The following is a 115,343-nucleotide window of genomic DNA, read 5'->3' as shown; positions in this document are numbered from 1 at the left end:
CTATAAATATTTTTGCCATCACAAAGGCAATGAGCCCGCAGCCCGGAAACGTCAAGATCCAAGCAATCAACATTTCTTTTACAATGCGCCAATCGACGCTAGACACTCTTTTTGAAGCGCCTACCCCCATTATGGCAGTCGTTTTAGTATGAGTAGTAGAAACTGGTATACCAAAAATAGAGGCCGCAAATAAACAAATAGCTGTACTTAAATCAGCTGCAAATCCTTGGTATCGTTCTAACTTCACCATATCCATACCAACTGATTTTATGATTCTCATACCGCCAACAGAAGTTCCAAAACCCATCGTTACCGAGCAGAGAACCATTACCCAGATAGGAATAATAAAGCCCGATCCTGATTTTTCTGCTAAATTATTATAATAAAGTCCCAACATAAATACACCCATAAATTTTTGACCATCCTGAGCACCGTGTAAAAAAGCATTTGCAGCAGCACCAAATGCTTGTCCATATGTAAAAACTTTATTCGCTGTTCTCCTAACTACATTTTTGAAAAGGATTACAATTAGTTTTGTAACAAGAAATCCGCCGCCAAATCCCATAACAGTAGACACAACTAGACCCACAAGAACTTTTGTCCACTCGGCGCCGTTCACTGCTCCAAGTCCACCTAAAGCCATTGCAGAACCTGTAAGACCAGCAATTAGCGCATGACTCTCACTTGTTGGAATACCAAAATACCAAGCAGCTACCGACCAAACCACAATCGAAAATAAAGCTGCCGCTAACGCTACTTGTGATGCATTTCCCTGTGCATCAAAACTAACAATGTTACTGATCGTTTCAGCTACCTGAGCATTGAAGAAAGTCATCACTAGTGCACCAAAAAAGTTCATGACAACTGCCATCCAAATTGCGACATTTGGTTTTAAGACACGCGTCGAGACAGCGGTTGCAATTGCATTCGGCGCATCTGTCCAGCCATTAACAAAAATAACACCCATCACAAGCGTAACTGTTACAATTAAAGCAATATTCACATTGACACCACCATTTCATTTTTCCCCTGTTATGATAGCATATTTTTTGAGAAAAGTATCGAATTTTTCTATCAAACTTAAATACAAATTGATTTTTACATGATGAAATCAATAATTTTACTGTTAAGGAAAAAAACTTGTCATCTTTTATTGCAATGCAAGTGTGGATTAGGTATAATGATTAGTGTTGAATTACATATGGATTTTCCTGTGTAAGACCTTAATTTATCGGAGGTGAAAGAAATGCCAAATATTGAATCTGCAATTAAACGTGTACGTACTAACGCTAATAAGAATGCTCAAAATTCATCTCAAAAAAATGCTATGCGTACAGCTATCAAGAAATTTGAAGATGCTGTAGCTGCTGGTGCTGACAACGTAGATGCGTTATATAAAGAAGCTGCTAAAGCTGTTGATATGGCTGAAACAAAAGGATTAATCCATAAAAACAAAGCAAGCCGTGACAAATCTCGTCTAAGCAAAAAATTAGCAAAATAATGATTTTGTAGAAGTTAACTTTACGTTAGCTTCTTTTTTATTGAAAAAATGCGAGCTAAAATCTTTTAGAATTTAGCCCGCACTTACTATTTTATATTAGACAATTTTCTTTCGCTTCATTCTTCTAACTAATCTGGTTGTTCACTTTGATTTTCAATGCCTTTACGATCAATTTGAATCCAATATTCAGCTATCTTTCCCCGTTCAACTAAATAAACCGCACTGGCAATTTGAATAATTATTTTATTTCCAGGTGTTCGTCCCGTTTGTTTCCAACGAATATAAACTTTCCGACCATCTGCTAGTATTTCTTGAATTTCTAACTCAAATTGTCCGTAAAGATCCTGCATTTCTTTCACATGTTCAATATAATCATTTGGAGATCGTGTTATTACATATTCATTTTCTGACTGAACTTGATGAGCAATTACATTCTCATGCATAAAATCATGTGCTAACTGAAGATTTTTGCCGGATCGGACTTCCTTAAAAAAAGTTTCTACTATTTTTTTTGACTCTTCCAAAAAAAACTCCTCTCTTTTTATTTGGTAACTTGTCCAGATAATTTGAGAATAAACAGTTCAAAGAGCAATTCTTTATCCATCTGACCAGTTTTCATCCGAAAATCATTTTCTACCAATTCATCATAGATCGCTTCTAAGCGATCTAATTCAAAGCGACGAACCTGTTGCAAAGCTAACTTTACACGATACGGATGAATTTTTAACGTTTCAGCTATATTTGCTTGTTGATACCCTAGTTTTGCTAAAATCTTAGTTTGTAAAAATAATCGAATTTGATTTAGCAAAATGGCATTTAATTTAATTGTTTCCTCTCCTTGAAGCAATAGATCTTCGTACAATTGGATGGCTTTTTCACTATGACCGGATAAAACATCACTAGTTAAATCAAAGACATTATGTTCTAAAGATTTTGGAACTAATTCTTTAACTGCAATTAATGAAATGATCTTGTTGTCAGAGGCATACAAAAATAATTTTTGCAATTCTCCCATAACTTTTGATAAATTTAAATCAGTCAGCTGCAACAACAAGTCAAAGGCTTCTGGTTTAATTTCGTATCCTTCACTTTGAATCGTCTGCTCTACATATTGCCTGACTTCACGCTCACCCATTGGATTGACATCGATGACTTCAGCCTGTTTTTTGATTGCTTTAGTTATTTTTTTTCGCTCGTCTATTTTTTCAACATTTGCAATAAAAACTAAAATGGTTGTAGGTGATGGTTGCTCCAAATATTTTAATAAGCTATCCATATCATGATCCAATCCATTCGTTTTTCTTTCTGCCGTCAAAAAATAGGGATTTTCAATAAAAACTAATCGATAATCACCAAAAAAAGGAATGGTTTCAGCCTCTTCCATTGCTAGAGACAATGGAACTTCTTCCATATCAAAAGAGGAATAATTGAACTGATCATCCTCTGTTTTGATCAATTGACTCATTAACTCTGTTTTAAATAACTCACTTAGATATCCTTCTGTTCCTTGAATTAAATAAACGGAAGCAAATTGTTGTTGTCTGACTTGTTTTAATGCCTCTTGTAAGTTCATAAATTCCCTCATTTCTCTTTTCCATCCTATCATGTCATTTCAAGAAATGCTAGTCTTCTTTCATGATTGTTTTAGCCGTTAACATTTTTGAAAATGGCGTCCACTCGTAATAAATCATTCCATTTTTATCTGTTCGAAAACTATTTGTACTTGCTTGTTTTAACGTATTCATTGTTTCTTCATGAGGATGTTTGAAACGATTATCACGTCCACAAGAAATAATACTATCCATCGGTCTGAGTTTTTGGATAAACAGCGAGTCAGACGAAGTTTTACTTCCGTGATGTCCCACTTTTAATACATCAATCATTAAATCAGGAAAATGCTTTAACAATTCATGTTCTCCTTCTTTTTCCAAATCACCTGTAAACAAAAAACGTCTACCACCAACTTTTGTATAAACCACCATTGAGTCTTTATTTTCTCCAGTTCCGGGACTATTGGGTGCCAGAATGTTCAATGAAATCGAACGACTAACTAATGCGCCTGTTAAGACTGGATAACATTTCGTTCCCTTCTTTTTTAAACGATCGATCATTCTCCCGAACACAGCTTTTTGTTCCGTGCCAACAGGAAAATACAGTGAGCGAATCGGAATTTTTTCATTGATTGCCACTAAGTCACCGCAATGATCGATATCTCCGTGGCTGATCAAAACTTTATCGAGGTACTTTACTCCTTTACTTTTCAAATAAGGAATTACTGAATAATCCGCATTCGTTGTTTGTTTCGCCTTTATTGCCCATTTTTCTTTTTGAAAGTCGATCCTTCCACCTGTGTCGATCAAAATATTTTCCTGATGAAATGGACTTTGTATAAAAACACTATCTCCTTGACCAACATCAATAAAAGCAACTGTGCCAGTTGGAGAAAGATACTTATTATGCATCATGAAAAACAGACCTATCCCTAGTAAATACACTTTTTTTGATTGATTGTGCATCTTATGAAGTGTAAAGAAAACTAGTATACAAATCAAAAGAAACAGAATTGGAGAAAATGCGCCCGTAACGATTGTAAATGTACTATAACGGCTCAGCCATTCGAATACAGAGTGTTGAATCAAAAAATATATTTCTAAACTAGCAAACAAAAGATTGGATTTGAATATATATGAGCTCAGCAAACTAATACAAAGCATAGGTAGAATGAAACGTTCAAATATAGGTAATAACAAAAATGTAAACAGACTACTCGTTAATTGCCATTCAAAAAAAGATAGTCCCATCAATGGAATCATTGTACAATTCAATAAAAATGAAAAAAAATACATCTTTAGCATTCGATGATTGATTCTTTCCGAAATAGGCTGTACATACAAAATAAAAAATGATAAGCAGTAACTTAATTGCCCTCCTATCGAAAACAGCAGATACGGCTTAAAAAAAAGTCCTCCTATCAATGTCAAACTCCAACAATCCAAACCAGATAAATGCCAATTGAATTCACGGTTACCAAGTGAGATCATACTTTGAACCAAGGCTCGAACCACACTAATTGAAAAGCCTGTCATTCCTGCATAAGCAAATGAAAAGAACAATTGTAACCAAAATAGTCGTTCAATAGCGACACCACACCGTAAAAGTAGGTATCTAAAACAACCCACAAAAAATGCAACATGCATACCTGATAAACTGAACAAATGAAGAATTCCTATATTCGCTAACATTCCTTCTTTTTGAGAAAATTCATTTGGCTTAAATCCAAAAAGCAATGTTTTAAGGTACAAAGCTGTTTCTTTAAAAAAAGTTTTATCACAGTAATCGATTGCTTGTTTTCTATAACTACTTAACCAAGACAATATTTCATAAAATCTAGGTCTTTTTACTGTGATTTTATTTATACGACTGATCGTTAGTATTTGATAGATTCCATTTTCTTTAAGCTGTTTCTGATAATCAAAACCGTTAAGATTGGTCTGTCCTAACGGTGTTTGAAACTCTCCTGATAGATTGATTTCTACAGGTTGATTGATTTTTTGCCAACTTCGCTTTTCGTCTTGAGAATCAAACCGATAAAAGGCTATCAGTTTGCGCATCTTTTTTCCAGCTGAAAAAAAACTCCCTTCCAATTGAAGTTGATCACCATCGACTTTATATTTATCTGGCAATACCAATAAATGACCTGTCACTTCATTTGTTTCAGAAAATTCCGCTTGTTTCTCTTTACTTAGAGTCAGCCAACAAGAAATCATCATACCAAGAACACAAAAAAAACTGACGCCGATAATCGTCTTGTTTCCTGTAAAAAGAACTCGACTAATGAAATAAAACCAAACTACACCTGTCAACAAGCTTGGCTCTATCACTAAAAAAACTGTTCCTATTGTTACTAATACTGGAAAAATCCAGTAATTATTGATCTGTTTGAGGTGCTTCTTCCACTGAAGCAATCTCTTCTTCTCCTAATTGTAGTTCAGCAAAATATTTCTTTGATAGTGTCACTTGATCTACGGTTGCGCCCACTTGTTGGATCAGAGCCATTGCGTATTCGTCATTTCGATAATCTTTTAAATAGTGGATTTTTTTGATTCCTGCTTGTAAAATCATCTTCGTGCATTGCAAACAAGGAAAATGAGTTACGTAAATCTCTGCGCCTTCTGTAGGAATACCAAATTTTGCACACTGCAAGATGGCATTCATTTCTGCATGGATCGTTCGAACACAGTGCCCGTCGACCACGTAACAACCGTCATCGATACAATGTACATCTCCACTTACTGATCCATTATAACCTCCAGCGATGATACGTTTATCTCTGACTACGGTTGCCCCAACCTCTAACCGTGTACAGGTACTTCTTAACGATAAAAGCACACTTTGTGCCATAAAATATTGATCCCAAGGAATTCTTTCTAGTGTCATATGATACTCCTTCTCTGTTATTATTTATTTTTGCTGATTTTTAAATTATTAGTAGTTTATTCAAATAGTAAGTTATAGGAAAAGTCTCGTCAAGAACCTACTGCAGATATTTTCAAAATAGTTATTATTTTTTCGTTTTATCGGAATTTTTAGGATGTAATGGACTCTTTTAATTTATCAAATGTTTTTTCGCCAAAGCCCGAAATGTTTTTTAAATCCTCTATGTTTTTAAAACCCCCATTTTCTTCCCGATAACGAATGATTTCTTGCGCTTTTTTCTGACCAACTCCAGGTAAGGCTTGCAATTCAGTTTCACTTGCTTGATTGAGATTGATTTTACTTGTTTCTTCATTCTGACTACTTTGTGTGCCATTATTTTGTTCAGTTTTTTGAAATTCTTCACCATACTTTGGTACATAGATCACCATCTGATCTGCAATTCGTTCAGAAAAATTGACTTGTTTTGTATCGGCCTCCTCATTCACCCCTCCAGCGAGCATTACAGCGTCCCAGACACGCATATTCGCAGTTCCTTCATACATTCCCGGATTTTCAACAGCACCCTTTATATCCACGTATATCTGCTTAGATTGAGAATTAGTTTCCAATAACTGAGATGAACTGACAGAAGTCATCACTAATTCTTCTTCTAGCAACTCATCAGAAGTAGAGCGAATCCGCAAAAATGTGATAATACTACAAATAATCACTATTAGAAGAATACTCCCAATGACATATTGCTTATATTTCTGTAACAACTTACGATAATCCATGATTTTTCCCCCTTCAAAGTAAAGATACGCATTCTTTTTGCTTTTTCATGATAGAAAATGTAAACCTTCATCGTATAATAGGTTAAGAAGGTGATAAAAAGATGGAAAAAGAAATTGTTGCGTTATTAAAAAAACAAGATTTTTTGGGGTTAGAAAAATTTATTGATCTTTTAGGCACAGATATCGTGAAATGTATTCGAGCAATCTTAAATCATCCAGAAGAAAGAACGTATCGGAAAGAAGCAGAAAATGAAGTATTCTATCGAATTTGGCAGAAAATTTCTAGTTATGATGAAAATAGGAGTAGTTTGAAAACTTGGAGTTTAACCATCACGCGGAATATTTGTCTGGATAAAAAACGATCAATAATTCGTGAGCGAAATATTGTTCCAATGGACCAACTTCCAGAGAGTATTTTAGAAGAAGATTATTTTGAAAAAGAACATTTTTTAGATTTATTAAAACATTTAACAGCAGAAGATCAATTGATTTTTCTAAAATATTACTATTATCAAGATACCCCTAACGAGATAGCCAAAGAATTAGAAATGGACGTTTCTCAAGTTTATAATCATCTATCCCGAGGAAGAAAAAAAATCAAAATGTTATTTGATCCAGGTATATAAGTATTATTTAGCGTTTGAAAGATAGAACAATATCCGATTATGGCGAAATTGTTATTTTATAATTTTAGCTATCTTCTATCAAAGCTAAAAACACTTGCTTACTGTTTAAATCAAGGGAGGAATTTCAAATGGCAAATCCATTCAAAGTTGTTATTAATCAACTCAACAACGAAATCGCAAATAGCTCAAAAAAAGAATTGAACAAACAACAAAAGAAAAACTTGTTCAACCAAACAAAAATGTATATATTTTTACAAGATTTTATTGAAAAAGTTAAGCCTTATCTAGAAGAAGGAGAAGAAATACATGCATACTTACCTATGACTAGCGATGGTCAAAACGTTTCTGCAGTCGGCCTTGGTCTCTTGGGCATGTATCATCCTGAAACAGAGGAAGCAAAAGCTTATGTGAAAAACTTCAATGACCTTAGAGGAAACCGCATTTTGATTTTCACTGATCAACGAATGATTTTTACCACGATCATAGAATTTCTGGATCAAAGAACATTCTTTAGTTACCCTTATACAACAATCAAAGCAATTACACTAAAAGAAAATAAAATGAACTATTTCGATTGGGATGAATCTTTTCCACCAAAACGAGTTGCACTTTATACGTATATCTTTGACTTTGAATCAGAAAATCACATTTTTTCAGAATTGTTAGGTCAACGTGATGCAGATATTTTAAAACGTCAATTGTTAGAAATACCAGCATTAAAAGAGATTGTTGTCATAAAAAAAGTATATCGTGAGCGTAGATTTGATCGAGTTGTTAATAATCCTGTATTAGCTTATAGGCTTACGTATTATTTTTCTATAATAGCCGCGGTAGTTTTCCTTATCCTCTTAGCTTTAGGCGGTTTCTTCCATATTGGTCCGGCAAAATCATTATTTGATTTTGGAACTGAATCCGCTTTACAATTAATTTCTACGTGTCTTTTGCTCTAAAATAAAAAATAAGACAAGGAATGTTCAAATTGAACCGAATCCCTTGTCTTATTTTTTACTTTTCTTTCAGTGTTTCCAGATAATCTAAAGCATCCTGTACGTTTTTAACGGGTACTATTTTCATTTTTGTTCCAATTTTTTCAGCAGCAGCTTTTGCTTCTTCATAATTGGTTTTGATTCCTGGCTCTGTCTTCTTCATCTCTTCAGTGATATCATCATCCGGCGCAAAGAAGATTTCTGTTTCATTTTTACTAGCAGTAACAACTTTTTTGTCGATACCACCGATTCTTCCAACAATCCCTTTGCTATTGATTGTTCCTGTTCCAGCGATTTTATGTCCTTTACGTATGCCTTTATGCGTCAACTGCTCGTAAATCTCTAGTGTAAACATCAAGCCAGCTGATGGTCCGCCAATATCTCCTGCATCGATTTCGACTGGAATCGATGAATCGATCTCAGTATGATCCGTCAGACCAATTCCGATACCTGCCTTTTTATCGGTCGGCAGTTCAATCAGTTTCCCAGTTGCTTCTTTCGACGCACCATCTTGTAAATAACGTACAGTAACTTCTTGTCCAACCTTTTGCATCTTTACGTATTCTACAAACTCTTCACTGCTTTTAAATGTTTTACCGTCGATTCCAGTTACCGTGTCTCCCACAGAAATTTTCCCTTTAAAACTAGAATTATCCTCTATAGCTAAAACATAGACGCCTTTAAAACGCATTTTATATGGGACTTCAGCAAGTTTTAAAGCTTGCTCAATAGCAGCGTTTTTAGAAGAATCCATATAGTATTGCTGGATACGTTCATATTCAGTGTTTGTACTTGAACCCATCAACTCTTCTTTGCTTACTAATTCCTCAAAATCAGAAAATTTTGCTTTCAGAGCTGAACCTAATGTGGCTTTGCGCACACCAACCGTCGTTAAATAAAACGCACCTGGTTCCGAGTCTTTTTTATTATCAACTGTCACAAAATCTTTTAAATTCTCAGTCGTGCCTGGTCCTTCAATATAATAAGGGATGGGAAAGATCATTATAATGATCAAGATAATAACTAGTGCAAAAGGCAGCATCGACTTGATCGATATTTTTTCGTCATGCTCATTATTCATTCAGCTTCATCTCACGATTCTTTTGATTTAGTGCTTGATTGATAGCCATTGGCAAATAGCTAGAAACATCTCCGCCAAATTTCAGCACTTCTTTTAACAAACTTGAACTAATATGGGCATAGTTTTCATCTGCTAATAAAAAAACAGTTTCAACTTCGGGTGCTAGATGATGATTCATCCTAGCAATATCTTTTTCATATTCGTAATCTTTAACATTTCTAATTCCTCGAATCAAAAAGTTAGCACCTAAGTCTGCAGCACTTTCCACAGTAAGTTTTGTTTCTTGAACGATCACTTCTACATTTTCTAAATGAGCAACCGCTTCTTTTATCAAAGCAAGTTTTTCTTCTACACTAAAAAGAGCTGTTTTATTTGTATTAACAAAAATCCCTACGATCACTGTATCAAACATCTTCGTACTACGTTCAATCAGGTTCAAATGACCATTTGTCAAAGGATCGAAACTTCCAGGAAAAAGGGCAATTTTAGTCATCTCCTACCTCCTGTCTATAAATTGTTATTTGTGTAATGCCATAAGTAGTTTCACGAGTTTTTACTAGTGCTCCAATATTTTCAGGTAATGTTACTGATTTATCTGTCTCACAAACAACGACTGCATCATCATTCAACAAATTATAAGCAAGCATTTGCGCTAGTTGTTTTTCGATTTCCTGTTTAGCATAAGGAGGATCAAGTAAGACTAAGTCAATCACAGCTTTTTCTTCTTTTAAAAACTCTAGCGCTTTATTAGCATCCATTTTTTTGATCACAAACTTAGCTGGTTCTTTCGTGATATCGATATTTTCTTTAATGATTTTAATAGCAGAAAAATTTTTCTCAATACAAATTCCAAGATCCATTCCTCTAGATACCGCTTCGATCGCAAGACCACCACTTCCTGCATATAAATCTAACGCAGTCCCTCCATCAAAATATGGACCGATCATATTAAAAATCGATTCTTTCACTTTATCAGTTGTAGGGCGTGTGTTATCACCATCTAATGCTTTTAAACGCCGTCCTCCATATTCTCCTGAAATAACCCGCATCCTTTACACTCCTTTACATAATCGTTCAATATACATTTGTTAGTATATCACTATACAGAAAAAAGATGAAAAATGTTTGAAGTTGGTTCACATTTTTCATCTCGATTTTTACACATTTTCAGCCAAACGAATTTGAGTATTTAATTCTTCGACTTCAAATCCTTCTTCTTTTTCATATTGATACGCAGCCTTTGTGCCGATTTTTTCAGCAAAATTCATTTCCACATCTGGACGGTAAGATCGTTCTACTTTGCGCACGAAATGCAGTCCATTGATTTTAGCTTCTGAACTTTCGATGTCCTCTTCATTCATATAAATGACAACATATTTCATACGGCGGGATACATAATGAATCAATCCAAAACGTTTTAATGTTTTTAATTGCTTTAAACTATACACCCAAACGACTAAACAACGTCGCTTTTGGATAGTAAAATCTTTTTCTTCATTAACTTGCATGACAACTACCTCCACAACCTGAATGTTTCCCTTTTTCAAAGAACGGATTTCCAGCATCTACTTTAATGTCGTCAGAAATTGTTTTCGCTACTGACATACCCACCAAATCTAGAATCGTCTGTATCTCTGTTTCTGAGAAACGAAATTCTGCAACTTCCTCACTCAGATCCAGTGCTCGTTTTGCTTGACGAACTGCTCGTTGTTTGGTGCGAAAATCAGGTGCGTGATTGCCATATGCTTCAATTCGTTCAAAAGCATCTTTTGCATCTAAAAATGCTTTTTGTTTGTCACGAACATCTTTTGATCCATACATTGACTGACGATTTATTTTATAAGATTCAATACTCTTACTCGTTAAAATCGCTTGTACGAGCTTTTCCGTCTGATCTTCTATTTCAAAAAGTTTTTCTGTAACTATCATACTTATTCACTTTCCTCTGTTTGAGATATTTCTTTCTCTGTTTCTTGTAATAAGACTAACATACTTGCTTTAGAGAACGCAACGCCAATGTCTTCTTTTTCTTGATGGGCAAATCGCGAATGGTACAATGAATCAGAAAACCATGATAACACGGTAAATGTAGGGTCATAAACTGGCTCTGTGTACATTCCAGTGGCTTTTTTCTTGTCTAATTGGCCCACTTTCAATAACTTTTGGTACTCGTCATTGGTTAACGTAAAAACAGTCTCAGCTGTCATTTGCTCTTTACTAAACTGCCAATTTTCTGCTCGCTCTAGCGAAAGAATGTTTTTTTGATTTTTAAGCAGAGCATCAAAAAGTTTTTGAGCATTTTTTTGACTTTCAGTGTTTACCCGATAGGCTGGTAAACCTTCTTTAAGCTTCAACAGATTGATGATTTGGATAACTTGGTGGCTTTTAATTGCATCAAAACCTGACACTTGGTCGGTTACTGAAATAGGAATGACTTCACCTTCAACTAATTGATAAGGCATTATTGTCAATAGTGTTTTTTTATCTAAATACGTAACGGCTGCAAGCTTCCCAGTACCATGATTAAAAAATAAGAGCGCAAATGTCTTATTATCAAACGCTATTAGCGGACGATAATTCATATCTTCTTCCATTAGCTCAACATTATAGTTGTTTTCTTTATATGTAAACGCAAAATTTGAATAAATAGTCATCAACTCTGAAACGTCCGATAGTTTCATCCCAATTGAAAATGGCATCGTCTCTTTTGACTCATTAAACGCTTTGATTGCAGAAATTTTTCCATCTCGAACATTTATTTCGAGATAATCCGTATCTTTTTCACCATACACCCATAGTTCATAGCCCATGCCTGTTTGTTGCTTTTCAATCGGCTCACCGAACTTAGTCACAAAATCAGCTGTTTCTTTACCTATGTACGCAGCATAACCAGAAGTTGAAATTTCTTCATACGGTAACGCAGTATGGGAGACAACCTGCCTCCCATGATCTGCTTCTTGCTGCATGTTATCAGCAGGGAAAAAGACAGGCTGTAAATAACCACCTATCAGGACTACAAAGAAAACGCCTAAAAAAACTAAAAATCGTTTCATCTTTTCCCCCACTTTTCGTTTAATTTTCTTTTACTTCTATTAATAGATCACCAGAACTGATTGGTTCGTCTTCAAAAACGTAAATATGTTCAACGATTCCATCAAAACGTGCTTCGATTGTTGTTTCCATCTTCATCGCTTCTGTGACTAACAATGCATCACCTTTTTTAACTTTATCTCCTTTATTAACTAACACTTGGAGAACAGATCCTGACATTGTTGCACCGATTTGTTCTTTATTCGTCGGCTCTGCTTTACGTTTTGCTTGAACAGAAGATTTGATAGAGGTATCCTTTATAACTATTTCGCGGCGTTGACCATTTAGATTGAAGAACAACACTCTGTTCCCCTCAATATCAGGGTCACCAATTTCATCTAAGCGAATAATCAACGTTTTACCTTTTTCAATTTGAACTTCTACAGATTCACCTTGACGAATTCCTTGGAAAAACGTTGGTGTATCTAATAATGTCACATCTCCAAAATTTTGATACGATGTGCGATAATCCAGAAATACTTGAGGATACATCAGATAGCTCAAAATTTCTTCCAATTTTGGCTCATAACCGATTTTTTCAGCCAATTCGTCTTTTACTTTATCAAAATTAACTGGTGCTGCTAAACTTCCTGGTCTTTCAGTAAACGCTGGACGTCCTTTTAAAATAATTCTTTGTAAATCTTTAGGAAATCCACCTACAGGTTGACCTAAATCTCCTTGGAAAAACGTTACTACTGATTCAGGAAAACTCAATTCTTCTCCATTATCGTAGATATCTTTTTCAGTTAAATTATTTTGAACCATGAAAAGTGCCATATCACCAACAACTTTTGACGATGGTGTGACCTTCACAATATCTCCAAACATCAGGTTGACGGTGTGATACATTTTTTTGATATCATCCCATTTATGTCCTAATCCAACTGCTTTCGCTTGTTGCTGTAAGTTAGAATACTGTCCGCCTGGCATTTCATGCATGTAGACTTCTGTTTGCGGCGCATTTAAACCATTTTCGAATGGTTTATAATACATCCGAACATCTTCCCAATAGTGATTGATTTTTTGTGTATTGTCAATATTCACATCTGGCGTACGATCACCATTGACCAGAGCATAATACAAACTACTCATACTAGGTTGGCTGGTTGCGCCACTCATTGCACTTGTCGCCACATCGACAATATCTACGCCTGCTTTAGTTGCTGCTGAATAAGTGATAATCCCATTGCCGCTTGTATCATGCGTATGCAAATGAATCGGTAAATCCGTTGTATCTTTTAGTTCGCTAATCAAACGATACGCGGCTTGTGGTTTTAGCAACCCAGCCATATCTTTAATGGCAATAATATGAGCGCCCATCTGTTCAAGCTCTTTAGCCATATTTTTGTAATATTCAACATTGTATTTTGCTCGAGTTGGATCATTGATATCACCAGTATAACAAATAGCCGCTTCCGCAATTTTACCTGTATCTCTAACTGCTTGAATACTTTTTTCCATTTGCGGTAGCCAGTTTAGACTATCAAAAATACGGAACACATCAATACCTTGACGTGCTGATTCTTTAATGAACTCTTCAATAACATTATCAGAATAATTTTGATAACCGACTGCATTTGATCCTCTAAATAGCATCTGCAGCAGCGTATTTGGCATTAACTTACGAATTTTGCGAAGTCTTTGCCATGGATCTTCATTTAAGAAGCGATATGCAACATCAAAAGTAGCACCGCCCCACATTTCACTAGAAAATAGCTCTGGTAATCCTTCACCAGTTAAGCGCGCAATTTCTTTGAAGTCTTGTGTTCTTACACGAGTTGCTAATAAACTTTGATGAGCGTCACGGAAAGTTGTATCCGTCAATAGCACATTTTCTTGTTTCTTGACCCAATCGATTACACCTTTTGCACCATCTTTATCTAAAATATTTTTAGCAGTTACATAATCACTTCGTAACTCTAAGTCAGTTGGAATACGTGGTGCATCAAAATATTTTTTCGTTGATTTTTCGATTCCAGGAAATCCATTAACCGTAACTTCACCAATATATTTCATGGTTTTGTTGCCTCGGTCTCTTAATTTCGGAAATTCGAATAATTGTGGTGTATTATCAATAAAGGTTGTTTTCGCTTCACCAGATTGAAATTGTGGATGAGCAATCACCTTGTGCAAAAATGGAATATTTGTTTTTACACCGCGAATTCTAAATTCTCTTAAGCATCGTTCCATCTTTTGGATAGCTTTTTCAAAAGTAAATCCGTGCGTACAAACTTTTACCAAAAGAGAATCGAAATACGGAGTGACTACTGCTCCAGAATAAGCATTACCAACATCAAGCCTCACACCAAAACCACCTGGTGAACGATACGTGTCGATCTTACCGGTATCTGGCATAAAATGGTTCAATGGATCTTCCGTTGTGATTCGACATTGAATAGCTGCTCCATTTAAAGTGATTTCTTCTTGGTGAGGAATCTTCATGTCTTTATGCAAATCAAGACCTTGCGCAATTTGCAATTGAGATACGACAATATCAATATCTGTGATCATCTCAGTAATCGTATGCTCTACTTGAACACGTGGATTGACTTCGATAAAATAAAAATGGTCCCCTTCGACTAAAAATTCAACAGTTCCAGCATTAACATAGCCAACATGCTTCATTAATTGAACCGCAGCCTCACAGATTTCTTTGCGTTTCTCTTCACTCATTGACACACAAGGAGCTACCTCTACAACTTTTTGATGACGACGCTGAACCGAGCAATCACGCTCAAATAAATGAATTACATTTCCATGCTTATCCCCTAAAATTTGAACTTCAATATGTTTTGGATTGGAGATATATTTTTCTACATAGACTTCATCAGAACCGAATGCAGCCTTCGCTTCACTTTTCGCCCGATCATAACCTTCTCTAGCTTCTTTTTCGTCATGAGCCACCCGCATGCCACGTCCACCGCCGCCAAGAGCTGCTTTGATCATAATTGGGAAGCCGTGCGTTCTACCAAAATTTAAAACACCCTCAACTGAGTCAACAGGTCCATCAGAACCTGGTATTGATGCTATACCTGCTGCCACAGCGGCTTCTTTTGCTTTGATCTTATCTCCAAATATATCTAAATGATGTAATGTTGGTCCTACAAAAATAAGACCTTCCTCTTCACAACGACGAGCAAATTCTAGATTCTCAGACAAAAAACCATAACCTGGATGAATCGCATCAGCTCCTGATTTTTTGGCAATTCGGATAATATCCTCCATATCAAGGTAGGCTTCAATCGGCTTTTTCCCTTTACCAACTAAATAGGCTTCGTCAGCCTTAAAACGATGAACAGAATATTCATCTTCTGCTGCATAGATTGCTACTGTCCCGATGTGCATCTCTGTACAGGCTCTAAAAATTCGAATTGCAATTTCTCCACGATTTGCTACTAAAACTTTTTTCATTTTTTCACTCCTACCCGTTTATTGAGGCTAAAACAGAATTATTCAACTCTTAATGAAACTAGTCTTTACATCTATTTCAGCTCTTGTTACCCTCATTTATTTATTGATTACCAAGTAATTGGTATTCTTGGTCCATTTTTTGTTTTTTCTCGTCCGCACTGATGTTTAATACAAAAGCTACAGCGATAGAAATAATCAATACACTATTTCCCCCTTGACTCAGAAAAGGGAACGTTACTCCTGTCAAAGGAATCACTCCAGTAATTCCGCCGAGATTGATAAAAACCTGAATCAACAGCATTGATCCAATCCCAATACACATTAGCGAATTAAATGGTTTTTTAGATCGTACACCAACTAAAATAATTCGAGCAATCATAAACATCAAGATTGCTAATATAATCAGTGCTACAAACAAACCTAATTCTTCGATTGTGATTGCAAAAATAAAGTCAGAATGTGCTTCAGGTAAAAAACCTTTTTTCTGAATACTATTGCCTAACCCTTTTCCGAACCAGCCGCCATTGTTAATCGCATAATAAGAATTAGCCAACTGATGACCAGCATTTCGTTCATCCTTAAATGGATTCAAGAAAATAGCGAAACGTTGATACACATATTGATACCTATCAGGAATAAAACTGCCTCCAGTTAAAAGTAAAGTTTGAATAACAGCAATACTACCTAAAATTCCAGCACCGCCAACTACATATGTATACATGTAATTAACACCACTAGCAAGTACCATGATAATCACCAATAAAGTCAAAATAGCTGCATTTCCCAAGTCGGGTTGAATCGCAACAAGAAAAATTAAAAAACCAACCAAAAGCATCGGTCTAAATACAGCTTTTTTAAATTCTTTATCGATATATTTCTGTCTTCGTCCTAAAATATACGCTAAATACCAGATCACCATGATTTTTAAATACTCAGCAGGCTGCATTGAAAATGAACCAATTTGAATCCACCCTTTGGCTCCATTGATCTCCGCACCTAATGTTGTAAATCGAACAGCTAACAGTAAAACTGAGATAACGACGATTGCAAACATGATAAATCCTTTAACTTGAAAGACAGCGGTTTTCATCTTATAGATAAAAAACATTGCAACTAAACTTAAAAGCCAAAACTCCAATTGCGTAATAACCATGCCGGTCGGCGGTTTTCCTTGTGAAACTAACAAAGAGGATGTTGAACTGTATACCATGATCAATCCCACTGCACTAAGGACTAAGTACGGGATCAAAATGCTATAATCTAACAGATGCCTCTTTTTTATCTTGTTTGGCAAAGTTTAAACCTCCTTGCCACTTTCTTTTTTTTCTTGTGTTTCCTCATAAACGTCACTATATAATTGATTAAGTTCTTTTTCTAAATCACTTAGCAATTGATGTCCTTGTTTGGAACTTAAGATACCTAACCGAATGGCATAGGTCACTTGACGAGAAAAACCATACATTTGTGTATCTACGACTTCCTCAAAAGCCTTACACTGGGAAATACATAGGCTATTTTTTTGATTACGGATCAACATCATGATCCTTTGTGCATCATCGTTTAACAGCTGAATAGCAAAATCTTTTGAAATGGATTCCATGTGCACTAAACCTCCCATCTTAATTATGTAATTATAGCATAATTTGTGCCTTTATTAACAGAAATTTTCTGAAAATCGTCTGTTTAATTTTTTTTTAATTATTCACCAATGGAAATGATCAAAAATCTCACCGTTCTTACAGCTATTCTCGAAATAAACACGAATTGATCACTAAATTCACCAAAAATAGCCTAATTGAAGGATCCCTTCAATTTTATTTTCATTTCTTTATCACAGATATATTTTTTTTATTTTAATTTAAACCATAAACGATTGCGTAATAAATAACATAAAACCAACTCAACGCGCCGTGAAATATTGCCCAAAGAATACTGTGCCAATTAACATATGAAATAACTAAAGCTAAAGCACAACCGAATGAAATGCCTGCTTTTGCACTCTCTTTCATAATTGCCCCTCCTCTAATTGATGAATTAACGTATAAAGTAATTTATTTAAACTGGAATAAAAACAGTACCAGCAAAATCTTTGATGTTACATGGATTGATAATTTTAGCTAGTAGATATTCTGGCGGTAACTCCTTATCTGAAATAATTCCATATGTACTTGCTTGTACAAATCCATGACGACTATAGTAGCTTGGATCCCCAATCAAAATAATCATTTGATAGTTAAATTTTTTAGCTTCTTTTTCAGCAATAGCAATCAACTCTCCGCCTATCCCTTGATTTCTTTGATCTAAACGGACTGTTAAAGGAGCTAAAACCAAGGCTTCGCTTATTTTATTCTTGCTTGAGATACTCGTTTTTGACAACATAATATGTCCCACGATTTCTTCATTTTTTTCAGCAACAAAAGCAAGATTCGGCAAATAGTTCTCACTTTTCCTTAAGCGCTCAACAAAGTTCTGCTCATCACCATCTTTAACTTTTGCAGTTTCAAAAGCTTCTTTCGTGAAGTGATAAATCTTAGCAAAATCAGCCTGATTTTCTAAACGAATGATCATCCGCATCCCTCCTCCTCAAACTAGTATTTATATTGTACAGAAATACTATTATTAATAGTAACAGAATCTATTTTAAGAAGCTATTAATGTACCTAAGATGAACATTTTACAGATAAGAAAGTTCTCTTTTTTTACATAAAAACCCCTTAAAAAACAAAACTTAACGTCTTCTCTTAAGGGGCTCTTACTATTCTATTTGATTTTCATTAGTCAGTTTTATTTCTTTAAATCAACGACCATTCTTCCTTTGATTTTCCCTTGTTCCATTTCTTCAAAAATGTCGTTAACTTCATGTAAGCAACGTGTTTCTACAACTGGCACCACTTTGCCTTCTGCACCAAATTGGAATGCTTCTTCCAGATCTTTACGGGTCCCTACTAGTGAACCTACGATTTGGATCCCATCTAATACAGTTTTTACAATAGCTAAGTCCATTGTTTCTGGTGGCAAACCAACTGCAACAACTTTACCAGCAGCTCTAACTGAATCGACGGCTTGGTTAAATGCAACTTTAGAAACAGCTGTAACAACCGCAGCGTGAGCGCCCCCAACTTTCTCTTGGATCCATGCTCCTGCATCGCCATCTGTCAATGGGTTACAAACTAAGTCAGCACCTAGCTCTTTAGCAAATTCTAGTTTATCATCATTGATATCAACGGCAATCACTTTAGCATTGAAAACATTTTTGGCATATTGAATCGCTAAATTACCTAAACCTCCAATACCATAAATAGCAACCCACTGTCCAGGTTTTACATCTGAAACTTTAATTGCTTTATAACAAGTAACCCCCGCACAAGAAATACTACTTGCTTGGGCTGGATCTAATCCTTCTGGGACTTTCACAGCATAGTCTGCTTTAACGATACATTGTTCTGCCATCGCACCATCTACTGAAAATCCAGCATTTTTTACTTGGCGACAAAATGTTTCTCGACCTGTAATACAGTACTCGCAAGTTCCGCACCCTTCAAAGAACCATGCAATACTTACACGATCCCCAACTTTAAGACTCTCCACACCTGGTGCAATTTCTTTAACGATTCCAATACCTTCATGACCGATCACTCTGCCTGGTACTTCCCCAAAATCTCCATGAGCCACATGTAAATCAGTATGACAAACGCCGCAATATTCTACATCGACTAACGCTTCACCTGCTTCTAGGGGTCTAACGTCTACTTCTTTGATTTCTACTTTTCCATTATTTTCTTTAGTTACAACAGCTGCCTTCATTCTATCACTCCTGTATTTAATATTATATAGTAACAATTATATTTTACCATGTATGAAATCGTTTTAATAGTCTTTTTGAGAAGAAATTCACAATAAAAGAAACTTTGTTCAAATGTAATAAAAAAGAGTGAAAATGAATCATTTTGCATGATTCATTCCACTCTTTTAATTGGTATCATTATTCTTTTAGATTGCTGTTGTTGCACCACGGTATACAATACCACGACGAGGATCAACAGTGATCAATTCATCGTTAGCAATCAAGTTTGTTGCATCAGCTGCACCAACAATTACTGGAATATCTTTCGCAATTGCAACAACTGCTGCATGAGAAGTTAATCCGCCTTCTTCTACAACTAAAGCAATTGCTTTGTCAATTGCAGGCATATAATCCTTATCGGTTGTTTTTACAACAAGGATAGACCCTTCTGTTGCATTTGCTACAGCTTCTTCAGCTGTATTCGCTACAACTGCCTTAGCAATAACTGAAGCTTCGCCGATTCCTTGACCTTGAACTAATTTTGATCCGATCATTTGAATCTTCATTAAGTTTGTTGTACCTTTTTCGCCTACTGGTACACCAGCTGTAATAATGATCAAGTCGCCTTCACTTGCAAAACCTTCTTCTTGAGCAGTGTGAGTAGCTAAATTGAACATTTCATCTGTACTTGCTGGTTTGTCAGCAACAGTTGCATAAACACCCCAAGATAATGATAAGCTGCGAGCTTTTTGTTCTGTGAATGTAATCGCAACAATATGAGATTTTGGACGGTATTTAGAAATCATACGAGCTGTATGACCTGATTCAGTTGCAGCAACGATTGTTTGAATACCCAAATTACGTGCAGTATGACCAACTGATTGACCAATAGCTTCAGCCATATCTGTTTTGCTGTATAATTTTAATGCGAATGAGTCTTGGTTGATCAACGCTTCTTCTGTGCGAACAGCGATGCGAGCCATTGTTTGAACCGCTTCTAATGGGTAATCCCCAGCCGCAGTTTCACCTGAAAGCATTACTGCATCTGTTCCGTCATAGATTGCATTGGCAACGTCATTTGCTTCCGCACGTGTTGGACGTGGGTTACGTTGCATGGAATCTAACATCTGAGTTGCAGTGATAACTGGTTTACCTAAAGCGTTACATTTTTTGATCAACTCTTTTTGAACAACAGGAACGTCTTCAGTTGGAATTTCAACACCCATATCACCACGAGCAACCATCAAACCATCAGAAACTTTTAGGATTTCGTCAATATTGTCGATTCCTTCTTGGTTTTCGATTTTAGGAATGATTTGGATATGTGTTGCATCTTGCTCTTCTAAAATTTTAGTAATTTCTAAAACGTCAGTAGCACGACGAACAAAACTTGCTGCGATAAAGTCAACACCTTGTTCGATACCGAAACGGATATCAGCAGCATCTTTATCAGTAATACCAGGAAGGTTTACAGAAACACCAGGTACGTTAACACCTTTTTTGTTTTTTAGAACGCCTTCGTTTTTAACAAGCGTAACGATTTCATTTGCAGTGCGGTCGATATCAGTTACTTCTAAATCGATCAATCCATCATCTAAAAGAATATGAGAACCGACGTTTACATCGTTAATTAATTCTGGGTAAGTGATTGAGAATTTTTCGTTTGTTCCTAAGACTTCTGTCATAGAAAGACGTACCGCATCACCAGTTCTTAAAGTGATCGCACCATTTTCCATTTCGTTCGTACGGATTTCAGGGCCTTTTGTATCAAGTAAGATCGCTACACGTTTTCCTGTAATTTTTGCAGCTTCACGAATATTTTTGATACGGTTGCCATGTTCTTCAAAATCACCATGTGAGAAGTTCAAACGGCAAACATTCATTCCTGCATTCATTAAGTTTACTAGCATGTCAACAGTTTCGCTAGCTGGTCCGATCGTACATACGATTTTCGTTTTTTTCATTACCAAACGCTCCTATTCCATTTTTGTTTATACATTATGAAGATTATCTATTTTCCTCAAGGGATACTTCGTATAACTTACTTTTAAAAAGAAATCTCTTGATTTAAATCATAAAGTGATAAGTCCGGTTTGTGTTTGTGGTTTTCCAAAGTATCCACGATATCAGCTGATACTACTTGGTTATCTAGCATGCCAATACATTGTCCGCCTTTTCCTGCTTTCAATAATTCGACAGCATATGAACCGAATTTACTTGCTAGTACACGATCACGAGCACTTGGTGAGCCGCCACGAACAACGTGTCCTAAAATAGACACACGCGTATGGAAGTCTCCATGTTCAGACAATTTATCAGCAAATTCATTACCGCCCATAACGCCTTCAGCTAAGATGATCAAGCAATGTTTTTTACCACGATCACGGCCTTCTCTAATACGTTTAGCGACATTGACCATATCAAAATCATGCTCTGGAATGATGATTTCATCCGCACCACCGGCCACACCTGACCAAAGAGCGATATCGCCTGCGCCACGACCCATTACTTCAATAACGAATGTACGAACGTGCGAAGTTGCAGTATCACGAATACGGTCAATCGATTCCAATACGGTATTGATCGCAGTATCAAAACCAATCGTAAAATCTGTTCCTGGAATATCATTATCGATTGTCCCTGGAATACCTACAGCTGGGAAACCACGTTTTGTCAGTGCCATGGCACCGTGATAAGATCCGTCACCGCCGATAACAACTAAACCTTCGATGCCGAATTTTTTCAATTGTTCGATTCCTTTTAGTTGGCCTTCTTCTGTTGCGAATTCTGGATAACGGGCAGAATATAAGAAAGTTCCTCCACGTTGAATTTTGTCGCCAACATCTGCAATGTCTAAGCGGCGGATATCACCAGCCACCAAACCTGCAAAACCGTAGTTAATACCATAAACTTCGATCCCGTCAAAAATCCCTTTACGTACCACTGCACGAATTGCAGCGTTCATTCCTGGGGCGTCTCCCCCACTGGTTAAAATACCGATACGTTTCATTCGTTCTTTCACCTCATATATTATACTTTTAAGCTGTAACGTGTATTTGTTACAGTTATTCATTACTCAAAAATATTACGTCACTCATTTTACCATTAATAGTGCAAAATGTCTTGATTTAAGAAGAAATAATTGAAAAAAGATGAAAACAATTAGTATTTTTTACCGTAAATCATTTGAAAACAACATTTTGATCACCCAAAATCGCCTCTAATTGCTCTTTTACAATCAATGTTTCCGATACCCAGTTCTCTTCACTCAAGACTAATTTTTTCCTGTTTTTTTCAAAGTAGATAATTACAGGTGTATTGCCTTTGTGTGTTTGGAGCACATCATGAATACGTTGTAACACTTCTTTTTGATCTTTTGTTTCGATGATTTTTAAATAACAAGTCGTTGCACTAATTTTATTTTCAATATCACTAGCTTTTTCAATTTTATTTACTAATAATTGAAGCTCTTGATTGTAATTGCTTTTTTCTACTTTCCCTTCTACGAAATAAACTTGGTTTTTTTCAACATTTTGACGAAGCGTTCTGAAAACGGTTGGAAAAAGTGTTAAAGATAATGATCCAGTTAAATCATCCCCTTCTACAAAAGCCATTTGTTCCCCTTTTTTCGTCCGAATCACTCGGATATCCTTTACATAAATCAATAGACGTGCAGTTTGATTTTCCACCACATCACTGACCAGCATCACTTGCTTGGCTAATCGAGTTTTTTTAAATTCTTCTGTAGGATGACCAGATAAATAAACGCCTAAATACTGTTCTTCTTGCTCTAGTTTCTCTTCTAAAGAATAATCAGCAACCTCGACTTCTTTCAATTTCAACGTGTCTTCTAATAGATTCATGCTCCCACCGCTATAAATGATATTTTGAATCTCACTATCCAAACTAACTGACAGTTGACGGCGATTTGGCTGTAATTCGTCGAAAGCACCTATAGCAATCAAAGGTTGAATATTTTCTGCCTTCAACCACTTTCGGTCGATACGAAGTAAAAATTGATCAAACGTTTTAAACGATCCCCGCTCTTTACGTTCATCTAAAATATTTTGAATGAAATCACGACGGATCCCTTTCAACGAACTAAAACCAAACATGATTTGATCATTGTTATTTAAAAAGAAACTATATTGACTAGTATTGATCGACGGTTGTAAAATTGTCATTTTATTTTTACGAGCTTCACCAATGTATTCTTTAATTTTATTTGGATTGTGCCTTACTGAATGTAGAATCGACGCATAAAAAGCTCCAGGAAAGTGAACTTTTAAGTAGGCCATTTGAAACCCAATAAATGAGTAAGCAAAAGCATGAGATCGGTTAAAACCGTAATTAGCAAATCGCTCAATATAATCATAAATCGTAGTCGCGGATTCTTCAGTATGCCCTTGCCTTTTAGCACCTTCAACAAAATGTTTTCGCTCTTCATCCAGCACATCTTTCTTCTTTTTACTAACTGCACGTCTTAAAATATCAGCTTGGCCCAAACTAAAGCCCGCCATTTTAGAAGCTACTTGAATGATTTGCTCCTGATACACAATAATGCCATACGTGTTCTTTAAAATAGGCTCTAAAACAGCATCTGGATAATCAATTTGTTCTTGACCTTTTTTTCTACGAATAAACAAATCGATATTTTGCATTGGACCAGGTCGATACAAAGCATTAACAGCCGCAATATCTTCAATACTCGTTGGACCAAGCTTTCTCAATACATTTCTGATTCCTGCCGATTCAAATTGGAAAACACCACTCGTTTCCCCTCTTCTGAACAACGCTAGTGTTTTCTCATCATCTAATGGAATCTGATTTAGTATGACTTCTTTTTCATAGACTCGTTTGATTGATTTGATTGTATCATCAATAATCGACAAGTTTCTCAACCCTAAAAAATCCATCTTTAACAAACCAATTTTTTCAACATCATTCATCGTAAACTGCGTCAAAAAAATATCATTTGAACCCGGCTGTAATGGAACGATATCTAAAAGATCTAGATCGCTGATCACCACACCTGCTGCATGAGTTGAAACGTGACGTGGTAGACCTTCTAGGCGAACAGCTGTATCATACAACAAACGATTTGTCTCTGAAGAATTCACCAATTCTACTAATTTTTTTGAATCAGAATAGGCTGTTTTTAATGTCATTTTAAGCGCACTTGGTACTGCATTAGACCAGCGATTTGATTCACTTTGGGATAAACCAAAAACCCTAGCAACATCTCTTAGAACCATTTTTGCTGCCATCGTACCAAAAGTTGCGATCTGTGCCATATGATAATGACCGTATTTCGTACGAACATATTGCAAGACTTCCTCTCGGCGATTATCTGGAATATCTAAATCGATATCTGGCATTGAGTGTCTTTCTGGATTTAAGAATCGCTCAAAAAGTAAATCATATTTGATTGGATCAACATCCGTGATCGATAACACATAGGAGACTAATGAACCGGCGGCAGATCCTCGACCAGCACCTGTTACGATTTTTCTTTCATGAGCAAAAGCCATTACATCCCAGACAATCAAAAAATAATCATCGAATCCCATCGTGTGAATGATATCAAGCTCTTTGGCTAAGCGTTCTTCATACTCAGAAGTGATAGTCGGGATACGCTCAGGTAGTTTTTCCAAACATAATTCTTTTAAAAATTCTCCAGCTTGTTTACCATTTGGAATCGGATAGTGAGGCAACAAACGCTGATGTAACGGAATGTCCAGAAAACAAGTTTCCGCAAGTTTCTCCGCATTGTGAATAGCTAGTTCCCCTACTTTTACACGTAACTGTTCTGCCGCGTCTACTTGGTTTCTGAGGTAAAAAGGGCCTTCGATCTCAGTTTCTTCAGCATTTAATGTCATTTGTTGACCTTCATTTATATGAGCCAGTACTTTCAAAGCAAAGCCGTCTTCACGATTTAGATAGCGTGTTTCCTGCAAAGCAAGGAGTTGTTGATGTTTTGTTTCATAAAATTGGAAAAGTAGTGGATCCGTTTCTGGATTACATGTAAATGAAACACCAGCAAAAAAACTAGCTGGGTCAAAATAGCGCACTAACTGTTCTAAGCTTTCAGTTGCCTCATTTTCACTTGATTTTAATGAGAGAGCGACTTCTCCTTTATCGGAAGGCATCACAGCAAATAAATGATTCAGGTGTTCTTTAATCTCTTCTAAATAAAAGATTCGCTCACTGTTCATTTTTGCAGTAGAAATTTTCATTAAGTTTTGATAACCTTGTAAATCTTTAGCATACAGTAATAATTGTACCGTCTGCTCAGATTTAGGTGGAGTATACTCTAAAGTCAAACCAATAATTGGTTTGATGGCTTCTTTTTTACAAGCTTCAAAAAATTCTATAGCGCCATGAAGGACATTGATATCTGCGATTCCTAAGGTCGTGTATCCTAATTTTTTTGCTTGTTGTACTAGTTCAGGAATGCGGATGGTACTAGATAATAATGAATAGGAAGTAATTGTATATAATTGTGGAAAGGGCATAAGACATCTCCTTTTTATATGAGGCTGAAACAGATGCACAAAACCTGATCTCAGCGTTTTATTATGATGGTCATAAATCAAAAAAATGTACCTTTCAATTTCTTTACATTTAAGAAAATTGTGCTAAACTATACCTAGAAAAGAGGTGCAATCCATGCGTTACATTCTTGTATTGTTGTGGTCCTTTTTACTAGGACAAGTGGTCGGATATATCGGCGGCGCCCTAAACGGCGGAACATACGATTTTATGCTGACAACTATTATATCATTGATTACCGGTGTGATTATCTTATTAATTGGTCAATTCGCATTGCCAAAAAAAGAAACCACTAAAAGTGTTCAATAACTTCAAGGTTGGGACCTAAGCTTGTTCTTTAGAATACAGCTTTCGTCTCATCTCTTTTCACTTGAAAATGATGATTTTAAAAAACCAGTTACTACACACATTGTAACTGGTTTTTTTGTGTTTTCAACTATTTATAGTCTTTTATTTAAAATTTTGCGAAAATTGAATAAAGAAAGACAAATATTCCCCAATACAAAACAAGCTGTTACAATAAATACTGCACTATACCCCATACCATGCGCTACAGTCGAACCTATCATAGGACCTAAAACTTGTCCAAAATTACTAAACATTTGATTATAACTGTATATTCGGCTAACACCTTCAGATGGGGTGATTTTGCTGATCAACGTATTGATCGATGGCATCAAAGCCCCTGTTGAAAACCCTAGAAAAAAGCGTAACAATCCTAATTGAAAAGGGGTTTTAACAAATGCCATAGGAACATAACAAATCAGCGATAACAGCAGGCCTGCTAACAACACTTTATGATTACCGATCTTATCGCCAAGCTTGCCTAGGATTGGTGACGATATCACTGCCGATACACCCGCAACAGAAACAATTAACCCACTGACAAATAAAATATTGCCAGTATCTTGACTCAACGAACGGATATACAATGTTAAAATTGGGCTGATACTTGTAACTCCAATTTGTAAAATCAAAGTCGTCACAAACAACCCAATCAAAATTGAAACATGATCCATTGCTGAAAAAATTTCTTTTGTACTTAATAAATCCTTCTTTTCGATCGGTTGGAATTCTTCTTTTACCATAAAAATAGTCAATAAAGTCGTGATCAACAAGACAACTCCTGTGATGATAAATACATTTTCCATACCAAACCATTGAGCCAAGGCCCCACCTATAGAAGGTCCAATCAAGTTTCCGGCAATAGCTCCCGTCGATAAAGTCCCTAATGCCCAGCCGCTTTTTTCTTTCGGCGCTTGTGATGCGATCATTGCCGTTGCATTTGGAATATACCCTGAAAGGATACCATTAAAAAAACGCATGATCAAAAGCCAATAAACATTTGGGACAAATGCCAATGAACCCATCGTGATCGTCATTCCGGCTGCCGCTCGAATCATCATAAGCTTGCGACCTTTTCTATCCGCTAAATTACCCCAAATCGGTGCTACGATCGCCGCTGCAAATGCTGTAACAGATATGGCCAGTCCAGAAAACAACTCAACCTGATTCTTAGGTGTTCCCAACTGTTCAACATATACAGGAATAAAAGGCATTACCAGACTAATACTTGCACCAGTAAAAAAACAGCCCAACCAAGCAACCATTAAATTCTTTTTCCAATCAATTTTCATGTTCGTGCACACCTCACAAGTTCTTCACTATTAACTATACTCCAAAATACTCAATCTCTCAAAAAATTTTTCCGTAAAGACATAAAAAAAGCCTAGCTATCTAAAAAGACAGCTAAGCTTTATCACTTAAAAATGAATTATAAAATTGCCAAAATAATAAAATTCAATATAAATAACGCGTTAACGACCCAAAGAATTGGAGAAATTTCTTTGAACTTACCTTTTGCAAGTTTAACTACTGCATAAAAAATGAATCCAGCAGCAATACCATAAGAAATGCTATAGCATAAGCCCATAAAAATCGATGCAAAAAATGCAGGAATCGCCTCTTCTAAATTCGTCCATTCAATATCTTTAAATGAAGCAAGCATCATGACACCAACTAGGATCAAAGCAGGTGCAGTGGCTTGTGCTGGAACGATTGCGATCAACGGTGAAAATAAGCTACTTAATGCAAACAAAGCGGCAACGACAACTGAAGTTAAGCCAGTTCGTCCACCAGCACCAATACCTGCAGCGCTTTCTACATAAGTCGTTGTATTCGATGTTCCAAAAACAGCACCGATCGACGTCGCAATCGCATCTGCAAACAAAGCCTTATCCATTTTTGTAGAAAATCCTTTACTGTCTTCCAGTGCTAATTCGTCTTCTTTAGAAAATATTCCTGTGCGGCGTCCTGTTCCGATAAATGTACCGATTGTATCAAAGGTATCCGATAAACTAAACGCAATCACCGTCATTAAAACTTGAGGAATTTTTGATGCATCACTAAATAATGACTGCATCCCATCAGCACCAAATGCTGCGCCGAAAGTCGTACCCAACTCACTAATAGAATTCCCTAAAGAATTTGCCTGCCAATCAATTGTTGATAAATCAACAACGCCTAGTGGAATCGCAATGATCGTTGTTGCTACAATACCGATCAAAATAGCACCACGGATATTTAAAACAACTAAAACGGTGGTCAAAACCAAACCAATAACAGCTAAGATAATTTCTGGATTATTAAAATTCCCCAAAGCAGGAACAATACTATCTCCATTGACGACACCTTTAGTAGGATCAGCTTGTACAGTAAAATCTAATAATTTTGCATTCTTGATTCCTACATATGCAACAAAAATCCCAATACCGCCGCCAATTGCATGCTGCATGCTTTCAGGTATTGCCTTGATGATCAATTTTCGGATTTTGGTTACAGTAATCAAAACATTGATCAACCCACAGATAAATACCATTGCTAAGGCTTGTTGCCATGTATACCCTAACCCAAAAACAACTGTAAAAGTGAAAAACGCATTTAGACCCATACCTGGTGCTTGTGCATAAGGAACATTCGCGAATAATCCCATGATCAATGTACCAATGATCGATGCAATTATCGTAGCTAAAAATACTGCTTGAAACGGCATACCCGTTTGAGATAAGATTGACGGGTTTACAAATAAAATATAGCTCATTGCGAAAAATGTCGTTACCCCTGCCACCATTTCAGTTGAAATAGTTGTTTTGTTTTCCTTTAACTTGAAAAACTTTTCCATGAAATTGTCTCTCTCCCTTTAACCCTAAAATTTCATCAGGAACATTCAATTCTCTCTTTAACACTGCTATTTAGAGATCGAACTATTTTAAAATAATAAGTGCATCTGTTGATTTCCTGATGAATACTTTTAAAGTATAAGGTAACATCGGTTCCATTTCAACAAAATATTAACTTTAAACCTCATTTTATTTATAAATGTTCGTGTTTTGTATTTTTGTTAATCTTTCTTTATTTTCGTCAACTCTTAAAAATGTTCTTTTGTCATTGAATTGATTTCGTTTATATGTTGGTAATTCGTTCCACTCTATTTTTACAAATTTTTTTGATAGCCCTTCACAGCCTTTGATTTCTAATGAAATGAAAAAGCCTTTACAGTCACTGGATAAAAACGTAACTGTAAAGGCTTTTTAGCTATAGTATGTTTCGCTTCCACAAAACAACAAAGGTGGTACTAATTATTAAGACACCGAATAATCCCATAGGAACAGCTCGTTGCTCTCCAGTTTTCGGTAATTCTTTTTTTGACTCTGTTTTAGAAAGCTCCTTTGGATTAGATGTTTCCAAAACCACCTGCCTCTGAGGTAAAATCTCGATTGGAAACACAACTTTATTTTTCTCTTCGTCAAAAACTACTGCGGTCAATTTCTTTTTCCCTTTAAGATTCAATGAATTAACATTGATTTTGATTCGACCTTCCGAATCAGCTTGCCCAACTAAATCGCCTTCAATGTTTGCATCTCTTGTAGTTGTTTGAGGGATTTCTCCAGCGTAGAGTACAATCGTTGCATTTGGCAATGTGACACCTCTTAACAATTCATCGTCTTCATATAAAGGATCGAAAACCGTTGCCTTTTTGATTTTTTCTTCCGCTTCTTTTGTATCTGGCACTTCTGGCTCTGTCAGATCAACTAATTTTTTGCGATTTTCAATTGATGCTGTAATCAATTCACCAGCCGCTTCTTTGCTTTCTATATAACTAATAAAAGTCTCAGTATCAGGTTGAATCGCATTGACTAAATTCGCTCCAGTAAATCCAGAGAAACCATCCCCACCACCAAATAGAAAGTCATTGATTACAACTAAGTACGATTGATCCGCTTGAATTGGCGTACCATCTTTTTTATGCATATCGTTTACTTTAAATGGTTGATCTGGATCATCAGTAGCTACATAGGTATAGGTCAAACCAGAAATTTGTAAAAAGTAGCGTTCTTCTTCATCATACTGTTCATTTAAGACTTGCTCAATTTGCGTCCCTGTCATTTCAACTACTTGCATGATATTTCCAAATGGCTGTACCGCTTGAGCCGCTCCCCACGTAATATCTCGATTTTCGTTAACATCAAGATCAGCACGAATTCCACCATTATTTGTCATAGCAAAATCAGCTTCGATCCCTTTCGCTCTAGCCATTGCAACTTGTCCATCAGTAATCAAATTTCCCAGAGGAGATTCTTTTGATTCATTCACGTCTCGGGTGATTGCTCCATTTTCTTTCGCTGTTCCAATTTTTTTATTGGTTACTTCTGATACTCGCTCTTGAGCATCCTTTACAGTGGCTGCAACTTTTTCATCGATTTTAGGAACATCTTTTGCTGTAGGATCGACTGGTAAGACTTTTGCTTTTGGCGTCTCGATAAAATCATTCGTTTTAGGATCCAATGTTCCTTGTAGATCAATATACCCTTTTCCTTGTGATGTCGATTGAACAACTCTTGTTTTATCGACTACACCATTTGTATATTGGTGATTATGCGCTGCGAAAAAAGCATCCACGCTATTTTCTGGATAGATTTCATTGACCTTTTTAATGATTTCTGCTGCTTCACCGTTCACTTTATCAGCTTTACTAGTGGCAGGAATATGTGCTAACACAACAATAGCATTCACACCTTGTTCTTTCAATTTACTAGAGTAATAAGCGATCGTTTCTGCTTCATCTAAAAAGTCATATGCTTCATAATGTTCCTTTAAAACTAAGTTAGGAATTTCCGTTGTAACAACTCCTATAAAACCGACTTTTACTTTGTTATTTGCTATTCCCACTTCTTTGATTGTATAAGGTTGCCAACCAAAAGGAATGTCCTCTGTTCCTTTCTTAACAACATTTCCAATTACAATCTGAGTTTTAGAGGCTTCTCTAGGATAAGCCATTAAAATGCCATACGGATCATCCGTTGGTTTTTCACCACTCATAATTCGATGAAATTCTTGAAGCCCTTCATCAAATTCGTGGTTTCCCAATGTTCCTACAGAAAAATCCATTTGATTCAACACTTTGATCGTCGGCTCGTCTTGAAGCAGCCCAGAACTGGCTGGACTTGCACCTACCATATCACCAGCTTGCACACGCAATGTTTGCCCATTGGTATTCGCTGTTTTAAATTGTTCCTGCGCTCGATTCAGATAGCCTGCAAGTAGTGGTGCTGTTCCAGCGTTCGCTACTTTTTTACCTTCATCATCGAAGAATGATCCAGTCGTATTTAAGGCGCCGTGAAAATCATTGATTCCTAAAATTTGAAATGGAATTTCCTCCTCCTGAGCTTGTTGTTCACGTGACAGATTATTTTGTTCAGTCCCGTTGACTGTCTGTGCATCAACAACTTCCGCATTCCAGACTCCTCCGCCAGTGATTCCCCCAATAGTAAACAATACAGTTAACAAAGAACTTTGCCACTTTTTCATCCCTATAACTCCTCTACTTTTGATTCCAAACATACTTATTTAAATAGTAACAAGTTCCTCACACCCTGTCAATATCGCATCTCTTCTTGATTTGTCAATTCCAACCCCCTTAGCAAAAAAATTGTACTCACCAGTAGCAGCTGTAATCCCGTAATCAAAAGAATAAACAACCATTTACTCGAAGACCAAGTAAAAAAAATAGTGCTCAATGTTTGCAGCGGCTTAGTAAAAATATGAACACTATGGAGACGATCGAATCGTCCCACAAAAATAGCTAAGCTAGATAAAAAGTTCACGATCACAATAAACAACATCCCTTGCCATTTATGGTTCAATTTCTTTCTTTTGTAACATTCATTCAGTATCGTAAATAAAGTCGCCATCCCTAAAAAACCATATACACATATTCCAACCGTTAGCAGTCCAAAAGACAACCACGCAGCTAAGGACTGACCAAACAGTTGATTCATCCCTTGATAAATGGGTAAACGCTCTAAATGAAAAAAATCGGTGAAAAGATATGGGGCATTTGGATAAAATAATAGCCAAAGCATTCCTAATAAAAAAAAACCTTGCTTATTCACTTTCTTAACATGAAAACTAATTTCAAGTGGTATGTAAGCTAATAATACATTTAAAGCCATGAATTGGTAGACCTCAGCAAAAAGCAACATATAAACACAATAAACCAACGTCGCTATCCGTATTGACCAACGATAGAGTTGAATCAAATTTTCCACCGTCCTTTCTTTACTTAGTGTATCATAAAGAAATTTTTTTCTAAAATTTTCTTGAAAACTTGTCATTCTGACATTTTATGCTAGACTTAGTTAAAGAACGATTTCCGGGAGGAATGATTTTGAAAAAATTAATTGCAATCGATTTAGATGGTACAACTTTAAATGCACAATCACTGATCAGTTCAACAACTGAGAAAGCCTTAAAAAAAGCTATGGCCCATGGACATTACGTCAGTATTGTTACTGGTCGTCCCTATCGAATGAGCGGTCAGTTTTATCGACAGTTAGGATTAGCTACGCCAATGGTCAATTTTAATGGTGCTCTTGTTCATATGCCTGAAAAACAATGGGCTGATGAAAAAGAAACAGGTATTCAAAGAGACTTAGTTTTCGATATTTTAGCTCAAAAAAAAGCTTTAAATCTTGATTTTGTAGCCGCAGAAAATAAAGAAACTTTTTTCATTGATAGTCTCGATTACTTTGACTCTACTTTTTTTGCCTCAGAAGCTACGTCTAGCAATCTTCTGACTGCTAAAAATTTACTTACAGATCCTACCTCGATGATGGTTCGGACTTCTAAAGACCAAGCAGCACTTGTTTCTGACTCTCTAATGAAGCAGTACGGTGACTATGTTGATGTTAGAACTTGGGGCGGTCCTACGCCTATTTTAGAAATCGTTTCTAAAGGTATTCAAAAAGCGAAGGGCGTCGAGCAAGTTGCTAAATACTTAAATGTGAAACGTTCAGATATTATTGCATTCGGTGACGAACATAATGATGAAGAAATGTTGGACTATGTAGGCTGGGGCGTTGCAATGAAGAACGCTACTGACCAAATAAAATCTGTTGCCAACGACATCACTGAAAAAACCAATGACGAAGATGGACTAGCTGATTACCTAGAACGTTATTTAGATTTAAATAATCAGTAACCATTCTTTACAAGTACTTTTTAATGACTGGAACAAAGCATATTGCTTTTTGTTCTGGTCTTTTTTCTTTTTCCCATTTTGACAAAACACAAAGCACTTGTTAAAATAAGAACGTACGTTCTTATCCATTCAGAAATGAGGAGCTATTATGGATTTGTCTAGAAAGATTGAAATTCTTGCTGAATCAGCAAAATATGATGTTTCATGTTCCAGCAGCGGGGTCACGAACAACACACGAAACGGAACGGTAGGTAGCACCGCAGCAGCCGGTATTTGCCATACCTTTACAAGTGACGGACGTTGCGTATCTCTTTTAAAATTATTATTCACGAATGCTTGTATTTTCGATTGTCATTATTGCATCAACAGAAAGTCTAATGCAATTCCACGAGCTACCTTTACACCACGGGAAATTGCTGATTTAACAATGGACTTCTACATGAGGAATTATATCGAAGGACTTTTTCTAAGTTCCGCAATTATAAAAAATGTCGATTATACCAGTGAATTACTGATCAAAACATTGAGAATTTTGCGCTATGAAAAAGGCTTCAAAGGCTACATTCATGTCAAAGCCATTCCAGGAGCAGACGAAAAGTTAATTGAGGAGTTAGGATATTTGGCTGATCGAATGAGTGTCAACGTTGAGCTTCCTTCACGAGAAAGCCTTAAACTTCTAGCACCTGACAAAGATCCCTTCGCATTATACAAACCTATGAAGCAAATCACGCATAAGAAAAAAGAATTATCTCAATTTCCTGCGACACAGCAAAACAATTCTTTTGTTCCCGCAGGCCAATCTACACAAATGATCATCGGCGCTTCACCAGAAAATGATCGCTCTATTGTGACAATCACTGAAAATCTTTATCAAAAATATGATTTAAAAAGAGTCTATTACTCTGCTTACATTCCCGTAAATCAAGATTCTTTATTGCCAGCGATCACAACTGATCCACCACTACTAAGAGAACACCGACTGTATCAAGCAGACTGGTTGATGCGATTTTATCGATTTTCTGCAGCTGAGATTTTGTCTGAAGATAAGCCTAATTTCAATTTATATCTAGATCCTAAAGCCAACTGGGCTGTCCAAAATTATGACCAATTTCCAGTTGACATTCAATCGGCTTCTTATGATCAGCTGTTACGGATTCCTGGACTCGGTCCAAAAAGCGCCCTTAACATTATAAAAGCCCGAAAGTACTATCAATTGCACCTTACTGACTTAAAAAAATTAGGCGTAGTAGTCAAGCGGGCTCAATATTTTGTCAGCTGTAACGGTGTTTGCCAATCAGGATTGATCAACGATCCCGAATGGGTCATCTCTTCCTTGATTTCATCACGACAATATGAGACTTTAAAAAAAGCAAACAGTCAATCACATCACGAACAGCTAGCTTTGTTTGACGTCGAACGTTTTGAAACGATTAAAAATAAGGAGTCTAAGTATGCATATTGAAAAAACGACCGAAATATGGGAATATGACGGCAGTTTTTATGGTTTTTTGACAATTGTTTATCACGCATTTACAAAAAAACAGTTTCCCGAAATCATATTAACACCTGATATTGCTGTAGAAACTTTGTTTCTAAGCCGTTGGATTGAAACTGATGAACCTTTAGCTCAAAAAATATATGAACGACTGACGAAACGATTAAGAAAAGAAAATACTCAGTTTATTATTGATGGATTTTATTGTTCCTTAAGAGAAAAGGAACGCTGTTTACTAGATGCTATTCAAATCGCCTTAGAATCAAAAGACTTGTTGAGCAATCACCTAGGGCATCCTTCTATTTTAGCATTGCAAAAATCTTTAAAAGCTTTATTCGGTGAAGTTCATCTTTTTACAGGCTTTATTCGATTTGAGTTTGCAGGAAAACTGCTTTATAGTACCATTTCTCCAAAACATTTTTCCCTCCCATACCTCTGCCCTCATTTTGCCAGAAGGTATCCTCAGGAAATGCTCATGATTTATGATGATACCCATCGCTTATTAGGTATTATAAAGGAGGGACAAATAAGTTTTATTGAAAATAGCGACCCGCCACTCTTCAATAAAACTGATTCTGAACAAGAAATTCAAACAAATTGGCGTACCTTTCTTCAAGCCGTTACTATCCAAGAGCGAAAAAATGAGCGAACCCAACTTTCCCACTTGCCTAAGCGCTATCGCCCTCATATGTTTGATTTTCAATGACCACATCTTTCTATCTAAAAAAGTGAGTAGGCTATGCCTACTCACTTGAAATACATAAAAAACGATAGAATCATAAGCAATTCCTATTATCAGCTAGTCTATTCTAAGGTGGATCTTTTTTACAATCAACTTATCAGACAAATGAGATTGGTTGCTTTGTTCCCCGATAACCTCAGCAAAAATATTAGTTCGATCTTCTTTTTTCTGAAGTTGGTATTCAATTTTTCCAGTCTCATTCAGTTCATTCATCATCTCATTGTAGTCATCAAGATCATTTTTTTTAGTAATGAACTCCAATGAAACCAATTGATCGTCTAAGTTTTTAGTAGACATTAATGAGCCAAATGCAATTTTTTGACGTATCGCTTGATTTAATTGCCCTATTTTTATGTCTTGGCTTTGCTCCGTCGCTTTTTTCTTGATCAGAGCTTCATATTGATCTACAGTCAACATCACACCTGCAACTTTATTTCTATTGTAGATATAGACACCAGCTTTTATTTCTTTAGCTGTTTCAAAAATCGTCATAGGCGACTGTTTCACATCTGTAATTGAAAATGACACGTCTTTATTCATCTTATTTTCCATTCGTCAACTTCCCTTCCAAATGATTATATCACACAGAATTTTAGTGTGAAGGAATTTTAGAAGTTATCCGTATTTTATCAATATGATTCAAGACATTATCTTTTCAATTGGTAGTATTTCTTACTTGTCGATTCCTTTAAAACCAATGTCTTTTCGATAAAAAGTTCCTTGTGTCTCGACATTATCCAGCATACTATAAACTGCTTGGCGCGCTTTTTCCAACGTAGCTCCACTAGCTTCGACTAGATAAATACGTCCACCATCAGAAATGAATTGATTGCCCTGCTCTTTTACTCCGGCGTAATAAACATGTTTTGAATCCAGATCTGAAAAACTTGGGATGTGATGTCCTTTTTGATACTCACCAGGATAACCTTCAGCAGCGACAACAACGCCTATATTATATCCTGCTTTTTTCCACTTTATCTCTGGTTTATTTCCTCTCAGTAAATCATCAATGATCTGAGCAAAGTCACTTTCTAAACGCTGAAGCACAACTTGCGTTTCGGGATCTCCAAAGCGAGCATTAAATTCGATTACTTTAGGACCCGTTTCAGTAGCAATCAACCCGGCATATAAAATACCTGTAAAAGCTCTTCCTTCTGCGATCATACCTTGTACTGTTGGTTTTAGAATTGTCTCAACCGCTTTTTTTACAACCCCTTCAGAAATCTGCGGGCATGGGCTGTATGCACCCATTCCTCCAGTGTTAGGGCCAAGATCATTTTCATAGGCGCGTTTATGATCTTGGGCGATTACCATCGGATAAACTTCCTGTTCACGAACAAAAGCTAATAAGGAAAATTCTTCCCCGCTAAGAAACTCTTCAACAACAACTTTGGCACCGCTTGAACCAAATTTGTTCTGTTCAAGCATATCATTCAGCGCTTCAACAGCCTCTTCAACCGTCATTGCGACTACAACACCTTTTCCAGCAGCTAAACCATCAGCTTTAATGACGATTGGAGCACCTTTTTTCATAACATAAGCCTGAGCTTCTTCAAAATCAAAGAATGTTTGGTGATCGGCTGTCGGTACTTTGTATTTATTCATAATTGTTTTCGCAAAGTCTTTAGATCCTTCAATGAACGCCGCCGCTTTGACTGGACCAAAAGCCAGTAATCCAGCAGCCTTAAAGTCGTCAATGATCCCGTTTAACAATGGAATTTCCGGTCCAACAAATGTCCAATCGACACTATGTTCTTTAGCAAATTTGATTAATCCAGAATGGTCATCTTCTGCAATATCTACCAATTGAATGCCATCTTTTTTCATTCCAGCATTGCCTTTCGCACAAAAAACAGTTGCTACTTTAGGACTTTGAATCAACTTTTGAGCAATAGCATGTTCTCTTCCGCCGCTCCCAATGACTAAAATTGTTAATCCCATCAAATTCTCCTTTTAATGTCTAAAGTGTCTAACATCAGTAAAGACCATAGCAATCCCATACTTGTCAGCCATATCGATAGACTCTTGGTCTTTGATACTGCCACCTGGTTGAACAATCGCTTTAATCCCATGTTTCCCGGCGTATTCGACACTATCTCCCATTGGAAAAAAGGCATCACTCGCTAAAACTGCTTCGTTGGCTTTTTTTCCAGCTTGACTGATTGCGATTTGAACAGATCCAACACGATTCATTTGCCCTGCACCAATTCCTAAAGTTTGATGACTATTCGCAACAACGATTGCGTTACTTTTTACATGTTTGACTGTTTTCCAAGCAAATTCTAACGCTTTTAATTGGTCATCCGTGGGCGTTCTTTTTGTCACCACTTGCCAGTTTTCTGTTTTTTCTTCAATCAGATCTTGATTTTGAACTAATAATCCACCTAAAACAGAAACTTTCTCATCTTCTTTTGACTCATCCTTCTTAGAAAAATCCAGTGTCATCAACCGCAGATTTTTCTTACTACTTAAAATATTAAATGCTTCTTGTGAAAAACTTGGAGCAATAATGATTTCCAGAAATAGCTTATGCATTTTTTCAGCAGTTTCTCCGTCAACTTCACGGTTCAAGACAATGATTCCCCCAAAAATCGAGACAGGATCAGCAGCATAGGCAGATTGATAAGCTTCATTAATTGTTTCACCAATGCCGATTCCACACGGATTCATATGTTTGACTGCAACGACTGTCGGCTGATCAAATTCTCTAGAAATTCGAATCGCAGCATCTGCGTCTTTGATATTGTTATAAGATAATTCTTTTCCATGAAGCTGTGTTGCACTCGCTATTGAAAAAGAAGTTGGCAATGTATTTTGGTAAAAAGAAGCATGCTGATGACTATTCTCTCCATAGCGCAATACTTGTTTTAAATCATATGTGAGTGTTAACGTTTCTGGTTCATGCTCCCCTACAGCATCAGTCAGATATTCTGCAATCAAAGCATCATAGGCTGCGGTATGACGAAAAACTTTGGCTGCCAATTTTTGTCTCGTTGAAAGCATTGTTTCTCCTGATTCAGAAAGCTCCGTCAATATTTGATCGTAATCTTTAGGATCTACAACAACAGTCACAAATGGATGATTTTTCGCAGCGCTTCTTAGCATACTCGGTCCACCAATATCAATATTTTCAATCGCTTCTTCTCGGGTTACACCCTTTTTCAAAATCGTTTCCTTAAATGGATAAAGATTTACACAGACAAAATCGATTGGCTGTATTCCGTACTGTTCCATCGCTTCTAGATGTGAACTTAAATCACGACGCCCCAACAAGCCTCCGTGGATTTTCGGATGTAATGTTTTCACTCGTCCGTCCATCATTTCTGGAAAATCGGTGACTTCTTCAATTGAGATCGTCGCGATTCCTTCTTGATCAAGCACAGCTTTTGTACCACCTGTAGAAATAACTTCTATCCCTTGTTCTGCCAACCCTTTAGCAAAAGCGATTATCCCTGTTTTGTCTGAAACACTGATCAGCGCTCTTTTTTTTATCATGAATGATTCTCTCCTTGCCACGTTTTAATAAGTTTCGCTAAAATACTTGGAAATAGTTTATGCTCTACATTATGAATTTTTTCTTCCAAAGAAGCAAGCGTGTCATTGCCTTCGATCATGACTTTTTCTTGGGCAATGATTGGTCCTGTATCGACACCATCATCCACATAATGAATCGTAACACCTGTTTCCGCTACCTTTGCACAAAATGCATCCTTGATTCCATTCAAACCAGGAAAATTCGGTAATAAGGATGGATGGATATTGACCATACGATTTGAAAATACTTCTAATAAAGTCGGCCCAATGATCCTCATATATCCTGCTAAAACAACAAGATCGATTTGCTCTTCTTCAAGTAAATGGAGAATCTCCGCTTCATACATCGCTTTTGAGTCAAAATCTTTTGGCGAAAATGCAATAACAGGAATTTGCAGTGCTTTTGCTCTTTGAACTACGTAAGCATCTTTTTTATCACTAAATAGTAAAGTGATTTCGGCATCTATTTCTCCCGATTTTACTGCTTCAGCAATTGCTTGAAAATTACTGCCATTACCTGAGGCAAATATCGCTAACTTCATGCTTACACCTCTTTAAAGACAACTGCTTGCTCAGCTTCTGTAATGATCTTACCAATAATATAGCTAGGTTCATTCTGCTGTTTTAAAATCGTTCGCACATCGTCGATTTTTTCAGGAGACACCGCTAGAATCATTCCGATTCCCATATTGAAAATTTCATACATTTCCAATGATGGGATTTGACCATATTTTTCTATACTTTTAAAAATAGGCAATGATGGCCAGCTGCCAATCTGTATTTCTGCAAATAAGCCATTTGGCAACATTCTCGGTATATTTTCCACAAAACCACCACCCGTAATATGAGCAATACCATTCACCAATTCCTGTTTTATTAATGGCAGTAGAGCTTTTACATATATTTTGGTAGGTTTTAATAGTTCCTCACCTAATGGCTTTTCGTTTAAATCAGAAAATAAACTTTCTCCAGTAAATTGGTGTGTTTCAAAAAATATTTTACGTACGAGAGAATAACCATTTGAATGAACCCCACTAGAGGGTAAACCCAAAAGAATATCCCCTTCTTTGATGCGATCCCCCGTGATTATTTGACTTTTTTCTGCTATCCCCACGGCAAATCCGGCTAGATCATAATCATTTTCGCCATACATACCTGGCATTTCAGCGGTCTCGCCACCAATCAATGCAGCACCTGCTTGGAGACATCCTTCAGCAACTCCTGCAACTACTTGTTCTAAACGTTCTGGTCTATTTTTCCCTGTGGCAATATAGTCTAAAAAATATAGTGGTTCTGCTCCTTGAGCGACAATATCATTCACGCACATAGCAACACAATCAATGCCAATCGTATCATGCTTATTCTCTTGAATCGCCAACATCAATTTTGTTCCTACCCCGTCTGTTCCCGAAATCAAGACAGGTTCCTTCACTTCCACCGTACTTAAATCAAAGCATCCCCCAAAACCGCCCAAAGTCCCCATCACACCCATGCGTTCTGTTCGTTTAACATGTTTTTTGATTCTTTCCACTACTTCATAGCCTGCCTCGACATCAACACCTGCTTTTGTATAAGCATTTCCCATTATGGCGTTCCTCCTAATTAGTACGATTAAATCGTTTAGCGCACTCTTAATCGCTCAAGCAAAGTTGATTTTTTCTTTCAAAGACGCTTGATATCTCTCTGCATAATCATATAACGGTGTTGGGTAATCTCCATTAAAATAGGCCATACATAGTCCCGAATATGGTGCGTCGTATTTTAGTCCAATTGCCTCAATCAAACCTTGCTCACTTAAAAAATTTAATGAATCCGCTTTGATCAACTGTTCGATTTCAGCAACAGAATGATTAGCTGCGATCAATTCTTTTCTAGTCTGGATATCAATCCCATAAAAACAAGGGAATCTTAACGGAGGTGAAGCAATTCGCACATGTACTTCCTTAGCACCGGCATCCTTGAGTAATTGAACGATGCGCCGACTTGTCGTTCCTCGAACAATTGAATCATCTACCATTATCACTCGTTTTCCTTCCACAACACCACGAACGGCAGATAGTTTCATTCTAACGCCTTGTTCTCTCAATTCTTGCGTAGGTTGAATAAATGTCCGAGCAATATATTGATTTTTCACTAACCCCATCTCATAAGGGATACCACTCGCTTCAGCATATCCACTTGCTGCGGAAAGAGAAGAGTTAGGTACACCTACTACCATATCAGCTTCGATGGGTGCTTCTTCTGCCAAACGCTTTCCCATATTTTTTCGAGCTGTATGTACATTTATACCCGCTATATTTGAATCTGGTCTGGCAAAATAAATGTATTCCATTGAGCAAATGGCATATTGCGTATCTTTGGTGTATTTTTCTATTTTATAGCCAGTATCATCAATGATAATCATTTCACCAGGACCTACATCGCGGACAAAAACGGCACCGATCACTTCTAATGCACATGTTTCGCTCGCAATTACATAAGCACCATTTTTCATTTGCCCGATAGATAAAGGGCGAAAAGCATTTGGATCAAGAGCTGCAATCATTGCTGTTTCTGTCATTAACAGATAAGCAAAACCACCTTTGACAGTCTGCAAACTCTCTTTTAAACGTTCATTGAATGTTGTCTTTTTACTTCGTCGAATTAGGTGCATTAAAATCTCAGTATCCGAATTAGAGTGAAAAATTGCGCCAGTTTGCTCTAACTCTTTTCGTAAACTTTTTGCATTGGTTAAATTACCGTTGTGCGCCAAGCCACAGGCACCGTCATAAAACTTGAATAAAAATGGCTGGATATTATCCACACTTCCATTTCCTGCAGTAGCATAGCGCACATGACCAATGGCAGAATTTCCTCCCAGAGAAGTTAGAGAACGATCATCTTTAAAGACTTCAGAAAGTAAGCCCAATCCCCGATGACCATTCAACTCGCCTTCATTATTCGACACGATCCCTGCACCTTCTTGCCCTCGGTGTTGTAGACTGTGCAATCCAAAATATACTACTCGAGCGGCATCAGGATGACCCCAGATGCCAAAAATGCCACATTCTTCATTTAAACTCTTCACTTCATAAGACATGGAATGGCTTCCTCCCACAATACTTTGGCTGTTTGTGTCAACACTTCAATCGTTTGATTTTCTGTTTCTATGCTGATCATCTCATCGTCTGTTACTTTGCCAATCAATTGTGCATGACCGTTCATTATTTTTTCAAATGCTGTTTGATTTTCTGACTTAATCGATAGCACAAACCTCGACTGTGTTTCAGAAAAAACAAGTGAAACTGGCATCTCAAGCTTAACCTTGAAGCCTACCCCTTTTTCAAATGCAGATTCAGCTAATGCCACACCTAAGCCGCCTTCAGAACAATCATGAGCACTTTGAATCAACCCTAACTTGATTGCTGTCAACACTATTTGTTGGATTTCCTTTTCATAGGCTAAGTCAAATGTCATTAGTTTTCCTTCAATATAACCAAGAGTCATTTTTTGTAATTCACTACCGTTAAAATCAGCTTTTGTTTCACCTAATACATAAATCAAATCTCCAGTAGATTTAAAGCCTTGAGTGGTAACATCTGACAAATTCTCTATCAAGCCGACCATTCCAATCACTGGAGTAGGATAAACCGCCTGACCGTTCGTTTCATTATATAAAGAAACGTTTCCAGAAATTACTGGGGTTTCTAAGACTTCACAGGCTTTAGCAATTCCGTCCGCCGATGTCCAAAGCTCCCAAAATCCCTCTGGTTTATCAGGCGAGCCATAATTTAAGCAGTCTGTAATTGCCAATGGCTTGCCGCCGCTTGCCACAATATTTCTTGCAGCTTCTGCCACTGCTATTTGTCCTCCGATTTCTGGATTTAGATAAAGATAACGAGCATTACAATCCGTCGTCATAGCCAAAGCTTTTGTCGTTCCTCTAACACGTAAAACCGCAGCATCACTTCCTGGTAAAACCACTGTATTCGTTCGAACTTGAGAATCATATGTTTCATAAATCATTTTTTTAGAGGCTATTGTAGGTTGCTGTAATAAATTTAGCAATGTCTCAGTTCCGTCAGTTACATCGGGATAAAAATCTGCTACTCTTTCAAACTTTTTGATTCTTGCTGGTTCACAGCGTTCTTTATTATAAACTGGTGCATCTTCCGCCAACGCATCGACTGGTAAGTTCGCTACTTCTATACCATGATGATTCAGCCGATATAGCCCATCATCGGTTACTTTACCAATCGTCACAGCATCTAATTCGTACTTTTGAAATAGTTCTATCACTTCCGCTTCATGCCCTTTTTTAACACAGATCAGCATCCGTTCTTGAGACTCTGAAAGCATCATTTCATAAGGTGTCATTTCCGATTCACGTTGAGGGACATGGTCCAAATCTAAAATCAAACCTGATCCTGCTTTAGAAGCCATTTCGGCACTTGATGAGACTAATCCTGCAGCACCCATATCTTGAATTCCAACCAAAATATCCGCATGCTCTAAAATCAATTCCAGACACGCTTCAAGTAATAATTTTTCCATAAAAGGGTCTCCTACTTGAATTGCAGAACGCTGTTGCTCTTCCCCTTCGACAAACTCTTCAGAAGCAAAAGTTGCACCATGAATACCGTCGCGTCCTGTTTTCGCACCGACATACATAATGCTATTTCCTACACCTTTCGCTTGCCCTTTTTGAATATTTTTATGATCAATTATCCCAACACACATCGCATTTACTAGCGGATTTCCTTCATAGCAAGGATCAAATGCCACTTCACCACCAACCGTTGGAATCCCAATACAGTTGCCATAGCCACCGATTCCAGCTACGACTTCTTCTAACAAATATTTTGTTCGTTCATTTGTCAACTCACCAAAACGCAGTGAATCTAAAATCGCGATTGGTCGGGCCCCCATACTAAAGATATCTCTGATGATACCGCCAACACCTGTAGCCGCACCTTCATAAGGTTCAACTGCAGAGGGATGATTATGACTTTCTGCCTTAAAAACAACTGCTTGACCATCACCGATATCGACGATTCCCGCTCCCTCACCAGGACCTTGTAAAACATGGGAACCTTCAGTTGGAAATTTTTTTAAGACTAGCTTTGAGTTTTTATACGAGCAGTGTTCACTCCACATAACAGAAAATAACCCTGTCTCTGTATAGTTTGGCATACGCCCTAAAATATCCTCTTCGATCATACGATATTCTTCATCTGTCAGACCCCATCCACTATAAATACGCTGACTTTTAATTTCTTGCGGCGTAGGCTCTTTCACTTTCATCATGCGTTTGCCCTAACCTTTCCATAGTTTTTTATAATCGATTTGAAAAAGCGCAATCCATCATCAGATCCTAATAAACTTTCTACTGCACGTTCTGGGTGCGGCATCATTCCTAATACATTGCCTTTTTCATTGATAATTCCTGCGATTTTTTCCAAACTCCCATTGGGATTTTCATCAGCGTAAGTAAAAACAATTTGTTGGTTGGCTTTTAACTGTTCAAGGATTTCCTCATCACAATAGTAATTCCCTTCTCCATGTGCAATAGGTAGTTGGATTACTTCGTCTTGTTGGTATTCTGAAGTAAAATTAGTTTGATGATTAACAACGTTTAACCGAACCGTTTTACAAACAAAATGAAGCGACTCATTTTTAAGCAATACCCCTGGCAAAAGACCTGCTTCAACTAGTATTTGAAACCCATTGCAAGTACCAAACACAGGTTTCCCTTCATCTGCGAAGCGAATCACTTCACTAATGATTTTTGAAAATCGGGCAATTGCACCACACCTCAAATAATCCCCATATGAAAAACCACCAGGGATCAAAACCCCATCAAATCCTGCTAAACTGTCTGCATCATGTCGCACATATTCAGCATCTTGACCTAAAATATTTTTGACCGCCCATAGAAGATCCATATCACAGTTTGATCCTGGAAAAACAACCACTGCAAACTTCATTTTTAGACTTCCTCTCCGATTTCATATCGATAAGTTTCCATATTAACGTTAGCTAGTAATTTATCACAGATCTCTTCAATTACTGTTTCAACCGGTCGTGCTGATTTTCTGACTTTGATTTCAAAGTATTTGCCAATCCGGATTTCATCAATTTCACTGAAGCCAAGACGATGTACTGCTCCTTTAACGGCTTCACCTTGTGGATCTAAAACAGAATCTTTATACGTAACATACACTTTTACATCAAACATAGTAAAATAGCTCCTTCGTTTTTTTAGTTGAATACTTTTTCTAATCGAATCAAAACCTCTTGATAAACTGGAATCATATCTCCTAAATTTCTTCGATATACATCTTTATCTAAATGATCTTTTGTTTTGTCATCCCATAATCGGCACGTGTCAGGTGTTATCTCATCTGCAAGTATTATCGTTCCATCTGCTCTTCGACCAAACTCTATCTTAAAATCGATCAAACGAATTCCCACCTCTGAAAACAATTCAATCAATACTTTATTTATCCTTTGCGCCTCGTGTTTTATAAATGTAATCTCTTGTTCTGTCGCAATATTCATAATCTTAACATGATCATCATTAATCAGCGGATCATCCAAATGATCATCTTTGTAGTAAAACTCTAGGACTGGATAATCAAGTATTTGGCCTTCTAAAATAGCTAGCCGGTTCGCAAAACTACCTGCAGAAACATTTCTAATGACCACTTCCAATGGAATAATCTCAAGCATCTCCACCAATTGTTCGTGTTTAGATATTTTTTCAATAAAATGATTTTGTATGCCGTTTTGCTTAATTTGTTTAAAAATAAGTGATGTTATCTGATTGTTCAAACTGGCTTTTCCTTCTACAATATCTTTACGACCACCATTCAATGCAGTTGCTTGATCGAGATACTCGACTCTTAACATCTTAGGATCATCCGTTTTAAATAGCTTTTTGGCTTTTCCTTCGTACAATAGAACGTCATTTCTTATCAATCACGACACATCCTTTTTCCGTACTTTTAAAAAAAACAATCATTTTTAGTTCGTCTTTATATTCATTTACAGTCTAGCAAGACTATGGCAACACGTCAACCATTTGTTAATTATAATACTAAAAACATGTAAAATCGTTCGCGTTTTAACAATTTCAATATATTCTCTCCAACGAATAAACTTGTAAGCATTTACAAGTATTAAGAAAAATGGTATGCTAATCAAAAGTAAATATTTTTTGTTTTAACTAGTGAGGATTTTTGGGAGGGAACACAAGGATGACTAGCGATTACGATAGTTTAGCGCAGGATTTTTTGGCAGGATTGAAACCTGAAGAAAGAACAAAATTGTATAATGATTTGCTGGCTTTAGAAGAAGTCCACAAATTAAATCAACATAGTTCTTACTATACTTTTAAAAATTTGAAACGAGCAGTTCATCGTCATTCAGAAAGACGCAAACGAACATTTCGTTATAAAAATAGTTTTAATACTGAATTAGTCATACATCAAATACATGAACAACATTTTTTTAAAAACAACTACTGCATACATGTCTATTTTAATGCACATGAATATACGTATTTACTTATTGACCACTTGCTTTCAGCATTGAAAACCCCGAAATCTGCAACGATACGTACTTTTCAAGAGGTTACAGTTTAAAGGGTTTCATACAACTAAAGGATTATTTGGCTAAAACGCACACCGTTTTAGTCTTTTTTGATTAATTAAGAAAGGAGAAATTCTATGAAAAAAGTAAAAGTGACAGTAGATCGACCTGTCGGCTATAAAGATTCTTTTGGAAATGTCTATCCAATCAACTATGGATACATTGAAGGAGTAATTGGAGGAGATGAGGAAGAACAAGATGCTTATATTTTGAATGTCCCTTCCGAAAAAATGAGCACATTTACTGGTATTGTGACAGCCATTATCCATAGACATGATGATAACGAAACAAAATGGATCGTAATTCCTGATAATACACTAATTTCTAAAAAACAAATTATCGAGCAAACGTATTTTATAGAACAACATTTCGATAGCTATGTAGTGATGCTGTGATAAAAAAATAGTAGTGAACTCCCCGCACTCGGGAGTCCGCTACTATTTTTTCAAGTCTAAGCTAACCCTACTCGTTCAAAAATGATATCCACATTCTTTAAATGGTAATTATAATCAAAAGCATCATCTAATTCTTCTTTAGATAAAATCGAAGTGATTTTTTCATCCGCTTCAAGTAATGGCCTAAAGGCGGTCTGATGATCCCAAGCATAGGCGGTCTTCGGCTGTACTATATCGTACGCTGCTTCTCTTGCCATCCCATGATCAATCAACTTCAATAAAACTCGTTGACTATAAATCAAGCCATATGTCGCATCCATATTTCGTTTCATATTTTCAGGAAATACAGTTAGATTTTTTACAATAGTAGAGAATCGATTCAACATATAATCAAGTAAAATCGTTGTATCTGGAATAATGATCCTTTCAGCTGAAGAATGCGAAATATCACGTTCATGCCACAATGTTACATTTTCATAAGCTGTCACCATATGTCCACGAATAACACGAGCAAGACCTGTCATATTTTCGGAACCGATTGGATTACGTTTATGCGGCATTGCAGATGAACCTTTTTGACCTTTCGCAAAGAACTCTTCTACTTCTCTAGTTTCTGATTTTTGCAAACCACGAATTTCTGTAGCAAATTTTTCAATACTTGTTGCCACTAATGCCATTGATGACAAATATTCTGCATGCAAATCACGAGGTAAAACTTGTGTAGAAATTTCTTGTGCTCTAATTCCCAAATGTTCACAAACGTATTCTTCAACGAAAGGAGAGATATTCGCAAAAGTACCCACTGCTCCACTGATCTTCCCAGCTTCCACACCTTTTGCTGCATGTTCAAAACGTTCAACATTTCTTTTCATTTCTGAATACCATAGCGCCAACTTCAAGCCAAATGTAGTAGGCTCAGCATGAACACCATGAGTACGCCCCATCATAACTGTATGCTTATGTTCTTTTGCCTTTTCACCAATAATTTCAGTGAATTTCTTTAAATCTTCTCGCAAAATATCATTAGCTTGTTTTAGTAAATAGCCATAAGCCGTATCAACTACATCTGTACTTGTTAGGCCATAGTGAACCCACTTACGTTCTTCGCCTAAGCTTTCTGATACAGCACGAGTGAATGCAACCACGTCGTGTCGAGTTTCAGCTTCTATTTCTAAAATTCGTGCTACGTCAAATGATGCATTGTCCCGAATTTTTTGTACATCCTCTTTAGGGATATCCCCTAATTCTGCCCAAGCTTCATCAGCCAAAATTTCTACTTCTAACCAAGCGTTGTAGCGGTTTTCATCTGTCCAAATAGCACCCATTTCAGGTCGTGTATAACGATCGATCATTCGTGTATTTACTCCTTTTTAATCCCAAATATTGGTTTGATATATATCTTCTAAGGTCTCAAAAATATCCTCTGTCAAAACAGTGATATGACCCATTTTCCTGTCTTTTTTGGCTTCTGCCTTACCATAATAGTGAAAATGCCAGTCAGGTTTTTCGGAAATAACATCCATTGTTTCATAGATTTCATTTCCCAAAATATTGACCATTACAGCCTCTGATAAAAGATCCACTTCCGGAAGCGGCCACCCGCAAATCCCGCGAATATGCGCATCAAATTGACTCATCGAACATGCTTCAATAGAATAATGACCAGAATTATGGGGTCTAGGCGCTAGCTCATTTACATAAATACCACCGTCACTTGTTAAAAACATCTCCACGGCCAAAGTACCAGCCAAATCAACGGATTCTGCAATAACACGAGCAATTCGTTGCGCTTCAACGACCACTTCTTCATCTACTCTTGCTGGAGCAATCGTTTCATGTAAGATGTTATTTCGGTGAATATTTTCAACTACTGGAAAAACAGTAATCTCGCCTTTCCCATTGCCGCTTACCAATACTGATATTTCCTTTTCGTATGGAATCCAAGCTTCTAAAACACACGTTCCTTCTCTCAGTATATTCATCGAAGGAGCCAAATCAGAAGTGCTATATAATACAAACTGACCTTTTCCATCATAGCCGCCACGAGTTGTTTTCAGCACACATGGATAACCGATACCATCAATAGCATCTTGAATATCTGTTGGGCTTACAATCGTAGCATAAGGAGCAATAACAATATTATTTTCTTCTAAAAAAGACTTTTCCAGTAAGCGATCTTGTGTAATGGCTAAAAGATCTGTTCCTTGAGGAATGCTTACTAAATCTTGAACTTGTATCAATGCTCCAACATCAACATTCTCAAATTCGTATGTTAGAACTTGCGAGCGTTTTGCTAGTTCTTCTAAAGCTTCTATGTCATCATAATCAGCTAATAAATGCCAATCAGCGACTTGAGCAGCAGGACAGTCAACAGTCGGATCTAAAACCCCCACACGAAAACCCATTTCACGTGCGCTAAGAGCCATCATCCTGCCTAATTGTCCGCCACCTATAATACCGATCATTTGTCCTGGTAATAGAGGTTTATTCAAGTTCATCACTACTTTCCATCACAGTTTCTTCAAGAAATTTACGCCGTGCGTCTAATTTCCCTGCTAACTCTACATCATACATGGAAAGCATCCGAACTGCAAGTAGTCCGGCGTTCGCTGCACCAGCTTTTCCAATTGCTGTAGTCGCAACTGGAACTCCACTAGGCATTTGAACGATAGACAGTAACGAATCTAACCCATTCAATGCTTTCGATTGGATTGGGACACCAATCACTGGTAAAGTTGTTTTGGCAGCGATCATTCCAGGTAAATGCGCCGCACCTCCAGCACCTGCAATTATCACTTTCAACCCACGATCACGAGATTGTTCTGCAAATTCAAACATATAATCAGGAGTGCGATGTGCCGATACTACTTTTTTTTCATATGAAATCCCAAATTCTTCCAGACAATCACATGCATGTTTCATCGTTTCCCAATCAGATGTACTTCCCATAACTACTGAAACTACGACAGACATAACAATCCCCTTTCTTATTCTCCTTACATTTTAGCAACGGAAATCTTACGTGTCAAAGTAAAATCGAATATTATAGATTTTTTTAATTTTAATGTTCGTATTAAACAGAGAAAAAAAGAAAAACCGGAAAAATGTCCGGTTTTTACTTAATCATGACGTTTAAGCCTGTTCTTCATTTTTTAAACCATTAAACAATAAATTTAAAATAATCGCTGTTAAACTACTCATAACAATTCCGTTTCCAGTGAACATTCTAACTGTTTCCGGCATTTGCTGGAATAATGTCGGAAGCATATTAAATCCTAATCCAAAACCAATTGAAATCGCAATAATCAATAAGTTTTTATCATTATGATAATCGACTTTTGATAACATGCGCATTCCTTGAACAGCTACCATTCCAAACATCACTAACATTCCCCCACCTAATACAGGCTCAGGAATAATTTGAGCAATTGCCCCGACCTTTGGTAATAGTCCTAAAGCGATCAAGAAAAACGCTGAATAATAAATCGGTCTTCTTGTTTTGATGCCAGAAAGTTGGACCAACCCAACGTTTTGAGAAAAACCAGTATACGGGAATGTATTAAAAATACCACCTAAAATAACTGCTAATCCTTCTGCTCGATAACCTTTTTTTAATTCTTCTTCACCAATATGTTTACCCGTGATGTCTCCTAAGGCAAAATACACACCTGTTGACTCTACCATACTGACAATTGAAATGATGATCATCAATACGATTGAAGATAGATCAAATGTTGGCGTACCAAAATAAAAAGGTTGAGGAAAATGGAACCATGTCGCTTCTCCAACTGGTGTCAAATCCACTTGTCCTAACAAAGCTGCGAGAATTGTACCGCCGACTAACCCGACCAAAACCGCAATTGACTTTATAAATCCTCTTCCCCAAACTTGTATGACAATAATTAATCCGATTGTTATAAACGCTAACAGTAAATTCGTTCTGTCACCAAAATTAGGTGCTGTCGCTAGTCCGCCACCCATTTTTTCAACCGCTACCGGGATTAATGTCAAACCAATCACAGTGATTACAGTCCCTGTCACTAATGGAGGAAACAGTTTTTTGATTTTTGAAAATATACCAGACACTAGCACAACAAAAATCCCTGAGGCAATGATTGAGCCATAAATTGCACCAACACCCTTATCACTACCGATCATGATCAATGGTGCGACCGCTTGAATCGCACAACCAAGCACCACAGGTAACCCAATACCAAAAAATTTATTGACGGTCAACTGTAATAAAGTTGCAATCCCGCACATAAAAATATCAATGGAAATCAAATAAGTCATTTGTTCTGAATTAAAATTTAAACCAGTTCCTATAAGTAAAGGAACCGCCACAGCTCCAGCATACATCGCTAATAAGTGCTGTAAACCTAAAACCGCCGCTTTACCATTTTCAGTTTCTGGTTGATGAATCGCTTCTGTTTGCTTTGTTTTACTCTCCAAGCTTATGCATCCCCCTCAAGAAATTCAACTTCTCCATTTTTCAATGAAGCAATACGCGCTAATGAAACAACACGCATCCCCATTTCTTCTAATAAGTCCCGACCATCTTGGAAAGACTTCTCAATGACGATACCAATCCCATCCACTTGTGCACCAGCCTGCTGACATAGCTCAACTAATCCTTTTGCAGCTTGACCATTCGCTAAAAAGTCATCAATAATCAACACTTTATCTTCACTTGATAAAAATTTTCTTGAAATAGATATTTGACTTGTTACTTGTTTAGTAAACGAATAAACAGACGCTGTCAATAACTCTTCATCCATCGTCAAACTCTTAGCTTTACGAGCAAAAATCATAGGTACTTCCAATTTTTTCGCCGCAAAAAGAGCTGGTGCGATTCCAGACGCTTCAATTGTCACAACTTTAGTAATACCAGCCTGTGCAAAAACTTCTGCAAAACGATAGCCGATAGCCTCCATTAAATCAGGATCAACTTGATGAGTAACGAAACTATCTACTTTTAAGACACCTTCCCCTAAAACACGTCCATCCTCTTTGATTCGTTGTACTAATTCTTCCATTTCTTCCGACTCCTTCAGCAATTTTTCTATACGTTACTTTTTATAAAAACAAAATAACCCTTTTCTGCGTAAGCAAAAAAGGGTCTAAGACACTTCTTCACTTATAGACCAACATTTACGGTGTTGGGTAGAGACGGTCATCCTTATTATGACCATATATAAGCTTCTCGTATTAGTATACAATAGTACAAAACTCTGAAAATTTCAATGAAAAAAACATTTTTTCATTGAAATTTTACAGAGTCTGTTATTGATTCAACTAATTATATAATTACTTTTCTCTTTTAACCTTTAGCTATCTTTTAATAAAAGCAGGTTTTCCACCAGCAGCCAGTGGTGTATTTTTAGGAACTAATTTTATTTCAATCGCTTCTAAACGTTTTGCTAAACCTTGAGTTCCAGCAGATTGCCCATTCTTAGTCCACGCTTGCCAACCATAGTCTTGAGAATGAACACGATAATGAACGTCATACTGGGTAGCCGCTGCGCCAGTCAATTTAATTTGAATAGCCTCTAATCTTTTTTTCTTTCCTGTAGTACCACTAAGTTCATTATTTGATTTCCACGCTTGCCATCCGATATCTTGAATATGCGTCTTATATTGGATCCCCCCACTAATTGAAGGATCTAACTTGATTTGAATTCCTTCTAAGCGCTTGGCTTTCCCAACGGTTCCGCTTGTTTGTCCAGATTGCACATAATTTCCCCAACCAAAATCTTGAAGGTGAGTTCTATAGCTCACTAGTTTTGAATTAGTATTATTATTGCTATTTTTAATTACTCTAACAGCAAAACTCGGTTTGAAGTAAGTTGTTGAATTGATTTTCACAACTTCTTTTTCATTTGGTGCATGGATATATTGTCCATTACCAATAGCGACCGCTACGTGATATGTACTTCCTTTAGCACCCCAAAAATATAAATCACCAGGTTCAGCTTGAGCAACACTGATTTGTTCTCCAGCTTTTTCTTGAGGAACCGTGTAATCACCAATATTTTTCCCAGTTACTTGTAAAAATACATAACGGGTTAATCCCGAACAGTCAAATACGTTAGGACCTTTTCCACCCCACGCATATGGTTTACCTAAATGTCTTTTAGCTTCAGTAACGATTTGATTCTTTTGAGAGGTCGAGAATGTGACTGCACTTCTTGCTGCTGGTTCTTCCTCTATATTCTCTAATGAAAAATCTGGCATTTCTTGAATCTGCTGAATTTGTTCAGCAGTAAAACCTGCATCCACTGCCTCTTGGTAGCTATCCTGATCTAATGTTTCAGTCGCGTCAGCTGACAAAAAGGTACCATTAACAGCAAAAAGTAACAACGCTGCCCCAACCACATAACAATATTTCTTCATAATTTTTCCCAACTCCTAACATATTTTCTTTAATGATAACATAAAATAAATTAATTTTAGGATAGTAAAACTAGTTTATTCTATTTATAATCATTTTGTAATATAGCCTTTAAATCGATATATATGTGCACAAAAATAATCAATAGCAACACACTAAATTATGCCATTGATTACCTTTAGTTTCAATTAAAATTTAATTAATCCGTTTTAAATGTCATTCTTTTTTTCAAGATTTCTATATTTGTCCATTTTATGGCTAAAAAGGTCTCCATTACTTGGCGGTGTATAGGTGATCGCGTTAGCTCCTGCTTCAATTGTTTCCGTAATTGACTCATCCGTTGGACCACCTGTTGCAATAATCGGTAATTCCGGATACTTCTCACGGAAAAATTTAACTGTCTTGGCAGTATCTTTGCCAGCGCTGATATTGATCATCGTAACACCAGCTGCTATTTTTTCATCAATCGGCGTATGAATAGACGTTACAGTGCTGACCACTGGAATATCAACAACTTCGCACACCATCTCAACTGTTTCAACAGGAGTTGGACCATTTAATACAACACCGATCGAGCCTTGTGCTTCTGCAAACAAACTCATATAAGCAGAACGTTGTCCTTGGGTCAAACCACCTCCAACACCTGAAAAAACAGGAATATCAGCGGCCTCGATTATACTTTTAGTTATAGCCGGATGAGGTGTAAACGGATAAACAGCAATCACTGCATTTGCATCTGTATTTCGAATAATAGCAATATCAGTTGTAAAAATAATTGATTTGATTTTTTTCCCAAATATTCGGATTCCGCTCGCTTGTGCAATAACTTTCGGCACTTGAACAATATCCTGTTTTAAAGGCGTAACAATTTCCGGCACCCACTTTTCACTCATTCAACCCACTCCTTTTTACTCTCTTGATCAATGATCGTATTGGTTAAGATCATAACTTTCGATTACATGAATCACCTTATCCGCATACGTTGGATCTGTTGCATACCCCGCATCTTGTAAAGCGCGTGCAGCTTGCTTATAGTTTTTTGCCAAAAGAACATGTTCATACAGACGCGGATTCCAGGTTACACCATTAACAAACAAACGTGTATGATCGTCCATTGATTCTTCCCACGTGTCGTATACTCGAAAATCTCCTTGAATAACAATCCATTCTTCATTGATATATTCACGAGTTTCAAGATTGATCTTTTTTTGATCCCCATAAGCCTTGATCCCAAATAAATTATTATATTTCGATGCAAGAGTACTCTGTCCCCAATTTGACTCCAAAATCCCTTGACCGATGATAATACTAGGTAAAACGCCATAAGACGCTTGCAGTTCTTTTGCATGAGGACTGATTCTATCAATAAACTGTTCTTTTGAAACTTGTTCATTTTGTTGAGTAGATTCTTCCTCTGTTTTCGAACTATCTGATAACACATTGATTGAAAAAATAAACGCCACACCAACAATCAACAAACCTGCAAAAAGTGTTGGTAAATTGGTTTTTCTCATTTTTTTCTTCTTATACCTTGAACTATTCATACATTCCCTACTTTGTCTTGTATTCGTTCCTAGGCTAACTTTAGATAGCTTAGGACAATGGCTGACTGATTATATCAGTTTTTTTCCACACAATCAATCAACAGCTGTTGTAGTCGTAGTTGTAGTTGTTGATGTTTCCGTTTGTTTTTCCGATGTAATAGACGAAACAGGTGTACTTGTTTCGTTTGTATTTTCACTGGTACTTTGTATTTTTTCTTTCGGAGTAGCATGACCGAAAAAAACAAAAATAACAGCCCCTAAAACTATAATGACGGATAAAATTCCTAAAATTTGTTTCACAAAAAAACTCCCTTACTTACTTATTCACCAACGTAAGTACCCATCAAATTTTCATTTACCCAATCAAGTAATTCTACTTTTGATCCTTCTAGTTGTCCTTGTAGTGTAGCTGGTAATCGGAAAGTAACAATATCATCAAAACCCCATTCTCCATATGAAACGGTTACTTTCAAATCAATGAAAGATTGTTCTTTTTCTTCATGGTTCGTCTTTGATGGTATCAACTCAGCAATACCTACCCCTGACTGCAACCATTTTTTTGCTATTAATGTTTTTAAACGTTTGTATTCTGAAACAGCAATGTTTCTTTTTTCTGGAAACAGAATTGTTTGACGTAATATTTTTTGCGTCAGCATCCATTCATAATCAGAAAATAAATTTTTTACTTTTTGCATTTCTTCGCTCGTTAAATTAGTTCTTCCTTTTTTCCAGTTATCCCAATTTTCTTTTGTAGTTTGGAGATAGTCTGTATAAAAGTTCTCTTCCGTTTCAAATTGTTCTATAATTGCATCGATAAGAATATCTATATACATTTGGTGCATGACTTTCGCCTCCTTTTCTTATTTTACTGAAAATATAGAAAAAATGCATCTCTTTGAATCACTTATTTCTGTATTTTTAAGAAATGTTCAGCCTATTCCCATAAATAATAAGACAATTCAACGCTTCTGTCCAAAATAATCCATTATTTTAAACGACTCATGTATAATAAGTATAAATGCTTGATAAGCTAGCTATATTCAAAAAATAGGCGCCGTTAAAAACGACCGTATCGTCTTCGTTTTTGGGCTATAGCTGACTGCTACTCAACTTTTTAAAGACTAAGGAGGAATCATATATGAAACGTTATAATTGGGGCATAGTCGGCCTTGGAGATATCGCAACTAGTTTTGCTGAAAGCTTTCAACAAGAAAATAGTCACATAACAGCCGTTGCCTCCAGAACATTATCTAAAGCTGAAACCTTTGCCAAAGAACACAATATTCAAGCGGCATATGGCTCATTTGACGAGCTATTAGCTGATGAAGCAATCGATATCGTTTATATTGCTGTTCCAAACAGACAACATATCGAACATATTTTAAAAGCATTAGAAGCAGGCAAACATGTCCTTTGTGAAAAAGCTATTACAATGAATAGTCAAGAATTAGCTAAAGCAATGAAACTAGCCGAAGAAAAAGAATTGATTTTAGCTGAGGCGATGACGATTTTTAACATGCCTTTATATCATGAATTACGAAGTCAGATAGATTCTAAACGTTTTGGTAAATTAAAAATGATTCAAGCACCTTTTGGTAGCTATAAAGAACCCGACCCAACAAACCGTTTTTTTAACCCCGATTTAGCTGGGGGCGCTCTTTTAGATATTGGGACTTATGCTGTTTCCTTTGCTCGATGGTTTCTCACCGCTCAACCAACAGTTATGGCTTCTATCATGCAGCCATTCTCAACTGGTGTAGATGAACAATCAGCAACTATTCTTCAAAATCAAGCACAAGAATTGGCTACGATTTCTTTGAGTTTCCAAGCAAAAATGCCTAAACAAGGAATTGTTGCTTTTGACGAAGCCTACATCGTGATCAATGACTATCCACGAGCAGATGAAGCTAAAATCTTTTTTAATGATGGTACGGTAGAGACAATCGTTTCTGGCGACAGTAATCAAGCATTGAATTATGAAATCACCAATATGGTTAAAATGATCGAAGGAGAAAAACCAAACCGTTCATTATTTTTAACAAAAGATGTGATCGATCTCCTCGATCAAATGCAGCAAATTTGGAATACGAACGGAAATATTTAACTCCGAGAACCAAGTAGGTACTATTCAGCAGCAATTCGTACCTCATTATGTTTTATAGTAACAAGAGGAAGTTGAGCATTATTTGAGGCAACGATGTGACTCGTAGAGTTATGAGTTTGCTTCCTTTTTTATCAAATTTAAAACAGCCCGCAACAAAACTGATTTTTAGTTTTGTTACGGGCTTTAAATCCGGATAAACGGCGAGAAAAAAGAATCTCTAATCTATTTATTACATTTCATTTGGTGCGTGTAATCCTAACAAGCGTAAATCTTCTTTAATAATGGTTGCCATTGCATAAACTAATGCTAAACGTGATTCTTTTTGGTCATCTTCCGCCAAAATTTTAACATGTGCATAGTATTTATTAAATGCTTGAGCAACTTGAATTGCATGTTTTGCAATAACTGAAGGCTCATATTTATCCGCTGCTTGCATCACAACTTCTGGGAATTTTTGTAACAACTTAACAACTTCCCAACTCTCCTTATCGTCCAACTCATACTCTTTCGTCTCATCAATAACGAAATTAGCTTTTCTTAAAATGCTCATTGCACGAGCATGAGTATATTGCACATAAGGCCCTGTTTCTCCTTCAAAACGAACAACTTCTTCTAAAACAAAGTCAAAATTGTTTAAGCGGTCATTTTTTAAATCATGGAAAATAACCGAGCCAATTCCCACTTGTCTAGCAACTTCTTCACGATTAGGTAAATCAGGATTTTTCTCCATAATTTGTTTGTTTGCTAATTCAACTGCTTCATTCAACACTTCTTCAAGTAAAACGATTTTCCCTTTGCGGGTCGATAATTTTTTGCCACCTTGCGTAATTAGCCCAAAAGGTACATGCTGCATATCTTTTGACCAATCAAATCCAAGTTCCTTTAAAACAGCTTTTAATTGTTTGAAGTGATTACTTTGCTCATTCCCTACAACATAGATTGATTTTGCAAAATCATACGTACGTTTACGGTAAAGCGCAGCTGCTAGATCACGTGTGATGTAAAGTGTAGCGCCATCTGATTTTTTGATCAAAGCTGGATTTAGATCATAAGCAGATAAATCAACGATTTCAGCACCTTCATTTTCTTGCAATAAATGTTTTTCTTCCAGCATTGTGACGATTTCATCCATTTTATCATTGTAAAAAGCTTCACCATTGTACGAGTCAAAAGAAACTTCCAACATTGAATAGATTTTGTCAAATTCTTTCAATGATTCAGCACGGAACCATTGCCACAATTCTGTCGCTTCTTTGTCGCTTTCTTCCAACTTCTTAAACCAAGCACGAGCTTCTTCTTCAAGTTCTGGTTGAGTCTCCGCTTCTTCGTGAAACTGGACGTACAAACGTAATAATTCTGTGATTGGTTCTGTTCTAACTCCTTCTTCTGAGCCCCATTTTTTGTAGGCTACGATCAATTTACCGAACTGAGTGCCCCAATCCCCTAAATGATTGATACGGATTGGTGTATAACCGATTTTCTCAAGAATAAAGGCAATTGAATTTCCAATCACAGTTGAACGAAGATGACCCATTGAAATCGGTTTTGCAATATTCGGTGAAGACATATCGATCGGTACATTCCCTTTTTCACCAATTGAACTGTCTCCATAATGTCCTTTTTCTTTACTAATTTGAGTAATAACGGCTTTACTGATCATTTTTTTATTCATAAAAAAGTTTAAGTATGGACCGACTACTTCAATTTTTTCAAAATCCGTACCAGATATTTTCTCAGCTAAATCAGCCGCGATTTGTTGCGGGGCTTTCCGATAGATCTTAGCTAATGAAAAAGCTGGAAAAGCGACATCTCCATGATCGACAGATTTGGGATTTTCTAATAATTGTGTAACTGTTTCTAAAGATAGATCTTCTTTTACCACGTCAAAGATGGCTTTTGCTACGATTTCTTTGTTGTTCATAGATATCCTCCTGATGGTTACATTTTATTGTTTTACTAGTTGATCATTATTCATTATCTTCTAGCTTAAATATTAGTTGGTTTGAATAGTTGGCGACCTTGCTTTTCAAAGTTAGGAATAATTGGTGATTCACTATTAATAGTATCTTCTCTCCCTTTGGTCGCCAAGTACTGTTCATCATCTGCTCTGGCAATGCCAGTCGTATTCCTTCAATTCTCAGCACTTTAGCTCTTAGAAATTGGTGCGATCAAGAAAGGGTTAAGTGATTCCTAGTAAGGTTACTTCTCTCCCTTTGGTCGCCAAGTACTGTTCATCATCTGCTCTGGCAATGCCGGTCGTATTCCTTCAATTCTCAGCGCTTTAGCTCTTAGAAATTGATGCGATCAAAAAAGGGTTAAGTGATTCCTAGTAAGGTTACTTCTCTCCCTTTGGTCGCCAAGTACTGTTCATCATCTGCTCTGGCAATGCCAGTCGTATTCCTTCAATTCTCAGCGCTTTAGCTCTTAGAAATTGGTGCGATCAAAAAAGGTTTAAGTGATTCCTAGTAAGGTTACTTCTCTCCCTTTGGTCGCCAAGTACTGTTCATCATCTGCTCTGGCAATGCCAGTCGCAGTGATTCACAGCAAAAAGTCCCTAGTGTAAAAAAACACCAGAGACGAGATTTTCCCGCGGTACCACTCTAATTGTCCGTTCTTTTTAAATGACGGACCCACTTAATCTATTAACGGTAGATAGCCGTCTGCCTACGCAGATTCTTAAAAGTGCGCTTCCTTCATTTAATCATCTTCGGCTTCCACCTGCCCGAAATCGCTTGAATAATTTGTAATGAAGTACTCTCTTTATCGACGAATCATTATTAAACTGGGTTTATTATAGCAAATATTTTTCTTTCTGCCTAGTCTTATTGCGTCTCAACATTAAATCGATAGAAAGGACAAACTAGGGTCCGCATTCAAGGAATAATCAGCAAAGTGACCTTTTTCTGCTTCAACAAAGGCCGCTGCACCAATCATAGCGGCATTATCACCGCATAATCTAAGTGGCGGAACAATAAAGGTTACGCCAGGAAGTTCTTTGGCAACGTCTAGACTCAAGCGGTCACGCAATCCTTGATTCGCAGCGACACCACCTGCCATCACTAATTGCTTAACTGGGTATTCTTTACATGCCCGAATCGTTTTATCCGCTAATACATCAATCACACTTGCTTGGAAACTAGCAGCTAAATCCTTCACGATCAGCTTTTCATCACGTTGTTCAGCATTATGAACAGTATTGATAAATGAACTTTTCAACCCACTAAAACTAAAATCATAATTGTCCTCTTTCATCATTGCCCTAGGGAAATGATAGGTATCTTGTCCTAGGTGAGCTAGCTCGTCGATCTCTTTGCCGCTCGGATAAGTTAACCCTAATACTCTACCTACTTTATCGTAGGCTTCACCCGCTGCATCGTCTCTTGTTTCACCGATGATTTCAAACGAACCTGTTTCTTTCATGTAGACTAACTCTGTATGACCACCACTGACTAATAATGCCATCATCGGAAATTGTAATGGTTCTACAAAATTAGCAGCATAAATGTGACCAGCCATATGATTGACGGGAATCAAGGGCAAAGCATGCGCCCAAGCAAATGCCTTAGCGGCGGATAAACCGATCAATAGAGCACCTACCAAACCTGGTCCGTATGTTACACCGACACCACTCAATTCTTCTGGCTTTACGCCAGCTTCAGCCAGAGCATCTTCAATACACAAGGTAATTTCTTCCACATGGTGACGACTAGCCACTTCTGGTACAACGCCACCAAACCGTTGGTGGCTCTTTACTTGCGATGCCACAATATTTGATAAAATTTTAGCACCATCTTCAATGACTGCAACGCTTGTTTCATCACAACTACTTTCAATCGCTAATAGTAACTTTCTTTCTTTATTAAAAAAAGTCATTGATTCACTTCCTTAACTTTTAAACACATAATGATCCCGTCTTCTTTAGGATAATTGTAATAATTTACCCGACGGTTGATTGTTTTGAATCCTTTTTTTTCATATAATTTTTGTGCATCAAAATTAGACTCTCGAACTTCTAAGAATACTTGGTGCACATTTTGCTCGATTAAATCCTTAATCATTTGGTCAATCAATTTCTTCCCATAGCCTTGTTGTTGAAATGCACTTTGAATCACAACATGAGTTATTTCAACTTCATCTAAAATCAAATGATAACTGATAAAACCGATCCATTGATCGTCTTCAACTAAGACAAGGTAATGACTGTTTTTTTGATCTAAATCGCTTCTAAATTGATCCACCGTCCATGGTGATCCGTGACTATATGACTCCTCACATATTGACCAAAGTTTTTCAGCCAGCTGTTGTGTTGGGTAATTTTCTTTTGAATAATACATTATTTCACTCTTCTTTTAAATATAAAATCATCTCCAGCGCGTCTTCTTTATCTTCCGTATAATAATCAGGCTTGATCGTATTTGAGACAAACCCTAGTTGTCGATAAACACGCTGTGCATTCTTATTGCTAATCCTAACCTCTAGAGAGATTGTTTCACAATCATTGACTTTAGCAAATTCAAGTACTTCACGGATTAAAAAACTGCCAATTCCATTTCCTTGATTTTGAGTCAAAACAGCAACATTTGTAATGTGGGCATCTTTGCCAAAAATACGGCAACCGATAAAACCAATCGTTTGCCCCTCTTTTTGAACCAACAGGTATAAATGTGGATCTGGAGATTGAAGTTCAACCAAAAAAGCCGTTTTAGTCCACGGTAACTCTCCTGCATAGACTTCCCTTTCAATGGATAACAAATCTTTAATGTCATCAAAAGTGATGGCGCGCAAAAAGTACTCCTGATTCGAAATTTCAACCTTCTTTTCCTCATATGGACGATTTTTAAAAAAGATTCCCAGAATGCTATGAAAAAGATTAAATTTTTTCAACATAATTTTCTACCTCGGGTGTATGTTCTTTTAGCCAATTTTCTTCTGCTTCCACTCGTTTTAAATAATTAGGTAAAAAGTGATGGATATCCACTTCAGGTTCAGCTAGTCTACCAAGTTCAGCAAGAGCTGCACTACTTGGGATTTGCCATTGAGAGAAATCACAGATTTCAGCATTAGGTAAAGTAGATTCTATCTGTGAGCGGAATTTTTCCACATCCTCACCAACAAAGTAAAGATGATCAAATTCTTTTAGCCGTTCTAACCACTCTTCTATCCCAATATGTTGATCAGCAATAACAGTTGTCAATCGATTCTCAACATATTTATAAGCCCCAGTATAAATGTTATTTCTTCTTGCATCAAAGAGGGGAATGATCGTACTTTTGACGTTAACACAATTTGCAGCCAGTGCTTTTAAACTAGATACGCCAACCAACTCTTTTTTTAAGGTATATGCTAGTGTTTTTGCTGTTGTAACGCCGATTCTTAATCCTGTATAAGAACCTGGACCTTGAGCCACCACGATACGATCAAGGTCTTTTGGCGTCAAGCCAACATCTTTGACTAGTTGCGTAATTGCCGGCATCAACGTTAAACTATGGTTTCTTTTTACAGTAATTGTATACTGTCCTATTATTTTTTTCTCTTCACAGACGGCAATTGTCAATGTCTGATTTGAGGTATCAATCGCTAAAATCCGCACAAAAAATCCCTTTCTTTCATCATGTAGTTGGTTAATTGTAGCATATTTTTATTCGTTCGTAAAAAAACGCGCTATTAAAACCAAAGTAGAGCAAAAACGTTCGTACGCTTTGCCCTACTTCAACTATTATTTGATATTTGCTTCCAAGTAATCGATCAATGGTTTGCTGATATTTGTTGCTGTGTCATTTTTTCTAGAATCTTCCACCATGATCATTGCCGAAAATTTATTACGGCTTCTATCCATTGCTAAAAGGAAACTATTTTCTTTTCCTACTGTATCTTGCTTGTCCTTGATTTCAGCTGTCCCTGTTTTTGCCGCTAAAGAGAACTCTGGATTATACATATTGTGTACATAACCTGTTTCGTCTTCCACGCTACCAAGTAAATCGGTCACAATCGTATTTGCCGCATTTGAACTAATGACATTTTCTTTCGTCTTCGTTTCTTTATTCAGCTCAATTTTTGGATAAACAAGCTTCCCTTCATTTTGGAACACCGTATACATTGTTGCTTGCTGAATCGGAGTAACCAATAACTGACCTTGACCATAACCCGTATCAGCTAGCAAAATTTCAGACTTGAATTTATCTTCATTGGATATTTGTGCTGGATTCATCGGGATCGATAAATCTAATTTTTCTCCAAAAATAAATTTATCTAATCCCTTTCTAAACGTATCTTCGCCCATACGCAACGTTTGCTCCGCAAAATAAATATTATCAGAGTTTACTAAAGCAGTTCGTAAGTTCACTGGACTAGCTTCTTTTACACGCGTAACAAAGTAATCTCCCCACGAAGCATCTTTTTGCCATTTCAAACCATTAATAGCAAGTTCTTCGTCAGGTTTTAACGTGCCAGCATCTAATCCAATACCACCTGTGATCGTTTTAAACGTCGAACCTGGAGCATACCCTGTCGCAAATCTTGCAGTAAATGGCAAGTTCTCATTATTGGCATATCCATCATAATCTACTTGAGAAATCCCGTTGGCCATCTTATTTGGATCAAACGATGGAGAACTGACCGCAGCTAGTAAATCACCCTGTTGCGGGTCCATCACAACTGCACTACCTGGTCGATTATTAAAAATAGCATAGCCTTGGGATTGGACATTTTTATCAATCGTTAGCTGAATTTTTTCGCCGTCTTTTTTATCAACTTTCTGCAAGACACTTTTGAAGGTACCTTGTTCATCAGTAATCGTGATGTTTCCACCGTCTTGCCCTCGTAATTGTTTATCATACGCTTGTTCTAAGCCAACCTTGCCAATCACGCCAGTACTACTAAGTGTTGAATCTTTTTCGATATCTTCAGCAGTGATCGTACCAACATACCCGACTAATTGCGCCGCTGCTTCTTTTAATGGATAATAGCGAACAATCGTATCTTGAGAAGCTGCCCCTTTTGGTAATGTTGTTACTGGATCAAATGAAATCGCCAAAGGAACAAATGCATCAGGCTTAACCCAGTCTTGTTTCAGCTTCTTCTCGATTTCATCAACTGAAACTTTAAATTGTTCACTAAATGCTTTGATATTATCTGTTTTTTCTTGTCCCTCCCCAAGTTTACCTGGGACGACCCCAACCTGATCAAACGCTTGATTAACAGCTAATCCTTCTCCATTACGATCCACAATATCGCCTCGATTCGCAGCATCTACACCGATTGATATTTTGTCTTGACCTGACATTTCAGGGAAAATCAAATTAGGAGCCCAATTGATTTTATAGTTTTCACCTGACTTTTTGATCGTTGTTTTATAGGTTAAATCTTTTAAATTCCCTAATGGTGTTGTCATATCTAGTTTATAGGTAAACGTATATTGCCCTTCTTTATCTTGTGCTACTTTAACATCCTTGCTTTTGACTCCTTCGGCTTGAATCCCAGAAAAAATTGTTTGATATTTTTCCACGACTTTTTCTTTATCATAGCCATTTTCTTTTATTGAGGCTTCATTTAATAAATCAGGAAATTGTTCAAATTCTTGTTTTGAAAGATAATTTAAAAATGACTTAGCCGTTTTTTCTACTTTGTTTAACTCTTGTGTTTTCTGCCATGAACTGTAGGCAAAATAGCCACCTACTAAAGCTACAACTACCACACCTCCACCAAGTGCCAAGAGTAATGGTTTATTCGATTTTTTTTGCTTTCTTCTTTCCACTTTTCAATCCCCCAAGTCTTTGATTCAATACTATTTCATTCATTATACCCTATTCGTCTAAATCTATGATAGAAAAAAGAAGGTTTTATCAAAAACATAAAAAATTTAACTTTATCTATTCTTACTTTGGTTCGGTCTCTAGCAGTATTTTTCTTGCGTCTACCTGTGGTATACTAATTTTACTTACTACTTTTTATCTAGCTACGCGGGCCTGCTCTGCTAACAAGCCTGCCACGCTTTCAATTTTAGGAGGGATTTTGAATGGGAATTATTAAAGCAGCAACAAGTACGATAGGCGGCGGATTTGCTGATCAATGGCTCGAAGTCATTGAGCCAGACAATATGGGCGATACGACCGTTATGACAAAAGGTGTTTTTGTTCGAAAAAATGATAAACGCGGCTCTAATCGCAAAGGAACTGAAGATGTTTTGACAGATGGTTCTGTTATACACGTTTATCCCAATATGATGATGATTTTAGTGGATGGCGGTAAAATCATCGACTATACAGCTGAAGAAGGCTACTATACTGTAAAAAATGATTCCGCTCCTTCGACATTTAATGGCTCCTTAAAAGAGGCCATTTCAGAAACATTTGATCGTTTTAAATTTGGTGGCGTTACACCTCAAAAACAACAAGTTTTTTACATCAATTTACAAGAAATCAAAGGCATCAAGTTTGGTACCTCTTCACCAATCAATTATTTTGACAATTTCTATAATGCTGAACTATTTTTACGTGCTCATGGAAACTATTCGATCAAAATCACTGATCCTTTATTATTCTTTTCAAATGCGGTTCCAAGAAATAAATCACAAGTTGACATCAATGATATCAACGAACAATATCTAGCTGAATTTCTAACAGCTCTACAATCAGCTATCAATAAAATGTCCGCTGACGGCGAACGAATCTCTTACGTACCATCTAAAAGTTTAGAATTAAGCAAATATATGGGGCAAGCTTTAGACGATGAGTGGCGTGAGTTACGCGGAATGGAAATCGTTTCTGTAGCTGTAGCAAGTATCTCTTATACAGATGATTCTACTAAATTGATCAATATACGCAACCAAGGTGCCATGCTTGGCGATGCTGGTATCCGTGAAGGCTACGTGCAAGGTGCAATGGCTCGGGGAATGGAAGCTGCTGGGAGCAATGAAGGTGGTGCCATGAATGGTTTTATGGGTGTTGGTATGGGCATGAACACAAGTGGAAATTATTTTGCTCAAGCTTCTCAGACCAATCAACAACAAATGCAGGAAAAGCAAAACCAACAAAATGCTCAAGGCTCAACGGATACTTGGACTTGCCCGCAATGCGGAACTGAAAATAATGGTAAATTCTGTTCTAATTGTGGAACACCAAAACCTACAAATGAAAAACCAAAATTAGAAATGAAATGCAGCGAATGTAGCGAGATCGTTGATTTGTCTAATGGTATTCCAAAATTCTGTCCACATTGCGGCAAACCGTTCCAAGGAATCCCTTTATAAACAAAGCATTTAGGGCTGGGCAACCGTGTCCTGCCCTTTTTCTATCTAATTTCAAAGTATTAAAAGAAAGGAATAATCATGACGGATACATTTACACACAAATGCCCAAATTGCGGTGGTCCCTTATTATTCGATCCAAAAGATCAAAAATTCCATTGTGAGTATTGTTTGAATGTCTATACAGAAGATGAAGTCACGGCTTATGAAACAGCACAAAGAGAAGCGCATTTAGAAGATGATCCAACATCCCCTCTCGAATCTGAGCTAACTTTCTCAGCGGAATCTCAAGAAGACGAAATGACGACTGAAGAAAAAGCTGCATTTAAAGAAGCTACAGGTACAGATGGAATGGCTGAAGACACGTTAGACGGCGCAATGGAGTTATTCAATTGCCCAAGCTGTGGTGCGCAAATTGTCACTGAAGCTACAACTGCTGCTACTTATTGTTATTATTGCCACAATCCCGTTGTTTTATCTGGGCGCTTGAGTGGTAAGTTTCTCCCAGAAAAAGTTCTACCTTTTACCATTGAAAAAGAAGAAGCTATTGAAACATTTTTAGCTTGGACGAAGAAAAAATGGTTTATTCCTAAAGACTTTTTCAACAAAGAACAGATCGATAAAATGACGGGTGTCTATTTCCCCTACTGGGTCGTAGATGCTGAGATCGAGGGCCAGATGCATGGCATGGGCACGACTATTAGGATTTGGCGTGTTGGCGACATTGAATACACTGAGACAAAACAATTCGATGTGGAGCGACAAGGCAAAATTTCATTTAAAGAGTTGATCAAAAATGCCCTTTCAAAAAATGTGCAGCAAAAGATGGTCGAAGCAGTTCAACCGTTTTTATTGGATAAAGCTGTTTCATTTAAAAGTCAATATTTAGCAGGGTTTCAGGCGGAAAAACGTGATATTGAATATGAGACGATTCAAAAATCTATTCAAAACGAGTTAAAAGATTATTCTGAATCATTGTTAAGAGATACTGCTTCTGGCTACACAACTCTTACTAAATTAAGAACGGATATTTCATTAGATAATGAAGACAATCAGTATATGTTACTCCCCATCTGGGTCGTAACTTACCGAAGTAATGAACAGTCAAAAAAAATCTATTACTATGCCATGAATGGTCAAACTGGAAAAGTTAGCGGGATTTTGCCTGTAAGCTATAAACGACTGGGTTTAGTTTCATTTGGTATTTTCGCTGCTCTATTTGCCCTTTTCCTGATCGGAGGCTGGTTTATATGAGAAAGATTTGTTTTAGTCTGTTTATTGTCCTTTTTTTATTATTCGGTTTTTCTTTAAATGCCCAAGCAGCCGATGATTCGATTGATGATCAAGCCTCTCTTTTTACTTCTGAGGAAATTATTCAATTAAAAGAAGCCATTACACCTATCGAAGCAAAAACAAAGGCTCGTGTTTTTATTGTGACGAATACCGATAATGAGATTGAATCAAAAAGATTCGCCGATTACTACATGCTTGATCGTATAGGTAAAGACAATAATGGTATCACTTTTTATATCGATATGAATCAAAGAACCTTTATTATTTCCACATCTGGAAATATGATCGATTACATGGATGATCAACGTATTAAAAAAAATTTAGATGACATTGAACCTGATATGATAGATGGACGCTACTTTCAGGCATCCAAAAGTTTTCTAGAAAACACAAACTATTACTTCGATCAAGGCGTTCCCGGTGGGCATTATCGCATTGACACTGAGACTGGAAAAATCACTCGTTATAAAACCCTAACGACAACAGAAATGGTCATTGCTTTTGTGGCAGCAATCTTCTTAAGTGGAGTTTTCTTTGCGGTGAGTGTTTCAAAATACCAATTAAAATTCGGCACCTACAAATACCCGTTTAGAGAAAAATCTACCCTTAACTTAACTAGACGCAATGACCTACTGATCAATTCATTTGTTACTACTCGTCGTATCCCTAGAAGCAATTCTGGCGGAGGCGGTTCGGGAGGCGGCGGAAGCAGTACTCACTCGACTGGTGGTGGAACCTTTGGTGGGGGCGGTCGCAGTTTTTAAGTTGACAAAATAAACCTATTCAAACCGAGGCTTGTTCCTCATTTGAATAGGTTTATTTCATGATAGCAAATAGTAGGTAACATAACAAAACATAGTAGCGATTAAACATAAAAAGAATTTTTCACTTTATCAAAAAAGAAATTTTTTTAAAATCAAAATAAATAAAAACCATAAATCTTAATGGTTTTTAAAAATAATCGCCTTACAAGTGAAAGTCACCTTGTTATTTAGCAAAATACAAGGTAGTATAGAATAAAATGCCCGAAAAAATCAACCTGTTTTTTGTTTTACTTGGGATTTCTAGAACGATTATTTGATAAAGCGAGGATATATAAATGAACAAAATAGTAAGTTTAGGTGTATTAACATTGTGTAGTGTTGGATTAGTTGCTTGTAGCGGAAATAATAAAGCTACTGATGAAAATAAAGCTGAAAACACTTCAACTTCTCAAAAGAAAAAAGAAGGAGCTTATTTCAAAAACGACACTTTAAAAATCGATATGGCTACACTTAAAATAATATCTACTGAAGTTTTACCCGCAGATGAAAATTTACTCAGAGAAAAACCACAATTAGCGATTATTTATGAAGTGACAAATAATAGCAACGAACCAATTTCTGCTTCTACGGTTTGGATCGCATGCATGGGTTTAACCCAGAACAGCGAAAAGCTAACAGTTGGTATGACACCGCAAGATGAAAAATTTACTGAATACACGGAACATCAATTAGATGATATTAAACCCAACGACACAACTAAAGCCATTATTTCTTATGATTTAAATAACTCAGAAAATCCAGTTATTTTAAAGGTAACTCAAGGAATGGCCGGGAAAGAACTTGGAGAAAAAACAATCAACTTAAATTAACAATTTATTGTAACAGACTAATTAAAAAAAGGGATAGCAATCATCATTTCATTGACTGCTGTCCCTTTTTTTATTTTTAGATATTTGCCTAAAATAGTTTCATTCACAAAAAATATTTTCTTCTCGCATAAATCGATTGATTTGCCATATCAACCTTTTAAAATGTTCAGACGCAACATAACTATTCAATACCGCTTCTTCTCTTCACTCTTCTATTAAAAATCGAAGGGCGTTATTATTTTCAGGCAAAATAAAAAAGGCTTGTCAGCCTTGACTTAATCATATTTTAATCAGACACATGGCGGCACCTACTTAGTGCTGCTTCCTTCCGGATCTGACACGCTTCGTAAGCCCACCATTGTCCTAGCCTTTCGGCAAGATTTAGTATACCGCATTTTTTGACGCTTGGCTAGTCTTTCTTTTGATTTTTTAAAAGTTTCTTTTCCGCCCTTAATTTCTTAAAGAAATTAGACAATAAATCGCCGCACTCTTGTTCTAAAATCCCAGCTTCGACATAAGCCACATGGTTAAATCGTTCATCTTCTAATAAGTTCATTAATGTTCCAGCAGTTCCACCTTTGGGGTCCTTTGCGCCATAATAAACTTCATTGACTCTAGATAGAATCATTGCTCCACTGCACATTGGACATGGCTCTAAGGTGACAAATAACTGAGCATGCTCTAAACGCCAGTTCTCAATTGCTGCACAAGCTTGTTTGATTGCATACATCTCGGCATGAGCTGTTGCATCTTGGCTCTCTTCTCTAAGGTTGTGCCCGCGTCCTATAATTTGTCCATCCAAGACAACTATTGCTCCAATAGGTACTTCTTTGATTCCTTCAGCTTTCTTAGCTTCTTTGATCGCCTCAGACATGAACTTTTCTTTTTCTTCTATCGTTAAACAGCTTGTCTTTTCATTCAAGCGATTTCCGCCTCTCATTCTATACTTTTCTCTTATTCATGGTACAATAAACCAGTGAGGTGTGTCTATGACTATTGAGAAATTAGTTAAACTATATCCTGCAGGGAAAATCCAGCAAACGCAATCAACAAGTAAAGATCTTTCATTACCAATTGATGGAAAATATTTTGTCCTTGCTAAAGAAACGCTACAAGAATCAGAAATTCGATTATTGGAAACATTATTCCCGACAAAAGACTATTTGGTGGATTCAAAAAAACATCCTTGGTTTGGTTATCTATTTGATCAGATGACACTGGAACTCGAAGGAACATTTCGTATCATGCAATTTCAAATAAAAAAACCAAAAGCATTTTTACAATCAGAATGGGAAAATAGCATTATAGAAATCTTTCCCAATTTAAATGATTTCTTTTTCACCAGCGAAATGGATGGCGTTTTAATTGAACAGTACAATAAAAATCACTACAATCTAGAGGAACTTAAAAGTATTTTCTTAACTTTAGATGCCGATTTTGATTCTTCCACTACTGTTTTTGTCGGTAGTTTTTTCCCAGCGAATGAGCAATCGCTCGCATTATTTCAAGAAGAACAGCAAATTTTCAAAACAGAAGTTGAAAATCTTCGTGGCAAATCTACATTTTCCTTACCAGATGTAGCATTACACTATTTTACTAACGACACAATGAATCATAGTAAAATTGTTCAGACCTTTTCAAAGCAACTCGTTTTGACAGACGAAATTCAGCAGATCGTCCTCGCTCTTTGGCATAATCAAGGAAATATTAGTTCAACAGCAAAAGATTTATATATGCATCGTAATACTTTACATTACCGATTAGAAAAGTTTTACGAACAAACAGGTCTTTCTTTAAAGCGCATGGATGATCTTGTATTTTGTTACCTATTGATTACCAAATAATAAAAAGTAGGGCGAGCACCCTTGTAAGATGCTCGCCCTACTTTTTTTACATCATTTCTTCAACAAAACTGACTAAACGATCTTTCAAGTTCTCAGTGTTGTCTTTTAAGGATTCTCCGTAAGAAGAGATTTTTTTTCTGCCGTCTTTGACTTTTCCCAAAACGTTCATCATAGAATCAAGCTCATCATCAGATAAATCATCTACAATTCCTAGCAATTTTTCATTACCGCCAAATTTATCGTTCACAAATTTTTTCGCTTTAAATCGATTTGATACATGATAAACTTTTTTGACAATCTTCTCAGAAGCAATCACAGCGACTGACACACCAGCTACTGCGGCAATACTTAAACCAATACTAATTTTTGTTGATGTTTTCATTCTTTTCAGCTCCTTCTTACTATCTATTCTTATGATAACATACTCTCAAAAATTGAGGTAATAAAACAAAATCGCACAATGTTCTTAATCTCTACGATTGTTGCCGCCAAATAAAATAATCAGACGTAGCAACTGTAAAAAAGTTGCTAAAGCGGCTGCGACATATGTCAATGCTGCGGCAAACAAGACTTTTCTGGCCATTGGGACTTCTTCTTCTGTTAAAATGTTCCCTTCTGACAAAATCTTCAATGCTCTACGTGATGCATTAAATTCAACTGGTAAGGTAACTAACTGAAATAATAGCGCCAATGAGAATGCGACTATTCCAATATTAATCAATGTTTGATTCCAACTTAGCAATACACCAACCAAAATAATCGGAAATGATATTGCAGAACCTAGATTAGCTGCAGGAACGATTGCTGCTCGAATTTTCAGTGGACTGTAGCCAGTATGATCCTGTACAGCATGCCCACATTCATGCGCTGCAACACCTATTGCTGCAACTGAAGTCGACTGAGCTGTGGCTTCTGATAAGCTTAATATTTTGTTGCCGGAATTGTAATTATCCGTCAAGTCTCCTGCAATTTGTTGAACACCAACATTGTTAATATGTTCCTTTTCCAAAATATATTGAGCTGCTTTCGTACCCGTTACATTATTTCTACTTTGAATTTTATCGTATTTTTTAAACGTACTATTTACATAAGCAGATGCAGCCATTGAAATTAGCAATCCTACAATCACTAAGATATATGTTGGATCAAATACCGCAAAAAAAGGCATCATTTTTATTCCCCCTCTATTCTTTTATACATTGTATCATGAGTTTCTAAAAAAAGTATAACTATAAGTTGACGAATTTGTGAACACCAAGAAAATGATTCTCTAACAAAATTGTCACATTATTTTAAGACAATTCAATGGCATCATTTTTCAAAAAAAGGCATACTACATGTAAGAGGTGACTAAATTGAAAAAAATTCTACTTTTTATCCTACCTTTCGCACTTTTAACAGCAGGCGTTTGGTTTGGTTATGATTATTACTTTGGCGGTAAAGATTACTATACTCGTGTCGGAGCACCAGATGAAGTAAAAACTGGCAAGTTTTCAAACGGTGAAAAATATACAGAATATGACTACGTACAAACAGCATTTAATAAACAAGGTGAAAAAAATGTCCAAAAAATGTATGAAATTAGAGATAAACCATTACGAATCAACGCTTACTTAAAATTAAAAGTTAACCCTCGAAAAGGCGTACTTAGTTGGGAAGAAGTGCCCGAAACAGCAGTTCCAAAAAAAGCACTTGAACAATTGGTCGATTAACAGTTTGCTCTTCCAAAAAAGTGCGTAACAAAACTAAAACTCAGTTTTGATGTGCACTTTAAAACTTAATTAACGGTGTCCAAAAGCCAGGTTCTTCGGCAATTTGACAAAAAGCGAGCAATACAACAAGTGTATTGCTCGCTTTTTACCCCAATTACTCGGACCTAATCGACTTTTGTCTCAACCTGTTTTTCCCTATAACTGATTGCTAATTTTTTCGATGTTTTTCAAAACAATCGATACAGTTCCATCCGGATTATTAACAAATTCAATCAATTCGCCATTTCGATAAACGTCTATCGGAACGATCAATTCAATCCCATTGCTCATTTTCAACTTTTGCTTCCCAAATTTTTTCTCTGAAATTTCTCTGGCTTCCCGAACTGGTGGCGTTTTATCTACAAATTTTGATTCATTGACTTCGTCTTGATAAGCCATACGTGCCGAAATATTTTCTTTAAACACTAATTCAGCCACTTGCTCATTATCTATCGTTCCAGTTTCTTCAATACTCTCATACACAGCTTCTTTCACAGAAGCAATCAATTCAAATTCATCTTCATTAAATTTTTTACCAATGCGTTTCACAGCTTTTTTGATTTCCTTCATATTTTCTTCTATAGAAGGCGCCGGTTGTGATTCAATTACTTTCTCAGAAAAATACCAAACTTTTTCTCCAGAAAATTCGTAGCGTTTTTCTAATAACTCATAAGCCAATGTATCTAGATTAACAGTCATTCCCTCATCAGGCTTTTGCGATTTTGAAGGTAAAATCGCTCGATTGATGATCAGTTTATTGTAGACAGCCTCATCTTCATAATCTACATAATGTGTATAGCTTTCTTTGTAGTTCAATTTGATCATGGCTAAATGCATCACAGTATCTAATTCGTATAAAATGAACAGAACATCAGCGCTTGGCGCATCTTCACTACCAGAATAAACATCATACCAATGCTGAGCTAGCTGTTGACTTTTTTGAATAAAGTCATTTGGAATCCCCCGCATTTTATCAACAAATGAACTTTCTTCCGCCAGAATACCTGTTTTAGTTTGAGCCGTTGAAAGTTTTGTTATTTTGCTTGTCAGATAAACGCGAATGTATTCTGTTGTTAAATCTAATTCCTTCGCAGAAAATACTGGAGTCCCAGTTTCCCGATCAATAATGTGTAAAATTGCACTTTTTAAATAAATATCCATCTCTCATTCTCCCTTTTCTTAAGCCCTATTTAGTCTACCCGAAACAACAAAAAAAGCCAACTATTTTTATTAGAAAAGTGAAATGAGCTAGAGTAATGTATTATCATTTCAATTCTAGGCGAATCAGATATGTTAATTAGCAATTGTTAGATCCTAATCTAAAAAAAAAGCGAAGCAAATTTTTTTGCCTCGCTTTAGCACTCTAAAAATGGAAATACTCTTCAACACTCATCGCTTTTATTGATTTTCTTCTACAAATAATTTTCCTGTCGCTTCATCAACAGGATCAAGCTTATTGAAAATCCCTTTCGTTCTAAACAGATAAGTTAAAACAAATGGAACTACAACAGCGATCAACATCGCCCCGAAAAATGGTAAATAATACTTAGGAACGATAGATAAAATCCCTGGTAATCCACCAACCCCAATACTGATTGCCTTTACATCAAGCAATGTAGAAAATAATCCAGCACAAGCAGAACCAATCATCCCTGCAACAAATGGGTAAACATATTTCAGATTGATCCCAAACATCGCTGGCTCTGTAACACCTAAATAACATGAAATCATGGCTGGAATTGAAACTTGTTCTTCATCCTTATTTCCTCTATGCATGAAAACGACAGCTAATACCGCAGATCCCTGAGCAATATTGGACAACGCAATCATCGGCCAAAGATTTGTTGAATGAAAATCAGCAATTAACTGTAAATCAATTGCATTCGTCATATGGTGAAGACCCGTAATCACTAATGGCGCATACATGAACCCAAAAACAGCTCCGAATAACCAATTAAGAGACGATGTTAAACCAGCATTTACGATATCTGAAATCCAGCTTCCGATTGCCCAACCGATAGGACCTAAGATTACATGAGCTGCAATTACTGTTGGTACTAAAGCGAACAGCGGAACAAAAATCATCGAAACAGCTTGCGGTATAACTTTTCTGAAAAAGATTTCTAAATAAGCAAGTAAGAATCCTGCTAACATCGCGGGAATGACTTGGGCTTGATACCCAATCATATTCACTTGAGCAAAACCAAAATCCCAAAACGGAATATCAGCAGCAGCGGTACTCGCTACAGAATAAGCATTTAATAATTGCGGTGACACCAACGTAATCCCTAAAACAATTCCTAGAATTTGAGTTGTTCCCATTTTTTTAGTGATACTCCAAGTAATTCCTACAGGTAAGAACTGAAAAATGGCTTCTCCAATCAACCATAAAAATGAATTTACACCATTCCAAAATTGAGAGACTTCAACAATTTTTTGCCCATCTAAAAAACCAAAAGGAATTCCTTCTAATACGTTTCTAAAACCTAAGATCAATCCTCCAATAACTAAAGCTGGAATCAACGGAGTAAAAATCTCTGCTAAAACTGAAATCGCTCGCTGGATCGGATTTAGATTTTGTTTTGCTGCTGCTTTCCCTTGCTCTTTGGAAACGCCTTCAACTCCTGAAATAGCAGAAAACTCATTATAAAATTGTGGTACCTCATTACCAATAATAACTTGAAATTGCCCGGCATTTGTAAATGTCCCTTTTACGGAAGGTATCTTTTCAATTGCCTCAGTATCAGCCTTACTTGGATCATTAAGAACAAAACGCATCCGAGTCGCACAATGTGAAACAGCTGCGATATTTTCTTTTCCACCTACATCTTCTAACAGTTTTTTTGCATCATTTTGAAACTTACCCATCTTCTTTGCTCCTCTCTACAACTTGTATATACAATTTAGCTGTATTTGTATGATACTTTATTATTTGAATTTTTACAAGCGTTTTCTTTTTAAAATAAAAAATTTTTTTCATTCTTAGTTCAAAACGAAACCATCCAACTCTTGAACTAAAAATATGCTATTTCATTTTTAAATTACTGGCAATTATTTCATAAAATGGTACACTTGGATTTATCAAATAAAAATAAAAAATACTGTTCAACATGGTATTTATGACCGAGGAAAAGATGAGAAAAAAGAAAATTACGACTATAGTCAAAAAACGTTTATCTGCTGTTCAAGTTTTAGCTTTAGGGTTTATCGTATTGATTTTTGTTGGTGGAGCCCTTTTATCCTTACCCCTATTTTCGCGTAGTGGTCATGCAACACCGTTTATCGATGCGTTATTTACGGCTGTTTCTGCTGTTTGTGTAACAGGCTTAACAACACTTAATACTGCATTACATTGGAATGCCTATGGTCAATTACTTATCATGATTTTAATTGAACTTGGTGGGCTTGGATTCATGACGATGCCCGTTCTTCTCTATTTTATTCTGCGCAAAAAAATCACACTGAGTACCCGTATGTTACTGCGTGAGGCACTAAATCTAGATGATATGTCTGGTGCATTTCGATTGATGATGTACGTCGTTAAATTAGCAACAATCATTCAGCTTATAGGAGCAATTTTACTTTCAATCCAATTTGTTCCTGAGTTTGGGTGGAAAAAAGGTCTTTTCTTTGGGCTCTTTCACTCCATATCTAGTTTCTGTAACGCAGGCTTTGACTTATTGGGAGACAGCCTAACTCCTTACCAAAATAATCCTTTTGTCCTGTTGGTTATTGGCGGCTTAATCATTTCTGGCGGGCTTGGTTTTATTGTTTGGCAAGATCTATTACGGTTTAAAGAGAAACGCAAATTTTCTTTGCATACCAAAATTGCGTTAATTACAACCTTATCCTTATTGATCGGCGGCTTCATTCTATTTTTCATCACTGAACACAATGCAAGCAATTTAACCACTGGGACTAGCTTTTTTGACCGGTTAGCTAATACGTTTTTCATGTCTGTAACACCAAGAACAGCTGGTTATTATTCAATCGATTATATGCAAATGACCAATGCTGGACTGATCACAACTATATTTTTGATGTATGTCGGCGGAACTTCTGGCTCAACTGCTGGTGGACTTAAAACCACCACCTTTGCTGTATTAGTAATTCAAATTGTTTCCATATTCAAAGGACGAACACGAGCAGAATTCCAAGGAAGAACAATTCGAAACAGTACTGTTTTTCGTGCCTTGACCCTATTTTTTATCACATTAACTTTATGCGTACTTTCAATCATGCTTTTGACGATCACAGAAAATATACCTGAGTCCTCTGGCATAGAATATGTTGCTTTTGAAGTATTTTCTGCATTTGGAACGGTTGGACTCACAATGGGTTTAACACCTGAGCTAACTTTTGTGGGAAAAATAATCATCATGTTATTGATGTATATTGGGCGAGTCGGTATTTATACTGTTGGTTTTTCACTATTGACGAAAGGGCAAAAACAACAAGCTAAATTTAAATATCCAGATGAAAGTGTAATGATTGGATAAAAAACAATAAAAAAAGAAACCTAAAATTCAGGTTTCTTTTTTATTTATATTTATTTTAGAACAAAGAAAATAGTCGATACAAAAAAATCCCACCCTCTAGAGAAGGTGGGAAAAGGAGTTTTACTCTAAAGAGTAAAATGAAAAAATAAAAAGGGTTGTTGTTGGTATGAATTTATAATACTATTATTTTTATTTATTATCAACTAATAACCCTCGAATATTCATTATTTTTTTAAAATCATATTTAAACGTTTTATTTTTTATAAAATAAAAAAATCCCACCTTCTAATGAAGATGGGAAAAGGAGTTTTACTCTAAAGAGTAAAATGAAAAAATAAAAAGGGTTGTTGTTGGTATGTATGTATATTAACTTCAAACAAATAAAATTTCAACTGATAACACTTGAGAATAAGAGATATAATTTGTTTCATCTATTTTCATACAACACATTCATTTAATTTTTTAAATTCTACTCGACAAAACAACCACAATATTGCGTATGAAAAAGCACATGGTAAATAATGAGTTTTTTTGTAATAAAAAAGCGACCCAATAAAGATTGGATCGCTTTAAACATTTCAATTAGTTTTTAACAATGTTTACGGCTTGTGGTCCACGTTGACCTTCTTCGATATCGAATGATACGCTTTGGCCTTCGTCTAGAGATTTGAATCCGTCACCTTGGATTGCTGAAAAGTGTGCGAATAAATCTGTTCCGTTATCTTGAGTAATAAAACCAAAACCTTTATCTGCGTTAAACCATTTCACTGTACCTGTATTCATAAATGTGTTCCTCCTAGTGCTTTTAGCACGATTAATTTTTGCAATACCTTTGTGTTAAAAAAAGAGGAATTAAAACACCCTTACGAATGAAATGACCTATTAATTTAAATTACAATTATACTACATTTGTTATTATACGACGTTATTGAATGGAAGTATACACTTTTCTTCATTTATGAGAAATTACTCATTTAACTTAGTTCTTCTTCCTCTCATCTTCTCTTACATATTAAAATCCCACCTCGAATGAGATGGGATAAGGATAGTTATTTGTTAAGGTATTGATTTTTCAGACTTGTTTAGTTTACTATATAATACTCATTCATGCAATCAAATATTATTATAAGCATCAATTAACTCGGAATACTCATTTGATAATTTCGCCACAGCATCACTCAGCGTTTCCTCATCTTCTCCAAAACTTGCAGAAAGCGCATTTGAGACACTTTTAAAATCTGATGCTTTATCTACAAAGCTGTCAATATAGATACTTGCAGTTGATGAAGAAAAGCCTTCTTTTTCTATAGCTTTTGAATCTTTAGGAACTTCTTTAAGCTTATCCAACGCTTTAGAAACCTTAGTATTGACTTCAGCATATTTCTCTGTAGTTAAATTTACTGTTCCATCTTCCGTTATGCTATCGTCAACCAAATCTCTCACTTCTTTTGCGGCGTCAATAAACTGTAACATTGCTAATGAAATTTCATTTCCTTCTTTTTCATGAACTTCACGATCTTTTTTATCTGTTTCACTCATCAAAGTTTGCATATTATCGGAGAACTTTTTAATTGGTCCGTCTGCTTCTTTATAGGCTGATAATAATTTGCTATTTAATTCTTTTCCTTTTTCATCATGATCATTCAAAAAATCTTTTTCCTTATAATAGCTCTCGATTTCTTCTAAAATCGATACTTCTTTTTTTAAAACTATTAGCAATGCTTTTACGTCTTGGTCAACGTTCATCTTTGGTTTGGTAGAGAGTGCGTTATCAGCACTTTCGATCGCTCTTTGAACCAAACTAATTCCTCCTGAATACCCATACGCATTTTTTTCCTCCGTTGGTACAAAATTACCTTCTTCATCCATATGGTTTTCAGCGTAAGAATGTTCAATCGTTGCTAATTCGTCCGATAAAACATTTAATAAGTCAACATATGCATTGTACTTATCTCCTTCATCCATTATAGGCGAATAAGAATCATCATTATCAATACTCTCTTTTGCCTGTTTCAACGTACTACAAGCAGTCATAACCATTACAACACTGAATACTAACATTACTACAAACACTTTACTCTTATTTCTCATTTATTCTGATTCTCCTATTTTATGATTTCGTAAAAAATTTACTTTAAATGACTATCGCTTCGTATAATAGATACGATCCAACGCAATCGTTGTTAGTAGAAATGCCCTTTGATCATGTGCATCATCAATCTCAATGTGATATTCATCGCCACCTAAAGTTAGCTTTCTTTTGTCAATATCACAAATAATTTTATCTTGCATCGTAAACTGATGACTTCCGGTCATTCCATAGCCTAATTTTACGTCTCCAATAAGAGAATCAATCTTAAATTTATAACTGAAAATATTTAATGAACGTGCCATGGATACAATCTTTTGATCATCCACTAAAATATGATATTTTTTGAAATTGTACCTTAAAAATGAACCGATAATACTTAAAATATTGACATCTGTTTTACATTTTGCTAATGTTTGACCTTCTAAATCAGTAATCTCAAATTTTTCTCTTCCTAGAAAACTTCCTTTTACTTTATATAATGGGTTTCCTGAACCGTCCAAAATTTCATAGGTTGGTTTTAATGCAACTAATTTTTGTTTGATAATATATTTCATATTGAATCTCCCTTTATATTTTTTCATCCTTTTTAAATTGTTTCTCAGCCAATTATATTTTTATAGTGTTCAAAAGATTATATTCATCATCGTAAACATTTAAATCGACCGTTGATTCTGCATCCAATAGTTTAAAAACTTCGTAATACAGCATTTCTTCCCCGGATTCTAAGGTATCTCTATGCAGTGCTTTTGAGTCCAGTTTCTTATTATCATCATCTAAAATAGTAACTTCAAGTTGCTTCTCCTTTTGGCTAAAGAAAAAATAAGTGCGGATTGGTGATGTTGCAGTGTAGTCTTTTTTATTTTTAAAGGTATAATAAACAACTAAACTAGGATCATCAAATGTGTCTGACAGAATATCACTCCCTATAATTTCAATCTTATATTGCTCTGTTTCCATTATTTTAGTAGAAGGAACATCTGCTTTTTTTAAGTCTAGTCGTTCTATGGCTTTTGCTTTAATATCTAGTAAATCAAGTCGTTCATTATTGTAACTTGTATATAGATAGCCTATTGGAATGCCATCAATTCGCAAAATATCGCCATTTTTGGGCCAACTTTCTTTTTTTATACTCGATAAATTTAAATACATCGGTGTATTCCGATTACGCATCAAGAATACTGAAACATACCACTCACCATCCAAAGTATCATCCTTTGACTTTACTTGAAGAGGCTCACCATCCACTTGAGCAACAAACGTAATTTTTTGGTTAAATTGATCTGAATATTTAAGCATTTTCGGGGAATTAGCGTTACTTGACAGTTCACCATAAAGTTCTTCGATTTTATTCAATGTGCTTTTTGGTGCATTTGACTTAGGGGTGTGAGATATTGAACATGCATTCAGCAAAACAAGCCCAATAAGAAGAAATAAACCAACCAAATACCTCCTTTTCATATAGTCTCTCCTTTTCTATTTTGCTTTCGATGTAGATAAATTGATTACTACCATTAGTTAAATGGATATTCAAAAACTTTATACCTACACCTTGTAGTTATATTATCACGCACTTTTCTATTTTGTCAATAGTAGTGTTATAATTAGATTGTCCACACTATCTGATGCTAATATCACATTAAAAGGAGGGGTTATATGGTAGTGAAAATATCCGATTCAGAATTAGAAATATTAAGAATAATATGGGCGCATAATGGGCGAATGATGTTTTCTGAAGTGATTGAAGAACTTCACGCAAAGAATTTTGAATGGAAAAATAACACAATATTGACATTTCTTGCACGTTTGACTGAAAAAAAGATTTTGGAAGTTGAAAAAAAAGGAAGAAGAAATGAATATATTGCACTTCTAACAGAAAAAGAGTACCTAGAACAGGAAACAAAAGAATTTGTGGGGAAAGTATATGAGGGAGAAGTCAAAGGCTTGATTGCTACTTTGGTTGAAAATGAATTGATTTCTGATCAAGAAATGGATGACTTAAAAGAATATTGGGAAAGAAATAGAGAATGATAACTGAAAGAATATTGAACTTGCTTATTTCCCTCAGTATCTCTGGTTCAATATTATTTGGTATGTGGATGATTGTTAGATTGTTCTTGAAAAAAAAGGTTTCAAGACGTTTTCACTATTATTTATTATTAATCGTTTTGTTGCGCTTTATGCTGCCTTTTTCTCTGAATCAAAGCTTTGTGGGCATACTTTTTTCTTCAATCAAGTCCTCTCCTGTTTACGAGATGATTTATGGTTCTGAAGTGAAAAGAAAGCCTTCTGTCTTTGTCGGCGATAATGTGGTTTTTAACGATAACATTATCATGGGACGTAAGAATCAAACGATTGCTCCATACATTCTATATATTTGGTTAGCGATCACTCTTGCTTTAATAGTCCAAAAAATCACTAAATATCAAAGTTTCGCTAAATATATCAAAGCTGATTGGCAGGCAGTTGATAATCCTGATATTATCGATATTTTGAGCGATATTTGTGAAGACAAGAACATCACAACTCCCATTGATCTTTATACAACGCCACTCGTTTCGTCGCCTCTACTATTAGGCGTTAAAAAAAATTATATTGTTTTGCCTCATGAAGATTTGACTCAGGAGCAACTATATAGCATTTTATCTCATGAAGTGACTCACTATCAAAATAAGGATATTTTTTATAAATGGTTTATGCAGATAATTGTTTGTATCCATTGGTTTAATCCTGTCGTCTATTCTATTGAAAAAATTATGAACCAAGAGTGCGAATATGCCTGCGATGAAGCAACTACTCGTTCCTTCACAAATGAAGAACGTTACCATTATGGCAATACATTGATCGAAATGGCTAGCTCTCCTGGTAGATATAGCGAAAAAGTTGCATCAATTACCCTTTATGAAAACAATAAAGAAATCAAAAAACGCTTAGAATCAATTTTACTTTACCAAAAAATAAAACGACCTAAGCGTATCATAACGCTCTTATCCATTATTGGACTTATCTTTACCGCTTTTATTTTAGGAGCAGCTATCCCACCATCTAAAGTAACGCCTGCTGAAAACAAACCGATAACAGATATCGAGACCAAAGATAGCTCTGACAGCAAACCTTTAGGCAGACCCCTCTCTTAACTAAATAAATGATATCATCTTTCATAAAGCAAGTATTAAGTACTACTTGCTTTATTCATTTAAAAAGGGGGATTTTGAGACAGATCGTAAAGACTTGCCCAACTAATCCAGCTTCGATCTGTCCATTCATTTTTTCTACAAGCTCTTTCACGATAAATAGTCCTAAGCCAGTTGAATTCCCTCCTCTTGCCTTATCCGATATATAAAATTTATTAAAAATTTTGGACATGTCTAGCTCGCTGTTTGGTGATAGGTCATTTTCAAATAAAAAGACAGCTTGATCCTCCTCTGCTATAAGAGAGATTATTACATTTCTTTGACCATGATCCAAACTATTTTTTATTAGATTAGAGAAAATACGATTTAGTGCAGCACTATTTCCAAGAATAAATAGTGGAGTTTCGGTAATCGAAATGGTTGGTTCTAACTGTATTTTTGAAAACTGTTGATAAAATGTAAAAATGGTTTCCAGTAAAACTTGATTAACTTGAATTCTCTCCATTTTTATCTCATATGCATCATTTTCCAATTTAGTATATGTAAAAATGGTCTCTAACAATTCTGTTAATGTCTTAACTCTATTATCGATTATTTCGATATACTGCTGACGCTTTTCTTCGTCCTCGCTTTTTACTAATAATTGAAAATAACCGTCCAATGAAGTTAAAGGAGTTCGAATATCATGAGCTAGATTTGCAATTGAGTCCTTCAATTGTTGTCCCTGTTTTTGCGCAGTGATTTTATTTGAGCGCTGCTCAATCAAAAGTTGATTAAGCAAGTTTAATAATTCATTTAATTGTTTGTCACTAAATTGATTCGTCAGTAAGAGGTTACTTTCATGCTGCTGAATAAACTGTATTTGCTTGTTGATACTTTTTATCTGTTGGCGATACTGGAGTAATCGCACGAATAGTAACAAACAAATGCTTCCAACAATGCTAACAACTATCATCATAAACAAACCTCTTACTTCCTACTCATTTTTAGTCTACATCTCTCTTTTGCTTCATTATAACGCTATAAGTTAACATTATAAAAATAACCACAACAGACACGATAATTCCACGTACAATAGTTGATACGGAAGAATCTATTGAAACACTGGGAATAATTCCCGTGATAGTGTAATTCATTATATTGAATGCTTTATCCGTTACTAACTTATGAATAATATCATTTATGATTTTATAGATGTAGCTAAGTCCCCCAAAAGTTATTAAAATACCTGCTAACATACTAGCAACCGATTGTTTGAACAATGTGATGATTCCCAGAACAATAGCAGCAAATGCAACATGAAAAATAAATTGTAAGCCTACTTCTATGAATAAGTCAAAAATATTTCCGATCTTCACTGACTCAAAAACAATGTTACCAACAATAAAGAAAGCTAATAGACCAATAACAAAAGAAAGCAACACAAATACAGATTGGCTAACAAATTTTGATAAAGCTAGCATTCCTCTATTTTGAACCTGCCCTGCAATATTTTTAGTAAATCCAGAAACTTCTTCACGATTGATAAATAAGACACTAAAAATCACTATTCCCATCATAAATGAGTTACTTCCTGCCATGATTGTAAATAATGACTTTAAATCCATTATATTTTTGAGTGCCTCAGTATTCGTGCTAATACCTAACTTAACATCTGCATCAGGTTCACCTATTGAATTGTTCATTGGTAGAATCAACATAATCATAAAAGATAGCAGTCCGACCAATACAAAATAGGTGCTTTTTGAACGAAACATCCGGTATAAATCCATTTTTATGACATTAACCATGGTTTGTCCCCTCTGTTAAAGCTAAAAAATAATCTTCTAATGAAACCTGAGATGTTGTAATTGAATGAATCGCAATATTCTCCTTAGCTAGAGCTAAATTAATTTCACTACTTCTAGATAATTGTTCATAAATACGAATCGTATTTCGGTTTATTACTTTATAATTTAGAATTCCTAACTTTTCAATCACAGTAGTTGCAAGCATAGGGGCATCTAATTGTATCTCGATAAACTGGTTACATTCATTCATTAGTTTCTCATGGGAAATTTCTTGAATCAGTTTCCCTTTATTTATAAATCCATAGACAGTAGCCATTTTAGCAAGCTCCTCTAACAAGTGACTAGAAATCATAATAGTAATATTTTTTTCTTCCACCAATTTTATCAAAATCTCTCGTATTTCAACAATTCCTTCTGGATCCAAACCATTAATGGGCTCATCTAATATCAATAAATCTGGTTCACCAATCAAAGCCATTGCGATTCCTAGTCTCTGTCTCATCCCTAAAGAAAATTCTTTGACTTTCTTATTTCCTATTTCGGCCAATCCTACCATATTTAATAATGTTGATATATAATCTCTCCCACGTAAACCTATAGCAATTTGTTTCAATTTCAAATTATCAACTGCACTCATATCCCCATATAAACCAGGTTCTTCTATCAAGACGCCGATACGAGAAAAATAGCTTTTAGCCTGTGTTCCACTTTTTCCAAACAAAGAAATTTCTCCACTACTCGGAGTTGCCAATCCACTAAGCATTCGCATAATAGTCGTTTTTCCTGCCCCATTCTTTCCTACTAATCCATAAATCGCTCCTCGTTTGATATGTAAATCCACATGTTCAACAGCAAAGCGATCGTTATATTTCTTACTTAAAGACCTTGTTTCTAACAAATAATCACTCATTGTTTGTTTCCTCTCTTTCTGGTTAAACTTACTTTATCTTACAGATACAAATTCAACATAAAAAAGAGTTAAAGAAAATTTGAAAACCTAACTTTGTAAAGTAAAGCCCACTCCCCAAACTGTTTTGATCCACTCTTCTTGCGTTTCCTTTTTGATTTTTTGACGAATATTTGAAATATGAACATTGACTGTCTTATCTTCACCTACATAAAAATCATCCCAGGCATATTCATAAATTTCTTGCTTACTAAATATTTTTTTAGGATAAGACAGGAACAACTCCATGATGTTAAATTCTCTATGTGTTAAGGTAATTTCCTGCCCAGCTACAAATAACGCATTTCTATCTTTATTCAGTGTCAACGATTGAAATGATCTCAGATTTCCTTGATAGGGGCTACTTTTTCGCAATTGCACTTGAATACGAGCCAATAGCTCTTCTGTTTCGAAAGGTTTCGTCATATAGTCATCTGCTCCACTAGTCAACATCTCAACTTTAGTATCTAACACATCTTTTGATGAAATGATAATAATTGCTGCAGCACATTTTTCTTTTATAAGCGGTACTAATTTTTCTCCCATAATCCCTGGCAACATTAAGTCTAATAAGATAACTTGAAAGTTTTTCTTTTCTATACACAACAATGCTTCTGACCCAGAATAAGCTTGCGTACAGGAAAATGATTCTGTTACTAATGTTTCATAGAGTAGATCATTAATATAAGAATCATCTTCCACAATCAAAATGTTATTCATTTTCCTTCTTCATCCTTCTTGTCCATAGCTTAGATTATTTTAACCATTACTATTCATTATATCAGAATATATATCAAAAAAGCCCTCAAGTTTGAACACCCATGGGCTTTTTTTGAATCATCAATTTATAGAAAGAAATACCTAATCAGTTCAAGTACAACTAAATGAATCGGATAAAACCAGTAGAATCCCCATTTGACCCATTTAGGAGAATAGCCTCTCTCGCCGTTGTATCGTAATAATAACAATAACACTGCTAAAAAACCAAATTGCGAAAATGCTTCTGCTATCCAAGATGGCACAGCATTATTCATGAACAAACCAACAAGCGAAATAGTTTCAAAAAGCATAAATGTGCCAATCATTGTTCTTTTTTTACCTATTTGATTGTGATTTACATAGAAAGACCAAATTATAAGAACTCCAATAATGGACCAATCTGAAAGGATCGTCAGAATGCTAAATAGTAAAACTGTTAGTACGCGCATTACTTTATTACTCGTTCGTGAATAAACAATCAACATCAATAATCCCATCAATAGAGTAAAGAAAATATTATTAGGCATATCAGTAATCGAAAAAGCATATGTTGGGTTATGAAGCAGATAGAATGGATAAATCGACACTAGCCAAAAAAGAATTAACCTCATACAATACTTTCTTACATTTTTAGTGTAATGAAATCCTTCTACTAATAGATAGGCCATGATCGGAAATGTAAACCTCCCGACAAATTCTGAGATTGCAAAAAATCCTATCGTGTTTGTACTGTGACTCCAAGAAAAAATAATCCCAGCATGATTGACGGCCATAGCAGTCACTGCAATAATTTTCAAATGCAATGCATTAAGTTTTTTGTTCATTATTTGTTCTCCTCTTTTCTTTTGTCTACTAGTTTTTATTGCTCACCATTTAAAATAATTTGTTCTCTATACTTTAATAAATAAGTGAAAAAACAACTCAAAAAAAGAATAAAGAAAAGGTAAAGTTTGGAAAAATACTGCTATCTTTTTCTTTGTAATCTAACGAATACAGACAAATTATTAAGTCTCTTTAAAACAATCTAAAAATAAACTACAGAAAAACTATAAGCACGCAAAAATGTTCCCTTTCTTATAAAAACAAACAATCGAAATTTTTAATATTATTGTTTTATAATTATCTATTGTTTTTCCATTAATCATAATTTATAATGCCGAAAGTATTTACTATACCCGTTACAAATATTATAATGAATGATGAATGACTTTTCGTGTTCATCTAGAACGATCCAGTAAAAAGAACTTTTTTACTATAAATAATCAACTAAAGGTTTATACTATTAAAATAATCAAATTTTTAATAGTAAAAATAAATATTATTATTATTTGGAGGTCAAGAAATGAAGAAGTTTTTAAGTGTGAGTGCATTGGGGTTATTATCATTTTTAATAGTTGGATGTGGTGGAAATGACACATCAAAAGAGAAGGTAGATTCTACTAAAACTGAGGCATCATCAGAAATTAAGGATTCAGCAAAAGAAAAAGGTACAGATACATTTAAAGATAACATTCTCACTACAAAAGATTACACAATTAAGATTACTGGTCATGAATATCTTGAGGGATATCAAGATTCTACTGTTTTAGCGATTACTTTTGATTTTACAAACCATAGCCAAGAGAATGTTCAAGCTTATTCCTCATTTTTATACTCTTTCAAAGTATCACAAGAATTTGAAAACACAGTTGAAGAATTAAATATGGGTATTATTGCTGATCATGAAAAATTTACAGAAGAAACTAGCCAAGGTGTCGTGGATGTTAAACCAAATGGTACAGTACATTCAGTTTCTAATTATGAAGTCAAAGACCCTTCAAAACCAGTGGATATTAGTGTGAAAGCAAACATGTTCTCAGACAAAGTCTTAGGAGAATTTAAATTTGATCCAGCACAATAACTAAGTTGTAAAAAAGTTAGGTGTTATCTAAATAGCTTATTCTCATTTTGAAATCAATTGCTAATGAGAATAAGCTATTTCTATTTGAATTACATTCATCATCCCTAGAAAACTAAGCTTTTACAAAAAGATATAAAATTCAATTAAGATTCTGATATTAGATCCACAAGCAATGAAAAGAAACTAAAAATTTGCCAACCAAGTGCCTTAGATATTGGCAATTGGTTGACAAATCATATAAAGTATATGAAAAATTGATGATTGTTTCAAAAAAACTCTATTATTTCTTCGGTTCATCCTCGTCCATTTTCAGAACAGCCATGAAGGCTTCTTGAGGAACTTCAACCGAACCAACTTGTTTCATGCGTTTCTTACCATCTTTTTGTTTCTCTAATAATTTACGTTTACGTGAAATATCCCCACCATAACACTTAGCCAAAACGTTTTTACGTAACGCTTTGATCGTAGAACGTGCAGTGATTTTTTGACCAATTGCCGCTTGAACTGGCACTTCAAATTGCTGACGAGGAATTAATTTTTTCAACTTCTCAACAATTACTTTTCCACGTTCAAAAGCAAAATCTTTATGCACAATAAAACTTAAGGCATCGACTTTTTCTGAGTTCAATAAAATGTCCATCTTCGATAAATTGCTCTTACGATAACCGATCATTTCGTAATCTAATGACGCATATCCTTTTGTACCAGACTTCAAACGGTCAAAGAAATCATAAACAATCTCAGACAATGGCATATCATAAATGACATTTACTCGGTATTCATCCAAATAATCCATTGTGACAAATTCCCCGCGTTTACGTTGAGAAATTTCCATCACAGCTCCGACATATTCATTTGGCACCATGATCGTTGCTTTAACATATGGTTCTTCAACAAAATCCACTGAACTTTGATCTGGGAATTCGGCAGGATTATCAACAACGATCTTTGTCCCATCCGTCTTTGTTACATGATAAATTACAGAAGGAGCCGTTGTGATCAAATCAAGATTAAATTCTCTTTCTAAACGTTCTTGAATAACATCCATATGCAACAGACCTAAAAATCCGCAACGGTAACCAAAGCCTAACGCTTGAGAAGACTCTGCTTCAAACTGTAACGCAGCATCATTTAATTGTAATTTTTCTAAAGCTTCTCGTAACTCAACATACCGTGAATTGTCGATTGGATACAATCCGCAATAAACCATTGGATTCATTTTACGATAACCATCTAATGCTTCTTTTGCAGGATTATTCGCTAGGGTCACAGTGTCTCCTACTTGGGTATCACGAACTGTTTTAATTGCAGCTGTAATGTAGCCCACATCGCCAACCATCAAGAAATCCCGGCTGATCGGTTTCGGAGAAAATATACCAACATCTGTTACTTCAAATGTTTTATTATTATTCATCATCATAATCTTATCGCCAGGTTTTACAACCCCGTCCATGATCCGGACATTTAAAATAACCCCACGATAACTATCATAGACTGAGTCAAAAATCAATGCTTTTAACGGTGCTTCAAGATCACCTGTCGGCGCTGGAACTAAATCAACGATTTGTTCCAAAATATCTTCAATCCCAATACCCGCTTTAGCACTAGCTAAAACTGCATCACTGGCATCGATCCCGATCACATCTTCGATTTCTGTACGAACACGCTCTGGATCTGCTGCTGGTAAATCGATTTTATTGATAACTGGAATAATCTCCAAATCATTATCCAAAGCTAGATAAACATTTGCTAGCGTTTGTGCTTCAATTCCTTGAGCCGCATCAACAACTAAAATCGCTCCTTCACAGGCTGCTAAACTTCTTGATACTTCATAAGTAAAATCGACATGTCCTGGCGTATCGATCAAATGAAAAATGTACTCTTCACCATCTTTAGCGGTATATGTCAACTCTACTGCATTTAACTTGATCGTAATTCCACGTTCACGTTCCAAATCCATAGCATCCAGCAATTGATCTTGCATTTCACGATCCGACACAGTTTCAGTCTTTTGCAAAATACGGTCAGCCAGTGTGGATTTCCCATGGTCAATATGAGCAATAATGGAAAAGTTACGTATTTTTTCTTGTCTTTGCTTCATTTCATTTATATTCATTAATAGTCCTCATTTCTTTTATGAAAAGCTGAATGAGCTTGTGATTTCATTAAATAGTTTATTCGCTCATCGCTCAGATCATTTTCAATCAGCACTTCCCATTATAGCAAGATTTCCACTGAAATTAAAGAACTTTCCTATGTTTGCCTACGGCTTTTACAAATCCGTTGATTTATCTCATATTCTTAGTAAGTAATACTCTATTTATTCCATTTTTTTTGATATACTGGAGATAGTAAACTAATTGGAGATGGAAAAATGGACCAAAAAGAGTTCAGAGATAATTTAGAATTAAAAGCGGTAGATGAAAAATATGTGGATCAGTTCAATGAATTATTGAGTTATGTCTTTCAATTTACGGAAGCTGATTTAGAAGAAAGCGGCTATGAAAGTAAAAAAGAATTGATCAAATCAAAACAACCTATTTTAGAGCAATCAAAAGTATTCGGGTGGTTTCATGATGAACAACTGATTTCTCAAATTGCGATTTATCCCTGTGAAGTAAATATACATGGGAAGCTTTTCAAAATGGGGGGTATTACAGGTGTTGGGACCTATCCTGAATATGCGAATCACGGCTTGATGCAAGATTTGATTCATCTAGCACTTAAAAATATGAGAAAAGATAAACAATGGATTTCTTATCTTTACCCATACAGCATTCCATACTATCGTAGAAAAGGCTGGGAAATCATGTCAGATAAGCTGTCGTTCAAAATTCGTGATACCCAATTACCTAAGCAAATTACTGTTCCAGGAATGGTGGAACGTGTAAGTGTAGACCACGAAGACGTATTTACGGTTTATGCTAAATTTGCTCGTCAAAATCATGGTGCCTTGATCCGAAGTGAATTTAATTGGGAGGAATATTGGCGCTTTGAAAATGAAGATGAACGCACGGCTGCTGTTTATTATGGAGCGAATCAAGAACCTTTAGGTGTGCTGTTTTACTGGGTAGCGGAAGATGTGTTTCATATCAAAGAAATGTTCTACATCAATCAAGAAGCACGTAATGGACTATGGAATTTCATTTCGGCTCACTTTTCAATGATTGATTGGGCTGAGGGAGATATTTATAAAAATGAACCCCTTGCTTTTTTACTTGATGACAGCCAGATCAAAGAAACGATCGAACCTTATTATATGGCTAGAATTGTAGATGTTAAGGAAATGCTGTTAGCTTATCCCTATGCAAGTACCGCAAAACCATTTCACTTTGTGGTCAATGACCCTGTTGCTGAATGGAACAATGGTGTTTTTAGTTTACTATGGGATGAAGATGATCAAGTTTCTGTGACGGATGAGCCATTAGGTCAAGCGGTACAAATCGATATTCAGACTTTGACTTGTCTCTTGATGAATTATCGCCGTCCAACATACTTGCATCGAATCGAACGTTTAAATACGGATAAGGAAACTTTAAATTCTTTGGAACGAATTTTCCCTGATCAAGAAGCCTATTTTAGTGATTACTTCTGAGGATTTATTGATTGCCAAAAGAGCTTTATTATTAAATGACGATTACTGGAGGAAACATACATGAAACTATACTTTGCTGGACCGATGTTTGCAAAAGCAGACTTACTTTATAATGAATATATGGTGAAACAAATCCGTGACTTAGATGATTCGATTGAGGTTTATTTACCGCAGGAAAATGGTGCGATCAATGATAAAACCGCCTATGCTGATAGTAAAATGATTGCTTTAGCTGACACTGAAAAAGTTCTTGAAAGTGATTTGCTTGTAGCTATTTTAGATGGTATTACAATCGATGCTGGTGTAGCATCTGAAATCGGTGTTGCTTATGCCAAAAATATTCCAATGATTGCTTTGTATACAGATACTCGTCAACAAGGTTTTGATAACCAGAAAAAACTAGCAGCTTTAGGCGATACTGCAGAAAATCAATTCCACTATTTGAACTTGTACACTGTAGGTTTAGTTAAATTGAATGGGACTGTTGTCAGCACAGAGCAAGAATTTTTAGATTTGATCAAAGAACAGTTAAACAAATAATTTACTTGCTTATTATAATATAAGGATATCGGAGGCTTTTATATGAAATTGGAATTTGAGGATAAACAAGAAAAAAGCGCCTTTTATTTTTTACTTGCATTTGGTGTTATTACGTTAGTCGTCAATATCATTAAGACATTTGTGGTTCAACCAACTGAACAATACGTATTGTTGACGTTTGAAATGATTGCAGGAATTGCTGTGATTTTTGTTCCTTTTGTTTTCACAAAATTTACTGGATTGGTTTTCCCAAAAATGGTACGGCTTTATTATTGGTTCTTCATTTGGATCGCAGTTTTTCTAGGGACAGGGTTACGATTAATTATCATTGTGCCATTTTGGGATAAAATTCTTCATGCAGTCAGCCCGATTTTATTAGTCGCTGTGGGTTATGCAATTATTGGCTATTGTTTACGTGACTCAGATTTTTCTAAAATCAGTCCTTGGTTATTCATTATTATGGGCTTTGCCTTTGCTGGATTATGCGGCGTTTTCTGGGAGTTCTGGGAATTTCTTTGTGATTCGCTAGGGAATATGAACTTGCAACGTTATATGACAGAAGCAGGTCAACCTTATATCGGTCGTGCAGCCTTAATGGATACTATGGGGGATTTATTTACTAATACGATCGGTGCATTGATTTTAACGGTTTATAGTTTCACGCAACGTCATAAACCTGACTATTTTAAAGCTTATGCGTTTAGAAAAGTGAATAAATAAAAAAACGACAACTTTAGTCATTCTAAAGTTGTCGTTTTTTATTTATTCTACTTCTAACTCAACTGAAATATTTCCTCTTGTTGCTTTTGAGTATGGACATACTTCATGAGCTGTCTTAACTAATTCTTCTGCTTTTTCACGATCGACATCATCGATTTTTACCGATAATACAACCCCAACTTGAAAGCCAGTTTGTTCATCGCTAAATAATGAAACAGTCGCTTTTACTGTGCTTTTTGATGTAATTTTTTGTTGTGCCATCACAAGTTCTAAAGCACTGTTGAAACAAGAGCTATATGCTGCTGCAAATAATTGCTCTGGATTTGTTTTATTTTCTTGATGAGGACCAGGAGATGTCACTTGATAATTAAATGATTTATCTGGTGAGAAAACTTCTCCTTCTCTTCCGCCTGTATTGATGATCGTTGTTGAATAGATTTTTTTCATGATTCTTTCCTCCAATTCCTATTTTCATAACTATATCGTACAATTAAATTGTACACAATATTTTCGTCGATGTACAATAGTTTGCTTCATACCATTCAATTCTACTTCTAAAAAAACTCCAAAAAGCAGGGATTTAAATCATCCTCTTCTTTTTGAAGTCTTTGGGTACTATATTTTAATGGTTGATTTCACCAATTTGTTTGCTTAAAGAGTTGATTTGTTCAATTAATGAAAAATATTCTTTTTCATTGAAATCAAGCTGATTTAAACACCCTTGTACTTGATCATAGATTTCTGTTTCTAATTGAGCCGCTTTTTCTGAAAGCGAAACAATCACGATCCGTTCATCTTCTGGCAGTCTATTGCGATGAATGTAACCATTTTTCTCCATCCTTTTCAACATAGGAGTTAATGTTCCTGTATCAAGCGCTAGTTTTTCACCAATATCTGAGATCCTTTGATCTGAATATTCCCATAAAACGAGCAAGACTAAATATTGGGGATAGGTTAAATGAAATGGTTTCAACGCCTTAGCATACATTCTGTTAAACTGTTTTGAGGCTGTTTGTAAAGAAAAACAAAGCTGCTCTTCTAATCTTCTGTTTTTTTTATTCACTAAATCCCTCTTTTAAATTGTTATTATAATAGTTAGATTCTACACAATATCATTTTTAAAATCAATTTTTTACACTTAAAAAAATGTGGCTGAGACATAACTTTTCGCGTTATGTCTCAGCCACTTAGAATCCGAATAAACAATTGTAAAAAAGTAGTTCCTTCTTTCTCAGAACTAGGCATTTTGCCCCACTCTTTTACTTTCTAACTTATTCTTCTATTGGTTCATTTTCAAAAACTAACTGTTCATTCAACAGACTGATCGTTACTTTTGTTTTCGGCAATACTCGGCCTGAAACGATTTCTTTTGCTAATGGAGTTTCTACTTCCTTCGTAATAAAACGTTTCAATGGACGAGCTCCGTAAGCTGGATCATAACCACTTTCAGCGATCCAAGTTTTTGCTTCATCAGAAATCACTAATTCAATTTCTTGATGTTCTAAACGTTTCGCTAATTGAGCCGTCATTTTTCCGATAATGCCTTTGACATTTTCTAGGCTTAGTGGTGTAAATAAAATTGTGTCATCAATTCGATTTAGGAATTCTGGTTTGAAATTCCCGCGTAAAATCGTCATCACTTGCTCTTCAACAGCTTCTGGAATCGTTCCTTCTGGCGTCACACCTTCAAGCAATAATTGAGAGCCAATGTTACTTGTCATGATCAAGACAGTATTTTTAAAATCAACCACTCGGCCTTTAGAATCCGTCAAGCGACCATCATCTAACACTTGAAGTAAAATGTTGAACACATCAGGATGCGCTTTTTCGATTTCATCTAGTAAAACGATCGTATATGGATTACGACGAACAGCTTCAGTTAATTGACCGCCTTCTTCGTAACCAATGTAACCTGGAGGAGCTCCAACCAAGCGAGATACACTGTGTTTTTCCATATACTCACTCATATCGATCCGAACCATGTGATCTTCTGAATCGAAAAGATCTTCTGCTAAAGCTTTAGCAAGTTCTGTCTTACCAACACCTGTTGGACCTAAGAATAAGAAAGAACCTAATGGACGATTTGGATCTTGTAAACCAGCACGAGAACGAATCACTGCATCACTCACAGCATCTACAGCTTCATCTTGACCGATGACACGTTTGTGAAGGGTTTCGTTCAATTTCATTAGTTTTTCCCGTTCTCCTTCAACTAGTTTGGTTACAGGAATGCCCGTTAAACGACCAACGACTTGCGCAATCTCATTTTCAGTTACAGCTTCTTGTACCATGCGTACATTGTCTTTCGCATTTTTAGCTTCAAGCTGTTTCAATTCTTCTTCTAATTGTGGAATCGTACCATGACGAAGAACAGCTGCTCGTTCTAAATCATAATTATTTTCAGCATCTTCTAGTTCATGTTTTGCTTTATCGATTTCTCCACGTTTATTGCTGACAGCATTGACTTCTTCTTTTTCTGTTTCCCATTGCATCTTCATTGCATTGGCTTCTTCTCGAAGATCAGCCAGTTCTTCTTGTAATGCACCTAAACGTTTTTTACTAGCGTCATCTGATTCTTTTTTCAACGCCGCCTCTTCAATCTCTAATTGCATTAAACGACGTGTTACTTGATCCAGTTCAGTTGGCATTGAATTCATTTCAACCCGAATTGTCGCACTTGCTTCATCGACTAAATCAATAGCTTTATCTGGCAAGAACCGATCAGTTATATAACGATCTGATAAAGTAGCCGCAGCCACCAAGGCATTATCGTGGATATTTACGCTATGATGAATTTCAAAACGTTCTTTAAGCCCACGTAAAATACTGATCGTATCTTCCACCGTTGGTTCTTTCACTAAGACTTTTTGGAAACGACGCTCTAACGCTTTATCTTTTTCCATGTACTGACGATATTCATCTAGTGTTGTAGCACCGATCAAATGTAATTCCCCACGAGCTAACATTGGTTTTAATAAGTTTCCGGCATCCATACTACCTTCTGTTTTGCCTGCACCAACAATGTTGTGAATCTCATCAATGAATAAAATGATACGACCTTCACTTTTCTTTACTTCTTTTAGGACTGCTTTTAGGCGTTCTTCAAATTCGCCTCGGAATTTAGCTCCGGCAATCAAAGCCCCCATATCTAATGAAAAAATTGTTTTATCTTTTAAGTTTTCAGGCACGTCTTTACGAACGATTCGTTGTGCTAACCCTTCGACGATTGCTGTTTTACCAACCCCTGGTTCACCAATCAAAACAGGATTATTTTTTGTTTTACGAGATAAAATCCGAATCACGTCACGGATTTCTTCATCACGACCGATAATTGGATCTTGATTACCGCTTTTAACTTGTTGGACTAAGTCCACCCCATATTTTTCTAATGCTTTGTATTGTTCTTCTTGATTTTGAGAAGTCACACGATCTCCCCCTCTCATGTCTTCGATATTTTTACGTAGTTCTTTTTCTGTGATTCCTTGACTTGTTAAATATTTTGTTAAACGATAATTTTTCAATTTCATCAACGCTAAGATCACGATTTCAGTTGCTAGAAACTCATCTTGAAACGATTCTCTAAGTTTGTCTGCTTCACCTAATAAGTTAAACAGATTCTGACTCATGCTTTGACCATATTGAATATTGCTGCCTTGAATACTTGGATATTCATCGATTGCTTTATCGATTTCGCGCTCAAAAGCATCTACATCAACTCCAGCGTCTGTATAAAAATTACGACCAAAATGATTCGGCTGCAAAAAAATCTTCCATAGGTGAGCAATATCGATTTCCTGATGATGACGAGTGACTGCTACTTGTTGCGCCTCTGCGATTGCCTCTTGTAAAGTCGTTGTCATTTTTTCGATGTTCATAGAATTACCTCCTAAATTTAAAAGCGTAACGGGCTCGTTCAGATTCGAATGAAAAATAGGAAATTATGAATGAGGTGCTTTTTGCCTCAATCATAATTTATCTTTTTTCCGAGAAGCTAGCCCGTGTAGCTAGATGCTATTAAAGTATAACGAGCTTGATCAGCCTTGACTGAAAAATAGAAAAATATGAGTGTGATGCTTTTGGTCACAATCCTATTTTGTCTTTTTTCCGAAAGGCTAGCTCGTGGAACTAGATACTGTTAAAGTGTAACGAGCGCTGCTCCAACTAATACATATTGCATTCTTCTCCACGAAACTTGTCTACACTATAATATAGTATCGTTTATTCCTCAAAAAGACATTAGGTCTTTTGTACTATTTTTTCAAGGACTAAAGTCTGATCAACTTTGACCTTATAAATCAATTATACTCAATTGGTCAGTAAAGGTCAAATAAAAACTATGCTATTTTGACAAATTCTTTCTCTCTATTTTATGATACAACTTATTCATTTTTTCGCAAATATTATTATCGTTGGAATAAAAAATGGGGGTTGAGCTATAACTTTCCAAGTTATAGCTCAACCCCCAAAAATCCAAACAATCAATAACTCTAATTACAGTATTGTAACGATGAGCTAGCTGAAAATGCTTAGAGTAGCTAAACCTATACAAACAACAAAAATTAGAGTTCACCTCAACCAAAAACGAATGTTTTTGGTTGAGGTACTCAATTAAATAAGAAGGATAGAGAAATCCTCTATCCCAAATGTATATTTTATGCAACTCTATTGAACACTCTAAAATCTTGTAACAACAGCGTTCAAAAAATGATCAATTGCCTATACCCTATTGAACCTTTTAACTCTAATTCATTTTAAATATATTTCCTAAAATTATCCTCCAATATTTAAACTACCTTTAAATCAATGTTCGACTGGTACCTTGATTATCAAAAAATCCTTTTCAGAATAAGTTCCTCTTAGTAAACTTTGAGGATAATAATATTTAAATGTGAGATAATCAACTTTGCTTGCTAACTGTTTGGTTTTGATTGAGAATGTCATACTGTTCGTTTCACCTTTATTTATATCTTTATCGTTTTGTGTACCACCAAAATTTACTACATCGTTTTTATTGTCAGTTATTTTCGAGTTACTTAAAAGAGTCCAGCTCATCTCATATGGTTCTGAGTAATTAATATTCTCATAAGTTACTTCTAACAGAAGCTCATGCTCACTTTCTTTTGTAAGAGTGGCCTCTGTTTTAAAATTAATCATACTGCTACTTGCTTTCGTAATAGTAAATGCAACTAATGGTTGATTTGATTTTGTTATGACAACGCGCTCATTAATGCCATATTCTTTTTTTTCTGTAGCTAAATCGTGATTTTCTACCAGCTGATTTTTTTTCATTTCGTCCTCTACACTGGATAGTTTAGTTCTATATTCTTCTAATTGTCTCTGATCACTACAACCTGTTATAACAAAAAAAAGTAAGCTACATGCTACAAAAATATATTTTTGTGTTTTCAATTTGTCCATTCCTCCATATATTGTACAGTTGTCCTTTTAATAATATCAATTTATAAGGAAAAATGCGACTAAATAAAAACATAGTGTCCACAAAAAATAGCTTTTTGTGGACACTACAATTGTTTTCCTATATTTCTTTAATCTATCCTATTACTTTCAAAGCAGCAAAAAAACTGGCGACTGATTGGATAACAGAAGTACCTGTTGTAGCTACAGCTGTTCCAAAACTAACACCTGATGCAACAACAAAGCCACCACATAATGCTAATCCTGTTAAACCAACGAAACCTGCAACTTTTAATTGTGCATCTACTCGTTTCATAGACTCTTGAATCCGATCAACATCTGCATTCATACCCGGAGGTAATTTACTTGGATCTACAAAGATTCCTAGAGTAATTTGGTATTTGCATGGTACATCTTGGCCATCAATATTTCCAGCTACATAACTTCCTGTAAAATAAATTTCCATTCCTACTTCAGTAAACGAATCAGCTTTAAATCGCACTTGGATTTCTCCTTCATTTGCGATATCAGCCAACTGATTAATTGTTTCCACCAATGAATCATCGGCACCCACAATATCCAATGCATTTTGAAGTTCTTCTAATTTTTTAGCAAATTTGATCTCTGGTTTCCCATTTTTAATAACGAATTTTGCATCTGCATCGCCACTACTTGAAATTTCATTTTCTAATTTTAAAGTCATCTTGATTTGTCCAAAATAAACAGTATGTTCAATCTCTGATTTAAAATCAAGCCCTACAACCTTGCGAAAGGCTTTTAGTCGATTAGCAATTTCATTAGCAATTTCTGCTTCTTTCGCTGTTTTTGTTTCTGATGATACACCCTGTTTATCGACATTTTGTGGTGCATTAAACGTACTCTGCCCAACATCAAATAAACCAGACATCGCTACTTTATCCAGCGGAATTCCTTGTAGCTCATACTCATTATATTGATCAAAAGACCAATTTCTTGGCATTTTATAACCTAAATTTGCACTAAACCCTGAAGACATATCCGAAACAAAACAATTCGTGATTTGAACGATCTGGTCTGTCGCCTGTGCACATACATTTCTTGGTGCATATAACGAAACTTTATACTCTGGATAGTGTTGACGCATAGAATCAACTACATCTCTTAGATAAGCAATAATATAGGGAATTTCATCACCTAAGACATCAAAATCACACGCAAAATAAATGGTTGTATGATCTTTGAATCCTAATGATTTTGCTGCTGCCCCTGCTAAACGCGCATCGGTCCAGCCTTGACCTGCTGTTTTAAAGTACTCTAAATACCAACCGCCATCCTGATAGATCGGAAAAATTTTAAAATTATTTTTCTTTAATAGATTTATTTCATTCACGGTTAGATTTTTCGGTCGCTCTTGTGCACCAACTCCAACGGTTCCTGTTAAGTATCTACCAATCGTGTTATATCCAGCATTTTTTAGTAAATCTACATGTGATTGTTTTAAAATTTGCATAGAAGTATCACATGCATTTGACGGTCGTTCAGTATCTCCAGTAGTTGCTAATAATGCTTTAATAACTGGCATATCTGCACTTCCTCGTTCCACATCCCCAATCTTCATAAATTTTCTAAAGCTACGAACTGCATCTGCAACCTGTTGAGTAAATATTCCGTCAAAGGGGCCTTTGTATTCGTCATTCACGTATAATGCATACTGTAACAACTTGATATTCGCTTTATTTGGATGTCCAATGTTAATCGTAGGACAACTCACTGTTGTGCCAGGGCCAAAATAACCATTTGCATAACCAACAAACATGCCCATTTCACATTGCAAACCATAAATAATCGCTTGGTTGGTATCTCTTTGATAAATTCCGTCACATGGAAGTAAGCCAAAATATTCATTATAGTTTCTATTTAATTCTTGTTGCATCAATCGAATCTTCGGATCACCTAATAGTGAAAATGCACTCATATCAAGTAAAGCCTTCATTAGCATTGCAGTTAAATAGCCATCGGGTTTTAATCCCGCCATTTCTTGAAATTCTGAGACAGCATCCTTTGTATATTTTGTGTATTTTCCATCAAGTGGATTAGTCCCGCTTACCCCTGGATTAATTCCTTTACACCAAAAGCCACCTTGTAAAATTTTTACGATATTTACTTTTGGTGTACCGCCATCTTTAAATGTTGGTTCCACTTTCTCTTTAAAATATCGTTCCGTAGTAGGTCCAAAATTATCTGAAGTTGCGGTAATTCCCATTTCTTGTTGCAATGCTCTTCTCAAAGCATAAATAGTTCGCCAACCAGTTTTCCCATCTTGAGGTACCATACCAGTCTCAAAAGAATATGTTTTATTTAACCATTTTTGTGTTTCTAAAACCATCTGATCCATTAAAATCCCTGCTTTCTTTTTTTAATTCATATCATTACGTAATAATATGAAATTAGTATAGCAAGAATATTCAAACTTAAACTTTCACATTCCTTTCAAAAAACTTCCACAAAAAAAGCTCCACATAAGGAGCTTATAAAATAGTCAAACTATTTAAATCAAATATTGATAATTTGGTACGCTTGCCATTGGCTTGGTGCACTTCCATAATATGTGTACATTGTATTTATACCAGGATAATAGTTATATGAATTTGCTGGCAACAATGTTCCCGATAGTCTTCCTGAAAATGTTTGTGTTGCTTGTTGAGCAGTACCTACCATTGCAGAGTCATAGCCCGAATAATATCTCAAATATGGACCATTTGCAGTAGATTGATAAACAGTGTTCAAAGAGTTCCAACCTCTATTTCTCGCAAAATGACCAGATACAGAAGCACCATGTCCAAGACCCTTATAATTAAACGACGAAACAATACCTCGAGGTGTAGGTTTCACAACATTAGATTCTTTGTCTTTCTCTAAAATCTCTTTTGCAACTTCGACTGTAACAGCATTTGGTGCTGTTTCACTATTAACAACAGTCAGTTCATTCTCGCCTAATCCAAACTTTCCTATAGTAGCTTCTCCATGTAAAAAAGTACCGTCTGACAATTTCACAACCTTATCTGTATCTTCTAATCCTATAAAAGCAACATCTTCTACTGGTACATCAGCTGCTTTTTCTGGAGCTTTATACTCTGCGGCCCACACTTGCTTATTGAAACCTAACACGGCTCCACCCAATAAGATAGTAAACATTATTTTTTTCATTTTAAACTCTCCTTTTTAATATATATAAATTTATTGACTCTGCTTATTAGCCAATTCATTTATTTCCTCTTTGTGAGCCTCAATCAACGCTTTAAGCTCATGAACTGTTATCCCTTGAGGATCATTAGTAGTATCAATTTTTCTATTACTAGAATTTTTAGTTTTAAAATCAATTACCCCATTTAAAACTTCTCCTGACGAAGTAACAACAATTCGATCCGAATCTTCATTAAATTCATCTAACAAATCTACAATTTCCATAGCTGTATGATCTTTGAAAATATTATAGATCTGTTCACCATTTATCCCCTTAAAATCAACAATTGATTCTTCTTCCACAGTACTACTTATTGCGCTAGAGTCAACTTCCGAATTTATGTTTAATTTCTCCGCACTAGTCAAAACTTCATCAAGGTCTTTAGATTGTGAAATATTTTTACTAAATACAAAAGTTAATCCCAATAATACAATCGATACAGAAACTGCTAAAATACCTATTGATTTGCGTTTCATCTTGGACATCTCCTCACATATTTTGTGATACTTTTATTACAGTAAATAGTACCATATGCTAGTTAAAAAAACAACAAGTATATTACAATTAACATTGTGAAAGGTTGCGTCAAGAATTATGTGTAAATGAAAAATCCATTCCATTACTTAATGTTTTTGGAAAACGCATATTTAAGAGAAACTTTTTTATTTAGAAAAACAGAATTTTACATAAATGCTATTTTACTTTTGATCTAACTTTCGCTTAAATTCATTAACAATTGGTTTTATTTCCAAATATATTCCTGAAAAAAATCTTTCCACTCTTTTCCACTCTAATGAAGAACTCATTGCATGCCTAATTAGAACTCTTCTAAGATTTTCAAAATCTTTGTACAAGTATGTCGGTACATCTTTTGAATCAAAAAAACGTAAACTGGTATTCTCTACTTTAGAATATGTATTTCTTAACTGTCTTAAATCTTCGTAATCAAGCTCTTCTCCTTTCCCAGGATACCTCAATTCGTACCATGTTAAACATGTAAAATATTTTTCAAACTCTCTGTACTTTTCAAAGAATATTGGAAAGGTCTTCTCCATATTTAGTATGTTTACATTTCTCGATAGCTCTGCTAACCTAGTCAGCTCACGAAGATTTTCCTCTACCTTTTTTTGAGTAGTCGATAAATCTAACTGCTGACTTGTCAGCATATTAATGCTCTCACTAATTTGAAGATTGAATTCTCTCCAATTTTTCCTGACGTTCATCAAGAATTTGATTTTTAATTTTCAAGTCATCCTTAGTTTTTTTAGCTTCCTTCTTAGCGATCCAAACAGCCCCTGCTAAAAGAAACAGAATGCCAATAATTTGAATTATAATTCCTGAATAATCTGGAGATTGAATAGCCTCAACTAACCTATTTGCCATTTCTTCATTCATGACATCCCGTCTTTCTTTTCAAAAATGAATACTTGCGCAATGGATCGGTCCAATGCATCGGCAACGTCATGCGCTAACAATAAACTAGGAGAAAATTCTTCCCGTTCTAATCGATACCTTGTTTGATAAGAGACGTTTACCTTTCTACTTAATTCCGTTCGCAGCATCCCCTTACTCTCTCTAATTTCTCTTATTCTATTTTTAAAGAAGTAAGGAGCATTCTTTTCTCGTTTAGGTATTGATTCTCTATCCACCATTATTGATCCACCTTGCTACCTATCTTGTTCTAAATTTCTAAATCATTTTTGTCTTGATCAAAAGCGAATGCTACTCCGTTCGCTTTGACAGCAAACCCAGCACATAACGCAACCTCAATTTCTGTGTTATCATGCCTAATTTTTTGTATCGATTTCACATCATAACCATTAAACTCTAGCAACAGCTTAACTTCATCGATTGTCCATCCATAAAGCTCATTGTTGTATTTGTCTTTTAAAAATACTCGTTTATTCATGATCCCTCTGTATAAAGGATTATCTTTTTCCTTTCCCCATCGAATAAATTCACTCAATAAGCCCTCTTGATACGGAGAAAGTTGTGTTTGAGGGTCATGAGTATAGATACTCCCATCAATAATCCCAATTAAAACTTTAAGAAATGAAGGACTTACTCTTTCAAACACCATCGAACCAACAAAATAATTTTCATTTACTTCAGATTATCCAAAAGTAGTTACTATATCTTTTATCATAACCGCTGCACTAAGATTTACAAATTCTATTGTGATTGATAGATATTGATCATCTGACAAATCAAAATAGATTGAGTTACTTTTGCCAATTTGATTGCTGATTTGATAAACTCTGACGCTTTTTTTATCTATCTTATAATTTACTGGTCGACCATTTGACTCGATACTAGCTTCTAAATATCTAATAATCTCCGCTTTAGTCATTGATCCCTAACCTAAAATAGATTGATCTGGAACCCGTCCAAAGGTTTTTTCAACAGCAAGCAAAACACCTTGTTCTTGGTCTAAGGAAAAGGACCAGGTTTTACTACCTGGTAACCATTTTCCTTTCAACTTATGTGATTCTTCAATAAAATCTTTATTGTAAGGACAACTGACAATGATTTTTCTTTTCGTTTTGCTAATATACATAGCTACCTCATTCTTTACTAAAGTTTTATCGATAGATTAAAAATCTGTTTTCATCTTCTGCAACATACTGTTCTATTTCAGTTAGTGGAGAATCTAAGTAGTCATACACAGTAATAATTGTATTGTCCGTCCACGCAGTACCAACCATGTCGCTATCTGGAAAGTCCCAAGTTTGATCCGTAAGCCGTTTTGAAATTGACTCAAAAAATAACTTTTGAAGAGATTGGCGAATTTTCCGTTTAAATTCCTTTGAAAAAACTCTCATTGGAGCAAATATGTCTGCAAATATATCTACATTATCACCAGATTTTTCTGATTCATCATTAGACAAAGTAGGGTTTTCATCAGTAGTTAATCGATCCAAAGGAGGAACCTTAAATGGAGAAAGCATCTTGTAAATATTGTGGTACGGATCTTGATCAACACTTGACTTGTTCTTATTGTAACTTAACATTTTCTTCTGAAGAAGTTTGCTACGATCAGGAACGTCCACAACAAATGGTCGACAGTATTCCTATCATAGACGATTTTGAAACTATGATTTTCGAACTTATGTCCCGTTCCACTGAAGTACTTTTGAAAGAAAAAACAATCACTCCTTACTACCTTTTGCGTGCAGCACGTAAAGCAAAAGACAAGTACTTTAGAGCAAAAGATCAGGAACGTCTTACTTTCTTTCAAAAGAAAGTGTTTACTATCGAAAATATTCTCCTTGAGCGAGAAGGTTCATTTCCTCTTTCAATATCTGATAATCTACTGAAGAAAAAAAGAACTCAAGTAAGTAATTTTGGACAATCCCTTAAACAAAACAACAGAGATAAAATGAACACCCTTATTATTCGTCTTTAGCCTTCGTAATATTGACTTATGAGAAAGGACCACAGTTATCATTAGAATAACCGTAGTCCTTTCTTTAATTAGTTTACAGAAGTGATAAATTTATTTTCATCATAATCTATCTGGATCTCTTTCACTTTTAATCTACATTCCAAACTTAGCTTGTGCAATAGATTTTTCCCATGATCCTTATTATCCAAAGTATCCCCATACCGTTTTATTAATTTTGTAATTGCTTCTAAACAGTGAGAAAATGCTTGATCAGAATAATTCTTATAGTAAAAAGTTAGATCAACTTCACTATCGTAAATGTTGTAATAATCAAAAATCGATTGAAAATAGGCATAGTCTGCTTCACTTAATGAATGTCCAAAGAATATTATTTGTTCAATGTTTTTAGGCATTTTTTTAATTTCATTTTTTGCAACTGAGTCTAATTCAATTTTTCTGTACGTTTTACTCAAACGATACGCAAACATATTATCTAAATCAACTTGACTTTCATCGATTCCAAATATAACATTCACATCATTATTCAATGAACCGTGTACATGTTCTAATTCATAAAAACTATCCGAAAGTTCATCAGTATAGTTAAAATTAATAATAAAACCACTTTTCAAGTCACCATCTAAAATATAATTGTAAATTTGTTCCAAATTTTCTTTATAGTATGAACTGCTGGATACCTTATTTTTTAAATAAATCTTGAAAGAATCTTCTATACTATTTATTGAACGTACAAATTCATTATTTATAAGATCACTATAATAAATTATGTCTTTTCCCACTTCTAAACTGCAAGGTAGTAATTTTTTTTTCATTAAGCTACGTACTATTCTATCTTTTATAGCAATATCCGGTTGACTGGTATGTTGTACTTTCCCTGACGCAATTGATATATATTGACGAGACAACTCACTGATATTATATGGGTAATCCTCTGATAAAATATTCAAGATTTCAGATTCAATACCGTTCCATTCTATTGTCTCCCCATTTATTTTAATTGTTGATAATAGGATAAAATCTAGTAAATTATATTCATCAACAGTCTGTTCAGGTACACCTCTAGGATAGTGTTTTTTACCTGTAAAGTATTCTATAATTTTCTCACTGTATCTATCTTTAAAAAAGTCATTATACGTTGACGATAAGTTACAACTCAAATCCATCCCATTTCCGATTACAACAATACTTTTACATTTTTCTTCTATTTTCTGACTTAGACTGGACATACGATAACCCCTTACCAACTTATTTAATCACATTCATTCTAGAAATAAGTGTACCACACTAATCAAGAAATGATCATTGCTGGTTATAGGTATTTTCTAATACATAGTTTTCAATACTCCAGATCCCTACCATGTTCATTTTTGCGCTTGCTTCGCTATTTTCCAATAAGTTTAGATAAGTTGTGTTGGGCTCTTGAACGTACGCTACTCTAGCTAAACCTTCCTTTACCAAAATATCCTGAAGTAGTTCCCCATCAATAAAGATATACGCCAGGTATCTTGGTTCCCAATCAACTTTGTACTTTTCCTTTACATCGCCCTGATCAAACATAATCTCAATAGTTTCTGCAGCTTACAATAATTGTTTTGTACGATCACTTGCTTCTTGGCCGAAAGGCTGCACCGGAGTATTCGGTTTTACCGTTTCTGGCGTATCGATCAGTAAGTATCTGACTTTTATAATTTGATCATTAATAAGAAATTTGCTTGTATCACCATCAATATGCTTATTCAATTGAACGATTAATTTTTGACTTCGAGGGAATTCCTCCTGTTTCGACATTCCGTTTACTATTTGATCAACAGAACCTTCGTTTCATCTATCGTTTCCTGCATTGAGCAACCAGCTAATAACAAAACGGCAGCTGTCATTAAAAACAGCCGCCGCATCCAAACTTTATAATTCATGCATGATATCCTTTCTGAATTGAAATTATTTACAATAAGCATCAACATCGGCCCAAAGTTTTCGGTCAACTGCTTCATCTATACATTCATCACACGTAGTATTCTGCAGCTTAGAGCATTCTTCTTTTTCTGTCCCACAATAAAAGCAGCATGAACACATGTCTTGAAAATTAGTCAACATTTCAGTGTCTTTAGGCGTCCAAAATTGAACATCTGATTCTTCTGAGAGGGTGAATACATTTTCTATACACATGTCTTCAGTACAGACAACGATTCGTAAACTAATTTCTTCATCCATCAAATCTTTGATTAGTTCAGCTGAACTACTACATCACTATGTTTCGGTTTAAACTCTATCCAGTACATATAACCCTCCACACTGTATTTTTAGAATGGGACATCATCATCTGAGATTTCGATTCCTTCTTCTCCAAACCCAAAAGGATGATATTTTGACCGCTTAATTTCAATGTCTAGAAAATAAAGGTTTTGCGTTATTGATTTTGACATCTGTTCTATAATCCGTTCCCCTTTATTGGTAACATAAATATCCTCATAATTGATACTCTTTTCCTGACAAATTTCTTCTACTAGTCTTTTTAACGCTTGTGCTTGGATAACATCATCTTCCAAAATAAAAATACTCATCTTTTTTCAATCCTCGATTAATCGTCATTATACTTAATTATACAAGCTTTTATATAAAAATACAGGTCAATATCGATAAATAAAAACAAAGACAAAAATCCCATAAAGAATTTCTATCTCTGCTTTTTTTTGATAAACTCTAAATATATGACCTCTGTACTTTACAATAATTCACCAAAGCGTCTCACATAGAATTTTTTAACAATCATTACTAAAATCAAGTAACTAACTATGGTTAGACCTAACCAAGCAAAATAGTTTAATGGCAATTCAGCTAAGCCTAAACTTTGACCAAATGCCGTAAATGGTAAAATCGTTCCAATGGCAATTCCTAATGAAGTAATCGTTGTTAAAATAAATGATGCTCGACTTTGTAAAAATGGCATTTTTGGCGTCCGCAATGTATGGATTACCAAGGTTTGCGACCAAAGGGATTCTACAAACCATCCTGCGTGGAAAATCGCAATAAAGGTTGCTTGCTGTGCTGGTGCTAAGTCATGATAATTGCCGCCAACCAATTGAGGACAGATAACAAAATACATTAATAGATATGTCGTAATATCAAAGACTGAGCTAGTAGGTCCTAACCAAGTCATGAACGAACCAATTTTTGAAGCATCCCACTTCTTAGGTTGCTCCAAGTATTCATCATCAACATGATCCCATGGTATCGACATACAAGAAATATCGTAAATCAAATTCAAAAACAGCAATTGTAGCGGTAGCATCGGTAAAAAAGGTAAAAAGATACTAGCAACAACGACTGAAAACATATTACCGAAATTAGAGCTCGCTGTCATTTTGACATATTTCATGATATTCCCAAATGTCGTTCTACCTGCTAACAAGCCTCGTTCCAGAACCATCAAGTCTTTTTCTAGCAAGATGACATCCGCCGATTCCTTTGCAATATCGACAGCCGTATCGACAGAAATGCCTACATCCGATTCTTTCATAGCAGGCGCATCATTGATTCCATCCCCCATAAAACCAACCGTATGCCCTGCTTCTCTTAATACCTGAACAATTCTTGTTTTTTGTTGTGGGGTCAATTTCACAAAAATGTTATATTTTTCAGCAATCGTTTTTAATTCAAAATCGTTCATTCGTGTAATTTCATTTCCAGTGATTAACTCTTCATTGGCTAACCCCACTTGTTTACACACTGATTTTGTTACTAACGCATTGTCGCCAGTCAATACTTTGACACCGACACCATGATTTTTTAGCGCTTCTAAAGCGGCTTTCGTTGTTTCTTTTGGCGGATCAAGAAAAGCAAGGTAGCCAATCAAAACCATTTCATTTTCATCAGAAACAGAGAATTCATCAACCGTCGCAGGATTTGTTTTTTGAGAAACTGCTAATACACGTAGTCCATCTTCATTTAACTCTTCAACTGTTTTTAAAATTTCACTTTTAAGCTCTTCTGTTAACGGTGTGACTGCGCCTTGATAATCAACATAGCCTGAAATTTCTAGCATTTCTTCTACAGCGCCTTTAGTGATCATTTGCGTTTTTCCAGAAGTATCTTCGATTACAACACTCATCCGACGACGTTTAAAATCAAAGGGAATTTCGTCTACTTTACGATACTCAGAAGGATCAATCGACAGTTCTGATTTTGCTGCATCAATGATGGCAACGTCCATTAAATTTTTAAGTCCTGTTTGATAATAACTATTGAAAAAAGCATGACGTAATACACGACTATCTTCTTTCCCATCACAGTCTAAATGATATTCTAGGATAATTTTGTCTTGGGTAAGTGTCCCAGTCTTATCGGTACATAAAATATCGATCGCACCGAAATTTTGAATCGCATTTAAATTCTTTATGATAGTTCCTTTTTTCGCCATACTTGAAGCACCTTTTACAAGATTGGTCGTGACGATCATTGGCAACATTTCCGGCGTTAAACCAACTGCAACTGATAAACCAAAAAGAAAAGCTTCAAACCAATCGCCTTTTGTTAAACCATTGATCAAAAATACTGCAGGTGCCATCACTAACATAAACCGAATCAATAACCATGACGTTTTGCTAATCCCCACTTCAAAATTTGTTTGAGGATTTTTGTCAGAAACATCTTGCGCTACTTTACCGAAAAGCGTACCATCTCCCACTGAGACTACGATTCCTTCCGCGCTACCACTAATGACATTGCTACCCATAAATACGATATTTTCATACTCTGTTTCAACATTGTTTACCTTTAATTTATAGTCTGCTCTTTTTTCTACTGGATAACTCTCACCCGTCATGGCAGATTGAGAAACAAATAAATCTTTAGTTTTCGTTAGTCGTATATCCGCCGGAATCATATCCCCAGCAGATAATTTTACGATATCACCGCAAACAATTTCTTCTATCGGAAGCTCAACTGTCTTCTTCCTACGAACAACAGTTGCAGTAACCTTTACCAAATTATTCAATTTTTCTGCCGCTTGATTTGATTTAACCGATTGAATCAAGGTCATTGTTCCACTGATCAAGACCATTGCTAAAATGATCAAAACACCGACAAGATCACGATCAGCAGGTGCTGCAATCACATAATCAGTAATAAATGAAATGATCGCTAATGTAAGTAATACAATCGTAAAAGGGGTAAAGTACGCTTTGATCACTTCAAGAAACAATGGTGTTTTCTTTCCATGTGTAATAATATTTTCCCCATATTCTTCTCTAGATAGAACAGCTTGTTGATGGGTGAGGCCTCCTTTTGAAGACTTGAAATACGTTATGATATTTTCTATTGAGTTTCTTGCAAAATACTCATAAGATTGATTACTCTTTTTCGTTACTAATACTCTTTTCTCCATTTGTTTCTCCTTCTTTCTAAAGCTCTGATCAATAAAATAATGAACAACTGGCAATAAACAACCACTAATTCAATTTTACTGATTTTGTATTTTTTTAAGGAACGGACTAATGGAAAAAGAGGTGTTGTCATCGGAGGAAACTACTTAACTCTACTAGAAACAAATAGACAATAGTATCCTCATGTTTTTAACAACAGGTTTCTTTTTGCATAAGTCCTTGATCATCTGACTACTGTCATCCATTTGTTTCCATCTCCTTTAGCGTTATATGTTTGATAATTCCAAGTGTTCCAATTCTTTTTTTAGTATAAATTCTTTTTTTAAATTTTTTCAAAGTCACTTGTCCATCTGAATAGGCATGCCCCACACTTTGATAGCCAAAATGATCATAAAAACCCCAAGCTTGCTTACGACCAGTTAAAACTACAGTTTGAAAAGCCATAAGTTCTGCAATTTTTTCAGCAAATTGAAGTAATTTTTTTCCAATGCCGAATCCTTGATAGTCTTCGTTGATGGCCACTTGTTTGATTTGTGCTATTGTTTGGCTCTTTTTTGAAAGAAGTAAGGTTCCTACAACAATCCCATCGATCATCGCTGCTACATGGGTATCCTTTTCTTCATTTAAAGGTAGATCCTTGATCCATTCTTTACCAGCACTTGTTTTTAGCAACTTGTTTCTTAAGTCTATTCCTGCCCAATATTCTTCACTGTTCCAATTTACGATTTTCACCATCACTGTTTTACCATGTTGATTCCTCCGTTCTTTTAATTGTTTAGTTGATTGATTTCAATAACTTCTGAAAACTGAGATAATTCTGAAGTGATCGCATTTACCGCAAGTGTCCCATTTCTTATTGCTTCGATTTCCAAAAATAGTCGTATTTTTTTTCCTGCTAGATCAGTACATGAGAACTTAGTGAAGGTTAAACAATATTTATCTAACAACTGAATAATCTCTGTTCTAAGCATGACCTCACTAGTATTGCTTGCAATAACAGAAAGATAATGGATCGATTCTGTTTGTTCCTCTTCTTTTTGCACGGTATAGTCATCTATTTTGAAAGATAAATTTCTTAGCAAAATATTGACTAGCATTAGAGCAACTGCACAAATAACTCCTTCAATCACAAATCCAGCTCCAATCATGCTGCCAACAGCTGCTGAACACCATAAGGTTGCTGCTGTATTGATACCAGTCACACTAAATCCTTCTCTTAAAATCACTCCTCCAGCAAGAAATCCAATTCCACTGACTACTTGGGCTGCTATTCGAGTCGGACTACTATCGTCTTGGATCAAAGTAGACAATGAAACAAATTGGCAAGCACCAAATGTGACTAAGGTCATCGTTCTCATCCCAGCTAATTTTTTTCGCCATTGCCTTTCTGCACCGATGATCATTCCTGCAAAAATACTTGCGATAATATTGATTAAAAATTCATAGGTTTGCCCCTTTCTTAGATTTGAGGTTAGGTGGAAACTTTTTTCGAGACGAAAACTACATCTCTTTCGCCGTTCTCTAAGTACTGTTCATCATCTGCTCTGGCCTTTAATTCTTTAAGCCCTAACTCTTTGACAGTGATGAGATTGAAACGTGGTGGAGTGATTCAGTATTAAGGTTACTTCTCTCTCTTCGTTCGCCAAGTACTGTTCATCATCTACTCTGTCCTTTGGCCAGTCGTAGTGATTCACAGCAAAAAACCTTCCGCCAAAACTCAGCGGAAGGTCATAAATAAGCGCACAAAAAAAAGCCTGCATGATCTAGTCGTTGAGTTTTGGCACTATACAACGTAAAAAGCAGAGCTTTTAGCTACCTTATGAAAAGCCTTGTAATCGACAATCCCTGTTCTACCCATTGGCATCTCTCGATGTTTTTGGGCAGTAGCCTGTGTTTGTATAGGAGCCTCACCTAACAAATCTATTTAATTATCTTACAGGTGACACTATACCATCCTTATAAAACAACTGTCAACATTTTTTTATTTATTTCAAAAAAATATTTCTAATTTAAGAATAAAAAAACAAACTACCGACGTTACAAAAGAGAACGTCGGTCAACTTATACTTGTTAAATTTTTTCAACTTTGATGACTGCATTTCCAGCTACTTGAGGTGGGATCGACATCGTCATTGCAGGTAATCCAACTAATGTAAATTGAATTTTATCTCCTTTTTTCAACTCATTGCTTGTGATTCCATCCGCGAATTGATCTTTTGATACATTCAGAATAACACCATCATTTTTCATCATACCAATAATTTTTTTAGGATCTTCGATTGCCTCAACTTCCTTTAAAACTAGACGGGTCGAGTGGTCTACAGTTTCATTTTCTTTTGCGTCCTCACCTAAAACTGCTGTAAATATTGATTTTGCTTGTTCATTGTCATTTGATGTTTCATCCGTAGCTTTATTTTGCTTACTACTCATAGCTGTCTCTTCACTTCCCTTTGGCGAATTTTGCTTATTTTTTGCACATGCACCTAAAGAAACCAACGTTAAAATTGTTAGTATTGTTAGTACTCTTTTCTTCATAAGGATCTCCTCCAATACTGATACTTTATTATAAGATATGCTACTACTTTCAGTCCATTACCATCCTCCCCTTAAAAAAGAAAAAAAGCAGGGAGGAAACTCTAAGAGTCACATCCCTGCCTTATATCAGCGGGCGCAAAAGCACCTCAACCATTTCTACGATCATTACCTGACATTGTTATCTCTTGCGCTAAATAACGAATACGTTCCATGATTCGACGGGCCTTCAACGGCTCTTGTTCACCACGTTGCGTCACAGATAAATGTTTTTCTAGGTCTTTTAAATCAAGGTTTGAAGAAAAAAATGTCACTAATTGTTCTTGCATTCGATATTGTAAAATAACGCTTAGCACGTCATCTCGAATCCAAGAAGTCATTGATTCTGCACCAAGGTCATCGATCATTAAAACAGGTGATTTTTTGACTGCATCCAATTTAGGACCGACCATATCTTTACCGATTGCCTGTTTCATTTCGACTGTAAAAGTTGGAAAATGAACAATTGTTGTAACAAAACCACGTTCGGCTAAGCTGTTAGCAATTGCACCTAGCAAAAAGGATTTACCAACCCCAAAGGTTCCTTGTAAATAAAGCCCTTTGTGAAATTCTTTTGGATTTGACGTATACTCGTTTAAAAATTTCATTGTTTCTGCCATCGCTTGAGCACGCCCTTGCGATGCTGTATCAAATCTACTTAAGCTTGCTTCTCGTACATCTTTTGGCATATCCATTGCACGAACTCTTTTACGAATCTCGTCTTCTTTTTGCTTAGCGATCAGCGCTTCTGTCGGCACGTAGGTGACATCAATATAATGGAAATTTAAGGTTAGTTTAGGTTCGTATCCAGGGGCGATCATTGTTGGGTCATTCAACTGATACTTGCGTTTTTCTTGAACAAATTCATATAATTTTGAATAACTCTTCCGAATATCATCATCTGTTAATCGGTCACGATTTTCCTGAATAAACGTTTGGACATCTGTATCTTTCAATACAACCTCAACTAGCTCATTGTATCGCTCATTCATATCTCTGCTTTGAATGATTTTTGACATTTCTTTCCCTACATCTTCCATTAATTGCCACCTCCTTTACTCAAGAAATCTTGAATTTCTTTATCTAGCCTTGCTTGTTCCTCTTTTGATAATTTTTGTTCTTCTACTGGGTTTTCTACCCAATCTGGTAACGTCTCTTGACGAATCGGCCGATTATTTTGACCATAACGTTGTCTTGTTTGTTTTTGTTCCTTGCCTTTTTTAGCGATTTCACGTACATGTTCAATGGCCTTTTCTGGTGAGAAAATACCACTTTGCGCCCATTCATTGGCAATTCGATTCACGTAATCAGCTTTCAGTGTAGGCTGTTTTTGGATATTGTAGACGTAATTGATTAAAACATTGATCACACTGTTAGGCAATCCAGATTTACTCACTAAATATTTGACTAGCGAACGTTCTTGGGGCGTTGTGTACCCACCGCGTTCGTTTTTTAAAGCTTCCAAATAATTTAGAGGGAAATTTTTTTCACTATCCATGATCATTTGAATATCTTGTGTCGAAAAACCGTTCATTTTTAATGAATTATAACGGTACGTTTGTTGATCTTCAGCAGATAAATCAACAGAATCATTTTTTTGAAACTCACTAGTTTTTTGTTTTTTATCTGGGTCATAAGTTCGATAGACCGCTCTTTCAAAGTCTTTGATATCAATCTTGCTTGTATAATAGTCAAATGATTTAGAGCAAAAATCGATCATATCCAATTCAGTGATTCCAAATAAATTGTGAAAAACAAAGACTTCTTCTTTGAATCCATTACTATTATCCGGCAGCTTAATTCCTAATTTTTCGATTCCTTGAAGAAAGTACGACCAGTCAAAACTTTCATTAACTGCACTTACTGTTTGTGCAGGGCGTGGATCGATAAAAGATTGCTCCATTCTGCTTAACTGTTCACTATGAGATAGAATTTGCTCCTCTTTGAAAACATAAGCATCTTTAAATCCAACTGAAACTTCCGCATAACCAG

The 115,343-nt window shown here is 35.8% G+C and carries 113 protein-coding genes, 1 other RNA gene, 2 pseudogenes, 2 riboswitches and 1 other annotated feature (2 of these 119 running past the window's edge); of the genes and pseudogenes, 24 read left to right on the top strand and 92 right to left on the bottom strand.

What is annotated here, in order from left to right:
- A protein-coding gene (locus AC4BB7_RS07990) for an inorganic phosphate transporter (protein WP_086314289.1) crosses the window boundary here: on the bottom strand, positions 1 to 967 show its 5' portion. Its footprint begins 11 nt before the window's first position; only the first 967 of its 978 coding nucleotides appear in the window; its start codon is at positions 965 to 967; the stop codon falls past the left edge of the window.
- Positions 968 to 1,246: 279 nt separating this feature from the next.
- Here AC4BB7_RS07990 and rpsT point away from each other — a divergent pair, with 279 nt between their 5' ends.
- Positions 1,247 to 1,501, top strand: coding sequence for a 30S ribosomal protein S20 (rpsT, locus tag AC4BB7_RS07985; RefSeq protein ID WP_086312889.1), 255 nt, complete (start codon positions 1,247 to 1,249; stop codon positions 1,499 to 1,501).
- Positions 1,502 to 1,629: 128 nt separating this feature from the next.
- On the opposite strand, the gene AC4BB7_RS07980 is transcribed toward rpsT, so the two are convergent.
- The 5 genes from AC4BB7_RS07980 to AC4BB7_RS07960 form a co-directional block, all read right to left on the bottom strand.
- On the bottom strand, positions 1,630 to 2,025 hold the full coding sequence (locus AC4BB7_RS07980; RefSeq protein WP_086312888.1) for an ester cyclase: 396 nt from the start codon (positions 2,023 to 2,025) through the stop codon (positions 1,630 to 1,632).
- A gap of 17 nt (positions 2,026 to 2,042) precedes the next feature.
- A complete protein-coding gene (gene holA / locus AC4BB7_RS07975) occupies positions 2,043 to 3,074 on the bottom strand; it encodes a DNA polymerase III subunit delta (protein WP_490484999.1) in 1,032 nt (343 codons plus the stop codon).
- A gap of 49 nt (positions 3,075 to 3,123) precedes the next feature.
- Positions 3,124 to 5,466, bottom strand: coding sequence for a DNA internalization-related competence protein ComEC/Rec2 (locus AC4BB7_RS07970; protein ID WP_490484998.1), 2,343 nt, complete (start codon positions 5,464 to 5,466; stop codon positions 3,124 to 3,126).
- Entirely contained in the window at positions 5,429 to 5,938 is a 510-nt protein-coding gene (locus AC4BB7_RS07965; protein ID WP_490484997.1) for a ComE operon protein 2, read from the bottom strand. The genes AC4BB7_RS07970 and AC4BB7_RS07965 overlap by 38 nt, the downstream gene beginning before the upstream one ends.
- Before the next feature lie 149 nt (positions 5,939 to 6,087).
- Positions 6,088 to 6,711, bottom strand: coding sequence for a helix-hairpin-helix domain-containing protein (locus AC4BB7_RS07960; RefSeq protein WP_490484996.1), 624 nt, complete (start codon positions 6,709 to 6,711; stop codon positions 6,088 to 6,090).
- A 101-nt stretch (positions 6,712 to 6,812) separates the two neighbouring features.
- On the opposite strand from AC4BB7_RS07960, the gene AC4BB7_RS07955 reads away from it, so the two are divergent.
- On the top strand, positions 6,813 to 7,337 hold the full coding sequence (locus AC4BB7_RS07955; protein WP_086312884.1) for a sigma-70 family RNA polymerase sigma factor: 525 nt from the start codon (positions 6,813 to 6,815) through the stop codon (positions 7,335 to 7,337).
- Positions 7,338 to 7,465: 128 nt separating this feature from the next.
- On the top strand, positions 7,466 to 8,287 hold the full coding sequence (locus AC4BB7_RS07950) for a PH domain-containing protein (protein ID WP_490484995.1): 822 nt from the start codon (positions 7,466 to 7,468) through the stop codon (positions 8,285 to 8,287).
- A 55-nt stretch (positions 8,288 to 8,342) separates the two neighbouring features.
- Here AC4BB7_RS07950 and AC4BB7_RS07945 read toward each other — a convergent pair whose 3' ends face one another.
- The 15 genes from AC4BB7_RS07945 to dnaE all read right to left on the bottom strand — a co-directional run bounded on the left by AC4BB7_RS07945 (position 8,343) and on the right by dnaE (position 26,204).
- The gene (locus AC4BB7_RS07945) at positions 8,343 to 9,404 is read right to left on the bottom strand and encodes a SepM family pheromone-processing serine protease (protein ID WP_490484994.1); all 1,062 of its coding nucleotides are present in this window, start codon (positions 9,402 to 9,404) and stop codon (positions 8,343 to 8,345) included.
- On the bottom strand, positions 9,397 to 9,897 hold the full coding sequence (gene coaD, locus AC4BB7_RS07940; protein WP_086312881.1) for a pantetheine-phosphate adenylyltransferase: 501 nt from the start codon (positions 9,895 to 9,897) through the stop codon (positions 9,397 to 9,399). Before coaD ends, AC4BB7_RS07945 begins: the two co-directional genes overlap by 8 nt.
- Positions 9,890 to 10,453 (bottom strand): 16S rRNA (guanine(966)-N(2))-methyltransferase RsmD, encoded by a 564-nt coding sequence (gene rsmD / locus AC4BB7_RS07935; protein ID WP_086312880.1) that lies wholly within the window; start codon positions 10,451 to 10,453, stop codon positions 9,890 to 9,892. The genes coaD and rsmD overlap by 8 nt, the downstream gene beginning before the upstream one ends.
- Positions 10,454 to 10,561: 108 nt before the next feature.
- Positions 10,562 to 10,912, bottom strand: a complete 351-nt coding sequence (locus tag AC4BB7_RS07930) for a YlbG family protein (protein ID WP_490484993.1) — start codon at positions 10,910 to 10,912, stop codon at positions 10,562 to 10,564.
- On the bottom strand, positions 10,902 to 11,333 hold the full coding sequence (locus tag AC4BB7_RS07925; protein WP_086312878.1) for a YlbF family regulator: 432 nt from the start codon (positions 11,331 to 11,333) through the stop codon (positions 10,902 to 10,904). Before AC4BB7_RS07925 ends, AC4BB7_RS07930 begins: the two co-directional genes overlap by 11 nt.
- Positions 11,334 to 11,335: 2 nt before the next feature.
- Entirely contained in the window at positions 11,336 to 12,457 is a 1,122-nt protein-coding gene (locus AC4BB7_RS07920; RefSeq protein WP_086312877.1) for a CAP-associated domain-containing protein, read from the bottom strand.
- A 19-nt stretch (positions 12,458 to 12,476) separates the two neighbouring features.
- Positions 12,477 to 15,905 (bottom strand): pyruvate carboxylase, encoded by a 3,429-nt coding sequence (locus tag AC4BB7_RS07915; protein WP_490484992.1) that lies wholly within the window; start codon positions 15,903 to 15,905, stop codon positions 12,477 to 12,479.
- Between the two features lie 100 nt (positions 15,906 to 16,005).
- Positions 16,006 to 17,199 carry an FtsW/RodA/SpoVE family cell cycle protein gene (locus AC4BB7_RS07910; protein WP_490484991.1) on the bottom strand — a complete coding sequence of 398 codons (1,194 nt, stop codon included), beginning with the start codon at positions 17,197 to 17,199 and terminating at the stop codon, positions 16,006 to 16,008.
- Between the two features lie 3 nt (positions 17,200 to 17,202).
- The gene (locus AC4BB7_RS07905) at positions 17,203 to 17,505 is read right to left on the bottom strand and encodes an Fpa/YlaN family protein (RefSeq protein ID WP_086312874.1); all 303 of its coding nucleotides are present in this window, start codon (positions 17,503 to 17,505) and stop codon (positions 17,203 to 17,205) included.
- A 253-nt stretch (positions 17,506 to 17,758) separates the two neighbouring features.
- Positions 17,759 to 17,914, bottom strand: coding sequence for a hypothetical protein (locus tag AC4BB7_RS07900; RefSeq protein ID WP_170922937.1), 156 nt, complete (start codon positions 17,912 to 17,914; stop codon positions 17,759 to 17,761).
- A 46-nt stretch (positions 17,915 to 17,960) separates the two neighbouring features.
- Positions 17,961 to 18,473 carry a GNAT family N-acetyltransferase gene (locus AC4BB7_RS07895; RefSeq protein WP_490484990.1) on the bottom strand — a complete coding sequence of 171 codons (513 nt, stop codon included), beginning with the start codon at positions 18,471 to 18,473 and terminating at the stop codon, positions 17,961 to 17,963.
- A 216-nt stretch (positions 18,474 to 18,689) separates the two neighbouring features.
- The gene (gene adhP, locus AC4BB7_RS07890) at positions 18,690 to 19,709 is read right to left on the bottom strand and encodes an alcohol dehydrogenase AdhP (protein WP_086312872.1); all 1,020 of its coding nucleotides are present in this window, start codon (positions 19,707 to 19,709) and stop codon (positions 18,690 to 18,692) included.
- A gap of 186 nt (positions 19,710 to 19,895) precedes the next feature.
- Positions 19,896 to 21,653, bottom strand: coding sequence for a pyruvate kinase (gene pyk / locus AC4BB7_RS07885; RefSeq protein WP_086312871.1), 1,758 nt, complete (start codon positions 21,651 to 21,653; stop codon positions 19,896 to 19,898).
- 83 nt (positions 21,654 to 21,736) lie between these two features.
- A complete protein-coding gene (gene pfkA, locus AC4BB7_RS07880) occupies positions 21,737 to 22,699 on the bottom strand; it encodes a 6-phosphofructokinase (protein WP_086312870.1) in 963 nt (320 codons plus the stop codon).
- A gap of 172 nt (positions 22,700 to 22,871) precedes the next feature.
- Positions 22,872 to 26,204 (bottom strand): DNA polymerase III subunit alpha, encoded by a 3,333-nt coding sequence (gene dnaE / locus AC4BB7_RS07875; RefSeq protein WP_490484989.1) that lies wholly within the window; start codon positions 26,202 to 26,204, stop codon positions 22,872 to 22,874.
- Between the two features lie 154 nt (positions 26,205 to 26,358).
- Here dnaE and AC4BB7_RS07870 point away from each other — a divergent pair, with 154 nt between their 5' ends.
- Complete coding sequence (locus AC4BB7_RS07870; protein ID WP_025868754.1) at positions 26,359 to 26,550, top strand: YjzD family protein; 192 nt, start codon at positions 26,359 to 26,361, stop codon at positions 26,548 to 26,550.
- A gap of 131 nt (positions 26,551 to 26,681) precedes the next feature.
- Here AC4BB7_RS07870 and AC4BB7_RS07865 read toward each other — a convergent pair whose 3' ends face one another.
- The 4 genes from AC4BB7_RS07865 to AC4BB7_RS07850 form a co-directional block, all read right to left on the bottom strand.
- Entirely contained in the window at positions 26,682 to 27,878 is a 1,197-nt protein-coding gene (locus tag AC4BB7_RS07865; protein ID WP_086312868.1) for a multidrug efflux MFS transporter, read from the bottom strand.
- Between the two features lie 137 nt (positions 27,879 to 28,015).
- A complete protein-coding gene (locus AC4BB7_RS07860) occupies positions 28,016 to 29,422 on the bottom strand; it encodes an NCS2 family permease (RefSeq protein WP_490484988.1) in 1,407 nt (468 codons plus the stop codon).
- Positions 29,423 to 29,835: 413 nt separating this feature from the next.
- Positions 29,836 to 32,109 carry a 5'-nucleotidase C-terminal domain-containing protein gene (locus AC4BB7_RS07855; RefSeq protein ID WP_490484987.1) on the bottom strand — a complete coding sequence of 758 codons (2,274 nt, stop codon included), beginning with the start codon at positions 32,107 to 32,109 and terminating at the stop codon, positions 29,836 to 29,838.
- A 68-nt stretch (positions 32,110 to 32,177) separates the two neighbouring features.
- On the bottom strand, positions 32,178 to 32,783 hold the full coding sequence (locus AC4BB7_RS07850) for a DUF1361 domain-containing protein (RefSeq protein WP_490485132.1): 606 nt from the start codon (positions 32,781 to 32,783) through the stop codon (positions 32,178 to 32,180).
- A gap of 185 nt (positions 32,784 to 32,968) precedes the next feature.
- Here AC4BB7_RS07850 and AC4BB7_RS07845 point away from each other — a divergent pair, with 185 nt between their 5' ends.
- The 3 genes from AC4BB7_RS07845 (at position 32,969) to AC4BB7_RS07835 (ending at position 35,982) form a co-directional block, all read left to right on the top strand.
- A complete protein-coding gene (locus AC4BB7_RS07845; protein WP_490484986.1) occupies positions 32,969 to 33,781 on the top strand; it encodes a Cof-type HAD-IIB family hydrolase in 813 nt (270 codons plus the stop codon).
- Positions 33,782 to 33,929: 148 nt separating this feature from the next.
- Complete coding sequence (locus tag AC4BB7_RS07840; protein WP_490484985.1) at positions 33,930 to 35,243, top strand: putative DNA modification/repair radical SAM protein; 1,314 nt, start codon at positions 33,930 to 33,932, stop codon at positions 35,241 to 35,243.
- On the top strand, positions 35,233 to 35,982 hold the full coding sequence (locus tag AC4BB7_RS07835) for a TIGR03915 family putative DNA repair protein (RefSeq protein WP_490484984.1): 750 nt from the start codon (positions 35,233 to 35,235) through the stop codon (positions 35,980 to 35,982). Before AC4BB7_RS07840 ends, AC4BB7_RS07835 begins: the two co-directional genes overlap by 11 nt.
- Before the next feature lie 93 nt (positions 35,983 to 36,075).
- Here AC4BB7_RS07835 and AC4BB7_RS07830 read toward each other — a convergent pair whose 3' ends face one another.
- From AC4BB7_RS07830 to purC, 10 genes are all read right to left on the bottom strand, one after another.
- A complete protein-coding gene (locus AC4BB7_RS07830; protein ID WP_086312862.1) occupies positions 36,076 to 36,570 on the bottom strand; it encodes a prevent-host-death protein in 495 nt (164 codons plus the stop codon).
- Between the two features lie 120 nt (positions 36,571 to 36,690).
- On the bottom strand, positions 36,691 to 37,959 hold the full coding sequence (gene purD, locus AC4BB7_RS07825) for a phosphoribosylamine--glycine ligase (protein WP_490484983.1): 1,269 nt from the start codon (positions 37,957 to 37,959) through the stop codon (positions 36,691 to 36,693).
- Positions 37,960 to 37,971: 12 nt separating this feature from the next.
- Positions 37,972 to 39,513, bottom strand: a complete 1,542-nt coding sequence (gene purH, locus AC4BB7_RS07820) for a bifunctional phosphoribosylaminoimidazolecarboxamide formyltransferase/IMP cyclohydrolase (RefSeq protein WP_490484982.1) — start codon at positions 39,511 to 39,513, stop codon at positions 37,972 to 37,974.
- Positions 39,510 to 40,094 (bottom strand): phosphoribosylglycinamide formyltransferase, encoded by a 585-nt coding sequence (gene purN / locus AC4BB7_RS07815; RefSeq protein WP_490484981.1) that lies wholly within the window; start codon positions 40,092 to 40,094, stop codon positions 39,510 to 39,512. The genes purH and purN overlap by 4 nt, the downstream gene beginning before the upstream one ends.
- A 2-nt stretch (positions 40,095 to 40,096) precedes the next feature.
- On the bottom strand, positions 40,097 to 41,137 hold the full coding sequence (gene purM, locus AC4BB7_RS07810; protein WP_490484980.1) for a phosphoribosylformylglycinamidine cyclo-ligase: 1,041 nt from the start codon (positions 41,135 to 41,137) through the stop codon (positions 40,097 to 40,099).
- A 54-nt stretch (positions 41,138 to 41,191) separates the two neighbouring features.
- Entirely contained in the window at positions 41,192 to 42,631 is a 1,440-nt protein-coding gene (gene purF / locus AC4BB7_RS07805) for an amidophosphoribosyltransferase (RefSeq protein WP_490484979.1), read from the bottom strand.
- Positions 42,616 to 44,838 (bottom strand): phosphoribosylformylglycinamidine synthase subunit PurL, encoded by a 2,223-nt coding sequence (gene purL, locus AC4BB7_RS07800; protein WP_490484978.1) that lies wholly within the window; start codon positions 44,836 to 44,838, stop codon positions 42,616 to 42,618. The genes purF and purL overlap by 16 nt, the downstream gene beginning before the upstream one ends.
- Positions 44,835 to 45,518 carry a phosphoribosylformylglycinamidine synthase subunit PurQ gene (purQ, locus tag AC4BB7_RS07795; RefSeq protein ID WP_490484977.1) on the bottom strand — a complete coding sequence of 228 codons (684 nt, stop codon included), beginning with the start codon at positions 45,516 to 45,518 and terminating at the stop codon, positions 44,835 to 44,837. The genes purL and purQ overlap by 4 nt, the downstream gene beginning before the upstream one ends.
- Before the next feature lie 2 nt (positions 45,519 to 45,520).
- Positions 45,521 to 45,769 carry a phosphoribosylformylglycinamidine synthase subunit PurS gene (gene purS, locus AC4BB7_RS07790; protein WP_086312854.1) on the bottom strand — a complete coding sequence of 83 codons (249 nt, stop codon included), beginning with the start codon at positions 45,767 to 45,769 and terminating at the stop codon, positions 45,521 to 45,523.
- A 23-nt stretch (positions 45,770 to 45,792) separates the two neighbouring features.
- Positions 45,793 to 46,509, bottom strand: a complete 717-nt coding sequence (purC, locus tag AC4BB7_RS07785) for a phosphoribosylaminoimidazolesuccinocarboxamide synthase (RefSeq protein ID WP_490485131.1) — start codon at positions 46,507 to 46,509, stop codon at positions 45,793 to 45,795.
- 281 nt (positions 46,510 to 46,790) lie between these two features.
- Here purC and AC4BB7_RS07780 point away from each other — a divergent pair, with 281 nt between their 5' ends.
- Together AC4BB7_RS07780 and AC4BB7_RS07775 are read left to right on the top strand one after the other, a co-directional pair.
- Positions 46,791 to 47,177, top strand: a complete 387-nt coding sequence (locus AC4BB7_RS07780; RefSeq protein WP_490484976.1) for a hypothetical protein — start codon at positions 46,791 to 46,793, stop codon at positions 47,175 to 47,177.
- Positions 47,178 to 47,261: 84 nt separating this feature from the next.
- The gene (locus AC4BB7_RS07775; RefSeq protein ID WP_490484975.1) at positions 47,262 to 47,579 is read left to right on the top strand and encodes an inorganic pyrophosphatase; all 318 of its coding nucleotides are present in this window, start codon (positions 47,262 to 47,264) and stop codon (positions 47,577 to 47,579) included.
- Between the two features lie 56 nt (positions 47,580 to 47,635).
- Here AC4BB7_RS07775 and purB read toward each other — a convergent pair whose 3' ends face one another.
- The 11 genes and pseudogenes from purB to AC4BB7_RS07720 all read right to left on the bottom strand — a co-directional run bounded on the left by purB (position 47,636) and on the right by AC4BB7_RS07720 (position 56,356).
- On the bottom strand, positions 47,636 to 48,931 hold the full coding sequence (gene purB, locus AC4BB7_RS07770; protein ID WP_086312850.1) for an adenylosuccinate lyase: 1,296 nt from the start codon (positions 48,929 to 48,931) through the stop codon (positions 47,636 to 47,638).
- An 18-nt stretch (positions 48,932 to 48,949) separates the two neighbouring features.
- The gene (gene purK, locus AC4BB7_RS07765) at positions 48,950 to 50,080 is read right to left on the bottom strand and encodes a 5-(carboxyamino)imidazole ribonucleotide synthase (protein ID WP_170922935.1); all 1,131 of its coding nucleotides are present in this window, start codon (positions 50,078 to 50,080) and stop codon (positions 48,950 to 48,952) included.
- Entirely contained in the window at positions 50,064 to 50,552 is a 489-nt protein-coding gene (gene purE / locus AC4BB7_RS07760) for a 5-(carboxyamino)imidazole ribonucleotide mutase (protein ID WP_490484974.1), read from the bottom strand. The genes purK and purE overlap by 17 nt, the downstream gene beginning before the upstream one ends.
- A 159-nt stretch (positions 50,553 to 50,711) precedes the next feature.
- Positions 50,712 to 52,001, bottom strand: a complete 1,290-nt coding sequence (locus tag AC4BB7_RS07755) for a nucleobase:cation symporter-2 family protein (RefSeq protein WP_086314286.1) — start codon at positions 51,999 to 52,001, stop codon at positions 50,712 to 50,714.
- Positions 52,002 to 52,033: 32 nt separating this feature from the next.
- Positions 52,034 to 52,615 (bottom strand): xanthine phosphoribosyltransferase, encoded by a 582-nt coding sequence (locus AC4BB7_RS07750; protein ID WP_086312847.1) that lies wholly within the window; start codon positions 52,613 to 52,615, stop codon positions 52,034 to 52,036.
- Between the two features lie 84 nt (positions 52,616 to 52,699).
- A riboswitch (purine riboswitch) is annotated at positions 52,700 to 52,797 on the bottom strand.
- Between the two features lie 113 nt (positions 52,798 to 52,910).
- Positions 52,911 to 53,357 (bottom strand): hypothetical protein, encoded by a 447-nt coding sequence (locus AC4BB7_RS07745; RefSeq protein WP_490485130.1) that lies wholly within the window; start codon positions 53,355 to 53,357, stop codon positions 52,911 to 52,913.
- 36 nt (positions 53,358 to 53,393) lie between these two features.
- A pseudogene (locus tag AC4BB7_RS07740) lies at positions 53,394 to 53,729 on the bottom strand (C40 family peptidase); the annotation flags it as partial.
- Positions 53,730 to 54,179: 450 nt separating this feature from the next.
- A complete protein-coding gene (locus AC4BB7_RS07735) occupies positions 54,180 to 54,863 on the bottom strand; it encodes a hydrolase (RefSeq protein ID WP_490484973.1) in 684 nt (227 codons plus the stop codon).
- Between the two features lie 27 nt (positions 54,864 to 54,890).
- Positions 54,891 to 55,514 carry a glycoside hydrolase family 73 protein gene (locus tag AC4BB7_RS07730; protein WP_086312845.1) on the bottom strand — a complete coding sequence of 208 codons (624 nt, stop codon included), beginning with the start codon at positions 55,512 to 55,514 and terminating at the stop codon, positions 54,891 to 54,893.
- A 93-nt stretch (positions 55,515 to 55,607) separates the two neighbouring features.
- Positions 55,608 to 55,814 (bottom strand): hypothetical protein, encoded by a 207-nt coding sequence (locus AC4BB7_RS07725; protein WP_086312844.1) that lies wholly within the window; start codon positions 55,812 to 55,814, stop codon positions 55,608 to 55,610.
- Positions 55,815 to 55,834: 20 nt separating this feature from the next.
- Positions 55,835 to 56,356, bottom strand: coding sequence for a hypothetical protein (locus tag AC4BB7_RS07720; RefSeq protein ID WP_490484972.1), 522 nt, complete (start codon positions 56,354 to 56,356; stop codon positions 55,835 to 55,837).
- A 296-nt stretch (positions 56,357 to 56,652) separates the two neighbouring features.
- On the opposite strand from AC4BB7_RS07720, the gene AC4BB7_RS07715 reads away from it, so the two are divergent.
- A complete protein-coding gene (locus AC4BB7_RS07715; RefSeq protein ID WP_490484971.1) occupies positions 56,653 to 57,618 on the top strand; it encodes a Gfo/Idh/MocA family protein in 966 nt (321 codons plus the stop codon).
- A gap of 229 nt (positions 57,619 to 57,847) precedes the next feature.
- Here the strand turns inward: AC4BB7_RS07715 and argS are convergent, their stop codons facing one another.
- From argS to pbp4, 6 genes are all read right to left on the bottom strand, one after another.
- Complete coding sequence (gene argS, locus AC4BB7_RS07710; RefSeq protein WP_490484970.1) at positions 57,848 to 59,539, bottom strand: arginine--tRNA ligase; 1,692 nt, start codon at positions 59,537 to 59,539, stop codon at positions 57,848 to 57,850.
- 648 nt (positions 59,540 to 60,187) lie between these two features.
- Positions 60,188 to 60,394, bottom strand: a binding site (T-box leader).
- Between the two features lie 62 nt (positions 60,395 to 60,456).
- A complete protein-coding gene (tsaD, locus tag AC4BB7_RS07705; protein WP_490484969.1) occupies positions 60,457 to 61,491 on the bottom strand; it encodes a tRNA (adenosine(37)-N6)-threonylcarbamoyltransferase complex transferase subunit TsaD in 1,035 nt (344 codons plus the stop codon).
- Positions 61,488 to 61,952: a ribosomal protein S18-alanine N-acetyltransferase gene (gene rimI, locus AC4BB7_RS07700; RefSeq protein ID WP_490484968.1), complete on the bottom strand. Its 465-nt coding sequence runs from the start codon at positions 61,950 to 61,952 to the stop codon at positions 61,488 to 61,490. The genes tsaD and rimI (AC4BB7_RS07700) overlap by 4 nt, the downstream gene beginning before the upstream one ends.
- A 4-nt stretch (positions 61,953 to 61,956) precedes the next feature.
- Positions 61,957 to 62,505, bottom strand: coding sequence for a ribosomal protein S18-alanine N-acetyltransferase (gene rimI / locus AC4BB7_RS07695; protein ID WP_490484967.1), 549 nt, complete (start codon positions 62,503 to 62,505; stop codon positions 61,957 to 61,959).
- On the bottom strand, positions 62,489 to 63,208 hold the full coding sequence (gene tsaB / locus AC4BB7_RS07690; RefSeq protein WP_490484966.1) for a tRNA (adenosine(37)-N6)-threonylcarbamoyltransferase complex dimerization subunit type 1 TsaB: 720 nt from the start codon (positions 63,206 to 63,208) through the stop codon (positions 62,489 to 62,491). Before tsaB ends, rimI (AC4BB7_RS07695) begins: the two co-directional genes overlap by 17 nt.
- Before the next feature lie 126 nt (positions 63,209 to 63,334).
- Entirely contained in the window at positions 63,335 to 65,371 is a 2,037-nt protein-coding gene (gene pbp4, locus AC4BB7_RS07685; protein WP_490484965.1) for a penicillin-binding protein PBP4(5), read from the bottom strand.
- A gap of 261 nt (positions 65,372 to 65,632) precedes the next feature.
- On the opposite strand from pbp4, the gene AC4BB7_RS07680 reads away from it, so the two are divergent.
- The 4 genes from AC4BB7_RS07680 (at position 65,633) to AC4BB7_RS07665 (ending at position 69,788) form a co-directional block, all read left to right on the top strand.
- Positions 65,633 to 66,865 carry an SPFH domain-containing protein gene (locus AC4BB7_RS07680; RefSeq protein ID WP_490484964.1) on the top strand — a complete coding sequence of 411 codons (1,233 nt, stop codon included), beginning with the start codon at positions 65,633 to 65,635 and terminating at the stop codon, positions 66,863 to 66,865.
- Positions 66,866 to 66,943: 78 nt separating this feature from the next.
- Complete coding sequence (locus AC4BB7_RS07675; protein WP_490484963.1) at positions 66,944 to 68,116, top strand: TFIIB-type zinc ribbon-containing protein; 1,173 nt, start codon at positions 66,944 to 66,946, stop codon at positions 68,114 to 68,116.
- On the top strand, positions 68,113 to 68,919 hold the full coding sequence (locus AC4BB7_RS07670; protein WP_490484962.1) for a TPM domain-containing protein: 807 nt from the start codon (positions 68,113 to 68,115) through the stop codon (positions 68,917 to 68,919). The genes AC4BB7_RS07675 and AC4BB7_RS07670 overlap by 4 nt, the downstream gene beginning before the upstream one ends.
- Positions 68,920 to 69,254: 335 nt before the next feature.
- Complete coding sequence (locus AC4BB7_RS07665) at positions 69,255 to 69,788, top strand: DUF5067 domain-containing protein (RefSeq protein WP_490484961.1); 534 nt, start codon at positions 69,255 to 69,257, stop codon at positions 69,786 to 69,788.
- A 283-nt stretch (positions 69,789 to 70,071) separates the two neighbouring features.
- On the opposite strand, the gene ffs is transcribed toward AC4BB7_RS07665, so the two are convergent.
- Both ffs and tadA read right to left on the bottom strand, forming a co-directional pair.
- Positions 70,072 to 70,158, bottom strand: an RNA gene (gene ffs, locus AC4BB7_RS07660) — signal recognition particle sRNA small type.
- Positions 70,159 to 70,197: 39 nt separating this feature from the next.
- Entirely contained in the window at positions 70,198 to 70,728 is a 531-nt protein-coding gene (gene tadA / locus AC4BB7_RS07655; RefSeq protein WP_422392080.1) for a tRNA adenosine(34) deaminase TadA, read from the bottom strand.
- Positions 70,729 to 70,777: 49 nt separating this feature from the next.
- Here tadA and AC4BB7_RS07650 point away from each other — a divergent pair, with 49 nt between their 5' ends.
- A complete protein-coding gene (locus AC4BB7_RS07650; protein WP_490484960.1) occupies positions 70,778 to 71,632 on the top strand; it encodes a helix-turn-helix domain-containing protein in 855 nt (284 codons plus the stop codon).
- 46 nt (positions 71,633 to 71,678) lie between these two features.
- Here AC4BB7_RS07650 and AC4BB7_RS07645 read toward each other — a convergent pair whose 3' ends face one another.
- A complete protein-coding gene (locus AC4BB7_RS07645; protein WP_010761101.1) occupies positions 71,679 to 72,014 on the bottom strand; it encodes a hypothetical protein in 336 nt (111 codons plus the stop codon).
- Positions 72,015 to 72,098: 84 nt separating this feature from the next.
- Positions 72,099 to 72,803 (bottom strand): zinc metallopeptidase, encoded by a 705-nt coding sequence (locus tag AC4BB7_RS07640; protein WP_086312830.1) that lies wholly within the window; start codon positions 72,801 to 72,803, stop codon positions 72,099 to 72,101.
- Positions 72,804 to 72,987: 184 nt separating this feature from the next.
- On the opposite strand from AC4BB7_RS07640, the gene AC4BB7_RS07635 reads away from it, so the two are divergent.
- A complete protein-coding gene (locus AC4BB7_RS07635) occupies positions 72,988 to 73,344 on the top strand; it encodes a YxeA family protein (RefSeq protein ID WP_086312829.1) in 357 nt (118 codons plus the stop codon).
- Between the two features lie 195 nt (positions 73,345 to 73,539).
- On the opposite strand, the gene AC4BB7_RS07630 is transcribed toward AC4BB7_RS07635, so the two are convergent.
- Positions 73,540 to 74,544, bottom strand: a complete 1,005-nt coding sequence (locus tag AC4BB7_RS07630; RefSeq protein ID WP_086312828.1) for a nucleoid-associated protein — start codon at positions 74,542 to 74,544, stop codon at positions 73,540 to 73,542.
- Positions 74,545 to 74,781: 237 nt separating this feature from the next.
- Positions 74,782 to 76,251, bottom strand: a complete 1,470-nt coding sequence (gene treP / locus AC4BB7_RS07625) for a PTS system trehalose-specific EIIBC component (RefSeq protein WP_490484959.1) — start codon at positions 76,249 to 76,251, stop codon at positions 74,782 to 74,784.
- 266 nt (positions 76,252 to 76,517) lie between these two features.
- Between treP and AC4BB7_RS07620 the strand changes: the two genes are divergently transcribed.
- Entirely contained in the window at positions 76,518 to 77,882 is a 1,365-nt protein-coding gene (locus AC4BB7_RS07620; protein ID WP_490484958.1) for a TrkH family potassium uptake protein, read from the top strand.
- Positions 77,883 to 78,464: 582 nt separating this feature from the next.
- Here AC4BB7_RS07620 and AC4BB7_RS07615 read toward each other — a convergent pair.
- The 4 genes from AC4BB7_RS07615 to AC4BB7_RS07600 form a co-directional block, all read right to left on the bottom strand.
- Entirely contained in the window at positions 78,465 to 78,665 is a 201-nt protein-coding gene (locus AC4BB7_RS07615) for a cold-shock protein (RefSeq protein ID WP_010761095.1), read from the bottom strand.
- A gap of 330 nt (positions 78,666 to 78,995) precedes the next feature.
- Entirely contained in the window at positions 78,996 to 79,973 is a 978-nt protein-coding gene (locus AC4BB7_RS07610) for a DUF3829 domain-containing protein (protein WP_490484957.1), read from the bottom strand.
- Between the two features lie 51 nt (positions 79,974 to 80,024).
- Entirely contained in the window at positions 80,025 to 80,528 is a 504-nt protein-coding gene (locus AC4BB7_RS07605) for an LURP-one-related/scramblase family protein (protein ID WP_490484956.1), read from the bottom strand.
- A 52-nt stretch (positions 80,529 to 80,580) separates the two neighbouring features.
- Positions 80,581 to 81,432, bottom strand: coding sequence for a DUF5067 domain-containing protein (locus AC4BB7_RS07600; protein ID WP_490484955.1), 852 nt, complete (start codon positions 81,430 to 81,432; stop codon positions 80,581 to 80,583).
- A 195-nt stretch (positions 81,433 to 81,627) separates the two neighbouring features.
- On the opposite strand from AC4BB7_RS07600, the gene AC4BB7_RS07595 reads away from it, so the two are divergent.
- Both AC4BB7_RS07595 and AC4BB7_RS07590 read left to right on the top strand, forming a co-directional pair.
- Entirely contained in the window at positions 81,628 to 82,002 is a 375-nt protein-coding gene (locus tag AC4BB7_RS07595; RefSeq protein ID WP_170922931.1) for a BlaI/MecI/CopY family transcriptional regulator, read from the top strand.
- Positions 81,999 to 83,108, top strand: a complete 1,110-nt coding sequence (locus AC4BB7_RS07590) for a M56 family metallopeptidase (RefSeq protein ID WP_490484954.1) — start codon at positions 81,999 to 82,001, stop codon at positions 83,106 to 83,108. The genes AC4BB7_RS07595 and AC4BB7_RS07590 overlap by 4 nt, the downstream gene beginning before the upstream one ends.
- Positions 83,109 to 83,163: 55 nt before the next feature.
- On the opposite strand, the gene AC4BB7_RS07585 is transcribed toward AC4BB7_RS07590, so the two are convergent.
- The 5 genes from AC4BB7_RS07585 to AC4BB7_RS07565 all read right to left on the bottom strand — a co-directional run bounded on the left by AC4BB7_RS07585 (position 83,164) and on the right by AC4BB7_RS07565 (position 87,424).
- Positions 83,164 to 84,063, bottom strand: a complete 900-nt coding sequence (locus AC4BB7_RS07585; protein ID WP_490484953.1) for a sensor histidine kinase — start codon at positions 84,061 to 84,063, stop codon at positions 83,164 to 83,166.
- Positions 84,064 to 84,091: 28 nt separating this feature from the next.
- Positions 84,092 to 84,895: a hypothetical protein gene (locus AC4BB7_RS07580; protein WP_490484952.1), complete on the bottom strand. Its 804-nt coding sequence runs from the start codon at positions 84,893 to 84,895 to the stop codon at positions 84,092 to 84,094.
- Positions 84,888 to 85,805, bottom strand: a complete 918-nt coding sequence (locus AC4BB7_RS07575) for an ATP-binding cassette domain-containing protein (protein WP_490484951.1) — start codon at positions 85,803 to 85,805, stop codon at positions 84,888 to 84,890. The genes AC4BB7_RS07580 and AC4BB7_RS07575 overlap by 8 nt, the downstream gene beginning before the upstream one ends.
- 87 nt (positions 85,806 to 85,892) lie before the next feature.
- Positions 85,893 to 86,561 (bottom strand): response regulator transcription factor, encoded by a 669-nt coding sequence (locus tag AC4BB7_RS07570; RefSeq protein ID WP_490484950.1) that lies wholly within the window; start codon positions 86,559 to 86,561, stop codon positions 85,893 to 85,895.
- Between the two features lie 125 nt (positions 86,562 to 86,686).
- Positions 86,687 to 87,424, bottom strand: coding sequence for a TraX family protein (locus tag AC4BB7_RS07565; protein ID WP_490484949.1), 738 nt, complete (start codon positions 87,422 to 87,424; stop codon positions 86,687 to 86,689).
- A 518-nt stretch (positions 87,425 to 87,942) separates the two neighbouring features.
- Here AC4BB7_RS07565 and AC4BB7_RS07560 point away from each other — a divergent pair.
- Positions 87,943 to 88,500 (top strand): DUF5067 domain-containing protein, encoded by a 558-nt coding sequence (locus AC4BB7_RS07560; protein WP_086312815.1) that lies wholly within the window; start codon positions 87,943 to 87,945, stop codon positions 88,498 to 88,500.
- Between the two features lie 280 nt (positions 88,501 to 88,780).
- Here the strand turns inward: AC4BB7_RS07560 and lepA are convergent, their stop codons facing one another.
- A complete protein-coding gene (gene lepA / locus AC4BB7_RS07555; protein ID WP_086312814.1) occupies positions 88,781 to 90,616 on the bottom strand; it encodes a translation elongation factor 4 in 1,836 nt (611 codons plus the stop codon).
- A gap of 258 nt (positions 90,617 to 90,874) precedes the next feature.
- On the opposite strand from lepA, the gene AC4BB7_RS07550 reads away from it, so the two are divergent.
- The 3 genes from AC4BB7_RS07550 to AC4BB7_RS07540 are packed head-to-tail and all read left to right on the top strand — an operon-like array spanning position 90,875 to position 93,355.
- Entirely contained in the window at positions 90,875 to 92,095 is a 1,221-nt protein-coding gene (locus AC4BB7_RS07550) for a GNAT family N-acetyltransferase (protein WP_490484948.1), read from the top strand.
- 60 nt (positions 92,096 to 92,155) lie between these two features.
- Positions 92,156 to 92,635 carry a nucleoside 2-deoxyribosyltransferase gene (locus AC4BB7_RS07545; protein ID WP_490484947.1) on the top strand — a complete coding sequence of 160 codons (480 nt, stop codon included), beginning with the start codon at positions 92,156 to 92,158 and terminating at the stop codon, positions 92,633 to 92,635.
- Positions 92,636 to 92,677: 42 nt separating this feature from the next.
- The gene (locus AC4BB7_RS07540) at positions 92,678 to 93,355 is read left to right on the top strand and encodes a DUF2238 domain-containing protein (protein WP_086312811.1); all 678 of its coding nucleotides are present in this window, start codon (positions 92,678 to 92,680) and stop codon (positions 93,353 to 93,355) included.
- Positions 93,356 to 93,397: 42 nt separating this feature from the next.
- On the opposite strand, the gene AC4BB7_RS07535 is transcribed toward AC4BB7_RS07540, so the two are convergent.
- The 14 genes from AC4BB7_RS07535 to AC4BB7_RS07470 form a co-directional block, all read right to left on the bottom strand.
- Positions 93,398 to 93,802, bottom strand: a complete 405-nt coding sequence (locus AC4BB7_RS07535; RefSeq protein ID WP_490484946.1) for an organic hydroperoxide resistance protein — start codon at positions 93,800 to 93,802, stop codon at positions 93,398 to 93,400.
- Positions 93,803 to 93,977: 175 nt separating this feature from the next.
- Positions 93,978 to 94,418 (bottom strand): MarR family winged helix-turn-helix transcriptional regulator, encoded by a 441-nt coding sequence (locus tag AC4BB7_RS07530; RefSeq protein ID WP_490484945.1) that lies wholly within the window; start codon positions 94,416 to 94,418, stop codon positions 93,978 to 93,980.
- A gap of 208 nt (positions 94,419 to 94,626) precedes the next feature.
- Positions 94,627 to 97,230: an ATP-dependent chaperone ClpB gene (gene clpB, locus AC4BB7_RS07525; RefSeq protein ID WP_490484944.1), complete on the bottom strand. Its 2,604-nt coding sequence runs from the start codon at positions 97,228 to 97,230 to the stop codon at positions 94,627 to 94,629.
- A 925-nt stretch (positions 97,231 to 98,155) separates the two neighbouring features.
- The gene (locus tag AC4BB7_RS07520) at positions 98,156 to 98,764 is read right to left on the bottom strand and encodes a hypothetical protein (RefSeq protein ID WP_490484943.1); all 609 of its coding nucleotides are present in this window, start codon (positions 98,762 to 98,764) and stop codon (positions 98,156 to 98,158) included.
- 142 nt (positions 98,765 to 98,906) lie between these two features.
- Positions 98,907 to 101,144, bottom strand: coding sequence for a glycoside hydrolase domain-containing protein (locus AC4BB7_RS07515; RefSeq protein ID WP_490484942.1), 2,238 nt, complete (start codon positions 101,142 to 101,144; stop codon positions 98,907 to 98,909).
- Between the two features lie 158 nt (positions 101,145 to 101,302).
- Positions 101,303 to 101,956: a hypothetical protein gene (locus tag AC4BB7_RS07510; protein WP_490484941.1), complete on the bottom strand. Its 654-nt coding sequence runs from the start codon at positions 101,954 to 101,956 to the stop codon at positions 101,303 to 101,305.
- A gap of 30 nt (positions 101,957 to 101,986) precedes the next feature.
- Complete coding sequence (locus AC4BB7_RS07505; protein ID WP_490484940.1) at positions 101,987 to 102,469, bottom strand: hypothetical protein; 483 nt, start codon at positions 102,467 to 102,469, stop codon at positions 101,987 to 101,989.
- Between the two features lie 222 nt (positions 102,470 to 102,691).
- A complete protein-coding gene (locus AC4BB7_RS07500; protein WP_490484939.1) occupies positions 102,692 to 103,159 on the bottom strand; it encodes a hypothetical protein in 468 nt (155 codons plus the stop codon).
- Between the two features lie 13 nt (positions 103,160 to 103,172).
- On the bottom strand, positions 103,173 to 103,388 hold the full coding sequence (locus AC4BB7_RS07495) for a hypothetical protein (protein ID WP_490484938.1): 216 nt from the start codon (positions 103,386 to 103,388) through the stop codon (positions 103,173 to 103,175).
- Positions 103,385 to 103,645 (bottom strand): helix-turn-helix transcriptional regulator, encoded by a 261-nt coding sequence (locus tag AC4BB7_RS07490; RefSeq protein WP_490484937.1) that lies wholly within the window; start codon positions 103,643 to 103,645, stop codon positions 103,385 to 103,387. Before AC4BB7_RS07490 ends, AC4BB7_RS07495 begins: the two co-directional genes overlap by 4 nt.
- A gap of 29 nt (positions 103,646 to 103,674) precedes the next feature.
- Complete coding sequence (locus AC4BB7_RS07485) at positions 103,675 to 103,959, bottom strand: hypothetical protein (protein WP_490484936.1); 285 nt, start codon at positions 103,957 to 103,959, stop codon at positions 103,675 to 103,677.
- 147 nt (positions 103,960 to 104,106) lie between these two features.
- Entirely contained in the window at positions 104,107 to 104,343 is a 237-nt protein-coding gene (locus AC4BB7_RS07480) for a hypothetical protein (RefSeq protein WP_490484935.1), read from the bottom strand.
- Positions 104,344 to 104,349: 6 nt separating this feature from the next.
- Positions 104,350 to 104,550 carry a hypothetical protein gene (locus tag AC4BB7_RS07475; protein WP_490484934.1) on the bottom strand — a complete coding sequence of 67 codons (201 nt, stop codon included), beginning with the start codon at positions 104,548 to 104,550 and terminating at the stop codon, positions 104,350 to 104,352.
- A gap of 25 nt (positions 104,551 to 104,575) precedes the next feature.
- Positions 104,576 to 104,914, bottom strand: a complete 339-nt coding sequence (locus AC4BB7_RS07470) for a hypothetical protein (protein ID WP_490484933.1) — start codon at positions 104,912 to 104,914, stop codon at positions 104,576 to 104,578.
- A 14-nt stretch (positions 104,915 to 104,928) separates the two neighbouring features.
- On the opposite strand from AC4BB7_RS07470, the gene AC4BB7_RS07465 reads away from it, so the two are divergent.
- Positions 104,929 to 105,399, top strand: a complete 471-nt coding sequence (locus AC4BB7_RS07465; RefSeq protein ID WP_490484932.1) for a hypothetical protein — start codon at positions 104,929 to 104,931, stop codon at positions 105,397 to 105,399.
- Between the two features lie 68 nt (positions 105,400 to 105,467).
- On the opposite strand, the gene AC4BB7_RS07460 is transcribed toward AC4BB7_RS07465, so the two are convergent.
- From AC4BB7_RS07460 to AC4BB7_RS07415, 10 genes and pseudogenes are all read right to left on the bottom strand, one after another.
- Positions 105,468 to 106,625 carry an AbiH family protein gene (locus AC4BB7_RS07460; protein ID WP_490484931.1) on the bottom strand — a complete coding sequence of 386 codons (1,158 nt, stop codon included), beginning with the start codon at positions 106,623 to 106,625 and terminating at the stop codon, positions 105,468 to 105,470.
- Between the two features lie 73 nt (positions 106,626 to 106,698).
- Positions 106,699 to 107,187 (bottom strand): annotated as a pseudogene (locus AC4BB7_RS07455) (thermonuclease family protein).
- Positions 107,188 to 107,195: 8 nt separating this feature from the next.
- Positions 107,196 to 107,390, bottom strand: a complete 195-nt coding sequence (locus tag AC4BB7_RS07450; protein WP_490484930.1) for a hypothetical protein — start codon at positions 107,388 to 107,390, stop codon at positions 107,196 to 107,198.
- 309 nt (positions 107,391 to 107,699) lie between these two features.
- Positions 107,700 to 107,960, bottom strand: coding sequence for a response regulator (locus tag AC4BB7_RS07445; RefSeq protein ID WP_490484929.1), 261 nt, complete (start codon positions 107,958 to 107,960; stop codon positions 107,700 to 107,702).
- Positions 107,961 to 108,121: 161 nt separating this feature from the next.
- A complete protein-coding gene (mgtA, locus tag AC4BB7_RS07440) occupies positions 108,122 to 110,782 on the bottom strand; it encodes a magnesium-translocating P-type ATPase (RefSeq protein ID WP_490484928.1) in 2,661 nt (886 codons plus the stop codon).
- Positions 110,783 to 111,017: 235 nt separating this feature from the next.
- The gene (locus AC4BB7_RS07435) at positions 111,018 to 111,515 is read right to left on the bottom strand and encodes a GNAT family N-acetyltransferase (RefSeq protein WP_490484927.1); all 498 of its coding nucleotides are present in this window, start codon (positions 111,513 to 111,515) and stop codon (positions 111,018 to 111,020) included.
- Between the two features lie 32 nt (positions 111,516 to 111,547).
- Complete coding sequence (locus tag AC4BB7_RS07430; RefSeq protein WP_490485129.1) at positions 111,548 to 112,195, bottom strand: MgtC/SapB family protein; 648 nt, start codon at positions 112,193 to 112,195, stop codon at positions 111,548 to 111,550.
- A gap of 340 nt (positions 112,196 to 112,535) precedes the next feature.
- A riboswitch (M-box (ykoK) riboswitch) is annotated at positions 112,536 to 112,706 on the bottom strand.
- A gap of 144 nt (positions 112,707 to 112,850) precedes the next feature.
- Positions 112,851 to 113,315, bottom strand: a complete 465-nt coding sequence (locus AC4BB7_RS07425; RefSeq protein ID WP_490484926.1) for a hypothetical protein — start codon at positions 113,313 to 113,315, stop codon at positions 112,851 to 112,853.
- A gap of 146 nt (positions 113,316 to 113,461) precedes the next feature.
- Positions 113,462 to 114,391, bottom strand: coding sequence for a primosomal protein DnaI (gene dnaI / locus AC4BB7_RS07420; RefSeq protein ID WP_490484925.1), 930 nt, complete (start codon positions 114,389 to 114,391; stop codon positions 113,462 to 113,464).
- Positions 114,391 to 115,343, bottom strand: partial view of a replication initiation and membrane attachment family protein gene (locus AC4BB7_RS07415; protein ID WP_490484924.1) — the 3' portion only. The gene runs 454 nt beyond the window's last position; the window shows 953 of its 1,407 coding nt (coding positions 455-1,407); its start codon lies off the right edge, out of view — the gene reads right to left on this strand; its stop codon occupies positions 114,391 to 114,393. Before AC4BB7_RS07415 ends, dnaI begins: the two co-directional genes overlap by 1 nt.

The organism is Enterococcus sp. AAFC-DPL-5182, assembly GCF_058216605.1.
This window is presented reverse-complemented; position numbering and strand designations above follow the sequence as displayed.

Coding starts and splice junctions, on each gene's coding strand:
- AC4BB7_RS07605 (WP_490484956.1), bottom strand. CDS start 80,528: ATGAAATATATTATCAAACAAAAATTAGTTGCATTAAAACCAACCTAT.
- AC4BB7_RS07510 (WP_490484941.1), bottom strand. CDS start 101,956: ATGAAAAAAATAATGTTTACTATCTTATTGGGTGGAGCCGTGTTAGGT.
- AC4BB7_RS07950 (WP_490484995.1), top strand. CDS start 7,466: ATGGCAAATCCATTCAAAGTTGTTATTAATCAACTCAACAACGAAATC.
- AC4BB7_RS07620 (WP_490484958.1), top strand. CDS start 76,518: ATGAGAAAAAAGAAAATTACGACTATAGTCAAAAAACGTTTATCTGCT.
- AC4BB7_RS07495 (WP_490484938.1), bottom strand. CDS start 103,388: ATGAATGAAGAAATGGCAAATAGGTTAGTTGAGGCTATTCAATCTCCA.
- AC4BB7_RS07500 (WP_490484939.1), bottom strand. CDS start 103,159: ATGCTGACAAGTCAGCAGTTAGATTTATCGACTACTCAAAAAAAGGTA.
- AC4BB7_RS07715 (WP_490484971.1), top strand. CDS start 56,653: ATGAAACGTTATAATTGGGGCATAGTCGGCCTTGGAGATATCGCAACT.
- AC4BB7_RS07610 (WP_490484957.1), bottom strand. CDS start 79,973: ATGAGAAATAAGAGTAAAGTGTTTGTAGTAATGTTAGTATTCAGTGTT.
- AC4BB7_RS07595 (WP_170922931.1), top strand. CDS start 81,628: ATGGTAGTGAAAATATCCGATTCAGAATTAGAAATATTAAGAATAATA.
- AC4BB7_RS07840 (WP_490484985.1), top strand. CDS start 33,930: ATGGATTTGTCTAGAAAGATTGAAATTCTTGCTGAATCAGCAAAATAT.
- AC4BB7_RS07945 (WP_490484994.1), bottom strand. CDS start 9,404: ATGAATAATGAGCATGACGAAAAAATATCGATCAAGTCGATGCTGCCT.
- AC4BB7_RS07580 (WP_490484952.1), bottom strand. CDS start 84,895: ATGGTTAATGTCATAAAAATGGATTTATACCGGATGTTTCGTTCAAAA.
- purF (WP_490484979.1), bottom strand. CDS start 42,631: ATGTCTTATGAAGTGAAGAGTTTAAATGAAGAATGTGGCATTTTTGGC.
- AC4BB7_RS07575 (WP_490484951.1), bottom strand. CDS start 85,805: ATGAGTGATTATTTGTTAGAAACAAGGTCTTTAAGTAAGAAATATAAC.
- AC4BB7_RS07865 (WP_086312868.1), bottom strand. CDS start 27,878: ATGAAAATTGATTGGAAAAAGAATTTAATGGTTGCTTGGTTGGGCTGT.
- AC4BB7_RS07670 (WP_490484962.1), top strand. CDS start 68,113: ATGAGAAAGATTTGTTTTAGTCTGTTTATTGTCCTTTTTTTATTATTC.
- AC4BB7_RS07675 (WP_490484963.1), top strand. CDS start 66,944: ATGACGGATACATTTACACACAAATGCCCAAATTGCGGTGGTCCCTTA.
- AC4BB7_RS07930 (WP_490484993.1), bottom strand. CDS start 10,912: ATGCAAGTTAATGAAGAAAAAGATTTTACTATCCAAAAGCGACGTTGT.
- AC4BB7_RS07505 (WP_490484940.1), bottom strand. CDS start 102,469: ATGAAACGCAAATCAATAGGTATTTTAGCAGTTTCTGTATCGATTGTA.
- purS (WP_086312854.1), bottom strand. CDS start 45,769: ATGTTTGATGTAAAAGTGTATGTTACGTATAAAGATTCTGTTTTAGAT.
- rimI (WP_490484967.1), bottom strand. CDS start 62,505: ATGTTGAAAAAATTTAATCTTTTTCATAGCATTCTGGGAATCTTTTTT.
- AC4BB7_RS07600 (WP_490484955.1), bottom strand. CDS start 81,432: ATGAAAAGGAGGTATTTGGTTGGTTTATTTCTTCTTATTGGGCTTGTT.
- AC4BB7_RS07850 (WP_490485132.1), bottom strand. CDS start 32,783: ATGTTGCTTTTTGCTGAGGTCTACCAATTCATGGCTTTAAATGTATTA.
- AC4BB7_RS07615 (WP_010761095.1), bottom strand. CDS start 78,665: ATGAATACAGGTACAGTGAAATGGTTTAACGCAGATAAAGGTTTTGGT.
- tadA (WP_422392080.1), bottom strand. CDS start 70,728: ATGAGAGGCGGAAATCGCTTGAATGAAAAGACAAGCTGTTTAACGATA.
- purN (WP_490484981.1), bottom strand. CDS start 40,094: ATGAAGTTAGCGATATTTGCCTCAGGTAATGGCAGTAATTTTCAAGCA.
- dnaE (WP_490484989.1), bottom strand. CDS start 26,204: ATGCCCTTTCCACAATTATATACAATTACTTCCTATTCATTATTATCT.
- AC4BB7_RS07465 (WP_490484932.1), top strand. CDS start 104,929: ATGGAGAAAGCATCTTGTAAATATTGTGGTACGGATCTTGATCAACAC.
- AC4BB7_RS07955 (WP_086312884.1), top strand. CDS start 6,813: ATGGAAAAAGAAATTGTTGCGTTATTAAAAAAACAAGATTTTTTGGGG.
- AC4BB7_RS07960 (WP_490484996.1), bottom strand. CDS start 6,711: ATGGATTATCGTAAGTTGTTACAGAAATATAAGCAATATGTCATTGGG.
- purE (WP_490484974.1), bottom strand. CDS start 50,552: ATGTCTGTCGTAGTTTCAGTAGTTATGGGAAGTACATCTGATTGGGAA.
- tsaD (WP_490484969.1), bottom strand. CDS start 61,491: ATGACTTTTTTTAATAAAGAAAGAAAGTTACTATTAGCGATTGAAAGT.
- coaD (WP_086312881.1), bottom strand. CDS start 9,897: ATGACTAAAATTGCCCTTTTTCCTGGAAGTTTCGATCCTTTGACAAAT.
- treP (WP_490484959.1), bottom strand. CDS start 76,251: ATGGGTAAGTTTCAAAATGATGCAAAAAAACTGTTAGAAGATGTAGGT.
- AC4BB7_RS07645 (WP_010761101.1), bottom strand. CDS start 72,014: ATGAAAACATCAACAAAAATTAGTATTGGTTTAAGTATTGCCGCAGTA.
- purL (WP_490484978.1), bottom strand. CDS start 44,838: ATGATGAAAGTGAAAGAGCCTACGCCGCAAGAAATTAAAAGTCAGCGT.
- AC4BB7_RS07560 (WP_086312815.1), top strand. CDS start 87,943: ATGAAGAAGTTTTTAAGTGTGAGTGCATTGGGGTTATTATCATTTTTA.
- purD (WP_490484983.1), bottom strand. CDS start 37,959: ATGGGATTAACAATTTTAGTCATTGGGAGCGGCGGAAGAGAACATGCT.
- AC4BB7_RS07445 (WP_490484929.1), bottom strand. CDS start 107,960: ATGAGTATTTTTATTTTGGAAGATGATGTTATCCAAGCACAAGCGTTA.
- AC4BB7_RS07450 (WP_490484930.1), bottom strand. CDS start 107,390: ATGAAGCAGTTGACCGAAAACTTTGGGCCGATGTTGATGCTTATTGTA.
- AC4BB7_RS07425 (WP_490484926.1), bottom strand. CDS start 113,315: ATGAAGAAAAGAGTACTAACAATACTAACAATTTTAACGTTGGTTTCT.
- AC4BB7_RS07490 (WP_490484937.1), bottom strand. CDS start 103,645: ATGGTGGATAGAGAATCAATACCTAAACGAGAAAAGAATGCTCCTTAC.
- rimI (WP_490484968.1), bottom strand. CDS start 61,952: ATGTATTATTCAAAAGAAAATTACCCAACACAACAGCTGGCTGAAAAA.
- AC4BB7_RS07775 (WP_490484975.1), top strand. CDS start 47,262: ATGAAAAAAGTAAAAGTGACAGTAGATCGACCTGTCGGCTATAAAGAT.
- purQ (WP_490484977.1), bottom strand. CDS start 45,518: ATGAAGTTTGCAGTGGTTGTTTTTCCAGGATCAAACTGTGATATGGAT.
- AC4BB7_RS07830 (WP_086312862.1), bottom strand. CDS start 36,570: ATGGAAAATAAGATGAATAAAGACGTGTCATTTTCAATTACAGATGTG.
- AC4BB7_RS07550 (WP_490484948.1), top strand. CDS start 90,875: ATGGACCAAAAAGAGTTCAGAGATAATTTAGAATTAAAAGCGGTAGAT.
- AC4BB7_RS07680 (WP_490484964.1), top strand. CDS start 65,633: ATGGGAATTATTAAAGCAGCAACAAGTACGATAGGCGGCGGATTTGCT.
- AC4BB7_RS07900 (WP_170922937.1), bottom strand. CDS start 17,914: ATGAAAGAGAGTGCAAAAGCAGGCATTTCATTCGGTTGTGCTTTAGCT.
- AC4BB7_RS07460 (WP_490484931.1), bottom strand. CDS start 106,625: ATGTCCAGTCTAAGTCAGAAAATAGAAGAAAAATGTAAAAGTATTGTT.
- holA (WP_490484999.1), bottom strand. CDS start 3,074: ATGAACTTACAAGAGGCATTAAAACAAGTCAGACAACAACAATTTGCT.
- AC4BB7_RS07590 (WP_490484954.1), top strand. CDS start 81,999: ATGATAACTGAAAGAATATTGAACTTGCTTATTTCCCTCAGTATCTCT.
- dnaI (WP_490484925.1), bottom strand. CDS start 114,391: ATGGAAGATGTAGGGAAAGAAATGTCAAAAATCATTCAAAGCAGAGAT.
- purB (WP_086312850.1), bottom strand. CDS start 48,931: ATGATCGATCGTTATACACGACCTGAAATGGGTGCTATTTGGACAGAT.
- AC4BB7_RS07735 (WP_490484973.1), bottom strand. CDS start 54,863: ATGAGTGAAAAGTGGGTGCCGGAAATTGTTACGCCTTTAAAACAGGAT.
- lepA (WP_086312814.1), bottom strand. CDS start 90,616: ATGAATATAAATGAAATGAAGCAAAGACAAGAAAAAATACGTAACTTT.
- AC4BB7_RS07895 (WP_490484990.1), bottom strand. CDS start 18,473: ATGATCATTCGTTTAGAAAATCAGGCTGATTTTGCTAAGATTTATCAC.
- AC4BB7_RS07860 (WP_490484988.1), bottom strand. CDS start 29,422: ATGGAAAAGTTTTTCAAGTTAAAGGAAAACAAAACAACTATTTCAACT.
- AC4BB7_RS07540 (WP_086312811.1), top strand. CDS start 92,678: ATGAAATTGGAATTTGAGGATAAACAAGAAAAAAGCGCCTTTTATTTT.
- AC4BB7_RS07915 (WP_490484992.1), bottom strand. CDS start 15,905: ATGAAAAAAGTTTTAGTAGCAAATCGTGGAGAAATTGCAATTCGAATT.
- rsmD (WP_086312880.1), bottom strand. CDS start 10,453: ATGCGGGTTATTTCAGGAGAATATGGAGGACGGCGTTTAAAAGCATTA.
- AC4BB7_RS07730 (WP_086312845.1), bottom strand. CDS start 55,514: ATGAATAGTTCAAGGTATAAGAAGAAAAAAATGAGAAAAACCAATTTA.
- AC4BB7_RS07965 (WP_490484997.1), bottom strand. CDS start 5,938: ATGACACTAGAAAGAATTCCTTGGGATCAATATTTTATGGCACAAAGT.
- AC4BB7_RS07570 (WP_490484950.1), bottom strand. CDS start 86,561: ATGAATAACATTTTGATTGTGGAAGATGATTCTTATATTAATGATCTA.
- AC4BB7_RS07535 (WP_490484946.1), bottom strand. CDS start 93,802: ATGAAAAAAATCTATTCAACAACGATCATCAATACAGGCGGAAGAGAA.
- AC4BB7_RS07640 (WP_086312830.1), bottom strand. CDS start 72,803: ATGATGCCTTTTTTTGCGGTATTTGATCCAACATATATCTTAGTGATT.
- AC4BB7_RS07920 (WP_086312877.1), bottom strand. CDS start 12,457: ATGAAACGATTTTTAGTTTTTTTAGGCGTTTTCTTTGTAGTCCTGATA.
- AC4BB7_RS07515 (WP_490484942.1), bottom strand. CDS start 101,144: ATGGATCAGATGGTTTTAGAAACACAAAAATGGTTAAATAAAACATAT.
- AC4BB7_RS07665 (WP_490484961.1), top strand. CDS start 69,255: ATGAACAAAATAGTAAGTTTAGGTGTATTAACATTGTGTAGTGTTGGA.
- pyk (WP_086312871.1), bottom strand. CDS start 21,653: ATGAAAAAAACGAAAATCGTATGTACGATCGGACCAGCTAGCGAAACT.
- AC4BB7_RS07630 (WP_086312828.1), bottom strand. CDS start 74,544: ATGGATATTTATTTAAAAAGTGCAATTTTACACATTATTGATCGGGAA.
- AC4BB7_RS07475 (WP_490484934.1), bottom strand. CDS start 104,550: ATGTATATTAGCAAAACGAAAAGAAAAATCATTGTCAGTTGTCCTTAC.
- AC4BB7_RS07835 (WP_490484984.1), top strand. CDS start 35,233: ATGCATATTGAAAAAACGACCGAAATATGGGAATATGACGGCAGTTTT.
- purM (WP_490484980.1), bottom strand. CDS start 41,137: ATGGGAAATGCTTATACAAAAGCAGGTGTTGATGTCGAGGCAGGCTAT.
- AC4BB7_RS07585 (WP_490484953.1), bottom strand. CDS start 84,063: ATGATGATAGTTGTTAGCATTGTTGGAAGCATTTGTTTGTTACTATTC.
- AC4BB7_RS07855 (WP_490484987.1), bottom strand. CDS start 32,109: ATGAAAAAGTGGCAAAGTTCTTTGTTAACTGTATTGTTTACTATTGGG.
- AC4BB7_RS07780 (WP_490484976.1), top strand. CDS start 46,791: ATGACTAGCGATTACGATAGTTTAGCGCAGGATTTTTTGGCAGGATTG.
- AC4BB7_RS07480 (WP_490484935.1), bottom strand. CDS start 104,343: ATGACTAAAGCGGAGATTATTAGATATTTAGAAGCTAGTATCGAGTCA.
- AC4BB7_RS07565 (WP_490484949.1), bottom strand. CDS start 87,424: ATGAACAAAAAACTTAATGCATTGCATTTGAAAATTATTGCAGTGACT.
- AC4BB7_RS07720 (WP_490484972.1), bottom strand. CDS start 56,356: ATGCACCAAATGTATATAGATATTCTTATCGATGCAATTATAGAACAA.
- argS (WP_490484970.1), bottom strand. CDS start 59,539: ATGAACAACAAAGAAATCGTAGCAAAAGCCATCTTTGACGTGGTAAAA.
- AC4BB7_RS07545 (WP_490484947.1), top strand. CDS start 92,156: ATGAAACTATACTTTGCTGGACCGATGTTTGCAAAAGCAGACTTACTT.
- AC4BB7_RS07435 (WP_490484927.1), bottom strand. CDS start 111,515: ATGGTGAAAATCGTAAATTGGAACAGTGAAGAATATTGGGCAGGAATA.
- AC4BB7_RS07870 (WP_025868754.1), top strand. CDS start 26,359: ATGCGTTACATTCTTGTATTGTTGTGGTCCTTTTTACTAGGACAAGTG.
- AC4BB7_RS07925 (WP_086312878.1), bottom strand. CDS start 11,333: ATGATAGTTACAGAAAAACTTTTTGAAATAGAAGATCAGACGGAAAAG.
- AC4BB7_RS07750 (WP_086312847.1), bottom strand. CDS start 52,615: ATGGAAGAATTAGTACAACGAATCAAAGAGGATGGACGTGTTTTAGGG.
- pfkA (WP_086312870.1), bottom strand. CDS start 22,699: ATGAAACGTATCGGTATTTTAACCAGTGGGGGAGACGCCCCAGGAATG.
- adhP (WP_086312872.1), bottom strand. CDS start 19,709: ATGAAGGCAGCTGTTGTAACTAAAGAAAATAATGGAAAAGTAGAAATC.
- AC4BB7_RS07650 (WP_490484960.1), top strand. CDS start 70,778: ATGACTATTGAGAAATTAGTTAAACTATATCCTGCAGGGAAAATCCAG.
- AC4BB7_RS07905 (WP_086312874.1), bottom strand. CDS start 17,505: ATGGAATCCATTTCAAAAGATTTTGCTATTCAGCTGTTAAACGATGAT.
- rpsT (WP_086312889.1), top strand. CDS start 1,247: ATGCCAAATATTGAATCTGCAATTAAACGTGTACGTACTAACGCTAAT.
- purH (WP_490484982.1), bottom strand. CDS start 39,513: ATGATAAAAAAAAGAGCGCTGATCAGTGTTTCAGACAAAACAGGGATA.
- mgtA (WP_490484928.1), bottom strand. CDS start 110,782: ATGGAGAAAAGAGTATTAGTAACGAAAAAGAGTAATCAATCTTATGAG.
- clpB (WP_490484944.1), bottom strand. CDS start 97,230: ATGAACATCGAAAAAATGACAACGACTTTACAAGAGGCAATCGCAGAG.